Genomic DNA, 114939 nt, shown 5'->3' with positions numbered 1-114939 from the left:
GCCTGATGAGCGTCAACGCGCTGGAAGCGATCCGCTTCTACGTTAGCTTCGCCTGCTCCTTCGCCTTTGCCGAACGCAAGCTGATGGAAGGCAACGCCAAGATTATTCGCCTGATCGCCCGCGATGAAGCGCTGCACCTGACCGGCACTCAGCATATGCTGAACCTGCTGCGCTCCGGCAGCGACGATCCGGAAATGGCGGAAATCGCCGAAGAGTGCAAACAGGAGTGCTATGACCTGTTCGTGCTGGCGGCGCAGCAGGAAAAAGAGTGGGCGGACTATCTGTTCCGCGACGGCTCGATGATCGGCCTGAACAAAGATATTCTCTGCCAGTACGTCGAGTACATCACCAATATCCGCATGCAGGCGGTGGGCCTCGATCTACCGTTCCAGACCCGCTCCAACCCGATCCCATGGATCAACACCTGGCTGGTTTCCGACAACGTTCAGGTCGCGCCGCAGGAAGTGGAAGTCAGCTCTTATCTCGTCGGCCAGATCGATTCTGAAGTCGATGCCGACGATCTGAGCAACTTCCAGCTGTAATGAAGCGGATTTTCTTGAGGATTTCTGACACTCGCCTTGAGTGTCAGGATGAACATCCTTCCCTGTTGGCCGCTCTTGAATCGCATAACATCGACGTGGAGTATCAGTGCCGCGAAGGCTATTGCGGTTCCTGCCGCACGCGTCTGGTGTCAGGCCAGGTTGACTGGTTGACAGAACCGCTGGCGTTTATCCAGCCGGGAGAAATTTTGCCCTGCTGCTGCCGGGCGAAAGGCGATATTGAGATCGAGATGTAGTGTTGTCGATGTGTGCGGCCTGATGCCCTCACCTCGGCCCTCTCCCACAGGGAGAGGGTGAAAACATAAAAAAGGGCCTTACGGCCCTTTTGTTTTATTTCGCGTCCAGGAACTGCACTGCTTTATCCGGGAAATCGGTAAACAAGCCGTCGACGCCCGCCTGGTTATACAGCACGTCATAGAGCTGGTTAACGTTAGTGGCGTACTCCGGCAACTGATCCGCGCGCACGGTGTACGGATGCACCTGCAGATGGCTGGCGTGCGCCTCTTTTACCATCGCCGTCAGCTTCACCGCGCCCGGCTTCGAGCCTTCCGCTACCAGCATATGGTAATCCGGGCCGATACCGTCGGCGTACTGCGCAATCTGCGTCATCGCCCCCGGCTTGAACATCCAGTCATAGCTGTAGTTCACCCATTTACCATCGCCCTGTTTCTGCTGCGTTTCATTCCAGTCGGTATAGGCGATGAGCTGCACCAGATTGAGATCCATACCCATCTTCGGCTCCAGCTCATTCTTAATGCGTTTGAGCTCGTTGGCGTCAAAACACTGCAGATAAACCTTATCCTGCTTGCTGGTGTAGCCATATTCCTTCAGCACCTTCAGCGTGCTGGCGGCAATATCTTTGCCTTCCTGATGGTGGAACCACGGCGCTTTGATTTCCGGGTAGATACCGATATTTTTCCCCGTCGAATGATTCAGCCCCTGCACAAACTCAATCTCTTCTTCAAAGGTATGAATGCGGAAATCGGATTTACCCATCGGGAAACGCCCGGGATAGGTCTGCACGTTCTTACCATCTTTCGGCTCAAAACCTTCGGTGAACTTCAGCGACTTAATCTCGGCCAGGGTAAAGTCGATAGCGTAAAAACGGCCATCTTTACGCGCCCGCTGCGGGAAACGCTGCGCAACATCAGTCACCCGATCGAGATAGTGGTCATGCAACACCACCAGCCGATCGTCTTTGGTCATGACCAGGTCTTGCTCAAGGTAATCCGCCCCCTGAGCGTAAGCCATCGCTTTCGCCGGCAGGGTATGTTCCGGCAGATACCCGCTGGCGCCGCGGTGGGCGATGACAATTTTATCAGCGGCTGTCGCGCTGAAGCACAGCGCTGAACTGGCCAAAATCATTCCGCTCATTAGCGCGGTAAGTTTCATTTTCATCGCCGCTCCTTAGGCTTGTTTCAGTTGTTGATGATGACGACGCTCGCCAAGCATGACGATAATGAGCAGCAGAACCGCCAGTACGCTACCGCCAATCATCACCATGAAGCCGCCATCCCAGCCGAAGAAATCGACGGTATAGCCAACAATGGCGCTCGCGGCTACGGAACCGCCGAGATAACCGAACAGACCGGTGAAGCCCGCGGCGGTGCCGGCAGCTTTTTTCGGCGCCAGTTCCAGCGCATGCAGACCGATCAGCATCACCGGGCCGTAAATCAGGAAGCCAATGACGATCATACAGGCCATATCGACGCCCGGATTACCCGGCGGGTTCAGCCAGTAAACGACGGTGGCAATCGTCACCAGGGTCATAAAGAACACGCCGGTCGCGCCGCGGTTGCCTTTAAATACTTTGTCCGACATCCAGCCGCACAACAGGGTGCCCGGAATGCCCGCGTACTCATACAGGAAGTAGGCCCAGGAGGATTTATCCAGCGCGAAGTGTTTGACCTCTTTCAGGTAGGTCGGCGACCAGTCCAGAATGCCGTAGCGCAGCAGATAAACGAAGACGTTAGCGATCGCGATGTACCACAGCAGTTTGTTCGGCAGAATGTACTGCATAAAGATCTGCTTCGCCGTCAGCTCTTCTTCGTGCTTTTCGCTATAGTCATCCGGATAGTCGTTTTTATACTCTTCAATCGGCGGTAGACCGCAGGACTGCGGGGTATCGCGCATCATCGCGAAGGCAAAAATCGCCAGTAGGATCGCGCCGAAAGCCGGCATATACAGCGCCGCGTGCCAGTCGTTAAACCACGCCATCCCCAGCAGGAACAGCAGCGGCGGAATACCGCCGCCGACGTTATGCGCGCAGTTCCACACTGAGACAATCCCGCCGCGCTCTTTCTGCGACCACCAGTGCACCATGGTACGACCACACGGCGGCCACCCCATCCCCTGGAACCATCCGCAAAGAAACAGCAATACGAACATGATCATGATGCTGGAAGTCGCCCACGGCACGAAGCCCATCACCAGCATCACCAGCGCCGCCAGAATTAACCCTGCAGGCAGGAAAATGCGCGGATTCGAGCGGTCGGAGACCGATCCCATGATGAATTTCGAAAATCCGTAGGCGATGGAGATACCCGAAAGCGCGAAACCGAGGTCGCCACGAGAGAACCCCTGCTCAATAAGATAAGGCATCGCCAGCGCAAAGTTCTTACGAACCAGATAGTAAGCGGCATAACCGAAGAAGATGCCAATAAAGATCTGCCAACGTAATCGACGATATAAAGGGTCGATTTCCGCCGCCGGCAAACGCGCTTTATGCGCTGCGGGTTTAAAAATACTTAACATATCAGCCTCCGTGGCCATTGCTGTTTCACTGACATCGACGCAAAAAATCTAATTTATTCACGCACTTCTAATTAGGTCGCGATGGTAGGCAAAGCGTAGAACTAATACTGTGAAATATCGCACATTTTGTTACAGATATATGACAAAATTTTCCAATGTGAGCACAAAATCACAGCAAACGCTCGAATTGCGCGCAAATATGCTCGAAATCAAACATTCCACACTATTGGTATGGCTAAATGGTGTAAAACGAAAGTAGAGGACCGGAAGATGGCCGAGACGCAAGAATTTGATGCGCTGATTATTGGCGGCGGCGCCACCGGCGCGGGAATCGCCCGCGACTGCGCCCTGCGCGGGTTACGTGTGGCGTTGATTGAGCGGCACGATATCGCCACCGGCGCCACCGGCCGCAACCATGGTCTGTTGCACAGCGGCGCGCGCTATGCCGTTACCGATAGCGAATCCGCACGCGAATGTATCAGCGAGAATCGCATTTTACGTCGCATCGCCCGCCACTGCATTGAACCCACCAACGGGCTGTTTATCACCCTGCCTGAAGATGACATGGCCTGGCAGCAAACCTTCATCAACGCCTGTCAGCAGGCCGGTATCGATGCTAAACCGCTTACCCCCGCTGAAGCATTACGTCTGGAGCCTGCGGTGAACCCTACGTTGCTTGGCGCCGTACAGGTACCGGATGGCACCGTCGACCCGTTCCGTCTGACGGCCGCCAATATGCTCGACGCCCGCGAACACGGCGCGCAGATCCTCACCGGCTGCGAGGTCACCGGCCTGCTGCGTCAGGGCGATCGTGTGTACGGAGTACAGATCTACGATCATCAACGCTGCGAAGCGCGTAGCATTCGCGCACAGGTGGTGGTCAACGCCGCCGGGATCTGGGGCCAACGCATCGCGGAGTACGCCGATCTGCGCATCTCCATGTTCCCGGCAAAAGGCTCGCTGCTGATCCTCGATCACCGCATTAATAACCAGGTGATTAACCGCTGCCGCAAGCCGGCGGATGCCGATATTCTGGTGCCCGGCGATACCATCTCGCTGATTGGCACCACCTCGACGCATATTCCTTATGACGAAATTGACGATAACCGGGTGACGACGGAAGAGGTCGATACGCTGCTGCGCGAAGGGGAAAAACTGGCGCCGATCATGGGGCGCACCCGAGTGCTGCGCGCTTACTCCGGCGTCCGGCCGCTGGTCGCCAGCGATGACGACCCCAGTGGGCGCAGCGTCAGCCGCGGTATTGTGCTGCTCGACCACGCCGCGCGCGACGGTATGGAAGGCTTTATCACCATCACCGGCGGTAAGTTGATGACCTACCGTCTGATGGCGGAATGGGCCAGCGACGCCGTCTGCCGCAAACTCGGCAATGCTGAGCCGTGCCGTACCGCGGAGCGCCCGCTACCGGGTTCCCAAGAAGCCACAGAAACCACGCTGAAAAAGATTATCTCGCTACCGACGCCGCTTCGCGGGTCGGCGGTCTATCGCCACGGCGACCGCACCCCGGCATGGCTCGGCGACAGCCGACAGCACCGCAGCCTGGTCTGCGAATGCGAAGCGGTCACCGCCGGGGAAGTGCAGTACGCGGTAGAGAATCTGGCGGTGAAGAATCTGCTCGACCTGCGTCGCCGTACCCGGGTCGGCATGGGCACCTGCCAGGGTGAACTGTGCGCTTGCCGCGCCGCCGGACTGCTACAGCGCTTCAACGTCGCCACACCGGCGCAGTCGTTAACTCAGCTGTCGGAATTTCTCAATGAACGCTGGAAAGGCGTTCAGCCCATCGCCTGGGGTGACGCGCTGCGCGAAAGTGAATTTACCCGCTGGGTCTACCTCGGCTTATGCGGACTGCAAAAGGAGCATCAGGATGAAATTTGATTGCGCCATCGTCGGCGGCGGACTGGCCGGGCTGTTGTGCGGGCTGGCGCTGAATCAGTACGGCCTACGCTGCGTGATAATCAGCCGCGGGCAAAGCGCGCTGCACTTTTCCTCTGCTTCATTAGACCTGCTCTCGGCGCTGCCGAACGGCGATACCGTCACTGATGTCGCACAAGGTCTTCAGCAACTGGCCGTTCAGCTTCCTGAACACCCCTACTCCCGTCTCGGTGCCGACGCGGTGTTCGAATACGCCAGGCAGGCCGAAGCGCTGCTGGCCGCCTGCGGCGCGAACATGCAAGGCGAAGCGCGCCGACCGCATCTGCGGGTGACGCCGCTGGGAACGTTGCGCCCGGCGTGGCTGTCGCCCGAAGAGGTTCCGCTGGCGCCCATCGCGCAGCAGCGCGTATGCATGGTGGGGATTAGCGGTTTTGCCGATTTTCAACCGCACCTGGCCGCCGCCGCCCTCGGACAGAGCGGAGTGAATGCCGCCGCCGCGGAGATTGATTTACCGCTGCTTGATGTGCTGCGCGATAACCCTACGGAGTTCCGTGCCGCCAACATCGCCCGCGTGCTTGATGATGAAAACCTGTGGCCTGCCCTGCAGTCCGCGCTGCTGCCGCTGGCGCAAGAGTACGAACTGCTGATAATGCCCGCCTGTTTTGGGCTCGCGGATAATCGCCTCTGGCATTGGCTACAGGAACATCTGCCCTGCCCGCTGCGCCTGCTGCCGACGCTGCCGCCTTCGGTGCCGGGGATGCGCCTGCATAGCCAGCTTCAGCGTCAGTTCATCCGCACCGGTGGTACCTGGCTTGCCGGCGACGAGGTGGTGAAAATCAGCCATCAGCAGGGCGCCGTCGAGGCCGTCTGGACGCGAAATCACGGCGATATCGCACTGCGTCCGCGCTTTACCGTGTTGGCGAGCGGTAGCTTTTTCAGTAACGGTCTCGTCGCCACCCGTGATAGCGTGCGCGAACCGATCCTCGGCCTCGATCTGCAGCAAACGCTGGCGCGCGATAGCTGGTATCAGCGTGATTTCTTCGCGTCACAACCGTGGCAGCGCTTTGGTTTGAAGACGGACCCCATGCTACGCCCACACCTGCTCGGCCAGCCGCTGAGTAATCTTTTCGCTATCGGCTCGCTGCTCGGCGGTTTCGATGCCATTCAACTCGGCTGCGGCGGCGGCGTTTGCGCCGTCACCGCGCTGCATGCCGCCAGACAGATCCACACCCTTGCAGGAGGCCGGCCATGAACGATACCCGCTTTGAAAGCTGCATAAAATGCACGGTCTGTACCACCGCCTGCCCGGTGAGCCGGGTAAATCCGCGCTATCCCGGCCCGAAACAGGCGGGGCCGGACGGCGAACGTCTGCGTCTGAAAGATGGCGCGCTGTACGACGATGCGCTGAAATATTGTATTAATTGCAAACGCTGCGAGGTGGCCTGTCCGTCTGATGTGAAAATCGGCGATATTATTCAACGCGCGCGTGCGCAGTACAGCCAGCAAACACCAACCCTGCGCGATGCCATCCTCAGCCATACCGATCTGATGGGCACCCTTTCCACGCCTTTCGCGCCGCTGGTCAACGCCACTACGGGGTTAAAACCGGTGCGCCGCCTGCTCGACACCGCGCTGAAAATCGACCATCGCCGCACGCTGCCGAAATATGGCTTCGGCACCTTCCGCCGCGCTTATCGCCAGCTCGCCGCCAAACAGGCGCAGTACAGCGAGCAGGTGGCTTTCTTCCATGGCTGCTACGTCAACTATAACCACCCGCAATTGGGTAAGGATCTGATTCGCGTCGTCAACGCACTGGGTACCGGCGTGCAGCTCTTATCGAAAGAAAAATGCTGCGGCGTCCCGCTTATCGCCAACGGCTTTTTTGACAAAGCACGCAAGCAAGCGCACAGCAACGTCGCCGCCATGCGCGAAAACGCGTTGCCGATCATCGCCACCTCTTCAACCTGTACTTTTACCCTGCGCGATGAATATCCCCATCTCCTGGATATCGATAACAGCGATCTGCGGGATCGGGTGGAGTTAGCGACCCGCTGGATTTGGAAACAGCTCGATGCCGGCAAAACCCTTCCATTGCGCCCGCTGCCGCTGAAGGTGGTCTATCACACCCCATGTCATATGGAAAAAATGGGCTGGTCGCTATACACCCTTGAGCTTTTACGCCAAATCCCGGGCCTACAGCTGGAAGTACTGGATTCGCAGTGCTGCGGTATCGCCGGCACCTTCGGCTTTAAGTCGGAAAACTATTCGTCGGCGCAGGCCATTGGCGCGCCATTATTTCGCCAGATTGAGGAGAGCGGCGCGGACGTAGTGATTACCGATTGCGAAACCTGCAAATGGCAGATTGAGATGTCCACCAGCAAGCGCTGCGAACATCCCATTACTCTGCTGGCGCAGGCGCTGGGCGCGCCTGCCTGAATCAGTCGATAAACAGCGTCTCGACGACGTTGATCCAACCATGCTCGCCGCTGACCGGCTTACCGTTGAGCCAGCGGCGCAGCATATTCAGCGCCATCATGGCGCAGACTTCTTGCCGTACCGGCAGCCCGTGGCGATTAGCGCTGAACTTAACCCGCAGCGCGTGCGTACCTTCCGGCGTCGCCAGCACAAAGTTCAGGTAATCGGCCTCCTGACCGCTGACCGACAACGCCAGCCTGGCAAAATGGTTAACGCGCCGCTCGGCGGCCCAGCGCGCCGATTGCGCTAACGTCTCCTCCTGCGCCGGCACCACTTCGCTGGCGAGAAGCGGCGCGTTCGCCCGCCTCAGCTGCAGCGCCAGCAGACCGCTGGTGAACTGTTCGCTCAAGGTCAGGCTAAGCTGACGCTCCTGCAGGCAGCGCGCGATCTGCGCCGGTAACCCTTCCGTGCCCTCGAAGATAAGGCTCTCTCCGGCTACCTTACGCACTTCTGGCCACAGCGCCAGCATGGCATCGCGCTGCTCAGCAGGACCGGTTAGTTTTAGCTCGATAATCGGCATTGACGAGCGATAGCCCATCACCACACCAAGGGGGAGCTGCAGGTGATTGAGGCTTTGCGCCAACTCGCTTTCCGAACGTCCGAAGGTGGTTAAACGCAGACAGACAGGCGGCGACGGAAGCGTGAAGCGCGCACGTAAGCGCGGTACGATCTCCTGCTCGACCATAACTTTGAATTCAGACGGTACGCCGGGGGTGAAAAACATCAGGCAGCGGTTGAGCTGTACGGCAAACCCGCAGGCGGTGCCCACCGGATTATTGATCATTTCGGCGCTGGCGGGGATTTCCGCCTGCTTGCGATTGCTTTCCGCCATCGGCCGACCGCGCTCGGCAAAGAATCGCGTCATCGTCTCCAGCCATTCAGCGTTGAGGACCAACCCTTCGCCTTTCGCCGTCGCCGCCGCCAGCGCGCTAAGATCGTCGCTGGTCGGCCCCAGGCCGCCATTCACGATCAGCACATCCGCCTGTTCGCTGCGTTCGCGCAGAATAGCCACCAGCGCGTCGAGGTCATCGCCGACGGTATTGCGGCGCGTTAACGGTAAACCCTGATTAAAAAAGTAATCCGCCAGCCAGGCGGCATTGGTATCGACAATCTGCCCATGCAGCACTTCATCGCCGGTGGACAGCATTTCCACTTGTAGCATTATGAACTCCAGCCTGATAAGTCGAATTACTATAGCGCAAAGGCGCGGGCTGGCGACGAAGAAATTTGGCGCGGCGGATGGCCGCGCCGGAGGATTAGAAGCTGGCGCTGGCGCCGATGTACGGACCGTCGGCGATGGTGTTATCACGGTTGCCGTCTTTGCCCGCCAGGTTCAGGTAGCGATAACCTGCCTGGATGCTAATCGGACGCATGATAGTCCAGCTGGCGCCGACGTTCGCTTCTTCATAGCTCTCGATGCCGCTGGAGAGGGAATCAGGCGAGTAGTAATAGTCGCCGTACAGACGGAAGCTATCGCCAATTTTCCACTGCAGGCCGCCGCCGACCGCGGCCGCGTAACCGTCATCGCCCTGCTTCGGATTGGTGTAGATGCCTTTGCCGCCCACGGTCGCCAGGAATGGTCCCAGCGGAATATTCAGACCCAGACCTAAACCCGCGGCGTCGCCGTCGTTATCGCTATGCAACCAGTTGCCGGAAATAGCAAGGCCGGTGGATTCGGTACCGAAGCCAACGCCGAGGTTGGTATAGTGCTCGCCGGCTTCGCCAGTAACGCTAATAGCATGGGCCGCCGAGGAAACCATCATTACCCCGGCCAGGGCCATAAAAATGCTCTTTTTCATTATTTACTCTATCCAGAAAAGAAGAATCAAAGAAGTCCCGAAAAAACCAGAAAATTCTACTGCGCACCCGTCAGGAATCAATGACCTGGCGAAATGATTTTTCACAAGAGTGTAACCAGTTGCGTCTTTTTACATCAATACCGACGCGCAGTTGCGAAAGAATGCAAATTCTGCCGAATTTAAATTCATCAGAATTATATTGAATTGAGTTGTATTGATTAAATAAATCTATATTAACCTGCGCGATCGCCATCACGCAGGCCGTTTGAAGGAAGCAGAGAAATTAATGTGCGAGCAGAGCCAGACGCTCCGGCGCAAGCCCCGTCAGCTTCGCCACCAGCGCCAGATCAAGCCCGTTTTCCAGCATCGCCTGGGCAATACGTTGCGCAGCCAATTGTTCTCCCTGTTCAAGACCTTGCTGCAGGCCCTGCTGATGGCCGCGTTGTTCCAGAAACTGGGCAATATTCATTAGCGTCTCCTTATGCGGCCGTCTGGGGACATTTTGCGCAAGATTACGTAAAAAGGCGACCGGATCGGCGGCATTTCCTGCCTGCAATAAATAGTGAAGCAGCGTCCTGAGCTGCCTGCGGCTAGTGTATCCCAGCGCCAAAAGGCTGGCTAGTTGCTCCTGCAGTTCCATCATATCGCGTTGCCGGATATGCTTTTGCAGCAACTCAAGCATTTCGCTTAACTTAGCACTCTGTAGAGCCAGCGCCGTATTTCCCTTGCGGTTTGCCGAGGCGCCTCGCAAACTGTTTCCTCGATTCCCGGCCCGACTCACTGCGAAGGAGAAAAATCATGCGTCAAAGGACGATTGTTTGCCCGCTAATCCAAAATGATGGCCATTACCTGTTGTGCAAGATGGCTGCCGACCGCGGGGTTTTTCCCGGACAGTGGGCGCTGTCCGGCGGCGGCGTGGAGCCGGGGGAAAGTATTGAAGAGGCGCTGCGACGTGAAGTCCGCGAGGAGCTTGGCGAAAAACTGCAGTTGACCCGTATCACGCCATGGAGCTTCCGCGATGACACCCGTGTGAAAACCTATGCCGATGGTCGCCAGGAAGAGATCTACATGATCTATTTGATTTTCGATTGCATAAGCGCCAACCGCGAGGTCACGATCAACGAGGAATTCGACGATTACGCGTGGGTGAAGGGCGAAGACCTGCGACACTACGATCTTAATGCCGCGACCCGCCTCACCCTGAGCCAGAAAGGGCTGCTTTAAGCCACGGTCAGCAGACGCAGCGTCACCTTTAATCCTCCCAGGCTTTCGCTGCGCGACAGCTGCGGCCGGCTACGATGCAGACGCGCGATATCGTTTACCAGCGCCAGGCCCAGCCCGGCGCCGGGTAGGCCGCCGCCATTCTCCAGCCGTCGAAACGGCGTCAGCGCCTGGTTAATCAGGTTTTCCTCGATACCCGGGCCGCTATCCTCCACGCTCAGCGTGACGGCTTCGCCATCGCGATGCAGGCTCAGCGTCACCGTTCCGCGTGCCGGGGTGTAGCGAATCGCATTGTCGAGCAGATTGGCGCACAGTTCGCCCAACAAAACGCCATCACCCAAAACGTACACCGGCGACTGTTCGCCCTCATAACCCAGATCGATGTTTTTACTGCGCGCCTGAGCAATACGCGAAAAACAGCTATGGTGCACCACCTCCTGCAGATCGACCGCGGCAAAAGCCTGCTCGCCCTGCTCCCGGCGTTTCACCGTTGCCAGTTGCAACAAACGTTCGGTGAGTAAAATCGTATCATCCAGCGTCGCGCGCATGGCCTGCAAACTCTCGCGCCACAGCCGCGGATCGTCGCTGGCCAGCGCCACCGAAGCCTGGGTTTTCAGGACCGCCAGCGGCGTTTTCAACTGATGTGAAGCATCGGCGCTAAAGCGTTCCTGCCGGGAGATCATCACCCGCAGGCGGTCGATATAGCGGTTAAAAGCCACGATCAGCAGCCGCGTTTCCGACCACGGCAACAATTCCGGTAGCGGCGTCAGCAGGCCGGGTTCACGGCGCACCATCAGCGCCGAGAGCTGACGCATTGGCCGCAGAACGCGGCGCAGTAGCCACCCCGCCAGTACCAACGTCAACAGCACTAATAAGCCCTGCGACACCCAGGATGAAAACAGCAGTTGCCCGGCCAGCCAGCGCCGCGACTGCAGCGTTTCGGCAATATAAATCTCCGCCATTCCGACGATACCGCCTTCGTTGACCGGCTGCAGCAGGCGCGCCACGCGGATTGCCTGACCGCGGTATTCGGTATGATAAAACCATGCCAGCGCCGGATAGAGTTGAGTTCGTGAAGTGGCCGGCGGCATCGCCGGCAGATCGTCAAAGCCGGAAATCACTTTCCCCTGCGGATCGACCACCTTGTAATACAGCCGGTCGTTCATGTTGAGTTCAAAGCTGTCCAGCACCACCCAGGGCACATTGACCTCCAGATGGCCGCCGCGCACTACCAGCCGCTCGGCCACGGTGCGCGCCGAGGAGAGCAGCGTACGATCGTAGGCCTGCGTCGCCGCCTGCAGCGCGCTCACGTAGCTATTGAATGCCGATAGCCCCCACAACAGCGCCAGCGGCAGGCCAAGGAACAGCAGCAGTTGGGCATACAGCGACTGCGGTTTACCCCAGCTCATGCGGCTCACGCTCCAGCAGATAACCCAGCCCGCGTAGCGTAGTGATACGCACGTTACCCTGCTGGAGTTTCTTGCGCAGGCGGTGAATATAAAGTTCGATGCTTTCCGGACTGACGTCGTCGCTGAGGCTAAACACCTGTTCAAACAGCTGCTGGCGGGAAACCGGACGGGTACGGCGAAACATCAGCACTTTCAACAGCGCCAGCTCGCGCGGCGTCAGGGACAACATCTCACCACGCAGCAGAAAATAGCCTTCATCGCGATATTCCAGCTCGCCAAGCTGCTGTACCTCATGCACCTGCCCTTCGCTGCGTCGCAGCAACGCCCGCAGACGGGCGTCGAGCTCCTCCAGCTCAAAAGGTTTAGGCAGGTAATCATCGGCGCCGACGTTCAGCCCTTTCACCCGGTCCGCTACCGCGCTGCGCGCGGTCAACAGCAGCACCGGCAGCGTTTGCCCGCGCTTACGCAACCGCTGTACCACCTCGAGGCCATCCAGGCCCGGCATACCGATATCCAGCACCGCCAGCGCATATTTTTCACTTTGCAGCAGATGATCCGCCGCCCGGCCATCAAAAACGCAATCCACGGCAAAACCGCCCTGCACCAGCGCTTTTTCCAGCCAGTGAGCCAGCTCACGGTTATCCTCGGCTAATAAGAGACGCATATCACATCCTGTAAAGTTGCTGCCGCATTGAAAGGGAAATGAAAGGTAACTGTTTTAACAATCACGCAACCGAATCGCCACATGTCGGTTCACATAATCAGAAAAACATTCCCTGTCCCTACTGAGGAAGCCTATGAAAACGCCATTTTTCCGCCATCTTAGCGCCATCGCGCTTTGCCTCTGTACAACCACCGCTTTCGCGGCGCAAGCCCCGTCCCGCACCGAATGTATCGCGCCCGCCAAACCCGGCGGCGGCTTTGACCTTACCTGTAAGCTGATTCAGGTAAGCATGATGGAAACCGGCGCGATCGAGAAACCGATGCGCGTCACCTATATGCCCGGCGGCGTAGGCGCGGTGGCCTACAACGCCATCGTCGCCCAGCGTCCGGCGGAAGCCGGAACCGTGGTTGCCTTTTCCGGCGGCTCGCTGCTGAATTTGTCGCAGGGGAAATTCGGTCGCTACGGCGTTGATGACGTGCGATGGCTGGCCAGCGTCGGTACCGACTACGGCATGATTGCCGTACGCGCCGATTCGCCATGGAAAGACCTGAAGTCATTCATGACTGCGATGGAGAAAAATCCCGCCACTATCGTCATTGGCGCCGGTGCCTCCATCGGCAGCCAGGACTGGATGAAAGCGGCGCTGCTGGCGCAAAAAGCCAACGTTGATCCGCACAAGATGCGCTATGTCGCCTTTGAGGGCGGCGGCGAGCCGGTAACCGCGCTGCTCGGCAACCATGTGCAGGCGGTCTCCGGCGATCTCAGTGAAATGGTGCCGTACCTGCAGGGAAATAAGATCCGCGTCCTGGCGGTCTTCTCCAATGAACGTCTGCCGGGCGCGCTGGCCGATGTCCCTACCGCTAAAGAGCAGGGCTATGACCTGGTGTGGCCGATTATTCGCGGCTTCTTTATGGGCCCGAAGGTAAGCGATGCCGACTACCAGTGGTGGGTTGATGAATTCACTAAACTGCAGCAAACCGATGAGTTCAAAAAGCAACGTGAACTGCGCGGCCTGTTTGAATTCAACATGAACGGCAAGGAGCTCGATACCTATGTAAAACAGCAGGTCAGCGTTTATCGCGAACAGGCGAAAGCCTTTGGCCTGGCTAAATAATCCGCGGAGGCGCTAATGAGCGATCGTATCTTTGCCGGAGTCTGGCTGTTGTTATGCATTGGCGGCCTGTTTATCGCCTGGCAGATCCACAGCGAATACTCGTATGAACCCGTCGGCCCGCGCCCTTTCCCATTGGGTATTATCGGCCTGATGCTGCTGTGTTCGGCGCTGATGCTGCTGCGTCGCCCGGACGCCATCGAGTGGCCGGGACGACATGTCCTGCAACGGCTGTTAACCATGGTCGTGGTGCTGGTGGTCTATGCCTGGGGATTTGAATGGCTGGGCTTTCCGCTGGCGACCGCGCTGCTGACGGCGGTGATCGGCCTGCTGTTCGGCGCCACGCTACCGGCGGCAGGCATTGCCGGCGTGGTGATGGGCGTCTCGTTATGGTACGCCTTCGATACCTTACTTGATGTGACCCTGCCGCTTGGCGTCTGGTTAAATTAACGGAGAAGCTTATGGATACCTGGATCTATCTGTCGCAGGGTTTCGCCGTCGCCATGACGCCGGAAAATCTGCTTATTGCCCTCATCGGCTGCTTTGTCGGAACCATCGTCGGGCTGCTGCCCGGCCTCGGGCCGATTAACGGCGTCGCCATTCTGCTGCCGCTGGCCTTTGCCCTGCACCTGCCTGCGGAATCGGCGCTGATCCTGTTGGCGACGGTCTATATCGGTTGCGAATATGGCGGGCGTATTTCGTCTATCCTGCTGAACGTGCCCGGCGATGCCGCCGCCATCATGACGGCGCTTGATGGCTATCCCATGGCGCAGCAAGGGCGCGGCGGCGTCGCACTATCGATTTCCGCCGTTAGCTCTTTCTTCGGTTCGCTTATCGCGATCGGCGGCATTATTCTGTTCGCGCCGCTCCTCGCCCAGTGGTCGCTGGCGTTCGGCCCGGCGGAATATTTCGCGCTGATGGTGTTTGCCATCGCCTGCCTCGGCAGCATGATGGCGCAAAACCCGCTGAAATCGTTCCTCGCGGCGTTAATCGGCTTGGGCCTGGCGACGGTGGGCGTGGATGCCAACACCGGGGTTTACCGCTTCACCTTCGACAGCGTCCATCTCTCCGATGGCGTGCAATTTATTGTGGTGGTCATCGGCCTGTTCTCCGTTTCAGAGATCCTGTTGATGCTGGAGAGCACCAGCGGTGGGCAAACGCTGGTGCGTAAAACCGGGCGCATGCTGTTTAACACCAAAGAGGCCGCGCAGTGCGTCGGCGCGACCCTACGCTCTTCCGTCGTGGGTTTCTTCGTCGGTATTCTGCCCGGCGCCGGGGCGACCATCGCCAGCGCCATCACCTATATGACGGAGAAAAAAATCAGCGGCAACAGCGATAACTTCGGCAAGGGGGATATTCGCGGCGTGGCGGCGCCGGAAGCCGCGAATAATGCCTCCGCCTGCGGTTCGTTTATTCCGATGCTGACGCTTGGCGTGCCTGGCTCCGGCACCACCGCGGTCATGATGGGCGCATTGACGCTGTATAACATTACGCCCGGCCCGGCAATGTTCACCGAACAGCCTGATATCGTCTGGGGGCTCATCGCCGCGCTGCTTATCGCCAACGTGATGCTGCTTATCATGAACATTCCGCTGATTGGCCTGTTCACCCGCATGCTGACGATCCCGCTATGGTTCCTGGTACCCGCCATCGCCGCCGTTTCCGCCGTTGGCGTCTATGCGGTGCACAGCACCACCTTTGACCTGCTGCTGATGGTTGGCCTCGGCGTGCTCGGCTACATCATGCGTAAAATGCATTTCCCGATGTCGCCGCTGATCCTCGGTTTTGTGCTGGGCGAGATGCTGGAGCAGAACCTGCGCCGCGCGCTGTCAATCAGCAACGGTAATCTGGCTATCCTCTGGGAAAGCGGCGTAACCAAAACATTGCTAATGCTGGCTGTCGCCGTCCTGGTGGTGCCGCCGCTGCTGCGTCTGAGACGTAAACAGCGCCAGCGCCGCGCCGAGGCGAATATCGGCTAAACCGGCGAATTGACCCATTCGCGCAGCGCCCGGCGCGAAATCTTAATCCCGCCGTTCTTTAACGTTTCCGGCAGCCGTAGCCACTGTACCGGCTGCTGGAAACGCGCTAACCGTTCAGCGCTCCATGCCGCCAGCGTGGCCATTTCGCAGCCGTCCTCGCATTCAACCACCGCCACCGGGCGCTGGCCATATTCGACATCATCCTGCGGCACAATAAACACCTGCTGAACCTGCGGATGGGCGAGTATCACGCGCTCAACCTCCTCCGGCTGAATGCCTTCGCCGCCGCTAAAAAAGAGATTATCCAGTCGCCCTATAATCGACAGCCTGGCGTTGCGTAACTCCCCGCGATCGCGCGTCGCAAACCAGCCTTCATCGTTGGTTAATGACAACAGTTGACCATCCCGCCAGTAGCCCGCGGCCATGCTCGCCGCCCGCAGCCAGATCTCGCCGGCGACAATTTTTACCTCCCTTCCCGGCAGCGCTTCGCCCACATCCGCCTCGCCGTCGGCCTCTTTGGCGCAGACCGTGGAGGCGAATTCAGTGAGGCCATAGCCGCAGAAACTGCGTATCCCCTGCGCTCGCGCCCTTTCGGTCAGCTCGACCGGGATCGCCGCACCGCCAAGCAACACCGCCTTGAGTGAAACATCGGCATCGCCATTCAGCAGACGCCATAGCTGAGTCGGTACCAGTGAAGCATGGGTACAGCCCTGTAACGCTTGCTCCAGCGGTTGTTTGTCACGCACCGTCAGCCGCGCGCCCGCCAGCAGCCAGCGCCAGATGATCCCCTGCCCGGAGACATGGAACAACGGCAGCGACAGTAGCCAGTCGTCCTCCCCGGCAAACGGCATCAGCGCCAGCACGCCAGCGGCGCTAGCCAAATGGGCGCTGGCGCTATGGACTGCCGCCTTCGGCAGGCCGGTTGAGCCGGAGGTTAACGTCATCGACACCAACCGTTCGCCATGCCAGCAAACGGCCCAGGCGCCTTCTGCCGCCTGCAGAGTTAACACCGGTAAATTCCCCGGCAGCTTATCACCGTTAAGCACCAGTTGATGCTGTACGGTTAACGCAGGCAGCAGTTCCTGCAGCAATACCGTAGGCAGTTGCGGATTAAGCGGCAGCACCCGCGCCCCACACTGCAGCAGCGCCAGCCAGGCGAGTAGCGTCTCCGGCTGGTTGTAGGCCCTAAGCGCCACGCCCTGACCTTCCATTACGCCCTGCGCGGCAAAACCAGATGCCAGCGCGTCAATCCGCGCGCATAGCTCACGCCAGGTCAACGGCTGGTCATTCAGGCGTAGCGCCTGCGACTCGCCGCGTAACTGACGCCAGTGGCGCCACGGCCAATCGGAAAACATCACAGCAGTTGCTCCAGCTCATCAGCATTGAAAATTGGCAGCGTACTCTCCGGCCACGCCCGCACCAGCTGAGCGCCCATCAGCGCCAGCGTGTCGAGTCCGGGGATAGTCTGCGGAGTCAGCCAGGCGGCAACCCGCGCCAGCTGCGTTAATCCCAGGCTGGACTCGATCGACGAGCTAATCACCGCGCTCAGCCCCAGCGCATGCGCCGCGGCGACCTGTTGCTGAACCTTTTGTAAGCTGCCGGTCAGCGTCGGTTTGATCACCACCGCGCGCACGCCGGGCTCGGCGACAAAACGGAAATCCGCCTCGCGCAGGCTTTCATCCCAGGCGATAGCAATACCGGTCTGCTGGCTGAATTCGCGCGAATCGTCGCGGCTTTTGCACGGTTCTTCGAGAAAGGCAATGCGTTGGCGATACGCCGGATTAACGTATTTGGCGAACTGCTGCGCTTTAAGCGGCGTCCACGCCCGGTTGGCATCCAGCCGCAGCTGCAGGTCGGGGATCGCTTCCAGCAGCAGATTCACCACCATGCCGTCGCGTACCGCTTCCCACAACCCCACTTTCACCTTAGCGACTTTCTCGCCGGGCATCGTCGCCAGTTTGGCGAACAGTTCATCCGGGTCGCCGGAACAGAGCGGCGCCGCGCGATAATCCGCCGCCTGCGGTAGCTCACCGCCAAGCTCTGCCTGCGCGCAGCTAATACCAAAAGCGACGGAGGGCTGCATGGGAAGCTGCGGCTCGGCGCCGTCGCGCCAGGCCCGCGCCCACGCCAGCAGCGCCATTTGCGCCTCTTCCAGCGTTTCGTCACTGAATCCCGGCAGGGGAGAAATTTCCCCCCAGCCTTCGCGTTCACCCTCCTGCAGGTGGATGAACAGCCCATCGCGGGTTTTTAACCGCCGTTCGCGCAGAACCACGCCCGCGTCCATCGGTATCTGCCAGCGGTAAACCTGCGAAAAGCGCATTATGGATTCCGTTTAAATTTACTGAAGTCCGGCTGACGTTTCTGGTTGAAAGCGTTACGTCCTTCCTGCCCTTCTTCCGTCATGTAGAACAGCATGGTGGCGTTACCCGCCAGCTCCTGCAGCCCGGCCTGGCCGTCGCAGTCGGCGTTCAGCGCCGCTTTCAGGCAACGCAGCGCCATCGGGCTGTTTTGCAGCATTTCACGACACCAGCGCACGGTCTCTTTTTCCAGATCCGCCAATGGGACCACGGTATTCACCAGCCCCATATCCAGCGCCTGCTGGGCGTCGTACTGACGGCACAGGAACCAGATTTCGCGCGCTTTTTTCTGCCCGACGATACGCGCCATATAGGAAGCGCCCCAGCCGCCATCAAAGGAGCCGACTTTTGGCCCGGTCTGGCCGAAGATGGCATTATCCGCCGCGATGGTCAGGTCGCACATCATGTGCAGTACGTGGCCGCCACCGATAGAGTAACCGGCGACCATCGCCACTACTGGTTTCGGGCAGGTGCGGATCTGGCGCTGGAAGTCGAGCACGTTGAGATGGTGAACCCCGGAGTCGTCCTGATAGCCGCCGTAGTCGCCGCGGACTTTCTGGTCGCCGCCGGCGCAGAAAGCTTTATCGCCTTCACCGGTCAGCACGATGACGCCGATATTGTCGTCATAGCGGGCATCCGCCAGCGCCTGAATCATCTCTTTGACGGTCAGCGGACGGAAGGCGTTGCGCACCTGCGGACGATTGATGGTGATTTTAGCAATCCCGTCAGTCGATTTTTGATAACGAATATCGGTATAGCCTTCTGAGCAATCGTGCCATTCAACGGGGGCGTAGAGCATTGCTTCATCAAGAGAGATCATAGAATGTCCTTCAGTTAACTTGCCAGAATCTGCGCCAGACAGGCAATCACCGCAGCGGGGTTGTCCCGGTGCGCGTTGTGTCCGGCATGGTGAATGATATGGGTATCGGCGGCGAGCGCTTGCGCGATAGCGCGAAACTTGGCGTCGCGTTCGCCGCACAGGTAGTGAAAAGGAAAATCGCGAGCCTGCAGAGACGCGCGCAAATCGGCCTGCTCCGCAAGGGAGGTTGCCTCCAGCATCGCCGCCAGCGTAGCGCCGTTATTGCGGCGACGTAGGGCGACCAATGACTCACGCTGCGCCGCATCCAGCGAAGCGAAGACCGGCTGCTGATACCAGTCGGCGAAGACCTGCGCTAACGGCTCGCGGCGAAAACGTTCCGCCCAGGCGCTATCATTGCCGCGCCGCGCCTGCCGCGACGCTTCGTCCTGCAGGCCCGGATGTCCGCCCTCGACGATCAGGCCGCGCAGGCCCGCGCGCGGCTGGCAGGCGAAGTTCATCGCCACCCGGCCGCCCAGGGAGTAGCCAATCAGCCAGTAGTACAGGATGTTGTAACTATTTAGCGTAGCTTGCAGTAATTCGCTGACCCCGGTAAAGCCATCGACCGCGATATCCGCCGAGCCACCGTGCCCCGGCAGATCGAGATACAGACGCGGCCAGGCCGGAAACGCTTCGCCAACCGTACGCCACTCGTCGCGGTCTCCGGAAAAGCCGTGCAGGAATACCAGCCAGGGATAACCCGGCTGGCCGCTTTCAACCGTCGCGTTGAGCGTCACAGGCGGCTTACCTGCGCCAGCAGTTGCTGGAGAGTGTGCGTACCGTCGGTCTCGTTAACCGCCAGCTCAATTACCGTCGCCCCGGCGCGGCGCCACGCGCCTGCCAGCGCCTCATCCAGCGACTGCCAGTCATCAGGGCGGTGATAAGCCAGACCAAACATCGCCGCCGCGTGGCTGAAATCCACGTCCTGCGGCATTAAATAGAACTGGCGGCGCTCGTCCTGCGGCGTCGGCAGCATAGAGAAAATCTGCCCGCCGTTATTATTGACCACGATCAGCACCAGCGGCGCCGACGCCTGGCGCAGCAGGGCCAGCGAGTTGAGATCGTATAACGCCGAAAGATCGCCGACGATCGCAAGCGTAGGCCGGGCGCTCGCGCGCTGCACGCCGGCGGCTGTCGCCAGTAGGCCATCGATGCCGCTGGCGCCGCGATTACTATAGACCGGATAACCCGCCGGCAGTTGCCCCAGCGCGTCTATCAGGCGTACCACTAAACTGTTGCCAACAAACAGCTGTCCCTGATCCGGCAAATAGCGCCGAATGCGCTGCGCCAGCTGCGCTTCGCCAAAAGGCTCGTTGCTGGCGACCGCGGCCTGCCACGCCTGCCCGGCAAGCTGCGGGATCACCGTCGCCCACGGCTGGCGTTTCTCCGCCGGATGCAGTTCGAGCCAGCGCTCAACGCTTGAGAGCAGACGGCGACCGCGGTGCTGCGCCGGGTCGAGACGACCGCGCAGATTATCCACCAGCCAGTATTCATCCGGCTCGCAGGTCGCCTGCCACTGAAGCACGCGTTTGCCGGTCAGGCTGCTACCGAGTTGCACGACGATTTGCGCCTGCGCCAGTTCGCTGACCGCTTTACCGTTGCCCAGCCACAGGTCGGCGCATGGTAACGGCTGCCCGGTCTGCGACAGGACATCGCCAATCAGCGGCCAGCCGAGGGTCTGCGCCCATTCAGCCACTTTTTTACCTTCCGCGGCGCTCATCCTGCCCGCGACCACTACGCCGCGTTTTTGCCGCCAGAAGAACCAGTCGCGCTGTTTCTCACTCTCCATCTGCAGCGCCTGACGTAGCCAGGGTTTATCGCTCTGCCACCAGTTGCCGAGCTGCTGTTGCCACTCCAGCCCGGTATCGTCCATATCGCCATATAGCGGCTCGGCGAACGGGCAGTTGATATGCACCCCACCGGCATGCAACTCGCCCAGCGCCTGATCGATAGTCGAGACTAACCAGCGGGCGGAAATATCCTGCGAAGGACGCGGTAAAGAAACGGTCTGCGCAGGATGAGAAGCAAACATTCCCGGTTGGCGGATGGCCTGATTGGCGCCGCAGTCAATAAGCTCCGGCGGGCGGTCGGCGGTCAGCAGGATCAGTTTTTCACCCGTCAGGCCCGCTTCAATCAGCGCCGGATAGAGATTCGCGGTCGCGGTTCCGGAGGTAACAATCACCGCCACCGGCTGGCGGCTGGCCTTCGCCAGTCCCAGCGCCAGGTGGCCAAGACCACGTTCGTCAAAATGAGTGTGATGAATAAAAGCGCGGTTTTCCGCCGCCGCCAGGGTTAAGGGCGTCGAGCGCGAGCCTGGGGCAATGCAAATGTGCTGCACGCCGTGGCGGGTTAAAGCTTCAAGGATCACCGCCGCCCAGCGTCGGTTAAATGCGCTTACTGACATGAAATTGTCCGGTATCAAATATTGATGCTAAGTATAGATAAGGCAGAGTTGCGCCGTTTTGATATACGTCGTCTCTCTACGTTTCTGAAAGTAATAACGTTCGTAATCCCGCCGCTTTATTTTCTATTTCTTGCCACTCCTGCTGCGGGTCAGATCCGCTGACAATACCGGCCCCGGCATACAGCCGCAGGGTGTCGTTCTCGACTTCTGCCGAGCGCAGCGCCACGCAAAACTCGCTTTGCGCCAGAGAAAGATAACCTGCGGAGCCGGCATACCATTCGCGGGCGAAAGGCTCATGACGGCGGATGAACGCCAGCGCCGCCTGGCGCGGCAGCCCCGCCACCGCGGCGGTAGGCTGCAACTGCAGCAAGCAGCGGCTGTCGTCGGGCTCAGCCAGTTCGCACCAGATACAGCGCCGCAGATGCTGCACCTTACGCAGGCGTACGACCTGCGGCGGCAGAACGTCAAGCGTCGGCGACTCGCTCTGCAAACGCTGGCAGATATCCTCGACCACCAGCATATTTTCCCGCTGGTTTTTATCGTCTTTCATTAGCCAATCGCCCAACTGCTGCGCCCGGGCGTCATCAGGATGATTAGCGACGGTACCCGCCAGCGCTTCGGTGCGCAGCAGCGCGCCGCGTCGCCGCCATAGCCGTTCCGGCGTGGAGCCGAGAAACGCCTGCTGCGGGCTAAAGGCCATCAGGAAGTGAAAACAGTTAAGATTGCTGCGCCGACTGGCCGCCATAATGGCAAACGCCTGCAGCGGCGCGCTAAAGCGTAAATCCGTGACCCGCGCCAGCACAACCTTATCCATTTCGCCGGCGCCGATTGCCTGCGTCGCCTGCGTAATCAGCTCGCTCCACTGCGGGTATTCCGGCGCATGCTGCTCGCTTTGCAGCGGCGGCATCGATGCCGCCGTCGCCTGCTCGCTATTTAATGATTGGAGAAACGCCCGCGCGGCGGTCGCGTCGTCAAGCAGCGAGGTCGCACTGTGTACCACCAGCCGCAAAGTCGCTTTGCCGCCCAGGCGGCGCCACTCCAGCCGCGGCAGAAACAGATTGCCCTGCTGCGGGTCGAACGCGTTCAGCCCGCTGATGCGCAGATCTTCCCGCCCCTGCGCGCATAAAAAATCATGCGCCGCGGACAAAGAGGCAAAGGTGGTTACCGCCCCCAGCGCCGCCAGTTCTTCATCGCCGTTACGCTGCTGCCAGTAGAATTGCGGCCAGCACGGCTGATGCGCGCACCACAATAACGGGTCGAAGGCGTCGTTTAACGGGAATGGGATATCAAAAATTCGCGTGCCGGGCGACGGAGGGAAATCTTCAGCCAGGCAACCCAACAGGCTTTCCAGCGCGGTGGAAACAGACAGCACGCGAACCTCCACGAAATTAAAAACCCCACATTATAAAGGGTAGCTGCGATAAATAGCAGTACCCATCATGAGGGAGCGAACCTTAACAGGCCCGGCGAACGCCAGACACTGGATTCGCTACAGGAGGAAAAGTATAGATAATTGATAGCGATACGCTATTACTATTTAGCTTCTTAATGAGTTGTGATGTCACGCGCCATACCGATATGGGCAATACCATCTTCATCGTATACCTCTGTCACCGGCACAAAACCAAAGCTGGCATAAAATTTCTGCAGATGCGCCTGCGCCCCCAGATAAATCGCCTTCTGCGGCCAGTTCTGCCGGCAGCTGGCCAGCGCCTGCTCCATCAACTGGTAGCCCAGCTTCTCGCCGCGCACGGACGGGCTAACGATAACCCGGCCAATCACCACCGGTTCGAACTCCTCTTCGCTTTTGAGGATCCGCGCGTAGGCCACCAGCTCTCCGTCGCGCCAGCCGAGCAGATGACGGTTCTCACCGACTAAATCATCGCCGTCGATATCCTGATAGACGCAGCGTTGTTCGACGACAAACACCGCGCTGCGCAGCTTCAGCAAGGCGTACAGTTGAGCAACGGTGAGCTCGCTGTGATGTAAATCCTGCCAGGTCATCATTTGTGACTCCTTATTGATATACTGATGCTTTACCACTCGCCTGAGGACACTGGACGATGGAATTAACATTTTTGGGGACATCCGCCGGCGTGCCGACCCGTACGCGTAATATGACGTCGATAATACTGAATTTGCAACAACCCACCAGCGCTGAAATGTGGTTGTTTGACTGCGGCGAAGGCACCCAGCATCAGTTTCTCCATACCCCTTACCACCCAGGCAAACTGAATAAAATTTTCATCACTCACCTGCACGGCGATCATCTGTTCGGCCTGCCCGGCCTGTTGTGCAGCCGCTCGATGCAGGGAAACTCGCTGCCGCTGACGGTTTACGGGCCAAAAGGGATTAAAGAATTCATCGAAACCGCGCTGCGCCTGAGCGGCTCGTGGACCGATTATCCGCTCACTATCATCGAAGTCGGCCCCGGCCTGGTCTTCGACGAAGACGGCTATCGGGTCAGCGCGTACCCGCTCAGCCATCCGGTGGAGTGCTACGGCTACCGCATCGAACAGCTTGACAAGCCCGGTAAGCTCGATGCCGCCCAACTGATTGCCGATGGCGTGCGTCCGGGGCCGCTGTTCCATCAGCTCAAGCTCGGTCAGCGCGTTGAGCTGGAAGATGGCCGGGTCATTGACGGTAGCCGCTATCTGGGGCCATCGACGCCGGGTAAAACGCTGGCCATCTTTGGCGATACCGCCCCCTGCCCGCAGGCGCTGGAGATGGCGCGCGGCGCGGATGTGATGGTCCACGAAACCACCCTTGAGCAGGCGATGGCGGAGAAAGCCAATAGCCGTGGCCACTCTTCCAGTCAGCAGACCGCGGCGCTTGCCAAAGAAGCGGGGGTCGGCACGCTAATCGCCACCCACTTTAGCTCGCGCTACGATGCCGAAGGCTGCCTGCGTATGCTGGCGGAATGCCGGGAGATTTTCGCCAATACGCTACTGGCGGAGGATTTTATGGTCTATCGGCTGGCGTAAACCGCAGGCATAAAAAAACCGTCGACAAGTCGGCGGTTTTTTTTATTTATAGCGCAGATTACATCAGCGGCGTCGCCAGCTGCACGATGCTAATCAGCGGCTGCGGCCACACGCCGAGCACCAGCACCAGCAGCGCGGAGATCAGCACTACGATACCGCCGGCGCTGTACTGCCAGTTTGACGGCGCATCGCGGTTCAGTTGCTCCGGGGCGCTCAGGTACAGGCTTACGGCAACGCGCAGGTAGTAGTAGAGACCAATCGCCGAGCCAATCACTACCGCGGCAACCAGCCACCACAGGTGCGCATGCACACCGACGGCCAGCACGTAGAACTTACCGATAAAGCCGAGGGTCATCGGAATACCGGCCAGCGACAGCATCATCACCGTCATTACCGCCGACAGGATCGGACGGTGCCAGAACAGACCGCGGTAGGAGAACAGCGAGTCAGCATCCGGGCCGCGATACGGGCTGGACATCAGGCTGACTACGCCGAACGCGCCGAGGCTGCTGAACAGATAACCGGCCAGGTAGACGCCAACGGCTTCCATCGACATTTCGCCGCTCTGCAGGGCGATTAACGCCACCAGCAGATAGCCGAGGTGTGAGATGGAAGAGTAACCGAGCAGACGCTTAATGTTGGTCTGGCTCAGCGCCATCAGGTTACCGAAGATGATAGAGGCGAAGGCGATCAGGCCCAGCACCACGCGTACCGCTTCGCTGTCGCCCACCGGCATGTACAGGAACAGACGCATCACCACGCCGAAGATGGCAATCTTGCTGGCGGTCGCCAGGAAGGTGGATACCGGCGCAGGCGCGCCCTGGTATACATCAGGCGTCCACAGGTGGAACGGCACCAGCGACAGTTTAAAGCCAAGACCGACGATCATCAGACCGAGGCCCGCCAGCAGCAGCGGCTCGTGCAGCGCGTTGTCAGCCAGGCTCTTGCCCAGCGCGAGGAAGGACAGGTTGCCGGAGTTCGCATACACCAGCGCCATACCGAACAGCAGGAAAGACGAGGCTGCCGCGGAGAGGATGGTGTATTTGATGCTCGCTTCCAGAGAACGTTTCTGGCGGAAGGCGTAGCCGACCAGACCGAACAACGGCAGCGAAATTAATTCGATACCGAGGAACAGCGAGGCCAGGTGATTAGCGCCGGCCAGCAGAATGCCACCCAGCGCGGCGATCAGCACCAGCAGGTAGAACTCTTCTTTATTGTCCTTGTAACCCTCAAGCCATGGGTAGGCGAAAGTACAGGTCGCGAGGCTCGCTAACAGCACCAGCCCGGTATAGAGCATCGAGTAACCGTCAACGCGGATCAGCGGGGTGACGTCCATCGCCCCGTTCTGACCAACAAACCAGAGCGAGACCAGCGCGGCGTTAAGTCCGAGAACCGACAACGTGGCATTGAGAAAATGATTGCGTCGCCACGCAATGGAGAGCATCACAACCACCACCGTCAAGCCGACGATCAGCAGCGGTAGCAGTGCGATCAGTTGTTGTGGAGTTATTGTCATGGCGAATTACGGCCTTGTAGTAGAAACAGAATTAACAAACCACTGCTGAATGTTGCTCATCGCAGCATGCGAGGTGTCAAGAATCGGCTGCGGGAAGAAGCCCAACAGCACCAGCAGCACCACCAGCAGCAGGATGATAGACAGTTCACGCAGGGACATCCCCGGCAGCTCTTTCGTCGCGATTTCGCTTTTCGCTTTACCGAAGTAAGCGCGATGCAGCATCGACAGCGAGTAAACGGAAGCGAATACCAGACCAAAGGTCGAGATAACGGTAATCACCGGCACCACTTTATAGCTGCCGAACAGAATCATAAATTCGCCGACAAAGTTACCGGTGCCCGGCATCCCCAGGGTGGCGACCGCGAAGAACATCGACATCGCCGGCAGCCATTTAATTTTGCTCCACAAGCCGCCCATCTGGCGCATATCGCGGGTGTGCAGACGTTCGTACAGCTGGCCGCACAGAATGAACAGACCCGCCGCGGACAGACCGTGGGCAATCATCTGAATCACCGCCCCTTGATAAGCCAGCTGGCTACCGGTGTAGATAGCAATCAGCACGAAGCCCATGTGGGAAACGGAGGTGTAAGCAATCAGACGTTTGATATCGGTCTGGGCGAAGGCCATCCACGCGCCGTAGAAGATACCGATCACGCCCAGCCACATGGCGATTGGCGCAAACTCGGCGGAGGCGTTCGGGAACAGCGGCAGCGCAAAGCGCAGCAGACCGTAGGCCGCGGTTTTCAGCAAGATGCCCGCGAGGTCGACGGAACCGGCAGTCGGCGCCTGGGAATGGGCGTCCGGTAGCCAGCCGTGCAGCGGCACTACCGGCATTTTCACCGCGAAGGCGATGAAGAAGCCGAGCATCAGCATGTATTCCACGCCGTGCGACATCGGGGTTTTCAGCAGCTCTTCATAGTTGAAGGTCCACACGCCGGTCGCGTTGAAGTGAACGAATGCCAGCGCCAGAATGGCGATCAGCATCACCAGGCCGCTCGCCTGGGTATAGATGAAGAACTTGGTGGCCGCCGTGATACGCGTTTTACCGTCAGAGGCTTTGTGACCCCACAGCGCGATCAGGAAGTACATCGGCACCAACATCATTTCCCAGAAGAAGAAGAACAGGAACATGTCGATGGCGAGGAATACGCCGATGACGCCGCCCAGGATCCACATCAGGTTGAGGTGGAAGAAGCCCTGGTACTTTTCGATTTCGCGCCAGGAACAGAGCACCGCCAACACGCCGAGCAGGCCGGTCAGCACCACCATGAGCAGCGACAGACCGTCAATCGCCAGATGGATGCTAATGCCGAAACGTGGGATCCACGGCAGCACGAATTCCGACTGCCACTGCGGAATACCCGCGGATTGCGTCAGAGAATAGCCGCCCTGCATCCACAGCTGCAGGCCAAGCACCAGCGTCAGTCCCATGGTAATCAGCGCGATCCAGCGCGGCAGTTTCACGCCAAAGCGTTCAGTCTGCCAGCACAGGAAGCCGCCAATAAAGGGGATTAATATTAGCCAGGGTAATAACATGGCGATTTTTATTCCTTGTTAAAGTCCCGTTCAGGACCGATTTTCAACGAATTCGACTACATTCACGTTTGAGTGCGGTTTGTTGTGTCGGGTGGCGTTTCGCTTACCCGACCTACGGTTTCGTAGGCCCGGTAAGCGAAACGCCACCGGGCAAAACCGCGCGCTCAAATCAACGCAGTACCATCAGCAGAGCCAGCACTACCACCGCGCCAATGCTCATTGAAGCCACATACCACCGCAGATAGCCGTTCTCGCTCACCAGCAGGCCTTTACCTGCGAAGCGGGACAGAATCGCCGGGATATTCATCAACGAGTTCAGCGGATCGCTCTTCAGCAGCCAGGCGATACCGAGGAATGGTTTCACGAACACTTTGTCGTATAACCAGTCGAAGCCCCAGGCATGGAACCACCAGGTACCGAAGAAGCGGCCAGGCGCGCTGTTGGCGATGGAAGTCACCAGCGTACGTTTGCCCAGCCACAGCCATGCGGCGATCAGGATGCCGGCGATAGCGATAATCCCGGAGGTCATTTCCAGCGTCATCACGCTACCGTGGGCGAGCTCGGTGGTCTGCGGCAGTACGCCTTCCAGCGGCGGCACAATCAGCGCGCCAACGAAGGTGGACAGAATCAGCAGCACAATCAGCGGCAGATGGTGGGTAATCCCCTTCCCTGCGTGCGCGTGAATTTGCTCTTTACCGTGGAACACGATGAAAATCATACGGAAGGTATACAGCGAGGTCATAAAGGCGCCAACCAGGCCCGCTACCATCAGATTGATATGGCCGTTGGCCATCGCGCCAGCCAGAATCTCATCCTTACTGAAGAAGCCTGCGGTGATAAGCGGCAGAGCGGACAGTGCCGCGCCCCCCACCAGGAAGCAGACATAAACCAGCGGAATGGATTTGCGCAGGCCGCCCATCTTGAAGATGTTCTGTTCGTGATGGCAGGCGAGGATCACCGAACCGGACGACAGGAACAGCAGCGCTTTAAAGAACGCATGCGTCATCAGGTGGAAGATCGCCGCGTCCCAGGCCTGGACGCCCAGCGCGAGGAACATGTAGCCAATCTGGCTCATAGTCGAGTAAGCCAGCACGCGTTTGATGTCGGTCTGCACCAGCGCGGCGAAGCCCGCCAACACCAGCGTGATTGCGCCAACGATACCGACCAGATGCAGCACTTCCGGCGTCATCAGGAACAGGCCGTGGGTACGGGCAATCAGGTACACGCCCGCGGTCACCATGGTAGCGGCGTGGATCAGCGCAGAGACCGGCGTCGGGCCCGCCATCGCATCGGCAAGCCACGTTTGCAGCGGCAGCTGAGCGGATTTACCGACCGCGCCGCCGAGCAGCATCAGCGTCGCCCACTGCAGCGTGGTGCTGCCGTTAGCGAAGTGCTGCGGCGCCAGCTCAACCATTTCGCGGAAGTTCAGGGTGCCCAGTTCGTTATAAAGAATGAACAGCGCGAAGGCGAGGAACACGTCGCCGACGCGGGTGACCACGAACGCTTTCATCGCCGCGGCGTTGTTCTTCGGATCGGTGTAGTAGAAGCCGATCAGCAGGTAAGAACAGAGACCCACGCCTTCCCAACCCAAGTACATCAACAGCAGGTTATCGGCCAGCACCAAAACGACCATGCTGGCGATAAACAGGTTGGTGTAAGCGAAGAAGCGAGAGTAGCCCTCTTCGCCGCGCATGTACCAGGAGGCGAACATGTGGATCAGGAAGCCGACGCCGGTAACCACGGAGAGCATGGTCAGAGACAGGCCATCCAGCACCAGGTTGAAGCCGATGTTGAAATCACCGACCGACATCCAGTTCCACAGCGGTACGCTGACCGCCTGTTTGCCGTTAGCGAAAAAGTCGACGCCGACGTACGCCGTCACCAGCGCCGCCAGGCCTACCGAGCCCATCCCCACGGTAGCGGAAAGATTTTCCGACCAGCGTCCGCGGGAGAAGGCCAGCAGCACAAAGCCAATCAATGGCAGAAGAATGGTTAAGGCAAGCATGTTCATCCACGCAACTCACTTACTGAATCGATGTTCAGGTTCTGGCGGCGACGATGGAGCTGCAGCAGCAGCGCCAGACCGATACTCGCTTCCGCAGCCGCGAGGCTGATGGCGAGGATATACATAATCTGACCATCAGTCTGGCCCCAGTAGCTTCCCGCGACCACGAATGCCAGCGCGGCGGCGTTAATCATGATTTCCAGGCTAATCAGCATAAACAGCAGATTGCGGCGGATCACAAGACCAGTCAGGCCGAGCACAAACAGGATGGCGGCGAGGATCAGTCCATGTGTTAAGGGGATCATGCGTGTTCCTCCGTTTTTCTTTTGTCGCTGTCGTTCACGCGGTTGCTCAGCACCTCACCGGCGCGCTCTTCGCGGCCAATGTGGAAGGCAACAACCAGGCCCGCCAGCAGCAGCATGGAGGCCAGCTCCACCGCCAGGACGTACGGCCCAAACAGCGCAATACCCACTTCTTTGGCGTTGATCGCCGCGCCGTCGATACCCTGGTCATTGATGCCCAGGATGGCGTAAACGATTACCACCAGCAGCACCGCGGAAAGGATGGCCGGGCCAATCCAGATCCCCGGCTGCAGCCATTTGCGTTCCTGTTCGATCTCGGTGCCGCCCAGGTTGAGCATCATCACCACGAACACGAACAGCACCATAATGGCCCCGGCGTAAACGATGATTTCCAGCGCACCGGCGAAGTAAGCGCCCAGCGAGAAAAACACCCCGGCAATCGCTAACAGCGAAATGATCAGGTACAGCAGCGCGTGCACCGGATTGGTGTGGGTGACGACCCGCAAGGTTGCGAGGATGGCTATCAGGCCACAGATATAAAAAGCGAATTCCATTGCCCCTCTCCTTACGGTAACAGGCTCTTGACGTCGATTGGCTTAGCTTCGTTTTCCGCTTCGCCCTTATCTTTGCCGTCGATTGCCATACCCGCCATCCGGTAGAAGTTATATTCCGGGTATTTGCCCGGACCGGAAATCAGCAGATCCTCTTTTTCGTACACCAGATCCTGACGTTTGTATTCGCCCAGTTCGAAGTCCGGGGTCAACTGAATCGCCGTGGTCGGGCACGCTTCTTCGCACAGGCCGCAGAAAATGCAGCGTGAGAAGTTGATGCGGAAGAACTCCGGGTACCAGCGGCCGTCTTTGGTCTCTGCTTTCTGCAGAGAGATACAGCCAACCGGGCAGGCTACCGCACACAGGTTACAGGCAACGCAGCGCTCTTCACCGTCCGGATCGCGCGTCAGCACGATACGGCCACGATAGCGCGGCGGCAGATATACCGGCTCTTCCGGGTACATCTGAGTTTCACGTTTGGCGAAGGCGTGCATCCCGATCATGCAAATACTGCGGACCTGGGTGCCGAACCCTACCAATAATTCTTTTAAGGTCATGTTCAATTCACCCCTTATTGCGCCTGCCAGAGAATGACAGCCGCCGTTACCAACAAGTTGACCAGCGTTAACGGCAGGCATACCTTCCAGCCAAAGGACATTACCTGGTCATAACGCGGACGCGGTAATGATGCGCGGATCAAAATGAACATCATCATGAAGAACGCGGTTTTCAGCGCGAACCAGATGAAAGGCGGTAACCACGGGCCATTCCAGCCGCCGAAGAACAGCGTCACGATCAGCGCTGAAACGGTGACAATCCCGATGTATTCACCGACGAAGAACAGACCGAATTTCATACCGGAATATTCAATGTGGTAACCATCGGCCAGTTCCTGCTCCGCTTCCGGCTGGTCAAACGGGTGACGGTGGCACACCGCCACGCCGGCGATGGCGAAAGTCACGAAGCCGAAGAACTGCGGGATGACGTTCCACAGATGCGCCTGGTTGTTGACGATATCGGTCATGTTGAATGACCCCGCCTGCGCCACCACGCCCATCAGGGAGAGACCAAGGAACACTTCGTAGCTCAGCGTTTGTGCGGAAGCACGCATCGCCCCCAGCAGCGAGTATTTGTTGTTGCTCGACCAACCGGCGAACAGGACCGCGTAAACCGCCAGGCCTGCCATCATCAGGAAGAACAGAATACCGATGTTCAGGTCGGCGACCACCCACGACGGGCTAACCGGCACGATAGCAAAGGCCAGCAGCAACGAGGTAAAGGCGATAACCGGCGCCAGAGTAAAGATCACGCGATCGGAGAAGCGCGGGATCCAGTCCTCTTTGAAGAACATCTTGATCATGTCGGCGACCAGCTGCAGCGAACCGCCCCAGCCCACGCGGTTAGGTCCGTAGCGGTTCTGGAACAGGCCGAGCAGACGACGCTCGCCGAAGCTCATGAACGCGCCGCAGGTGACGACCACCAGCAGAATGACCACGGCCTTCAGGATGCTTAACAAAATGTCGATAAGATCCGGCGTTAACCAACTCATGCTTGCGCCTCCTGCAGTGAATCAATACGCGCCCCGGCCAGTACCGGCGCGATGCCCGGCATGCCCATCGGTAAGCCAACCTGTCCCGCGGTCAACCCTTCAGAAATAACCAGCGGCAGACTCAGCGTCTGGCCTTCTACGCTGAAGGAAACCATCGCCCCGGCGTTAACGCCAAGCTTTGCGGCATCCGCCGGGTTCAGCTTGATGTATGGATCAGGCATCCGGCTCTGGAACACCGGAGAACGCTGAGACAGCTCATCGCTGCCAAACAGGTGATAGTACGGCGCGATACGCCATTTGCCCTCTTCCGCGTGGAAGCTGGCCGGAACCGCCGTGAAGTACTCCAGCCCGCTGGCGGAAGCTTCAATCAGACGTACGCCCGGATCGCCGTGGCGCAGTTTACCGCCCACTTCATCCTGGAATTTGTTCCATGCCTGCGGGGAGTTCCAGCCCGGCGCCCACGCAAACGGAATTTGCGAACGCGGCGCGGACGGCTGGTTGTTCCCTTCCATTGAGAAGGCGAACATGGTGTCTTTATCCTGCGGCTGACGCGGTTCGTGCACGCTGATGTTGGCGCGCATCGCCGTGCGGCCGCTGTAGCGGTGCGGTTCACGCGCCAGCTTCTGGCCGCGAATGCGGAAGGTCGCATCCGGCGCGGCATCTTTAATGCCCGCCAGCTGCGGCAACGCCGCAATCGCCGCATCAATGACGTGGTCCAGCTGCGTCCAGTCAACCTGACGGTTGTTGACGGTGCTGTGCAGCGAATGCAGCCAGCGCCAGCTTTCCAGCATCACGGTTTTCGCGTCGTAGTAAGCCGGGTCGTAAACCTGGAAGAAACGCTGGGCGCGGCCTTCGTTGTTAACAACGGTACCGTCGCTTTCCGCAAAGCTTGCCGCGGAGAGCACCAGGTGCGCTTTGTCCATAATCGCGGTGCGCTGATGGTCAACCACCATCACCAGCGGCGCTTTCGCCAGCGCAGCGTCGACGCGCGCGGCGGAAGCATGACGGTGCAGGTCGTTTTCCAGCACGATAACCGCGTCTGCGGCGCCGCTTTCCAGTTCGTCCAGCGCCTCTTCAAGCGAGCCGCCGCCGATCATGCCCAGACCGACGCTATTCACCGCGCGGGCGACCATGGTCACGCCAACATCGGCGCCGCGGCCTTTCAACGCTTTCGCCACGTTGGCGGCAGCCTGAATGATTTCCATGCTACCGGCGTTAGTACCGGAGATAATCAGCGGTTTTTTCGCCCCGGCCAGCGCCTGAACGATAACATCGACTTTACCCTGCAGGTCATGGCTCAGGCCATCAACCGCCGGCGCGCTGTCATCCAGCGCATGGGCGATAGCGAAGCCCAGACGCGCCTGATCTTCCACCGGCGCGCGATAGGTCCACGCCGCGATGTCATCCAGGCGAGTGTCGTCGATATTAGTGACAAATAACGGATGCTTGGCGCGCTGTCCGATGTTGAGAATTGCCGCAATCTGCCAGTCGGCCACTTTCTGCGCCGCCGCCATTTCGCGAGCTTTCCCTTTCACCGCCTGGCGTACCGCCAGGGCAACGCGCGCGCCGGTCTGAGTAATATCTTCGCCCAGCACCAGTACCGCATCGTAGGATTCGATATCGCGCAGCGTCGGGGTATGGATCCCGCCTTCGCGCAGCACTTTGAGCATCATCTGCAGGCGCGCTTGTTCGCCTTTAGCGATGCCGGTATAGAAGTTTTCGCTACCGACCAGCTCACGCAGCGCGAAGTTGCTTTCAATGCTGGCGCGCGGAGAACCGATACCAATGACTTTCTTCGACTGGCGCAGGATATCCGCCGCCCCCTGCATCGCCTGTTCGGCGTTGAGCGCGATCAGATCGTCGCCACGGCGCTGAACCGGCTGACGCGGACGATCTTTGAGGTTTACGTAGCCATAGCCGAAACGACCGCGGTCGCAGAGGAAGTAGCGGTTAACGGTACCGTTATAGCGGTTTTCGATACGACGCAGCTCGCCATAGCGTTCGCCAGGGCTGATGTTACAGCCAATGGAACACTGCTGGCAGATGCTCGGCGCAAACTGCATGTCCCACTTACGGTTGTAACGCTCAGAGTGCGTTTTATCGGTGAAGACGCCGGTCGGGCAAACTTCAACCAGGTTACCGGAGAACTCGCTTTCCAGCGTGCCATCTTCCGGGCGGCCGAAGTAGACGTTGTCATGAGCGCCATAAACGCCCAGATCGGTGCCATCGGCATAATCTTTATAGTAGCGAACGCAGCGGTAGCAGGCGATGCAGCGGTTCATTTCGTGAGAAATAAATGGCCCCAGATCCTGGTTGCGGTGGGTACGCTTGGTGAAACGATAGCGGCGGAAGCTATGGCCGGTCATGACCGTCATATCCTGCAGGTGGCAGTTGCCGCCCTCTTCGCAGACCGGGCAGTCGTGCGGGTGGTTGGTCATCAGCCACTCCACCACGCTTTCGCGGAACTGTTTCGCTTCGCCGTCGTCAATAGAAATAAAGGTGCCGTCAGATGCCGGAGTCATACAGGACATCACCAGGCGACCACGCGTGTCTTCCGCGTTCTGATATTGCTTCACCGCACACTGGCGGCAAGCACCGACGCTCCCTAGCGCCGGGTGCCAGCAAAAGTATGGAATATCAAGACCAAGAGAGAGACAAGCCTCTAGCAGGTTGTCCGCTCCGTTGACCTCGTATTCTTTGCCGTCTACATGAATCGTAGCCATTTGCGTGCTTCCAAAAATAAAAAACCTTTAGATTACCAGCGCGTCTTAAGCAGGTTCGGCTGAATACCGTTAATTGCATGGGTATTGCTGAACTGCTGCTTAATGCCAGCCTCGAATTCTTCGCGGAAATATTTGATAGCGCTCTGCAGCGGTTCAACCGCGCCCGGCGCGTGCGCGCAGAAGGTTTTACCCGGCCCGAGGAATCGACACAGTTGCTCAAGGGTTTCGATATCGCCAGGCTGGCCTTCGCCGCGCTCCAGGGCGCGCAGGATCTTCACGCTCCACGGCAGGCCGTCGCGACAAGGCGTACACCAGCCGCAGGATTCGCGGGCAAAAAATTCTTCGAGGTTGCGCACCAGCGGAACCATGCCGATCTCGTGGTCGACGGCCATCGCCAGCGCGGTGCCCAGACGACTACCGGCTTTACCAATGCTTTCAAACTCCATCGGCAAATCGAGGTGCGCTTCGGTCAGGAAGTCGGTTCCGGCGCCGCCCGGCTGCCAGGCTTTAAACTTCAGGCCATCACGCATGCCGCCGGCGTAATCTTCGAGGATCTCGCGCGCGGTGGTGCCGAAAGGCAGTTCCCAGACGCCCGGATTCTTCACGCGCCCGGAGAAGCCCATCAGCTTGGTGCCGGCATCTTTGCTGGTTGAAATATTCTGATACCACTCCACGCCGTTGGCGAGAATGGCAGGCACGTTGCACAGGGTTTCAACGTTGTTGACGCAGGTCGGTTTGCCCCATACGCCCGAGCTCGCCGGGAACGGCGGCTTGGAGCGCGGGTTCGCGCGGCGGCCTTCCAGCGAGTTGATAAGCGCCGTCTCTTCACCGCAAATATAGCGCCCTGCCCCGGTATGCACGAACAGCTCGAAGTCAAAACCGGTACCGAGGATATTTTTCCCCAACAGGCCTGCTTCAGTGGCTTCGGCGATCGCACGACGCAGATGCTGCGCCGCTTCGATATATTCGCCGCGCAGGAAGATGTAACCGCGATAGGCCTTCAGCGCAAAGGCGGAGATCAGCATGCCTTCCACCAGCAGGTGCGGCAGCTGTTCCATCAGCAGACGGTCTTTATAGGTACCCGGTTCCATTTCATCGGCGTTACACAGCAGGTAACGGATGTTCATGGACTCGTCTTTCGGCATCAGGCTCCACTTCAGACCGGTGGAAAAGCCCGCGCCGCCGCGCCCTTTCAGGCCGGCGTCTTTTACCGCATTGACGATTTCATCCGGCGCCATACCGCTTAAGGCCTTGCGCGCCCCTTCATAACCGTTTTTACTGCGATACTCGTCCAGCCACACCGGCTGCTTGTCATCGCGCAGACGCCAGGTTAATGGATGCGTTTCGGCAGTACGAATAATGGTTTTCATTTATACCGCTCCAGGAGGTCAGGAATCGCTTCCGGCGTCAGATAACTGTGCGTGTCGTCATCAATCATCATGGTCGGCCCCTTGTCGCAGTTGCCAAGGCAACAGGTCGGCAGCAGCGTGAAGCGGCCATCAAAGGTGGTTTGACCCGGTTTGATGTCCAGCTTTTTCTCGATAGCGGACTGGATCCCCTGGAAGCCGGTGATATGGCACACCACGCTGTCGCAGTAGCGGATCACGTGACGGCCAACCGGCTGGCGGAAGATCTGGCTGTAGAATGTCGCCACGCCTTCGACGTCGCTTGCCGGGATCCCCAGCACATCGGCGATCGCGTAGATCGCGCCATCCGGTACCCAGCCGCGCTGTTTTTGAACAATTTTCAGCGCTTCGATGGACGCCGCACGCGGGTCTTCGTAGTGGTGCTTTTCGTGCTCAATAGCCTCACGCTCTGCCGCACTCAGCTCAAAAGCCTCGGTTTGTGGTTGTTGATTCTCGTGCATAATTAGCGGTCCACGTCTGACATAACAAAATCAATACTACCCAGATAGACGATAAGGTCGGATACCAGGCTGCCGCGGATCGCCGCCGGGATCTGCTGCAGGTGCGCATAGCTCGGGGTACGAATACGGGTACGGTAGCTCATGGTGCTGCCGTCGCTGGTCAGGTAGTAACTGTTAATCCCCTTCGTCGCTTCAACCATCTGGAAGGATTCGTTGGCCGGCATCACCGGGCCCCAGGAAACCTGCAGGAAGTGCGTAATCAGGGTCTCAATGTGCTGCAGCGTGCGCTCTTTCGGCGGCGGCGTGGTCAGCGGGTGATCCGCTTTGAACGGGCCTTCCGGCATATTATCGAGGCACTGCTGGAGAATGCGCAGGCTCTGGCGCAGCTCTTCCACTTTTAGCATCACGCGGGTGTAGCAGTCGGAAACGCCGCCGCCAGTCGGGATTTCAAAGTCGAAGTTTTCGTAGCCAGAATAAGGACGCCATTTACGCACGTCGAAGCCGATACCGGTCGCGCGCAGGCCTGCGCCGGTGGTACCCCACTCCAGCGCTTCTTTCGCGGTGTAGGCGGCAACGCCTTTGGAGCGGCCAATCAGAATAGTGTTGCGCAGCGCGGCTTTCTCATAGGAATCCAGGCGCTTAGGCATCCACTCAAGGAATTCACGCAGCAGGCGATCCCAGCCGCGCGGCAGGTCGTGGGCGACGCCGCCGATGCGGAACCATGCCGGGTGCATACGGAAACCGGTGATCGCTTCGACCAGATCGTAGATTTTCTGACGGTCGGTAAAGGCGAAGAAGACCGGGGTCATCGCGCCGACGTCCTGAATAAAGGTCGAGATATACAGCAGGTGGCTGTTAATGCGGAACAGTTCGGACAGCATCACGCGGATCACGTTCACGCGATCCGGCACGGTGATCCCGGCCAGTTTTTCCACCGCCAGCACGTACGGCATCTCGTTGACGCAGCCGCCGAGGTATTCGATACGGTCGGTGTACGGGATGTAGCTGTGCCAGGACTGGCGTTCACCCATCTTCTCCGCGCCGCGGTGGTGGTAGCCGATGTCCGGCACGCAGTCGACAATCTCTTCGCCATCCAACTGCAGAATAATACGGAATGCGCCGTGAGCGGACGGGTGGTTCGGGCCGAGGTTGAGGAACATAAAGTCCTCGTTTTCGGTACCGCGCTTCATACCCCACTCTTCCGGCTTGAAGGTTAACGCTTCCATTTCCAGATCCTGCTTGGCCTTGGTCAGCTCAAACGGATCGAATTCGGTGGCGCGCGCCGGATAGTCTTTACGCAGCGGGTGGCCTTCCCAGGTCGGCGGCATCATGATGCGGCGCAGATTCGGGTGACCGTCGAAGGTCACGCCAAACATTTCCCAGGTTTCACGCTCATACCAGTTGGCGTTAGGGAACAGTTTGGTGAAGGTCGGTAGATGCAGATCGTTTTCAGACAACGCCACCTTGAGCATGATATCGCGGTTGCGGTCTACTGAGATCAGGTGGTAGAAAACGGAAAAATCCGCGGCTGGCAAGCCATCGCGGTGTGTACGTAAACGTTCGTCCATGCCGTGCAGGTCAAACAGCATCACGTAAGGTTTAGGCAATCTCTTCAGGAAATCACCCACCTCGAGCAGCTGTTCGCGCTTCACCCATACCACCGGAACGCCGGTACGGGTAGGCTGAACGGTAAAGGCATCCGGCCCAAAACGGTTGCGCAGTTCGCCGATCACCGGGTCATCAAGGTGATCGCGGGTTTGCCAGGCTGGTGCGGCGTCATGCGCGGTTAAATCAGTCATATTGTTCACCATTGCAAAAGGTCCGTGGTGACTGCCGGGCGAGGCTTCGCTGCTTTTGTAGATTGATTTGCGAAGTCTGGTTCCCGCCCGCAGGCGCAAGTTAAATCTCGTCCGGAGTCCGCAGATTGGTCACCGCAATTCGTTCGCCGCGTTTACGCTCGCGCTCGGATTGCATGTTGGCGCGATAGACGCCCTGATCGCCAACCACCCAAGAGAGAGGACGGCGCTCTTTACCAATGGATTCCTGCAGCAGCATCAGCGCCTGCATATAAGCTTCCGGACGCGGCGGACAGCCCGGGATGTAAACATCAACCGGAATAAACTTGTCCACGCCCTGGACGACGGAGTAGATATCGTACATCCCGCCGGAGTTAGCGCATGCGCCCATAGAGATAACCCACTTCGGCTCCAGCATCTGATCGTACAGGCGCTGAATAACCGGGGCCATTTTGGTGAAACAGGTACCGGCGACCACCATCAGGTCGGCCTGACGCGGAGAGGCACGCAGTACTTCCGCGCCAAAACGCGCAACGTCATGCACCGCAGTGAATGACGTCACCATTTCTACATAGCAGCAAGACAGGCCGAAGTTGTACGGCCAAATCGAGTTCTTACGGCCCCAGTTCACCATGTCATGCAGCGCGTGTTCGAGTTTCCCCATATACACGCTTTTATTGACTTCTTGCTCCAGGGGGTCAGTTACGATCTCCTGTTTTTGCAGGGGGTAACGGTCGTTCTCACCGTTAGGATCTATGCGGGTGAGCGTATAATCCATCTTATTGCCTCGCTTTTACTGCATATGACGGTTAGTGGGACTGTCTGTTTCCGGGTTAACCAGCGTGCGACGGGAACGCGCAGGCGTCCAGTCCAGTGCGCCGATGCGAACGAGGTAAACCAGACCAGCCAGTAGCACTAAAATGAAAATTGCGGCTTCCACAAAGCCAACCCAGCCGCTTTCGCGAATGGATGTTGACCATGCGTAGAGATACAGGGCTTCCACGTCGAAGATAACGAAGAACATGGCGACCAGATAAAACTTCGCAGAAAGACGTAAGCGGGCCGAACCAACGGAGTCGATCCCCGATTCAAACGGCGTGTTTTTGCTACGCGCGCGCGCGCGACCGCCAAGGTACCAGCCGCCGACGAGCATCAGGCAGCACAGACCGATAGCGATGATGAGAAATATAGCGAATGCCCAATGATGAGCGATGACTTCAGTGGATGTTGACATACGCATTGCTTAACCAAAAAAGTGTAGCGCCAAAACCCTCTGCTCTTGATGGCAGATGAACGCCACAGCGTTTCACGGGAGGAATAAAAAAATGACCTTGCAAAAAAGCGTCCCTGGTTGATGAGGAAGCCCAAATGCCGTGGCTTTTTACCCCTTTCTTTAACCTTTTGTCAACTTTAACAAAAGTTTTAACTACATTAATTTACATTGGAATCTTTTCATTAACATTAAATGCCCTTTGTTGCGTAATAACCTTGCATATCATTCGGATTTAGTGTTGTTGAATCGTGTCCGTTTTAGACGTAAATCAGTTTCGCCAATCTATTTTGACAGGATTTGGCCGCGATTCCTCCCCCCAAGTAGGGGTATTTTCTTGATCTGTGACACGCTTTTGTTAATTACATCTGGAAAACGGCAACAATCCGTCCGGTTTTTTAACATTAGCAGGAAGTATTGAAACTGCAGCTAAAAACAGGGAAACAATGGTCGCTTTCAATCCAACTCATTGATTCATATATCAATAAATTATTAAACTGCTTAAAATCCTTGTAAAATATAAAAAAAAAGAGCCACTGACCTCATTTTGTCGATCGGCGGCTCTTTTTTACACTTACATTTTGTTACCGGATTATTGTGATCGATATATGATAATTTCGCTTTATGAAACCAGAGATCCGTCTCCCCCTTCCGGGGTATACAGCGTTTCCGTGTTCCACGGATTATGGTCCTGGCTCAGGGACTGAAAAATCGCCTGCGCCAGCTCGTTTTCCCGCTGTGGATTGCAGCTCAGCACATAGTGGGTATCCGGTAGGCCTGGCAAACCATCGCTTTTACCCGGTACGCGCAGTTCCGGACTCATCATTTCTACCGGACGCGCGGTGACGCCAAGCCCCGCTTTCACCGCCGCCTTCACCCCGGCCAGAGAACTGGCGGCATGCGCCAGATGCCAGGGGACCTGCGCGGCATTCAGCGCCGAGATGATATCTTCGCGAAACGGCCCGGACTCTTCGAGCAGCACCAGCGGAACAGATTCACCGTGCGCCAGTACGTAATCCGCGGCGCAATACCACAGCGTCGGCGAGGTACGCAGCGTCAGGACATCAAATTCGCCGGTTTGATGAGTGGTTAACGCCAGGTCAATCTCGCCGCTGCCCAACTTCGCAGCGATATCGGCGTAATTAAGGACCTTAATTTCCAGCGTCAGTTTGGGATAGAAGCTGCCGATTCGATTGAGCAGATAAGGCAGGATGGTATCCGCCGTTTCATCGGAGGCGCCGATAGTCAACGTCCCCTGCAAACTGCCAAACATCAGCGACATGCAGGCTTCATCATTAAAACGCAGTATTTTGCGCGCGTAGCTGAGCAGTTGGATCCCCTGCTCAGTCAGTAATTTATTACGCCCATGACGAGCGAAAAGCTCTTTGCCAACCAGTTGCTCCAGTCGCTGCATCTGCTGGCTGACGGCGGACTGGGTACGACATACCGCGGCAGCGGCCGCCGCAAAGGTACTCAGATCGGCGACGGCGACGAAGGTCCGCAGCAGATCGAGATCGAGATTTAGTATCGGACGATTTGCATTTATCATATTTCTTCACTTACAAGCGCTAATGCTGGCCTGCCTTGTTGATGCTGTATCCAGGTTTCCGGCTATTCCATGAGCCTCGTGCCGAGCGGACAATTGCCGCGGGTGACAACTGGAAGAACGTCATTGCATGTGAAAGCACTCGTTCGCGACAAATGTGCGAAAAATTTGAGTAATATTTTGTTCGTAGCTCTACGCATTTTTAATTACTGAGACTTACGTTATGTGATGAATCTCAAACAAAGTCTGCAATAACAAATGTCGTTACGACCGGAAGCCCGACACAGATAACAACGCTTGCTGGAACACAAACAAAAAAGTCTGCAATAACAATATATTAATAAAATCACGCCGTTAAACAGAGGTTTATACGTCGATATTAACCGTCATATCCTAACCGAAAACCACAATATTTATAAGCGCTAATCAGTATTATCTAAGGTAATTTTAAACATTTTTGCAGCACTATAATTAAATTAACAAAAGCCGAAATAATCCATGCAATCAAATATACCTGATTCATTAATTGGCATGTTTTATTAAAAAAAATTAACATAGTTGCTACAGTTGTCGTCGCCCTCTTTCTTATTAGCATAGTGTCTTTTAGCGGTTAAAATTCAGGCAAGCCGCTTTTTCCTTCAGCAACAAACCAGATAAACATCCATACAATTGCGCAATATGCGCAACATAAAACCATTCAAAAACCCATATCAGGCACATTATATAAAGAATAACGCCATTACACAGATAAATTCATTACTCTAAAAAAATACTATTCGCAAAATCTTCTCCTGTTAACCCTTCAAAACAGCGGGGATGCGGAGTACATTGTTCCGTGCTGACTTCCACGGCAGGGAGTGGCGATAACAGCTAAAAGGTCAAAGGTTCATGTCCCCTATCGAAAAATCCAGCAAGTTAGAGAATGTCTGTTACGACATCCGCGGTCCGGTTCTAAAAGAAGCAAAACGCCTTGAAGAAGAAGGCAACAAGGTACTCAAGCTGAATATCGGCAACCCGGCGCCGTTCGGCTTTGATGCGCCTGACGAAATCCTCGTCGACGTTATCCGCAATCTGCCGACCGCCCAGGGCTACAGCGACTCAAAAGGTCTCTATTCCGCCCGTAAAGCAATTATGCAGCACTACCAGGCGCGCGGAATGCGCGATGTTACCGTGGAAGATATCTATATCGGTAACGGCGTTTCAGAGCTAATCGTCCAGGCCATGCAGGCGCTGCTCAACAGCGGCGACGAAATGCTCGTTCCGGCCCCGGACTACCCGCTGTGGACCGCGGCTGTCTCGCTTTCCAGCGGCAAAGCGGTGCACTATCTGTGCGACGAATCTTCAGACTGGTTCCCGGATCTCGACGATATCCGCGCCAAAATTACGCCACGCACCCGCGGGATCGTCATCATTAACCCGAATAACCCAACGGGCGCCGTTTATTCCAAAGAGCTGCTGCAGGAGATAGTCGAGATCGCCCGTCAGCACAACCTGATTATTTTCGCCGACGAAATCTACGACAAAATCCTGTATGACGACGCCGAACACCACTCTATCGCCGCGCTGGCGCCGGATATGCTGACCGTCACCTTCAACGGACTGTCGAAGACCTATCGCGTCGCCGGTTTCCGCCAGGGCTGGATGGTGCTGAACGGGCCGAAAAAGCACGCCAAAGGCTATATCGAAGGGCTGGAAATGCTGGCCTCAATGCGTCTGTGCGCGAATGTCCCGGCGCAACACGCTATCCAAACCGCGCTGGGCGGCTACCAGAGCATTAGCGAATTTATCATTCCGGGCGGGCGTTTATATGAGCAGCGCAACCGCGCCTGGGAGTTAATCAACGAGATCCCGGGCGTCTCCTGCGTCAAGCCGAAAGGCGCGCTGTATATGTTCCCGAAAATCGATGCTAAACGCTTTAATATCCACGATGACCAGAAAATGGTGCTCGATTTCCTGCTACAGGAGAAAGTGCTGCTGGTTCAGGGTACCGCCTTTAACTGGCCGTGGCCGGATCACGTGCGTATCGTCACCCTGCCGCGTGAAGATGACCTGGAAATGGCGATTTCCCGCTTTGGCCGTTTCCTCTCCGGCTATCATCAGCTTTAATCGCGCCGCCGCCGGTATTTGCATCCGGCGGCGATCCCTGCGCACAATGGAACCTGATGTTGTCACCGCTTAAGGGTTCCTATGAGTCAGAGTCATTTCTTTGCCCACCTCTCCCGCCTGAAACTAATTAACCGCTGGCCATTGATGCGCAACGTGCGTACCGAGAACGTCTCCGAGCACAGTTTGCAGGTGGCGATGGTCGCCCACGCGCTGGCGGCGATTAAGAACCGCAAGTTTGGCGGCCAGGTCAACGCCGAACGTATTGCCCTGCTGGCGATGTATCACGATGCCTCCGAGGTACTCACCGGCGATCTGCCCACGCCGGTGAAATACTTCAATTCGCAGATTGCCCAGGAATATAAGGCGATTGAGAAAATCGCTCAGCAAAAACTGGTCGATATGGTTCCCGATGAGCTGCGCGATATCTTTGAGCCCCTGATTGATGAGCACCATTACAGTGAAGAAGAGCAGTCGATTGTGAAGCAGGCCGACGCCCTGTGCGCCTATCTGAAATGTCTTGAAGAGCTTTCCGCCGGCAATAACGAATTCCTGCTGGCTAAAGGTCGGCTGGAAAAAACGCTGGAGTCGCGCCGCAGCCCGGAGATGGATTACTTTATGCAGGTGTTTGTCCCGAGCTTCCAGCTGTCGCTTGATGAAATCAGCCAGGATTCACCGCTTTAATATACGGGCCGGGCATCCCCTGCCCGGCCTGAATGAATTAAAACGGAAAGAGTACCGGGATCAGCAGCACGCAGACCACCATCACCAGTACGGTGAAGGGCACACCGATTTTGACAAAATCACTGAACGAATATTTACCGGGTCCGAGCACCAGCGTGTTAACCGGTGAAGAGACCGGGGTCATGAAGGCCGCCGAAGCCGCCATCGCCACCACCATGGCGAAGGGATACGGCGATACCCCCATCGATTTCGCCGCCGCCAGAGCAATCGGCGCCATCAGCACCGCCGTCGCGGTGTTAGAGATAAACAAACCAATCGCCGCGCACATCACAAACAGACAACCCAGCATCAAGTAGGGGCCTTTGCTCCCGGCGACGTCCATTAACCCCTGCACCACCAAATCCACGCCGCCGGTTTTCTGCAATGCCAGGGCAAACGGCATCATCCCCACGATCAAAATGATACTCGGCCAGTGAATCGCCTTGTAGGCGCTCTCCGCATTGATGCAGCGAAACTTGCCCATCAACAGGCAGGCGATGATTGCGGCAATGGGGTTGGGAATTTCATCGGTAAGCATCAGCGCTACCATCAACACCAGGCAGAATATGGCGTGCGGCGCCTGGCTGTGAGCGGGCGACGCATCGTTGACCTCAACCGGCATATTCAGCACCACAAAATCACGGCCGCGTTTTGCCAGCATGGCTATCTGCCGCCAGTTGCCGACCACCAGCATAATGTCGCCTAATTGCAGCGGTTCATCGACTACCGCGCCGTCGAGCGCTGTGCCATCGCGCTTCAGGCCGACGATATTCAGACCGAAACGGGTACGGAAGGCCATCTCGCGCACCGTTTTACCAATAAGCTCTGAATCAGGGATTAATGAGACTTCCGCCATGCCGACGTCCAGCGCCTGGTCGGAAAAGTATTCGCCACGCAGCACCATCGGCTCAAGCATCTGTTCGCCGCAAAACTGCCGCAGATCGACATCGGAAGCCGACATATCGATAAGCAACACGTCGCGGGCGCGAAACTCCGATACCCCGTTAACGTTGACAATCACCCGGCGAAAACGCCGCCAGCGTTCGACGCCGATAACGTTGGCGCAGTAGCGTTCACGCAGCTTTAAATCATCAAGCCGCTGGCCGATCATCGGCGAGCCCGGACGAATCGCCAGCCGGCGCGCCCTACCGGTGAGGCGGTACTCTTTGATTAAATCACGAAAGGTGCTTTTCTTGCGCACATCGCGAGCGGCGCTGTCATCTTCGCTCTTCAGCATAAAGCGCATCACCAGCATATAGACGATACCCAACACCAGCACCACCAGGCCAATCGGAGTCACGCTGAAGAAACTGAATCCATGCAACCCCTCGCGCAGCAGTTCACTGTTGACCACCAGGTTCGGCGGCGTCGCCACCAGGGTCATCATGCCGCTAATCAGCCCGGCGAAGCTTAGCGGCATCATCAGCCGCGATGGCGAGGTATTCATGCGCAACGAGACGCTGAGCACCACCGGAATAAATATCGCCACGACGCCGGTTGAGCTCATAAACGCGCCCAGCCCGGCAACGGTGAGCATCAGATAGACCAGCATTTTGGTTTCGCTATTGCCGGCAACCTTGACCAGCCAGGAGCCCATTTTAGTCGCCACGCCGGTGCGCACCAGGCCATCGCCAATGATAAATAGCGCAGCAATGAGAATAACGTTCGGATCGCTAAAGCCGGAGAAGGCCTCGCTGAGGGTTAACGTACCGCTAAGCACAAACGCAACAATGATCATCAGCGCGATGGCATCCATGCGCACCTTGCCGGTTGCAAACAAGACAACCGCGATGGCCAGTAGCGATAACACCCAAATCAATTCACCGTTCACAACTTATCCTTGTCTGAAGAGGGAGCCGGAATTGTGGCATAAAAAAGCCCCGGCGACGCGGGGCTAAATCATGAGATTATGCTTTAAGATTCACCTGAACATTGCCGTCCGCCTGCCGCTCAATGCGCAAGCTTTCGAGGGTTGTCAGCACCAGCTCGGCTTCATCAAGACGCGGCGCATCCGCCGGAACGTTGACGGCGATGGTGCGGCATCCGGCAGCCAGCCCGGAAAGCAGCCCCGCCGGCGCATCTTCAACCACCGCGCACTGTTGCGCCGGTATCCCCAGCAGTTCAGCGCCGAGCAGATAGGCATCCGGCGCCGGTTTCCCCTTCTTCACCTGCTCGGCGGTGACAAACACTTTCGGCATCGGCAGACCTGCCGCGCGGTGGCGGGCGTGAGCGACCGGAATGGAACCCGAAGTCACGATAGCCCACGGGATCCCCGCTTCATTAAGCGTATTCAGCAAGCTTAACGCGCCCGGCAGTGCGACAATGCCTTCGATATCAGTGGCTTCAATCTGCTCAAGAAAGCGGAACTCGGCCTGAATATCCTCTTCGCTGCGCCCCGGCATAAAATGACGAATCGAAGTGATGGCCTGTTTACCGTGAATGAAACCGAGAATCTCATCGTGTGGAATGCCGAAACGATCGCCCCATTTACACCATGAACGCTCGACTACCGGCAAAGAATCCACCAGCGTCCCGTCGAGATCGAACAGGAAACCTTTACACTGCACGGGCACCTCCATCAGGCATTAATAATTTGGTTAATTTCGTTGCTACTCAAGTGATACTGGCGCGGGCAGGAGTGCCAGGCGGCCAGCATACGCTGGTATTTTTCCCACATCGGCGTCTGCGAGTTAAAGCCGTGAGTTCCTGCGTCGAAGTGGCTATAGCGCCCTTCTACATTGACCATAAAGCGCACGTAGCCGAGATAGCGGGCTTCTGTGGCGACATCAAAGCCAAGGAAGGTGACCCGGCGTTCATCAATAGCGGAGGCATCCTTCAGGTTGGTCCACGAGACGTGCAGCGCGTGGTACATCTCCATGATATCGATAATAGTCCGGCAGGTTTCTTCCGTCAGTTGGCCAAATTCGCGGTCCAGCTCGCGCATTTGCAGCCCATATCCACGCTCGATGATGGTCTGTAGACGGCGGTAACGTTCGGCGTTGTCCGGGTCGAGCATAGTCATCATCTTGTACTGATTGGACAAAATCAGACGCTGCGCATTGGTCATTTCCATTTTTGACTCCTGTAGCACTTACGGCGTGAAATAAAGAAGGCGCATAAATCATGCGCCTTCTTTTATATGCGTTTTCCGTATGGAATTACAAATCATCAAGGAAAGTTTTATCCAGTTGTTTGAAGGCGCGCTTAAGCGTGTCAGCCAGCGCCTGGTAATCCGGCTTGCCGTCAACCGGCGCTAACGCCTGCCCGGCCTCTTGTAATTTGCCGCGCACTTCATAAAACCAGTTCAATATTGATGGCGGTAATGGCGTCACGGAACGCTTGCCCAACCACCACAGCCCCTGCATCGGCAGGCTTAAGGCAAATAGCGCGGTGGCGACGGCCGGGCCGAGCTGCCCGCCGAGCGCTATCTGCCAGCATAAGGTGAAGACCGCAACCGGCGGCATGATGCGAATCGCGTAGCGAGTGGCGCGAATAATGCGGTTTTCGATAAACACCGGCGCCAGCCGTTTATCGAGGGGCCAGGTCTTCGCATAGTGCTGCCCGCGACGAAACAAGCTAAAAAAGCTAACGGGGCGATTCTCAGGGGTCGACATGGCTATACCTCAACTTTACATATAAAACTTAAAATTTTCGTGCAAAACACCAACTGTGCATGACAACGTTCAAAAGATTTTGGCAATGGATGCGGCAATCAGGTATCCTGTGCCCACCTGAGAGGGCGGTTAGACCCTTTTACCAGGTTAGTCAAATTATCGCATATTCTGCTGCTGGCGGAAAATTATGCAAAATGACATAAAATCATATGTACTTCCCTCATCGTGCCAGAAAACAGAACAAGGCATGATGTTAATCATAAATGTCGATGTCATCCTGCGCTACGCTTTGTGACACACTGATGTTTTTTTAGCCACGTATCATAAAAGGTACTTCCATGTCGAGTAAGTTAGTACTGGTTCTGAACTGCGGTAGCTCTTCCCTGAAATTTGCTATCCTGGATGCCGTTAACGGTGACGAATATCTCTCCGGTTTAGCCGAATGTTTCCATCTTCCTGAAGCCCGTATCAAATGGAAAATGGACGGCGGCAAACACGAAGCTGAGTTAGGCGCAGGCGCCGCTCACAGTGAAGCGCTGAACTTTATCGTTAACACTATTCTGGCACAAAAACCAGAACTGTCAGCACAGCTGACCGCAATTGGCCATCGTATCGTTCACGGCGGTGAAAAATACACCAGTTCCGTTGTCATCGACGATTCCGTTATTCAGGGCATCAAAGACTCCGCTTCCTTCGCACCGCTGCACAACCCGGCGCATCTGATCGGTATCGCTGAAGCGCTGAAATCCTTCCCGCACCTGAAAGACAAGAACGTTGCCGTGTTCGACACCGCGTTCCATCAGACCATGCCGGAAGAGTCCTACCTGTATGCCCTGCCGTACAGCCTGTACAAAGAGCACGGCGTACGTCGTTACGGCGCGCACGGCACCAGCCACTACTATGTGACTCAGGAAGCCGCTAAGGTTCTGAACAAGCCGGTTGAAGAACTGAACATCATCACCTGCCACCTCGGCAACGGCGGTTCCGTTTCCGCTATCCGTAACGGTAAATGCGTTGATACCTCCATGGGTCTGACCCCGCTGGAAGGTCTGGTGATGGGTACTCGCTCTGGCGATATCGACCCGGCAATCATTTTCCACCTGCACGACGCGCTGGGTATGAGCGTAGATGCTATCAACAAAATGCTGACCAAAGAGTCCGGCCTGCTGGGTCTGACCGAAGTCACCAGCGACTGCCGCTACGTTGAAGACAACTACGCGGATAAAGCTGACGCTAAGCGCGCAATGGACGTTTACTGTCACCGCCTGGCGAAGTACATCGGTTCTTACACTGCGCTGATGGACGGTCGTCTGGACGCCGTTGTCTTCACCGGTGGTATCGGTGAAAACGCCGCGATGGTTCGTGAACTGTCCCTGGGTAAACTCGGCGTTCTGGGCTTCGAAGTTGATCACGAGCGTAACCTGGCTGCCCGTTTCGGCAAGTCTGGCTTCATCAACAAAGAAGGCACCCGCCCTGCCGTGGTTATCCCGACCAACGAAGAGCTGGTGATCGCTCAAGACGCACACCGTCTGACCGCTTAATTCCACACCGCCAGCGATAACCCTGACTGCTTCGAGTTGCCACTTGAAGTATGAACGGTAAGCTGGCGGTGCTGTTTTGTATCCCGCCTAAAACTGGCGGTAACGAAAGAGGATATATCGTGTCCCGTACTATCATGCTGATCCCTACCGGAACCAGCGTAGGCCTGACCAGCGTCAGCCTCGGTGTTATCCGCGCTATGGAACGCAAAGGCGTTCGCCTGAGCGTCTTTAAACCTATCGCCCAGCCGCGTTCCGGTGGCGATACTCCAGACCAGACTACCACCATCGTTCGCGCCAGCTCTTCAACGACGACTGCCGCTGAGCCGATGAACATGAGCCACGTTGAGTCGCTGCTGTCCAGCAACCAGAAAGACGTGCTGATGGAAGAGATCATCGCCAACTACCATGCCAACACTCAGGATGCTGAAGTGGTGCTGGTTGAAGGCCTGGTCCCGACCCGTAAACACCAGTTCGCTCAGTCTCTGAACTACGAAATCGCAAAAACGCTTAACGCGGAAATCGTCTTCGTGATGTCTCAGGGCACCGATACCCCAGAACAGCTGAACGAGCGTATTGAACTGACTCGCAACAGCTTCGGCGGCGCGAAAAACACCAGCATCACTGGCGTTATCGTTAACAAATTGAATGCTCCGGTTGATGAACAAGGCCGTACCCGCCCTGACCTGTCCGAAATCTTCGACGACTCGTCTAAAGCGAAAGTCGTGAAGATCGACCCGGCGCAGCTGCAGAACGGCAGCCCGCTGCCGGTGCTGGGCGCGGTGCCATGGAGCTTCGATCTGATCGCCACGCGCGCTATCGACATGGCGCATCACCTGAATGCGACCGTGATCAACGAAGGCGACATCAATACTCGCCGCGTGAAGTCCGTAACCTTCTGCGCGCGCAGCATTCCGCACATGCTGGAGCACTTCCGTCCGGGTTCTCTGCTGGTGACTTCCGCAGACCGTCCAGACGTACTGGTCGCTGCCTGCCTGGCGGCGATGAATGGCGTAGAAATCGGCGCCATCCTGCTGACCGGCGGCTATGAAATGGACGCGCGCATCAGCAAACTGTGCGAACGTGCTTTCGCCACCGGCCTGCCGGTATTCATGGTTAACACCAACACCTGGCAGACCTCTCTGAGCCTGCAGAGCTTCAACCTGGAAGTACCGGTTGACGATCACGAGCGCATCGAGAAAGTTCAGGAATACGTTGCCAACTATATCAACGCCGACTGGATCGAATCGCTGACCGCGACCTCCGAGCGCAGCCGTCGTCTGTCTCCGCCAGCCTTCCGCTACCAGCTGACCGAGCTGGCGCGTAAAGCGGGCAAACGCGTCGTTCTGCCGGAAGGCGACGAACCGCGTACCGTTAAAGCGGCGGCCATCTGTGCCGAGCGCGGTATTGCCACCTGCGTGCTGCTGGGCAACCCGGATGAGATCAACCGCGTTGCGGCCTCTCAGGGCGTAGAGCTGGGCGCAGGCATTGAAATCGTCGATCCGGAAGTGGTACGCGAAAGCTACGTGGCGCGTCTGGTCGAACTGCGTAAGAACAAAGGCATGACCGAAGCGGTTGCGCGCGAGCAGCTGGAAGATAACGTGGTTCTTGGCACCCTGATGCTGGAACAAGACGAAGTCGACGGCCTGGTATCCGGCGCGGTTCACACCACCGCCAATACCATCCGTCCGCCGCTGCAGCTTATCAAAACGGCGCCGGGCAGCTCGCTGGTCTCTTCCGTATTCTTCATGCTGCTGCCGGAACAGGTTTACGTTTACGGCGACTGCGCGATCAACCCGGATCCGACGGCAGAACAGCTGGCGGAAATCGCAATTCAGTCCGCTGATTCCGCGATTGCCTTTGGTATCGAACCGCGCGTGGCGATGCTCTCCTACTCCACCGGCACCTCCGGCGCAGGTAGCGATGTAGAAAAAGTACGCGAAGCAACTCGTCTGGCGCAGGAAAAACGTCCTGACCTGATGATCGACGGTCCGCTGCAGTATGATGCCGCGGTAATGGCCGACGTAGCGAAGTCCAAAGCGCCGAACTCTCCGGTAGCTGGCCGCGCAACCGTGTTCATCTTCCCGGATCTGAACACCGGTAACACCACTTACAAAGCCGTACAGCGTTCCGCTGACCTGATCTCCATCGGGCCGATGCTGCAGGGTATGCGTAAGCCGGTAAACGACCTGTCCCGCGGCGCGCTGGTAGACGATATCGTCTACACCATCGCACTGACGGCGATTCAGTCTTCTCAGCAGCAGAAATAATCTCCCGCTGAGACAAAAAAGGCAGCCAAATGGCTGCCTTTTTTATGACGCTAACGCGTAAAGGAAATTACGCTTCGTCTTCTTCCTGCTCGTCGCGATCGTGGCCGGTATTGCCCGCGTTACGGGTCATCCACAGCGCCAGCGCTTTCAGTGAATCGGCGGTGAACTCATCGCAGCGCGCGGTGATCTCTTCCGGCGTCAGCCAGCATACTTCGCTAACCTCTTCTTCCTGCAGGGCGAACGGGCCATGAGAAACACAGCTAAACAGGCTGCCCCAGACGCGGCAGTGTTTATCTTCGTAATAGAATTGGCCATGATCGGCAAAAGGCACGCCCGCAATCCCCAGCTCTTCTTCCGCTTCGCGGCGCGCCGAGTCCAGCAGCTGTTCATCCGCCTGCACCACGCCGCCGGCGGTCGCATCCAGCATACCCGGCATGAAATCTTTGCTCTCGGTACGGCGCTGCACCAGAATTTTGCCCATCCCATCATGAACCACAATATAGGTCGCGCGGTGGCGCAGACACTGCGCGCGCATTTGCTCGCGGCTGGACTGTGCTATCACCTCATTGTTTTCATTAACAATATCGACCCATTCTGTGCTTGCCAAATGCTTCTGTTCCGCCATCAGGAAACCTTACTTTTAAGCGCTCTCGCGGCGCGTCTTTACGATTGAGGGGTAAATTACGGGTAAATCGCGGCCTCTGCAATAACCTGATTATCTTTGAGTGCGAAAACCTGCAGCCGATCATCTTCCAGCATGCCGTAGCTGGCGGCAAAGCCGCCTTTCGGGATGCTCACAGAGCCAGGATTGAAGAGGAAAATATCGCCGCGTTTCTCGGCAACCGGAATATGAGTATGACCATAAGCCAGTACATCGCCAGCGGCGAGCGGCGGCAAATTATCTGGACTATAGAGATGACCGTGGGTCAGAAACAGGCGGTAGCGTTCGCTAAGCACCTGCTGCCAGGGGGCGGTAATGGGGAAATGCAGCAGCATTTGATCGACTTCGCTATCACAGTTACCGCGGACGGCGATAATCCGCTGCGCGACGCTGTTCAGCCGCTCGGCGACCTGCGCCGGCGCATACCCTTCCGGCAGCGCGTTGCGCGGCCCGTGATTGAGCACATCGCCGAGGATAACCAGCCACTGCGCCCCGCTCTGCGCGAAGCGTTCCAGAACGCGTTCGGTCGCAGGCAGCGAACCGTGAATATCGGATGCGAACATCAGTTTCATATCAACCCCTTACCAGACAATACGGTCTGTCTATGATAACGGAACTGCCTGCGCTTATCAGCCGCTACGTTTAGCCGACAGTGCGGCATAACGCTGAACAGACGCCCGCTGCCACTGGAAGGTCGCGTAGTCCGCCAGCGCTTCCGGCACCTCGTCGCCGTTCAGCACCAGACGGTTTAGCATCAGCGCAAGATCGGCATCGGCAATACACCATTCGCCAAACAGATTCTGCCCGCCATGCGCCAAAAGCGCGCCGGCGGTCGCAAAGAGTTTAGCCGCGCTGGTTTGCCCCGCGGCGCTAAGCGCGGGCTTCTTCGCGCCGCCAAACACCACGTCGGTAGAACGTTCTTCGCGTATGGGCATCAGATCGCTTCGCAGCCAGGCCTGCACCTGCCGCGCCCGCGCGCGTTTTTGCAGGTCGTGCGGATACAAGCGCTCCCACTCCGGCGGCGCAAAGCGTTCGTCAAGGTATTCGGTAATGGCCGAGGATTCGCTTAGCGAAAAATTATCCACTTCCAGCAGCGGCACGCGCCGTGTCGCGGAGTAGCCCTTCCAGCCCGGCTGCAGATGCTCGCCGCTGTCGAGATTGACGGTTTTAAGGGTGAACGGCAGGCTTTTTTCCTGCAGCGCCACATACACGGACATCACATAGGGGGAGAAAAAATCGGCATCGGACCACAGGGTAATAACAGGCTGATTCATGACATCCTCAATGAAGCCAGGGGGAGATAAATCAACATAGCTGGTCTGCTATAAGATGTCACTGGCAGCCGCATGAGGATTTCGCAATATAATCTTTGCCCCGCGATGGCGCAGGTCGCCTATACTCGAAACGTTTGCGACCTTCGATGGCGGGAGACCTCATGATCGATCTTTACTATGCACCCACCCCCAACGGCCACAAAATCATCCTTTTTCTGGAAGAGGCGCAGCTGGCCTATCGCCTGATACGCGTCGATATCGGCAAAGGTGAACAGTTTCGCCCGCAGTTTCTGGCTATCTCGCCAAATAATAAGATCCCGGCGATCGTTGACCACGTTCCGGTCGACGGCGGCGCGCCGTTAAGCCTGTTTGAGTCCGGAGAGATCCTGCTCTATCTGGCGGAAAAATCGGGAAAATTACTGAGCGGCGAGCTGCGCGAACGGCATACCACCCTGCAATGGCTATTCTGGCAGGTTGCAGGCTTGGGGCCGATGCTTGGGCAAAACCACCACTTTAATCATCACGCGCCTCAGGCTGTTCCCTACGCCATTGAACGCTATCAGGTCGAAAGCCAGCGCCTCTATGGCGTAATGAACCGGCGTCTTGAAGCCAGTCCATGGTTGGGCGGCGAGCACTACAGTATCGCCGATATCGCCTGCTGGCCATGGATTAATGCCCACCAGCGCCAACGCATCGATCTTAGCCAGTTCCCGGCGGTGCATAACTGGTTTGAACGCATCCGCCAGCGCCCGGCAACGCAACAAGCGCTACTCAAAACGCAACATTATTAATCCCCTGCTCGCAGGGCGTGCTTTCATGTATGATTGCGGAAATTACTACACGGAGGAAGCCTGCAATGTCTCAGCCAGACGCCATTATTCGTATTAAGAACCTGCGCCTGCGTACTTTTATTGGAATCAAAGAGGAAGAGATCGCCAACCGACAGGATGTATTGGTGAATGTGGTGATTCACTATCCGGCCGATAAGGCTCGCGACAGCGAAGACATCAATGATGCCCTGAACTATCGCACCATTACTAAGCGCATCATCAGCCATATCGAGAATAACCGCTTCTCGCTGCTGGAAAAATTAACCCAGGATGTGCTCAATATCGCATGCGAACATCACTGGGTCACTTATGCTGAAGTAGAGATCGATAAACTTCACGCGCTGCGCTATGCCGACTCAGTATCAATGACCATGAGCTGGCGGCGCTAAAACGTTTGTTAGGGAGGCGGTATGAAAATCCTGCTCACTGGCGGTACCGGGCTCATTGGTCGGCATCTTATTCCCAGGCTGCTGGAACTTGGGCACCAGCTCACGGTTTCCACCCGCACTCCTGAACGCGCGAAAGCCCGTCTCGATCCCCGTGTCACGCTGTGGCGCGGTTTCGAGGGGCAAAACAACCTCGATGGCTTTGACGCCGTCATTAACCTTGCCGGTGAACCGATCGCCGATAAGCGCTGGACGGCGGAGCAAAAAGAGCGCCTGTGTCACAGCCGCTGGGACATCACCCGGCAACTGGTCGCGTTATTTAAAACCAGCGAAACACCACCTTCCGTGCTGATTAGCGGTTCCGCTACCGGCTATTACGGCGATCTCGGTGAAGTCGTGGTGACCGAGGAAGAGCCACCGCACAACGAATTTACCCATAAACTTTGCGCCCGCTGGGAGCAAATCGCCTGTGAGGCGCAAAGCGATCGCACGCGCGTGTGCCTGTTGCGCACCGGCGTCGTCTTAGCGCCGCGCGGCGGGATCCTGGCCAAAATGACGCCCGCGTTTAAGCTTGGCCTGGGCGGACCTATCGGCGACGGTCGCCAGTATCTGGCGTGGATCCATATCGATGATATGGTGAACGGTATTCTGTGGCTGCTGGATAACGATCTGCGCGGCCCGTTCAATATGGTCTCGCCCTATCCCGTGCGTAACGAACAGTTTGCCCACGCTCTCGGCCACGCGCTCAATCGCCCGGCGATTTTCCGCGTTCCCGCCGCCGCCATTCGCCTGCTAATGGGGGAATCCTCGGTACTGGTGCTCGGCGGCCAGCGCGCGCTGCCAAAACGTCTGGAAGCCGCTGGCTTTAGCTTTCGCTGGTACGATCTGGAAGAGGCGCTGAACGATGTGTTGGGCTAGGTAGATAAACGGGGAGCAACGGCTCCCCGTTTTCTTCCCTTGGGCGGAAGCCGCCTCGCAAATCGTTAGTTCCTCGTCCTCCTTGCTACGCTTCTTGTGAAGCGCATTCCAACCGCAAAATTCTTCTCCTGCCATAACGTCCTGACGAGGAATATACCCTCAAAAAACGTTGACAGCCGTCAACACCCTTTTTATTGTGAGCAGGATTTGACGATGAAGGAACATCCGGACAAACATATCAGGAAGGCGATTGCTACGGCGCTGGCGCGGGGGTGGATATTGCTGCCTGCAGGTAAAAGCGCTCATTGCTTTGGGCGTCTCGTCTGCGGCGTGGCTGAACACCGTGAATATATGATGAGCATTTGGTCGACGCCCGCCGTCCCTGAAAACCACGCCCGGCAAATAATCAGAATGGTCGAACGGTGTCCCATCCAGGCTACCGGGCGCATCACGCATAAGGAACGCTAAACGATGCCGATATTTAATTTTACGCTGACGCTGTCCGGCGTCACCAATCAAACGCCCGGACTGGAAGATGCGCTCTTTGCCGCAGGCTGTAGCGACGCGCTGGTCTGCTTTTACGGTACTGCGGTCTACCTCGAGTTCGATCGCGAGGGCCAATCGCTGGAGCAGGCGGCGCTGTCCGCCATCCGCGATGTAGAAACCGCCGCGCTGCCAAGTATCCGCGTGGAGTCCATCGATTCGACACTGGTCGGGCTGAGCGATATCGCCGAACTTATCGGCGTCTCCCGCCAGGCGATCGCTCTATTAAAAGAGGGCGCTCGCGGCAGCGGGCGGTTTCCCGGCCCCGTACAGCGCGTGAAGGGCAATTCCCCTCTCTGGCGCTGGAAATCGGTCGTTGAATGGTTAGTCGCGGAAAAGCGCATCGCCGCCGATTCGCCGATGGTAGCTAACGCCCAACTGCTGGATAGCCTCAACCTGGCGCTACAGCTTCGCCGTTCACCGGAAAATCACCGCGTGCAGCGCTACCTGCAAAGTCTGAGCGCCACGCCACCCGCAGGCTGATCCGCGAGGGCGAGCATGTTACCCGGCACAGCATGGTGGTAAAGTAGGCTTTCGTTTTAGCTGATTAATTGCTTTATGACTACGATAACAACGCCCCGCCTGTTGCTTTCCCGCTTCACTCCGGCCGATTGGCCCTTTTTTCTGCGTCTGCGTCAGGACCCTGACGTCATGCGTTACATGGGTGAGGTGTTAAGCGAAACGGCGCTACACAGCGTGTTTGAATGCCGCTGCGAAGATGCCGGCGTCTTTGTGTTGCGCGATTCTGCCGGCACGCCGCTGGGGGATATTGGTCTGCGCATCAGCGCGAAAAATCCGCACGAGGCCGACGTCGGCTACGCGCTACTGCCGCAAGCGCAGGGTCAGGGCTACGCCAGCGAAGCGCTGCGCGCGATTTGTGATTACGGCTTTACCACCCTTGGCATCCACGCCATTAATGCCTGGGTGCTTGGCAATAATTTGGGATCGTCCCGGCTGCTGGAAAAGCACGGTTTTGTACGCATTCAGGTGCTGGAAAATGCTTACCACCTCAACGGCGTGGATTACGATGATTGGATCTACCGGCTGGAGCGTTAAGTCATTCCCGGCGAGCAAACCCGCCGGGAATGAGCGATTACTTCAGTGAACCTTTAAGGAACTGCTGCAGGCGCTGGCTTTTCGGGTTGCCGAATAGCTCGTCGGGATGCCCCTCTTCTTCGATTCTTCCCTGATGGAGGAAAATCACGTGTGAAGAGACGTGGCGGGCAAAGCCCATTTCGTGGGTGACGACCACCATGGTTTTCCCCTCTTCCGCCAGTTTTTGCATAATACGCAACACTTCGCCCACCAGTTCCGGATCCAGTGCCGATGTCGGTTCATCAAACAGCAGTACGTCCGGCTCCATCGCCAGCGCCCGCGCGATGGACACGCGCTGCTGCTGACCGCCGGAAAGATGTACCGGATATTTGATCTGCTGGCGTTCATCGATGCCGACTTTCGCCAGATACTTCACCGCCCGCTCGCGCGCTTCCTGTTTGTTAAGGCCGAGCACCTGAATCGGCGCCTCCATGACGTTTTCCAGTACCGTCATGTGGCTCCACAGGTTGAAGTGCTGGAACACCATCGTCAGTCGCGTGCGCAGCAGACGCAGCTGGTTTTTATCCGCTACCTTCAACTGGCCGTCTTTATCGCGCACCAGGCCAATATTCTGCCCGTTGACGATAATCGTTCCTTCGCTTGGCTTCTCCAGAAAGTTAATGCAGCGCAGGAAGGTACTTTTACCAGAACCCGATGAGCCGATAATACTAATCACGTCTCCGGCCTTCGCTTTCAGCGAGACGCCTTTCAGCACCTCGTGCTCGCCGTAACGTTTATGCAGATCGATAACGCTTAATTTATTGTCGGTCATGGCTTTCTCAGTGCGTCGAAGAAGGTTTGATATGCTGCAGCCAGCGCTTTTCCGCCTTGCGGAACAAGCTAATCAGCACATACGAAATAATTAAGTACAGTACCGCGGCGATACCAAAAGCGGTAAACGGCTGATAGGTCGCCGAGTTAATATCGCGCGCGATTTTCAGCAAATCCGGCACCGTGGCGGTAAACGCCAGCGCCGTCGAGTGCAGCATCAGAATGACTTCGTTGCTGTACGCGGGTAACGCAATACGTAGCGCAGAGGGCAAAATAATGCAGCGATACAGCTTAACTGACGAAAAGCCGTAAGCCCGCGCAGCTTCAATCTCGCCCGGCGCCACCGAACGAATCGCCCCGGCAAAAATCTCGGTGGTGTAGGCGCAGGTATTTAAGGTCAATGCCAACACCGTACAGTTCAGGCCGCTGCGGAAAAACGCATTCAATAGATCGCTGCCTTTGACGATTTCCAGCGTATACATCCCGGAGTAAAACACCAGCAGCTGCACGTACAGCGGCGTACCGCGGAAAATATAGGTAAACAGCCAGATCGGAAACTGAATGTATTTATTGCTCGATACGCGCCCGATGGCGAGAAACACCGCGAGGATGCCGCCCATCACCACTGAAGCAATCAACAGCCACAGGGTGATCGCCACGCCGGTAAAACGGTAACCGTCGGTCCACAGCAGGGATTTCCAGTACTCCTGAATAATTTCAATCACAGGTCAGCCCTCTTCACACCCACGGAGTAGCGGCGTTCAAGCAGCAGCAGCACACCATTGGAAATCGTGGTAAACACCAGATAGATCGCCCCACAGACGATAGCGAAATAGAACGGCTGCCAGGTACTTTTGCCCGCCAGCTGCGTTGCCTTCACCACGTCTTCCAGACCGAGCAGCGACACCAGCGCGGTGGCTTTGAGAATGACCTGCCAGTTGTTGCCGATACCGGGCAGCGCATAGCGCATCATCGCCGGAAACAGGATGCGGCGGAACGTCTGCCAGCCGCTGAAGCCAAATGCCGTCGCCGCTTCAATATGGCCTTTCGGCACCGCCAGAAACGCGCCGCGGAAGGTTTCGGTGAAGTACGCGCCATAGATAAAGCCGAGGGTGATAATACCGGCAATCATCGGATCAATATCAAATTGCGCCATGCCTAATGCATCGGTAATGCTGTTAAGGGCGATCTGCAGCCCATAGAAAATCAGCAGCATCAGCACCAGATCCGGCACCCCGCGGATCAACGTGGTATAGCCTTCAAACACCAGCGCCATAGGCCGGTTGGCGGATAGTTTCGCCCCCGCGCCCACCAGCCCGATAAGGACCGCCAGCACCACCGAGCTAAGCGCCAGCTCAAGGGTGACCAGCGCGCCCTGAAAAATAACCTGTGAGAACCCGTACAGCATGCTGTCTGCCCTGTCTGTCATCGATCGCCGCACGTGAAAACGCGTGCGGCGAGGTACTAACGATGATTAGTCGCCGTACACGTTAAAGTCGAAATATTTCTTCGCCAGCTTGTCGTAAGTGCCGTCTTTACGCATCTCGGCGAAAGCTTTATTTAGCGCTTCACGCAGCTCGGTGTCGTCTTTACGCAGGCCCATGCCGGTACCGACGCCAAACAACTTCTCATCCTTAATGGACGGGCCGCCAAACTGATAATCTTTGCCAATCGGCTGTTTGAGGAAACCTTCGCTGGCAGCGACCTCATCCTGGAACGCGGCGTCAATACGGCCCGCAGTCAGGTCGGAATAGATATTGTCCTGGCCCTGATAGGAGACAATTTCAATGCCTTTCGGCGCCCAATGCTCGTTGCCGTAGGTTTCCTGAGTGGTGCCCTGCAGTACGCCAATGCGCTTGCCTTTCAGCTTGCTCAGGTCTGGCGTAATATCGCTGCCCTTTTTCACCACCAGACGGGAGTCAGCAGCATAAAGTTTGTCGGTGAAGGCAATTTCCTGCTGGCGCTTTTCGGTAATCGACAGCGAGGACATAATCGCATCGATTTTCTTCGCTTTTAACGAGGGGATCAGCGCATCCAGCGGGTTTTCAACGAAGGTACATTGGGTATTAATACGCTTACACAGCTCTTTCGCCAGATCGATGTCAAAACCGATCAATTGCCCCTGCGCATTCTTCGATTCGAACGGCGCATAAGTAGGATCGGTACCAATACGGATTTTCTGTGGAATGGCTGCGAATACCGTGGAAACGCTGGAAAGGGCCAGCGCCAAAGAAAGAGACAACGCCAGTTTTTTCATAATTATCCTCAACAGACTGTCATTCTAACGGGTTTATTAGAAGCACTTACGCCAGTTATCGTGCCATTATTCGCCCTGCCAAGGCAAAGCAAAATGCGCAGGAAAGCAGATTTTTTTGCATCAGAAACGCTTAACTATGCATTTTCTGAACAAAGAAAAACTGCTATCGCCCCATTCTGGTGCAAGCCGTCAACCGCTTGCACCTATCAAGGGCAACAATAACCGCGTCGCAATGGAGCGGCCTGGCATAACCAGACCGCTACAGTCTTAATCGCCGTAGACGTTAAAGTTGAAGTATTTCTTCGCCATTTTGTCGTAGGTGCCGTCTTTACGCATTTCACCCAGCGCTTTGTCGAAAGCGGCTTTCAGCTCGCCATCTTCTTTGCGCAGGCCGATGCCGGTACCATCGCCGAAGTATTTTTTGTCTTTAACGGAAGGACCGGCAAAGGCGTAGTCTTTACCGGCAGGTTGTTTGAGGAAACCTTCACTGGCCGCGACTTCATCCTGCAGCGCCGCATCAAGGCGCCCTGCGGCGAGGTCGGAATAGATCAGATCCTGGTTAGCATAGGCGACAACATCCACGCCCTGGCTGCGCCAGCGTTCGTTGGCATAGGCCTCCTGAGTAGAGCCCTGCAGTACGCCAACATGCTTGCCTTTCAGCGACTCCAGCGTAGGCTGAATCGGCGAGCCTTTTGCCGCGATCAGACGAGAATCTGCCGCGTACAGTTTGTCAGAGAAAGCAATCTCCTGCTGGCGTTTTTCGGTAATCGACAGCGACGAGATAATCGCGTCGATTTTCTTCGCTTTCAGCGAGGGGATCAGCGCGTCAAAATCGCTGCCCACCCAGGTGCACTTCACCTTGATGCGCGAGCACAGTTCATTGCCCAGATCGATGTCAAAGCCAATAAAGTTGCCCTTCGAATCCTTCGACGAGAAAGGCGCATAGGTGGTATCGGTGCCGATGCGGATACTTTGCGGCAGCGCCGCAGATACGCTGGCGGCGCTGCTGATTCCCATGATTAACGAGAGAGCCAGGATCGTCTTCTTCATAGAAAGCCCTTAAGTGTCGTGATGTTGTTATGTTGTGCGCTGTCTGGTTATGTATGTTGCCGACGGTTCTTGCAGGTTTTATGCCATTTTCCCGGTGCGTGCCGGTAACAGCGTTAAATTTGTTAATATAAAGTTGCAAGATTGTCTTAAGAGGGAAGATACCAGCATTGGCGGATAAACCGCAGCGGCAAAACGCAAAAAAACAAATTAAATGTCGAGGATTTGATCAGGACAACAAAAATGCACCAGCGGAAGGCAAAGGTAAATAAAATGCACCAAACAGGTGCATCATGCTCCGCCTTGCCAGCGGGTAAACAGGTCCTGCGGCAGCTCAATATCGAACTGATCGACAACCCGATTAACCGTCTGATTAATCACATCGTCCAGCGTCTGCGGACGATGATAGAAGGCCGGCACCGGCGGCATCATCACCGCGCCCATTTCCGCCGCCTGCACCATTAAACGCAGATGCCCCAGGTGGAACGGCGTCTCGCGTACGCAAAGCACCAGCGGGCGGCGCTCTTTTAACACCACGTCCGCCGCGCGGGTCAGCAGACCGTCGGTATAGCTATTGACGATGCCAGAGAGCGTTTTCATCGAGCACGGTAGAATAACCATTCCACTGGTTTTAAACGAGCCGGAGGAGATGCTGGCGGCGATATCGCGCGCGTCGTGTACCACATCGGCCAGCGCCTGCACTTCCCGCAGCGAGTAGTCGGTTTCCAGCGACAGCGTCTGACGTGCAGCCTGGCTCATTATCAGATGGGTCTCGACCTCCGCGACGTCACGCAATACCTGTAGCAGGCGTACGCCGTAAATCGCGCCGCTGGCGCCGGAAATGCCGATAATGAGTCGTTTCACGATGTATTCCTCTTGCGCGTAATGCCGCAGACTTTGCCGGATTATAGTCCCCGACGCAACCTGGCGGGTAAAAATAAAAAGGCCCGCGGTCTTCGAAAGACGGCGGGCCAGCGACAAGGGACCAATTAGCCTTCGTTATGCATCTCTAAGTTTTCAACTTCGGTTTGCAGTTGGACCGCTTTGGCATCGTCGTTACGCAGCGAATCAAGATAATCGAGATACTGTTGGTCAACGTCTTTGGTGACGTACACGCCGTTAAAGACCGAACACTCGAACTGTTGAATGTCCGGGTTCTCAGCGCGTACCGCTTCGATCAGATCGTCCAGATCCTGGAAAATCAGGCCATCAGCGCCGATGATCTGACGGATCTCGTCAACTTCGCGACCGTGGGCGATAAGCTCGTTGGCGGTCGGCATATCGATACCGTAAACGTTCGGGAAGCGAATTTCCGGCGCCGCGGAGGCCAGATACACTTTCTTCGCGCCGGCTTCGCGCGCCATTTCGATAATCTGTTCAGAAGTGGTGCCGCGAACGATAGAGTCATCCACCAGCAGCACGTTCTTATCACGGAATTCGGCGCGGTTGGCGTTCAGCTTACGGCGCACGGATTTACGGCGCAGCTGCTGGCCCGGCATGATAAAGGTACGGCCAACATAGCGGTTTTTGACAAAGCCCTGACGATAGGGTTTATCGAGGATACGAGCAATCTCCAGGGCGATATCGCAGGAGGTTTCCGGGATCGGAATAACGACATCGATATCCAGATCTTCCCACTCACGGGCAATTTTCTCGCCAAGCTTCGTGCCCATGTTCACACGGGCGCTATAGACGGAAATCTTGTCGATAAAGGAGTCCGGACGCGCGAAATAGACGTATTCGAACAGGCATGGGTTGCTGACCGGGTTTTCCGCGCACTGGCGGGTAAACAGTTGGCCTTTCTCGGTGATGTAGACCGCTTCTCCCGGCGCGACGTCACGCAGAAATTCAAAGCCCAGTGTATCCAGCGCCACGCTTTCGGAGGCGACCATGTACTCGGTGCGGCCATCGCCGATATCGCGCTTGCCGAGCACCAGCGGACGGATACCGTTCGGGTCGCGGAAGGCGACCATACCGTGGCCGATAATCATCGCCACGCAGGCGTACGCGCCGCGAATCTGGCGGTTCGTCGCGGCAATCGCGGCGAAAATGTTATCGGCTTCCAGCGGGTAATGACGGAAATTATCCAGCTCGCTGGCGAAGATATTGAGCAGAATTTCGGAATCGGAGGTGGTGTTGATGTGGCGGCGTTTTTCTTCAAACAGCTTTTGACGCAGCTCGTGGGCATTGGTCAGGTTGCCATTATGGGCCAACGTAATGCCGTAGGGCGAGTTAACGTAAAAAGGCTGCGCTTCAGAAGCGCTGGAACTGCCTGCCGTTGGGTAACGGACGTGGCCAATCCCCATATTTCCCTGCATACGCTGCATGTGGCGCGCTTCGAACACATCGCTCACCAGCCCGTTAGCTTTACGCAAACGGAAGCAGTTATTCGCATCAATGGTGATGATGCCCGCGGCATCCTGCCCACGATGCTGAAGCACCGTTAACGCGTCATAAATCGACTGGTTTACCGGCATAACACCGGCGATACCGACAATACCGCACATACGTCTTTTCCTCGTTAAGCTACATCCCAACGCTTATGCTTTGGGCAAGAAACTTGACGAGCTCTGCAGATAGTCAAAGAACCATCTGATAACGAAACTGAACTGCGGGATAAGCTCAGACTTTTGCCAGTCTTCACTTTTTGCCATACCGGTGAAGCTATCGAGAAAGAACAGAATAGCGGAGACGATAAGCACGCCGCGCAGGGCGCCAAAACAGATCCCCAACACCCTGTCTGTTCCTGACAGACCGGTTTTCTCTACCAGAGCGCCTATCACATAGTTAACGATAGCGCCGACGATAAGCGTTGCGATAAACAATATCGCGATAGCAATCCCATTTCGGACCAGTTCGTCTTCAAAGCCCGTGAACCAGACAGCCAGGTAAGTGTAGTAATGACTGGCGACAAAGAAGGCACATCCCCATGTCACCAGCGATAACGCTTCACGAACAAAGCCGCGGATAAGGCTAACCAAACAGGAAAAACCAATTACCGCAATAATGGCGTAATCAATCCAGACCATATACATCCCACGATTTTACGCCCTGTCGTCCAGTTCGGGGCGCATTCTAACAGAAAAAGAAAACGTTTGCGTAGGGATTTCCGTGCCCTACAGAAATAAAAATGGCGCTGAAAAAACATTCAACGCCATACTGCCTGACGCCTCTTCAGGGCGTATCCGGCAAGGGTTTCAGCAGGTTAACCCGCCTGCCAGCTCGCCCAATCAGAGCGGATGTCATTTTTTAATTCGGGCTATACCCCATGACCACGCCGCTCAGGCCAGAAATCTGCTGCAGCTCGCCGAGTTGCCCCTTCAGCTTGTCTTTCGACGCATCCGGTCCCACCAGAATACGGGTAATTTTACCCTGAACCGGCGTGGATGGCGATGTCCAGGCTTTAAAGCCCGAGGAACGCAGCTTACCTACGATTTCGTTAACCTTATCGGCATTCTTCAACGCCCCTAACTGCACCACATAGGCTTTTCCGGTCGGCGCCGGAATAGCGGCCTGCTGCTGTTGCGGCTGTGGTTGCGGCTGCGGTTTCGCCGGCGGCGGCGTCTGCGCGACCTGCTGCGGCTGCGGTTTCTCAACCGGCTTCGGCTGTGGTTTCGGCTGCGGCTTGGCGGCCACCACCGGCTCCTGAACTTCATCGAAGCTATTGTTGTTCACCGGGATGCGCGACGGATCCAGCGATGGCGCCGCGGCGTCTCCCGCTCTCACCTCTTCCGCGGCGCCTTCCGGCGGCTGCGAAGGCAGCGCCTGGGTAGCCGCCGGCAGCATATCCGGCTCATCGCGATCGCCCGGCTTCGGCACCAACGGGATCGCCGCAAACTCATCCTGATAATGTTTTTTCTGACCGTCGAGCAGACCCGGGAGAATAATTACCCCCAGCGCTACCAGTACAATCGTCCCGACTAAACGGTTCTGAAACTTACTCGCCACCGATTCTCCCCGCGTCTATCTCTTCCATTACATGCGCTACCGTGTGGAAGGAACCACACACCAGCACCGTATCTTCGGCTTTGGCATCCGCCATAGCGGCATGCCACGCCTGCGCTACGCTGTCATAACGTTGGCCCGCACGCAGATGCGTAATCAGCTGGTCCGCCGTGGCGCCGCGCGGCCCTTCCAGCGGCGCGCAGTACCACGCATCTACTTCAGGCGCCAGATTCGCCAGGGTTCCGGCGATATCTTTATCATGCAGCATACCAATAACCGCCAGTACGCGCCCCGTTTTCGCTAAGGTTTTGAGACGCCCGGCGAGATAAGCCGCCGCATGCGGGTTATGCGCGACATCGAGGATCACCCGCGGCGCGTCGCTGATAATCTGAAAGCGGCCCGGGAGCATGGCGTGATGAATGCCGTCGCGCAGCGCCTGTTCATCGACGTTAAGCCCGCTGGCGCGCAGCGCCGCCAGCGCCGTCGCGGCGTTGGGCAATGGAACCTGCGGCAACGGTAGCCCTGCCAACTCGCCCTGACCATCGGAAAAGTTCCATGACTGGTCCGTCACGCTATAGCGCCAGTCATGGTCGCGGCGCAGCAGCGTCGCGCCCTTTTCATTCGCCACGTCGGCAATCGTCTGCGGCATATCGGGTTCGCCCACCACCGCCGGTTTACCGGCGCGGAAGATACCCGCTTTTTCACGGCCAATGCTTTCACGATCCGGCCCCAGCCAGTCGGTATGATCCAGCGCGATGCTGGTGACCACCGCCACGTCGGCATCGACGATATTCGTGGCATCCAGGCGTCCACCGAGGCCCACCTCCAGGATAACCACATCCAGCTGCGCCTGCTTAAACAGCCATAGCGCGGACAGCGTGCCAAATTCAAAATAGCTCAGCGAGATATCGCCGCGCGCCGCTTCGATTTCGGCAAATGAGGCGGTATGCGCCGCTTCTGGCAGCTCGGCGCCCTGAATTCGCACGCGTTCGGTATAGCGCACCAGATGCGGCGAACTATATACGCCAACTTTATAGCCCGCCGCCATCAGCACGGATTCCAGCGTCCGGCAGGTGGTGCCTTTACCGTTGGTACCCGCCACGGTAAAGACAAACGGCGCCGGTTTTAGTATCGCCATCCGTCCGGCGACTTCGCTCACCCGCGAAAGCCCCAGGTCGATGGCTTTACTGTGCAGATGCTCCAGATAAGAAAGCCACGTAGCCAGGGGCGACGTGGCCTGAGGAATAGGATCTTTTTCCATGATGTCCGCGAAAGTTAACGGTAAAAAAAAGGGCAGCGCCTGTCGGCCCTGCCCTCTGCATTATCAGGCCTCTGGTTCCTGATCCGGTACCGGTGGTACCACCTCGCCTTCGTGAGGCGCATCGGCCTGCGGCGAAGGAAGATTCATCAGTTTCGCCAGGATGCTGGCTAATTTCAGACGCATTTCAGGACGACGGATAATCATGTCGATCGCCCCTTTCTCAATCAGGAACTCACTGCGCTGGAATCCCGGCGGCAGCTTCTCACGCACGGTCTGCTCGATAACGCGAGGACCGGCGAATCCGATCAGCGCTTTCGGCTCGGCGATATTAAGATCGCCCAGCATCGCGAAGCTCGCGGAGACGCCGCCCATGGTCGGGTCGGTCAGCACGGAGATGTACGGTAAACCGCGTTCCTGCATTTTCGCCAGCGCCGCAGAGGTCTTCGCCATCTGCATCAGCGACATCAGCGCTTCCTGCATACGGGCGCCGCCGGAAGCGGAGAAGCAGATTAGCGGGCAGTTGTCTTCCAGCGCCTGCTCAACCGCGCGGACGAAACGCGCGCCGACAACGGAACCCATCGAACCGCCCATAAAGGCGAATTCAAACGCCGCCGCCACGACAGGCATGCCGTGCAGGGTGCCTTTCATCACCACCAGCGCGTCTTTCTCGCCGGTCTCTTTCTGTGCAGAGGCCAGACGGTCTTTATACTTTTTCGAATCGCGGAACTTCAGCACATCCTTTGGCTCGAGCTCGCTACCCAGCTCCACGAGAGAACCTTCGTCCAGCAGGCTATGCAGGCGGTTGCGCGCCGACATACGCATGTGGTGATCGCACTTAGGGCAAACCTCCAGGTTGCGCTCCAGCTCTGCGCGGTACAGTACCTGACCGCAGCTGTCGCACTTGGTCCATACACCTTCAGGAATACTTGCCTTACGGGTGGGGGTTATATTGCTTTTAATTCGTTCAATCCAGCTCATTGATAACCTTTCTACCTGAACCTGGTCGATGCCAGTTTTGTCGCAAGGGGCGCATAATGCCACTTTTGCCCCTCACAGACCATGAATGTTGCACATTAAATCATAACATCCCGTAACATGGGATAAAAAAGTGGTCGAACCGCTCACACTTTGCGCGCCGGACGTCATAGCAACGCCCGGCGAAAATGCCGCTAAGGGCCTATTTAGCCTGCTTTGCCGCCGCCCGGCGATGGCGAATCACTTCGATAACGCCAGGCAGTACCGACAGGACGATAATAGCCACGATCAGCAGCTTCAGATTTTCCTGCACGATCGGCAAATCACCGAACAGGTAGCCGGCGTAGGTGAACAGTAGTACCCACAGCAGCGCGCCTACCACGTTGTACGCCGCAAAATGACGATAGGACATGTGGCCCATTCCCGCCACAAACGGCGCAAAGGTTCTGACGATCGGCACAAAACGCGCGAGGATGATGGTTTTGCCGCCGTGGCGTTCATAGAAGGTATGGGTTTTATCGAGATAGCTGCGACGGAAAATTTTTGAGTTCGGATTGCTGAACAGCTTTTCGCCGAACAATCTACCGATGGTGTAGTTCAGGGCATCGCCAATAACGGCGGCAATGACCATCAGCGCAACCATCAGGTGTACGTTGAGATCGTTCGTTGGCAGCGCGGAGAGCGCGCCGGCGACGAACAGCAGAGAATCTCCGGGCAGGAACGGCGTCACCACCAGGCCGGTTTCGCAGAACAGAATCAAGAACAGGATGGCGTAAACCCAGACGCCATACTGCGCGACCAGCTCCGCAAGGTGCACATCAATATGCAGGATGAAATCAATCAAAAAATGAATCAGGTCCATATTTGTCTTAGCCTTTAGTGACAACCGCCCCCTGTTACAGGGGCGCTGATATTAGTCCGCCAAAAACAGCGGGCCCATCGGCATCACCGGCAGATCGAAATGGGCCGGATAATCCACCGACACCAGATACAATCCTTCCGCTTTCGCCGTCGCGGCAGCCAGAGTCCGGTCCTTCGCCGCCAGCAGTTCTGCAATCCAGCTCTCTGGCTGGTTTCCGGCGCCTACTTCCATCAGGCTGCCGACGATGTTCCTTACCATATGATGAACAAAAGCGTTCGCTTTGATATCTACCACCACATAAGCGCCATGACGGGTCACGTTGATATGCATCACGTTACGCCACGGCGTGCGCGACTGACATTGCACCGCGCGAAACGAGGTGAAGTCATTCTCGCCAATCAAACACTGCGCGGCGCGATGCATCCGCCCGGCATCCAGAGGGTGGTAATAATGCGTCACCCCCTGGCTCAACACCGCCGGACGCAGGCGGTGATTATAGATGACGTAGCGGTAACGACGGGCCGTCGCGCTGAAGCGGGCGTGAAAATCGTCCGCAACATGCTTCACCCAACGCACGGCGATGTCACCAGGTAAATTCGCATTTACGCCCAGCGTCCAGGCGGCGTCTTTACGCTGGGCGCGGGTTTCAAAGTGCACTACCTGGCCGGTACCGTGAACGCCGGCGTCGGTACGCCCGGCGCAGAATACGTGTACCGGTTCGGCCGCTACCTGCGACAGCGCCTTTTCCAGCTTTTCCTGCACGCTGCGCACTTCGTTTTGCCGCTGCCAGCCGTAGTATTTGCTGCCGTCGTACTCGATGCCCAGCGCGATTTTATACACCGGCTGCTGCTGTGGTTCAGACATCAGTACAAATACTCCTGAACCAGTTTCTCGGCGATTTTCACCGCCATCAGCGCGCCGCCAAAGCGGACGTTATCGGCAACCGACCAGAACTGAATCTGCTCGGGCATGCCGTAATCGTTATGCACGCAGCCGATGGACAGACGCGCGTTTCCGGAAGCATCGCCGACCTGCGTCGGGAATTCGCCCTCTTCGGAAAGCTCAATATCCTCGCCGCGGGTAAAGGCGTCGCGCGCCTCCTCGGCCGCCAGCGGACGCAGCGCTTCAAAATTCACCATCTGCGCATGGCCATAGAAGACCGGCGATTGCACGACGCTTGCGGAAATCATCAGGCCGTCATCCTGCAGAATTTTGCGCGCTTCATCGACGATACGTCGTTCTTCGCGCACGCTACCTTCGCGATCCGGCAGAATCGGCAGCATGTTGAAAGCCAGCTGGCGACCAAAGAAATCGTCTTCATCAATCGGAATACCGTTCAGCAGTTTCGCGCTCTGCCCCGCCAGCGCATCGACCGCTTTTTTCCCCTGCGCCGAGGCAGACAGCAGGTTGGTAACGGTAATACGCGACAGGCCGCCATCATCGATAAGCGGTTTCAGCGCCGTCAGCAGCTGGCTGGTCAGGCTGTTTGGTACCGCAATCACGTTACGGTTGCGGTAGTCGCCGAGCACGAACGGGTTGACGTCCGGCACCACCAGCGGCACGTCCGGCTCCAGCGCAAACAGGCCGCTAAGATCGATAACCAGACAACCGGCGTTGGTGGCTTCTTCGACATACGCCGCGCTGGCTTCGACGCCCGCGGCGAAGAAGGCCAACTGGGCCTGGGTCCAGTCAAATTCGGCGGCGTCCTGCACGATGACCGATTTGCCACCATAACGCAGATGTTCGCCCGCGCTTTCATTGCGCGCCAGCGCATAAATTTCGCCTACCGGAAACTGGCGTTCAGCAAGGGTTTCAAGCAGGGCTTCGCCTACGGCGCCGGTTGCGCCCAGTACGGCAATATTCCAGCCTTCAGACATGGTGGTGTACTCCAGAAAATAGCGACCCTGCCGGATTATCCAACAGGGGCATTAAGAAGATATTAACGAACAGGATGATGTACGGCATTAAAACCGAGCTGACGCAGCAGCGTCGCTGCTTTTTCATCGCTGCACTGTACGTACAGGGACGACCATTCGCGGCGTTCCTGATAATTTTTGCGCAGCTTGTCGAATTCGCCGGCAATGCCTGCCACTTTACGCAGCGGCGCATCATCGCGGCGCACATCATACACCAAATGAACCAGCCTTTTCAGCGTCGCCTGATCGAGCGGGCCGTGCAGAGTGATGCGGCCAAATTCCGGCGCCGGCAGTAGCGTATCCAGCGCCACCTGCTGCGGATGACCAATGAACGCGCTATAGGCTTCAAACACCTGAGTGGTGCCGCGCGCTTTGCCTTCAAGGGTATAACCGGCGATATGCGAGGTACCGATATCGACACGCGCCAGCAACTCGGTATTCAGATCCGGTTCGGGTTCCCAGACGTCGAGCACCACGCTCAGCTGCTGCCCGGCCTGCAAGCGCTTGAGCAGCGCCGCATTATCCACCACCGGACCACGGCAGGCGTTAATCAGGATAGTCCCCGGCTGCAGGCGGCTAATCAGCGCTTCATCGGCCAGATGCTGCGTTTTATACTGCCCGTCTTTAAACAACGGCGTGTGGAAAGTCAGGATATCCGCCTGTTGCACTAGCTCGTGCAGGGTGCGGAAGTCGCCTTCATCGCCACGATCGGCGCGCGGCGGATCGCAGAGTAATGTTTTAATTCCCAGCGCTTCCAGACGTTTTTGCAAACGCCCGCCAACGTTGCCGACGCCGACGATACCGACGGTACGGTCAGCCAGCGCGAATCCGTCGCGCTCGGCGAGCATCAGCAGCGCCGAGAAAACATACTCCACCACCGCGATCGCATTGCAGCCCGGCGCGGCGGAAAAGCCAATCCCCGCCTGCTGCAGCCACGCTTGATCCACATGATCGGTACCTGCGGTGGCGGTGCCGACAAACTTAATCGCCTTACCGGAGAGCAGCGCTTCATTCACCTTAGTGACGGAACGCACCATCAGCGCGTCGGCGTCGGTTAACGCTTCCTGCGGAATGGGACGACCGGGAACGGCCTGTACGTCTCCCAAACGGCTAAAAAGCTCACGCGCATAGGGCATATTTTCATCAACGAGGATTTTCACGGTTCAGTACCTGTCTGAGAACGAGAGTAAACCGGGGAAGTGTGCCATAATCTGGCCGCCAGGAACATCATCACCCGGCTTAAGTACAGTACTACGGTAAGGATTCATCATGACACCACCCGTTTCAGGTATGTCCGATCGCCCTCCGGGGACTGGCCCATCCGGCGCATCCGCCGTGGGCCCAAACGCGCTCACCATGCAGCAACGCACCGTTCTGGAGCGGCTGATAACGCGTCTGGTGACGCTGACATCGCAGCAAAACGCCGAAGTGTGGGCCTGCGTGAAGCACGATCTGGGTCTGAAAGGCGATACGCCGCTGCTGGCGAGCCATTTCAGCGCGGCTGAGAGCAACCTGAATCAGCGCTTAAGTATCGCTCAGCAAAACCACCACCACCGGCAAATTCTCGCTCAGCTTAGCGAACTGCTGACCCAGGGGAATAACCGTCAGGCGGTGAGCGATTATATCCGCCAGAATTACGGCCAAACCGTGCTGCACGCGCTGACGCAGGCGCAACTGGAGAACGTGCTGCATCTGCTGCAAAACGGCCAGTTGGCGATCCCGCAACCGCAGCAGCGAACGCCAACGCTGCGCCCTTTGCTGCCGGCGGAACATAACACCCTGAATCAGTTAGTGACCAAACTGGCCGCCGCAACCGGCGAATCGAGCAAGCTTATCTGGCAATCAATGCTTGAGCTGTGCGGCGTGAAATCCGGCGAGCTGATCCCCGCCACCCACTTCACCCCGCTCTCATACTGGCTGCAGGCGCGACAAACGTTGAGCGCGCAAACCGCGCCGACGATGAATTCACTGCAGGCAGCGCTTAAGCAACCGCTGGAGGCGCAGGAGTGGCAGAAAATCGCCGATTTCGCGCAAAGCAACTGGCAGGTGACGCCCACGACGACCTTAACCAGCCCGCAGGTGTTAACGCTATTAAATAAAGTCTTTGCGCTACGCGTAGCTCGCGCCCAGGCGACAATGGCAATTACCCCGGTCGAGTCGCTGCCTTCGCCCCATGCGGTGTATAGCAAAAAAGCGTGGACGGTGGCGATTGCGCTGCTGGTAGTGATTATTCTGCTGTGGCTGGTGCTGTAAGCCTAAAGCAATAACGGCGGCCTGATAGCCGCCGTTGTGTATTTATTTACGTAGCGTCAACAGAGTGACCACAATCCCCAATACCGCGCAAATCGCCCCGGCCAGGAACACGGAAGCATAGCCCAGCGAGGTCGCGAGCAGGCCAGCCAGCGGGCCGGTGACGCCGTAAGAGATATCCTGAAACGCGGCATAGCCGCCCAGCGCGGTGCCACGAACCTGAGCCGGAACCCGTTTGACTACCTCAACGCCCAATGCCGGGAAGATAAGCGAGCAACCGCAACCGGTCAAAGCGGCGCCCGCCAGCGCCACCCAGGCGCCCGGCGCTTGCCACAGTAGCGTCAGGCCGATAGCTTCAATCAGCAGTGAAACTATCGCCACCTTAATGCCGCCGAAGCGATCCGGCATCCAGCCGAACAGAATACGCATCAGGACAAAAGCGCCGCCAAACGCGGTCAACGTGAAGCCGGCCATCGCCCAGCCGTGGCTGGCGAAATAGAGCGAAACAAAGGTGCCGATCACCGCAAATCCGACGCCCTGCAGACCTAGGCCAACCCCCGGACGCCAGATCATACCGATGACGCTCCATAGCGAAGGACGTTCGCCGCCGTGGGCGGGAACTTTACGGACCGTGCCGTTAATCGCCCACGCCAGCAGCGGCAGCGCCATCGTAACGCAGGCCAGCGTCGCCACGCCGAAGCGACTGTAAATCAGCAGCCCCAGCGGGGCGCCCACCGCCAGCGCCCCGTACATCGCCATGCCGTTCCACGACATCACTTTACCGGAACGCCGCGGGCCAACCAGCCCTAGTCCCCAGCTTAAGTTGCCGGTCAGCAGTTGGCTTTCACCAAAACCGAGAATCAAACGTCCCAGCACCAGCAGGCCAAATTTGGCCATCACCGGCACCGGCAGCAGCGCCGCCGCCAGCCAGGCACAGCCGGCCAGAGCACAGGCCAACATTCCTTGCAGCACCGAGCGTTTCGCGCCGTACTGATCGGCCAGTCTCCCGGCATAACCGCGGGTTAAGACCGTGGCGAGAAACTGGATGCCGACGGCCACGCCGACGAGTGTGTTGCCAAAGCCGAGATCGTGGTGCACAAATAGCGGGATAACCGGTAACGGTAACCCCACGGTCATATAGGTCAGAAAAACCGCAAAGGTAATGCGAAATAGCGAAAGATTCTCTGAAGCGTTGTTTATCGTTTTTGTCGCTGCGGACATGCGTTACCCCAGTTTTGCAGAGCAAGGCGAGAAGATGGAATGAGAATGATGGCGAGCAATTTGCCTGCTCTTGCCGGGCGCTGTCAAGACGTCAAAAAAAGGGGAGCCTCGGGCTCCCCTTTTTTTGACTCTTACCGATTAGGCGTTGTATTTACGCATAACCAGGGTCGCGTTGGTGCCGCCGAAGCCGAAGCTGTTGGACATCACGGTGGTGAGCTGAGCATCGGTCGGTTTGGTGACGATGTTAAGGCCGGCAGCCTGCTCGTCCATCTCTTCGATGTTGATGCTTGGCGCGATAAAACCGTGCTCCAGCATCAGCAGAGAGTAGATGGCTTCCTGTACGCCTGCGGCGCCCAGAGAGTGGCCGGTCATCGCTTTGGTGGCGGAGATTGCCGGGCTGTTGTCACCGAAGACTTCGCGGATAGCGCCCAGCTCTTTCACGTCGCCTACCGGAGTAGAAGTGCCGTGGGAGTTCAGGTAGTCGATCGGAGTATCAACGCCGTGCATCGCCATCTGCATGCAGCGCACTGCGCCTTCGCCAGATGGAGCAACCATGTCCGCGCCATCGGAAGTCGCGCCGTAACCGACGATTTCCGCATAAATATGCGCGCCGCGCGCCAGCGCGTGTTCCAGCTCTTCAACCACGACCATGCCGCCGCCGCCCGCGATAACGAAACCGTCGCGGTTCGCATCATAGGTACGGGACGCTTTGTCCGGAGAATCGTTGTATTTAGTGGACAGCGCGCCCATGGCGTCGAATTCGCAAGCCATTTCCCAGCACAGCTCTTCGCCGCCGCCGGCAAAGACGATGTCCTGTTTGCCCAGCTGAATCTGTTCTACCGCGTTACCGATGCAGTGTGCGGAAGTGGCGCAAGCGGAGCTGATAGAGTAGTTGACGCCGTGGATTTTAAACGGCGTGGCGAGGCAGGCGGATACGCCGGAAGCCATCGCTTTAGTCACAACGTATGGGCCCACGGCTTTCAGACCACGCGGGCTACGCATGGCATCGGCGCCGAAGACCTGGAATTTCGGGGAACCGCCGCCGGAACCTGCAATCAGGCCGACACGCGGGTTGTTCTGGTATGCTTCCGGCGCCAGACCGGCGTCGGCTACCGCCTGCTCCATGGACAGATAAGCATAAATGGATGCGTCGCTCATAAAGCGCACTACTTTGCGGTCAATGAGGCCCGTGGTATCCAGTTTGACGTTGCCCCATACGTGGCTACGCATTCCTGAATCCTTCAGCTCCTGAGAGAAAGTGATCCCTGAACGTCCTTCACGCAGAGATGCCAGGACTTCCTGCTGGTTATTACCGATGCTGGAAACGATGCCCAAGCCAGTAATCACTGCACGTTTCATTCAATACCTCTGTAAGTCGCACTATTTTAAGTTTCGAGTCGCACAATAGCGTACACTTGTACGCCGAACAAGTCCGATCAGCCATTTTGTGTATAAATTTGCGCCTTCTGGCACACATCGTTAAGATCGCGCTACGCCTTGTGATTCGAGTAACTTACGTGAAACAAAACGCCATACAACCCGCCAACCTGGAATTCAACGCTGAGGGTACACCTGTTTCCCGAGATTTTGACGACGTTTATTTTTCTAATGACAACGGTCTGGAAGAGACGCGCTACGTTTTTCTCAACGGCAACCAGCTTGATAGCCGTTTCCCAACCCACACGCGTCCGCTGTTTATCGTCGCGGAGAGCGGCTTCGGCACCGGGCTCAATTTCCTGACGCTGTGGCAGGCGTTTGCTGTTTTTCGTCGCGATAATCCGCAGGCTACGCTGCAAAGATTACATTTCATCAGTTTTGAAAAATTTCCGCTGAAGGCCGACGACCTGCGCCTGGCGCACCAACACTGGCCGGAACTGGCGCCATGGGCTGAACAGCTACAGGCGCAGTGGCCGCTGCCAATCGCTGGCTGCCACCGCCTGCTGCTCGACGATGGCCGCGTCACGCTGGATTTATGGTTTGGCGATATCAACGTGCTTACCGACCAGCTTGATGATTCGCTCAACCGCCAGGTCGACGCCTGGTTCCTCGACGGCTTCGCGCCGGCGAAAAACCCGGATATGTGGACGCCGGGGCTCTTTTCCGCCATGGCGCGCCTGGCCCGCCCCGGCGGCACGCTGGCGACCTTTACCTCCGCAGGCTTCGTGCGCCGCGGGCTGCAGGAGGCCGGCTTTAGCATGCAAAAGCGCAAAGGCTTTGGCCGCAAGCGCGAAATGTTAATCGGCGAATTGACCGCTGACGTTCCGACGCTGGCGCGGACGCCATGGTTTGCCCGCAGCGGTAGTCAATCGCGCGAAGCGGCGGTAATCGGCGGAGGTGTCGCCAGCGCCCTGCTCTCGCTAGCGCTGCTGCGCCGCGGCTGGCAGGTGACGTTGTACTGCGCTGACGATGCGCCCGCCAGCGGCGCATCCGGCAATCGCCAGGGCGCGCTGTATCCGCTATTAAGCCAGCACGACCCTTCGCTGGCGCGCTTTTTCCCGGCGGCGTTCACTTTCGCGCGCCGCGTTTACGACGCGTTGCCAGTGGAATTCGATCATCAATGGTGCGGCGTAACCCAACTCGCCTGGGATGAAAAAAGCACGCAGAAAATCACCCAAATGCTGGCGTCAGATTTACCAGAAGAGGTCGCCCGCGCGGTAACGGCGGAGCAAGTTGCTGAACTTACCGGCGTTGATACCGGCTGCGGCGGCATCACCTATCCGGCCGGCGGCTGGCTGTGCCCGCAGCAGTTGACGGCAGAATTGCTGTCGCTGGCGGCGACGCAGGGACTACGCAGCCACTACGGTTATCCCGTCGAAACGCTCAGCGCGGAGGGCGACGGCTGGTTGCTCAATCAGCAGCATCGTCATCAGGCGGTAGTACTGGCGAACGGACATAGCCTGACTGATTTTGCCCAGACCGGGCAGTTGCCGGCTTATCCGGTCGGTGGCCAGGTTAGCCATATCCCCACCACGCCGGGGCTTTCCGCCCTGCGCCAGGTGTTATGCTATGACGGCTATCTGACGCCGCAGAATCCCGCGAATCAGCAACATTGTATCGGCGCCAGCTATCATCGCGGCAAGACGGATACCGATTTCAGCGCCGAAGATCAGTGGCAAAATCGCCAGCGCCTGATTGATTGTTTCCCGCAGGCGGCATGGGCAAAAGAGGTGGATGTTAGCGGCAACGACGCCCGCTGCGGCGTACGCTGCGCCACCCGCGATCACCTGCCGATGGTGGGCAACGTTCCGGATTATGAGAAAACGTTGACGCAGTACGCCACGCTTCACGAACAGCAGGAAAATGTCGACAGCGCGCCGGTCTACCACAATCTGTTTATGCTCGCGGCATTGGGATCACGTGGGCTGTGCACCGCGCCATTGAGCGCCGAACTACTGGCCGCGCAGATGAGTGAAGAACCGCTACCGCTGGATAGCGAAACGTTGGCGGCGCTAAATCCGAATCGGCTATGGGTGAGAAAACTGCTGAAGGGAAAAGCGGTAAAATAACGCCGGCTTGCGCTTTATCCCGGCTAGAGTTTAGTCGCCCCGGTAAGCGCAGCGCCACCGGGGAGAGTTTCCGGATGTCGGCTAACGCCTCATCCGGATGACATCATTTATCAGGCCTGATTTTTCGCCTGCTGGTACAGGTTATTCCACATCCCTTGCACCAGAATCTGATCCGGCGGCGACAGTTCGCCTGCGCTGATGGCCTTTTCCAGGCTGCTGGCGACTTTGTCGTTAATCGCCTGTGCCGAGTGCTCCCCTTCCCCTTCCAGCTCAGCCACCGCCAGCGTCAGGTGGCCGCGCAGATAACCGCCAGCAAACAGTTCGTCATCACTGGCGTGGTCTACCATATCGTCAATTAACGCCAGAATGCGTGATTCAAACTCCGCGATCATCGTCTTTCCTCTTTCATTTGTAGAACGTGGCTTTAGTGCAGGTCTTCCGGCCACGGAAATTGTTCTGCCGTCAGCGGCGGCGTTTGATAATACTGTTGCAGCGCGCGAATAAAGCGTGCCGGACGCTCAGGGATCCCCTCTTGCAGATAGGTCATCACCTGAGCATGCACTCGCCGTTGAAAGGCAATGCGGTCAGGCTCAAAGTCGCCTTCGAGGTTGTCGCAGCTGACGTTAAACGGAAATCCCGCCGCCGTGCAGAACAACCAGTCAAAAGCCTGTGGCTTGACCTCGACGTCTTCGAACTTGCTTTGCGTCATCGCATCGCGGCCGTCCGGGCAGTACCAGTAACCAAAATCCACCTGCTCGCGCCGCGCCTTGCCGGCGATACACCAGTGGGATATTTCGTGCAGCGCGCTGGCGTAAAAGCCGTGAGCAAACACGATCCGGTTGTATGGCACTTCGCTATCTGCAGGAAGATAGATCGGTTCGTCGTCGCCTTTAATCAGACGGGTATTAAAATCATCGGCGAAGCAGCCGTCGAAGATCTCGACCAACTGCTGATAATGGTGTTGCTGTTGCATTAGTGAATTCCCAACCACTGCAAAATCTCAGCCCCGTGGCTGTCGTAAAGAAGTTTAGCGCTCATCACCGCGGAGACGATGACGATCATCGGCCGAATCAGCGACTGTCCTTTACTCAGCACCAGCCGCGAACCGGCGCGAGCGCCGATAAACTGTCCGGCCATCATCACAAAACCGGTGGCCCAAATCACTTTGCCGCCAATAATAAACAGCAGCAGGCCGCCAACATTAGAGGTGGCGTTTAGCAGTTTGGCGTGAGCGGTTGATTTCGCGAGATTAAACCCGGCGAGCGTCACAAAGGCCAGCGCATAAAACGAACCGGCGCCGGGGCCAAAAAAACCGTCGTAGAAACCCACGCTGCCGCCAGCGACCAGCGCGAACGGCAAGCCATACAGGCGACGCTGACGATCGGACTCCCCGAGCTTAGGCATCAGCAAAAAGTACAGCCCGATGCCTATCACCAGCAGCGGCAGGATTTGCTTCAAAATATCGGACTGCACGTGCTGCACCAGCAGCGCACCCGCCGTCGAGCCGATAAAAGTCATCAGAATATTGAGTTTCTGATCGGCGAGATTCACTACCTTGCGACGGATAAAATAGAGCGTCGCGGAAATGGAACCACCGCAGGCCTGTAACTTGTTGGTCGCCAACGCCTGAGCGGGCGGCATACCCGCCGCCATCAGCGCCGGGACGGTTAACAACCCGCCGCCGCCGGCTAAGGAATCAATAAATCCGGCAAGAATCGCGACAAAAAAGAGCGCCACCAGCACCATTGGCGACACCATAAACAGCTCGGCAAAACTATCCATTAGAGAAGATGCTCATCCAGTAGCGCCTGGCAGGAAGGCGGCAGCGGAGGCGGCGTCTTCTTCACAGGTGGGGTTGACCCAGGTTTAGGCGGTTCAAACCAGCTTTGCAGCTCGGCTCCGCAGCCATCGCCAGCCGGCGGCGGCGCCTGATCTTCGCACTCGAGGCTGCCCGCCGGGCAGCGCAGGCGCACGTGCATGTGGGCGCGATGCTGGAACCACGGGCGAACTTTGCGTAGCCATTGGCGATCGTTACCGGCATCAAGGCACAATTGCTGTTTGATAGCCGGATTGACGAAAATACGCGTCACATCGTTATCTTCCGCAGCCATTTTAATCAGGTTGCTGATTTGCGGGCTCCACAGTGAGGGTACCACCCGCTTGCCATCGCGGGCGACTAAGTCCAGCGCCTGTGGTTTCAGCAGTTGCGCGGAGGTCCAGCGGGTCTGCGGCAGTTGCAGGAAAATATCAACATCCAGGCCCGACTGATGGCTGGCGTGGCCGCCGTTAAAGCGCCCGCCGGCAGGCATGCCCATATCGCCAATCAGCACCGTCCCCATACCTTTATTGTGCGCCTGCAAACTCAGCCGCTGAATAAACTGCACGAGATCCGGATGGCCGAAGTAGCGACGCTGATCGGTACGCATCACCTGGTAATCAGGGGAGTTTAGCGGTAGCGGCTGGGCGCCGACGATGCAGCCATTGGCAAACGCGCCAATAGACTGGGCGCTGCCGCTAATCGGCTGGGATATTTTCTGCCACGGCGTCGCCGCCAGGCTGGCGGTGCTGGCCAAAAGCGCCAGCAGTGCGATAACGGTATTTTTCATCGGTTACCAGCGTGGAATTGATGTCGTCACGTCGCCATTCTGCGCGCGTTGACGCATAAAGTGATCCATTAACACGATAGCCAGCATGGCCTCGGCGATAGGAACCGCGCGAATGCCAACGCACGGATCGTGACGCCCTTTGGTGATCATCTCGACTTCTTCGCCGAAGCGGTTAATCGTATGACCGGGAACGGTAATACTGGAGGTCGGCTTCAGCGCGATGTTAGCAACGATTTGCTGGCCGCTGCTGATACCGCCAAGAATGCCGCCGGCGTGGTTACTCTGGAAGCCGGCTTTGGTGATTTCGTCGCGGTTTTCGCTGCCGCGCAGTTTAACCACCTCAAAACCATCGCCGATTTCTACCCCTTTCACCGCGTTGATGCTCATCAGCGCGTGGGCGATATCGGCATCCAGGCGGTCGAATACCGGCTCGCCGAGACCCGGCGGTACGCCGTCAGCCACGACCGTCACCTTCGCGCCGATAGAGTCGCCCTCTTTTTTCAGGCCGCGCATCAGTTCATCCAGCGCGTCGATTTTATCCGGATCCGGGCAGAAGAATGGGTTCTGCTCAACCTGATCCCAGTCTTTGATAGCCAGCGGAATATCGCCCATCTGCGTCAGGCAGCCGCGGATCACAATACCGAATTTGGCCGCGAGGAATTTTTTGGCAATCGCCCCGGCCGCCACGCGCATCGCGGTTTCACGCGCAGACGAACGCCCGCCGCCGCGATAGTCGCGCAGGCCATATTTCTGCTCGTAGGTGTAATCCGCATGTCCCGGACGGAACACATCTTTGATAGCGCCGTAGTCCTGGGAACGCTGATCGGTGTTCTCAATCAGCAGGCCAATGCTGGTGCCGGTGGTCACGCCTTCGAAGACGCCGGAGAGGATTTTCACCTGGTCCGGTTCGCGGCGCTGGGTGGTGTAGCGCGATGTCCCAGGGCGACGGCGATCCAGGTCGTGCTGCAGGTCGGCTTCGGTCAGCGGAATGCCTGGCGGCACCCCGTCGACGATGCACCCCAGCGCCAGGCCGTGCGATTCGCCGAAGGTGGTGACGCGAAAGAGTTGTCCAATTGTATTTCCTGCCATCACGGCTCCGTTCTTTTCGTTATGTTTGCGTGTTGTTTTTTTAGTCTTTATAAATGCCGAAATGCGCGCGCGCGTCAATGAGCTGCTGTTTAGTCAGCATAAAGACGCCATCACCGCCGTTATCAAACTCAAGCCAGGTGAACGGCACGTCCGGGTACTGCTCCATCAGATGTACCATGCTGTTACCGACTTCACAAATCAGAATACCGTCATCGTTGAGGTAATCCGGCGCGCAGCCAAGAATACGGCGCGTCAGCTTCAGGCCATCGCTACCGGAAGCCAGACCCAGAACCGGCTCGTGCTCATATTCATCGGGCAGATCGGCCATATCTTCTTCATCAACGTACGGCGGGTTAGTCACGATCAGATCGTACTGCAGCTTTGGCAGATCGCGGAACAGATCGGAGCGGATCGGCGTAACCTGGTTAATCAGGCCATGTTCTTCAACGTTATGTTCCGCAACGGCCAGCGCGTCCGGGGAGATATCGACAGCGTCGACTTCGGCTTCCGGGAAGGCATAGGCGCAGGCGATGGCAATGCAGGCGCTCCCGGTACACATATCGAGAATATGCTGCGGTTTATGGTTTATCAGCCCGGCGAACTGGTTATTGATCAGTTCGCCAATCGGCGAGCGCGGTACCAGCACGCGCTCATCGACATAGAATTCATGTCCGCAGAACCACGCTTTGTTGGTCAGGTAAGCGACGGGAATACGTTCGTTGACGCGGCGAATCACGCGCTCGACGATACGATGTTTTTCGCTGGAAGTCAGGCGCGCGGTGCGCATATCTTCCGGTATATCTAACGGCAGGTACAGCGAGGGTAATACCAGCTGTACGGCCTCATCCCACGGGTTATCGGTACCATGACCGTACCAGATGTTGGCGGCGCTAAAACGACTTACCGCCCAACGCAGCATGTCCTGAATGGTCTGCAACTCATTGACCGCTTCATCAACAAAAATTTTATCCACGCAATCCTCCAGGGCACGCTCTGCTATAAATTCGGCGGCTAGTTTGCCACGACGGCGGCGATAAATCAGCATTCTTGCGCAGCCGGAGTGGGGAAAAATAGGTTTTCCTTGCCTGAAGCGCGGGCGAGTCGGGTAAACTAGCGAAAAGAAATAGTGAGATTGGGCAATGAAAAAGAAAACACCGCTAAGCGCGGAGGATCAGGCGCTGTTCCGCCAGCTAATGACCGGCACCCGGCAAATTAAACAGGACACTATCGTACACCGCCCGCAGCGCAAGAAGCTCAGCGAGGTTCCGCCTAAGCGATTGCTGCAGGAACAGGTGGATAACAGCCACTATTTTTCCGACGAGTTTCAGCCGTTGCTCAATACGGAAGGCGCGATGAAGTACGTGCGCGCGGATGTCAGCCATTTTGAGCTGAAAAAGCTGCGCCGCGGCGACTATTCGCCGGAGCTGTTTCTCGATCTGCACGGTTTAACCCAGATGCAGGCAAAACAAGAATTGGGCGCGCTGATTGCCGCCTGCCGCCGCGAACATATCTTCTGCGCCTGCGTGATGCACGGACACGGCAAACACATCCTCAAGCAGCAAACGCCGCTGTGGCTGGCGCAACATCCGCATATTATGGCGTTCCATCAGGCACCAAAAGAGTACGGCGGCGATGCCGCGCTATTGGTACTGATTGAAGTTGAAGAGTGGTTGCCGCCGGAGCTTCCGTAAGCGGAAGCTCCGAGGGTGGAAAGCCTTAGATGGCTTTCGCCATTCTCAAATTGCAGGGGCTCATCTGCCAGTTGAATTCGCCCTTGCCGTCGGCGTCGAGGGTGACGCAGGCAATCGCTGAGGTAGTAAACATCGGGGGCGTTTCCCCCGGGCACAGCTCTGAGACGAGGTACCCCACCAACGGCAGGTGTGAAACGACCAGCGCCGTTTTCACGCCCTCATTCGCCAGCGCCTGAAGATAAGCGCTAACCATCCCTACATCGCCGCACGGCGTGAGTTCCGGCATCACGTCGACATCTTTCGGCAGGTTCATGCACTCCCCTACTACGTCGAGAGTTTGCTCTGCACGCAGGTAAGGGCTGACAAGCACCCGCTCAATATCCACTTTTTGACCTTTCAGCCAGGTTGCCATCTGACGAGATTCGTCACAACCGCAAACGGTTAAGGGACGAACGGAGTCACTGGCTGCATCGAGGGCAGCGTCGCCGTGACGCATGATAAAAACTTGCATATTGCACCGCTTTTGTTAACCAGAATCACCGCAACTCGCTCTGCGTAAACAATACGCAGGCGACCCGGTGGCCGGGCATTGTGCCTGATCCATCCAACGAATGAAACGCTGTTTTTTACCTCAATGGCGTAAGTATAGTCAATATTTGTTTACAAAACCGCCAATCAACAGCGCCAGCCAACGTTGGATTTACCTTCTTTTGACCATAACTTAGGTCGTCCGTTCACTAGTGGGCCAAAAGGTCGCCCCCTGCTCGGCCATGCGCAATAAGGTGTCGCACGGAGAAAAACGAGGGCCGTACTGTGCGGCCAGACGCTGCAAGATTGCGGCGACTTCACCCGCGCCGAGGCTATCCATATAGCGGAACGGGCCGCCGAGAAACGGCGGAAAACCTATACCAAAAACGGCGCCAATATCGCCATCACGCGCGCTGCGCACGATCTGTTCATCAAAACAGCGCGCCGCCTCGTTGAGCATCATCATCACGCAGCGTTCAGCGACCTGCTGAGCAGACAAACGCGCCTGCGGACTTGCTACTGCCAATAATGGGTAAATAGCCGGGTCTGCCCGTTTTTTGCTTTTACGCCTTTTTGTCTCATAAAGATAGAAACCGCGATTATTTTTTCTCCCTTTGCGATCGTCCTTCAAAATCGCGTCAATGATGTTTGCAGGCGGGCTAAAACGTTCACCAAAAGCGCTCTCCAGTACCGGGATAATCTTAGTGCCGGTATCAATGCCGACTTCATCCAGCAACTGAATAGGTCCAACCGGGAAACCAAATTTTACCAATGCATTATCAATATGTTCGACCGGCTCACCTTCCAGCAGCAGGCGCATGGCTTCATTGATATAGGGCGCCAGAATACGGTTAACATAAAAACCGGCACGGTCGGCAACCACGATCGGCGTTTTCCCCTGCAACTTCGCCAGCTTCACCACCGTGGCGATGGTTTGCTCATCGGTCGTTGCGTGCGGGATAACCTCAACCAGCGGCATTTTTTCGACCGGGCTGAAAAAGTGCAGACCAATTACCTTCTCTGGCCGGGCGGCCTGAGCCGCGATCTCGCCGATCGGTAGCGATGAGGTATTGGAGGCAAAGATCGTCTGCGGCCCGCAGCATTGTTCGATCTCGCCCACCATCCGCTGTTTGAGCGCCAGATCCTCAAACACCGCTTCGATGACCACATCGCGATGGGCAAAGCCATGATAATCCGTAGCGCCGGAAATCAGCGCCAGCTGACGATCGCGTTCACTGGCGCGCAGATAGCGGCGACGCACCTGCTTATCCAGCAGATCCCAGCTGTACTTAAGCGCATGATTGATGCCTTTCGCCTGAATGTCTTTTATGCGTACCGGCAGCCCGCCTTTACAGGCGGTGACGTAAGCAATACCGCCCCCCATTAAACCGCCGCCTAGCACACCGATGCTATTCAGCGCAGCGGGGTCAGCCTCGGCGCCACGATCCTTTTTCAGATCGGTACTGGCAAAGAAAATAGAACGTAACGCTTGCGATTGCGGCGTCATCGCCAGTTCGCCAAACGCTCGCGCCTCTTCGGCGTAACCGCTGCTGCAGCCGTGCGCCAGCCCGTTTTCTATCACCTGTAAAATACGTTCTGCCGCCGGGTAATTACCCTGCGTTTTTTGCCGGGTCTTTTTCGCCACCATGCGGAACAGCAGCTGACGCCCCAGAGGCCCGGCAAGTACCCGTTCGCGCACCGGTACAGTTCGGCTCGCCGGCCGGCCCTGTAGCGCCAGCTCAACCGCGGTCCGCAGCAATATCGATTGCGGGACAACATCGTCCACCAGCCCGGCTTTCAACGCCTGACGCGGACGCAATTGTTTACCGGTGAGGATCATTTCGAGTGCCGTACTGACGCCAATCAGCCGCGGCAGGCGTTGAGTGCCGCCGGAGCCCGGTAGCAACCCCAGCTGTACTTCCGGCAATCCCAAGCGCGTTTTATCATCATCGCTACAGACTCGCCCATGACAGGCCAGCGCCAGCTCCAGGCCGCCGCCAAGGCAGGCGCCGTGAATGGCGGCAATCACCGGGATAGAAAGCGCGTTGATCTCGGCCATGATCTGCTGGCCCTGGCGCGCCAGCGCTTCGGCTTCTGCGGCGCTGGTACAACGAGCAATCATGTTGATATCGGCGCCGGCGATAAAGTTGTCGGGTTTAGCGGAGATAAATACGGCGCCGCGCAGCGCTTTGTTCTCACGGAGCTGACGGATAATCGTCCGCACTTCGCCGCCGAACTCGGCTTTCAGGGTATTCATCTTTTCGCCGGGCGCGTCGATGGTGATAACGGCGATATTATCCGGGCGAATTTCAAGCGTAAAAGCTGTTGCCGCTTCCATTATTCGGCCTCCAGAACCATAGCGGAACCTAAACCACCCGCCGCGCAGGCGGTAACCAGACCAAATCCGCCGCCGCGGCGCCGGAGTTCATGCAGCGTCTGGGTGATCATGCGCGCACCGGTCGCCGCGAAGGGGTGTCCGTAGGCGATGGAACCACCCAGCACGTTGAACTTGCTGGCATCGACTTCCCCGGTCGCCTGTGGGCGCCCCAGAACCTCCCGGGCGAAACGATTGCTGGCTAAACATTGTAGATTCGCCAGCGTCTGCGCGGCGAAAGCTTCATGCATATCAATTAGCGTAAGGTCTGCAAGGGTAATTCCCGCCCTATCCAACGCCAGCGGAGTCGCCCACGCAGGGCCCAGCAGCATATCCTGCCAGACATCAATAGCGGTGAAAGCATAGCTACGCAGATAGCCCAGCGGCGTTAACCCCAGCTCTTTGGCCCGGGATTCGGTCATCATGATCACCGCGGCGGCGCCGTCGGTAAGCGGCGTACTGTTTGCTGCCGTCACGCTGCCGTGTTTACGATCGAACGCCGGACGTAACTTCTGGTAATCCGCCAGGGTTGAATTTTTACGAATATTGTTGTCCTGTTCCAGCGGCTCGCGATAAGGCGGCACATAGGCCGTCATCACCTCGGCGGCCAGTTTTCCCTCTTCCCAGGCGCGGGCGGCAAGCTGATGCGAACGCAGCGCCAGCGCGTCCTGATCTTCACGGCTGATGCCCCAGGTTTTCGCCATCTGTTCAGCGGTGTCGCCCATCCGCAGACCGGTTGAATATTCCGCAACCGCAGGCGGCACCGGTAAAAGATCGCGCAGGCGCAGGCGGGAAAAGAGTTTTAGCCGCTGACCAAGCGTGCGCGCTTTATTGGCATCCACCAGGGTGCGGGCCAGTTTTTTACTCACGCCAATAGGGAGAACGGAGGAGGAATCAGCGCCGCCGGCAATGCCCGCGCGGATAGTGCCGGCCATCAGGCTTTCGGCAATATTGGCTACCGCCTGGAAACTGGTGGCGCAAGCGCGGCTGACGCTATAGGCGTCGGTATGCACATTCATTCCGGTGCCAAGGACAATTTCTCGAGCAATATTCGGCGCTTCCGGCATCTGCACGACCTGGCCAAAAACCAGCTGTTCAATCACTTCCGGGGGAACTTCACTGCGCGCCAGCATTTCGCCGACGACCATTTTTCCCAGATCAACGGCCGGAACGCCGTGATACGCCGTCGCTTGACGGGCAAATGGGGTACGTAAACCGCTGACAATGGCAATGCGATCGCCCTGACGGGTGATAAGCGGTAATGCCTGACTCATAACTCTCCCCTGTTAACCGATAAAACCAAGTGGTCTGACCTGATAACTAGTCTTAACTAATTTTTTACATTAAGCCAATCGGGGAAGAGAAAAAGTGGGAGCCAAAACACATTGAATAGAAAAGATAACGCCTCTGGAAAGAGGCGTTACGAGAGAGGATTAACGTAAACCCAGCTGGAAGATCAGCGATTCCGCTTCGCAGCTAAAAACAAAATCGATATTCAGCTGCACGCCGCCGTCAACGTCGGTGAACGTCGAGTTAATTTTGCACGGTTCAGACTCCACATTGCGGGCTTTTTCGCTCAGCGCGGCGAGCGTCGCTTCCGCTTCAGCGCGGTTAGCAAACACGCGGCTGTAGGAGGCGGTGCAGTCGGTGTTGTCCACAATGGTGCCAACATCCATACAGCAGCAAACCGGGGTTTCATCAGCGCTACATTTACTCATCGTAGATTTCCTCTGTATATGCACCTTCGGTGCCAGACAAATAATGCGCGTATTTTACGCCCGCCCTCGTTCGCCCTCCAGTTGTTAATGGCAGGAAAACGTTTAAGTGACAGAAATCACACTTAAAAATGATCCAAAACAAAAATGCCCCAAATTGGATATGACGCACCGGGGCAATTTTGCCAGCTGGATCGCGTTTCTGTTATCACAATTGAAAAATCTTATAAACAAACTTGCAACAACTCATCTGGTCAGACCTATACTCAGGCCACTGGTCTGATTTCTCTGTCGTAAAGCAGACCCTACACTTCGCGCTTCTGTTACGGCATGTAACATAGTTTAAATAAAAATAACTCAATGAGGTTATGGGCATGAGCCAGAAAACCCGCTTTACCCAATCTGCCCTTGCAGTGGCTGTAGCACTTGTTTCAACCCAAGCCTGGGCCGCAGGATTCCAGTTAAATGAATTCTCTGCATCCGGCCTTGGTCGTGCCTATTCCGGTGAAGGGGCAATCGCTGACGATGCGGGCAACGCCAGCCGTAACCCCGCGTTAATCATGATGTTTGACCGCCCGATGATGTCGGCAGGCGCCGTCTTCGTCGACCCGGACGTTAATGTTTCTGGTACCTCGCCGACCGGTAAAAGTCTGAATGCAGACAATATTGCCCCAACGGCATGGGTACCAAACTTCCACTTTGTTTCGCCAATTAACGATCAGTTTGGTTGGGGCGCATCTATTACCTCTAACTATGGTCTCGCGACTGAATTCGCTGATGACTATGCTGCCGGCAGTATGGGTGGTAAAACCGATCTCACCACCGTTAACCTCAATTTAAGCGGCGCCTATCGCCTGAACAGCAACTGGAGCTTTGGTTTAGGGTTTGATGCGGTGTATGCGAAAGCGAAAATCGAACGCTACGCCGGTGATTTAGGACAGATCGTTGCCGGTTCCGGCAAGCTGCCGCCAGCGCTGGCGGGCCGGGTCTCGCAGATCCCTGCCGACACTCAGATTGCGCATTTGAACGGCAACGAATGGGGCTTCGGCTGGAACGCCGGTATCCTGTATGAGCTGGACAAAAACAACCGCTACGGTTTCACCTACCGCTCTGAAGTTAAAATCGACTTTGACGGCAACTATAAGAGCGATCTGCCGTCCGCGTATAACCAGATCCTCGGCAACTTCGGTCTACCGGCCGGTACCGATGGCCGTACCACTAACGGCGCGCTGACCCTCAATCTGCCGGAGATGTGGGAACTGTCGGGTTATAACCGCGTCGCGCCGCAGTGGGCGGTTCACTATAGCCTGACCTACACCAGCTGGAGCCAGTTCCAGGAGCTGAAGGCCACCGGCAGCAATGGCCAGACGCTGTTCTATAAAGATGAAGGCTTTAAAGATGCTTACCGCATCGCGCTGGGTACCACCTATTATTATGACGATAACTGGACCTTCCGTACCGGTATCGCCTTCGATGATAGCCCGATCCCGGCTGGCACCCGCTCCATCTCTATCCCGGATCAGGATCGCCTGTGGCTGAGCGCCGGTACCACCTACGCGTTCAATAAAGATGCTTCAGTGGATGTTGGTGTCTCTTACATGCACGGTCAGCACGTAGAAATTAAAGAAGGTCCTTACACCTTCCGTTCTGAAGGTACTGCCTGGCTGTACGGCGCGAACTTCAACTACCGCTTCTGATAAGCAAACGATATAAAAAGGGTGAACATCATGTTCACCCTTTTTCTTTTCTGACCCGCGTGGATTACTGCGAATCGATATCTTTCAGCTCATCCTGAATCGCCTGCGCGTTCGGGTTATCTGCCGGTGTCAGCTTACCGCCGTTGGCGATAAAGTCGTGCCGCTGGAAATAGGCTTCACGCATCAGGATGTATGGATCGGAAGACTGGCGCAGCAGGCCGTCGGAATCCAGCAGCTGAGCGCGGGTTTCAATCCCTTCTACCGCCCATTTACCGATGGACATCGGCCAGGTCAGCCAGGAGAGTACGGGATACAGACCATCGGCCATGTCGCCGCCCTCATCACGCAGGGTGAAACTGCCGTAGAACGGTAACTGTACGTACGGGCCGTAGCCCACGCCGTAGTGGCCCAGCGTGCTACCGAAACGATGCGGTTCAACGCGCTGCAGCTGCGGGTTCGCCATACCGGCCACGTCGATCAAGCCGCCCATCCCAAGAATGGTGTTAAGGAAGAAGCGAGTGAAATGCACCATGCCTTTATAGGGATCGCCCTGCAGGAAGGAGTTGACCATTACCGCCGGTTCTTCAAGGTTGCTGGTGAAGTTGCTTAAACCATTACGCGCCGGTTGCGGCACATAATCACGCCAGGCGACGGCAACGGGGCGCAGTACATAAGGATCAACGACATTAAAGTTGAAGTTGAACATGGTACGGTTAAACCCTTCAAGCGGATCTGAACGCCCCTGCGACCGATCGTCAGTGCTGGAACTGGCGCATCCCACCAGCAATGTGGCGCCAAGCGCAAGCGCCGACAGGCGATAATTCATAGGTTTCTCCCTGTTAATTCTGGCTATCGCTGGAGGCATCCGGGACGGCGCCCCCATTAGCATTTTATCGTTGGGTAGCTGCTTTCAGCATAGCCTTCTTTGGCATCAATGTAGCTTCCCGATTCTATACATATTTTGCAATATTCGTATTGCTATTCTTGCCATTGCGCTGAATTTAGGAGCATATCCTGTGCCGCCGCGCTGATTTCTCTCTACGCTTAGTAACAAATACAAAGGGAGAGCAGCCATGACCCGACAAAATACCGCCACCGGCACACATGATAGCGATGAACGAGAAGTTGAAAGCGAAGAGAAGCAACATGGCGAGAAAATAGAAGTGGATGAAGAGCGTCTGCCTTCACAGGCAATGGCTACACATGAGGTGATTCGCCAGGAGGGTGAAAAGGAGCTCGAGCGCGATGCTATGGCGCTACTGTGGTCAGCGATTGCCGCCGGCTTATCGATAAGCGCCTCGCTGGTCGCCAAAGGAATTTTTCACGTTCACCTCAGCGCCCTGCCCGGTGGTTATCTGCTGGAGAATTTGGGATACACCTTTGGCTTTATTATCGTCATTCTCGCCCGCCAGCAGCTGTTTACGGAGAATACCGTCACCGCCGTACTGCCGATTATGCATAAACCCAGCGCCGGTAATATTGCGCTATTGCTGCGCCTGTGGGGCGTGGTGTTATTAGGTAATTTACTGGGTGGGGCTATCGCCGCCTGGGCGTTTAATATCATGCCGATTTTCGATGACGCCACTCGTGAGGCGTTTCACAGCATCAGCCAGAAAGTAATGGAAAACACGCCAACCGAAATGTTTGCCAACGCGATTATTTCCGGCTGGCTGGTGGCGACAATGGTCTGGATGTTCCCGGCAGCCGGCTCGGCGAAAGTCATCGTCATCATCCTGATGACCTGGCTGATTGCGCTGGCGGATACCACGCATATCGTCGTCGGCAGTGTGGAAATTTTCTATCTGATTTTCAGCGGCGCCCTGCCCTGGCAGGAGTTCTTCTGGCCGTTCGCGCTGCCGACGCTCGCCGGCAACATTTGCGGCGGCACCTTTATCTTCGCCCTGCTAAGCCACGCCCAGATTCGCAACGACATGACCCAGGAACAGAAAGCCAAAGCGAAGGCCGAAGCAGATAAAAAGGGCTAAACGGCTGCAAATTAAGCAATTAATCGCAATGCGCTTAACGGGCGGCGGAAAAAACGCTATAATCCCGCCGCCTTGTCCCCTTAGTTAAATGGATATAACGAGCCCCTCCTAAGGGCTAGTTGCAGGTTCGATTCCTGCAGGGGACAATCCTAACGTGAATAACCCCTTCTTCATAACTCCATCAAAACCGCACCAGACAAGGCTTAGAGCCTAATTGCATGTCTAACAATTTCCAGCGAATCGCACCTCAAGCTACAATCACAGATATCTCTTTTTGTTACTCTCACTCTGTTAGAACTTCGGGAGAGATATTCCGTGGCACTACTACGCTTCAGATTAAAAATGCAGCCCCCAAAGAAACGGATTACACCCTAACAGACACCTCCGGCCTGTTCATGATTGTAAAACCCAACGGCTCTAAGCTATGGCGTTTCCGTTATCGGCGCGAAGGTAAACTACGCCGCTTATCTTTGGGCACATACCCAGAAACATCACTGGCGCAAGCGCGGGTACAGCGCATTAAAATGAATTACTTTCCCATAGAGTGATTTTTCTTTGTCTCTTTTGTCTCTTTGTCTCCCCCTGAAATGGCTGGAATTCAAAAGATCTGGCTAGATATTAATATGCGGAGACAAATCGCACCATGAGCTGAAGTAGCCTCATCGTGTAGTCCCCCTTTTTTCCGTTACAGCTACCAAAGAGAAAGCTTTCCTTGCAGCTAAAATTTGCATAGTACCGAGAGGAAGGGGAACCAAAGCTTTATTTTCAGATGAGTTATACAGAACAATAAATTGCAGTTACTCACAGTAAACTTCTGATACAGAAAAACCGATTTACTATTTAAACCAAAGCATCTTACAGCCAAAAGAGTTAGCAGGAATTGCGCATGATAAATCTAACGACTTTGACTGTGAGGGATTATGAAAAGACTAGTATTTGCAGTGCTGACTCTTACCTGCTTTGGTGCATCAGCAAAAGACAAGCCATTAGATGGCAAAGAGAGCATGACCCACGATTACAATTGCATGGGTGTGAGTACAGGGAGATCTGCGGTTATGACTGTGCAGGAATTCCCCGGAGGAGCTAACCAAATTCTCATTGCAGAAAATACGCAAAAGCCAATGGCAGTAACGCTTTCAGCCATAGATGACCAAACAAGAGCATCCCGGCAATATGAGTTTAAATCATCTAATGGTAGCGCAGAAATATTGCAGGTTTCAGACCTTACAGGGATCGCAACAACAACAATGCTTCATACCGTTGGCCTTGAGGCGTTCACATCCTTGGTATGCCATGAAGACAAATAACAGCATAGAGATTGCTGCAATGTGGCATTCAACGCTGTTCGTAAAGGAACTGACCTAAGCACACCAGTCGGGAAAATGATGCTTCTTATGATGGCTGGGTTTGCAGAGATGGAAAAAAAACCTTATCGCATAACGCCGCACTGCCGGAATAGCAAGAGCTAAGGCCGAAGGTACACACATGGGGCGAGCTAATTGCCTCTATGTGGGCTGACGGTATGAGTTACCCCGAGATAGTGACAGCTTTAAGCGCAAAGGGTATCAAAGCAGGAAAGACGACCGTATACAGATTCAAAAAGTAGCCCTTTTCCGTAACCGCCAAGGAATTAAAATTGAGCCACACTCACCAAGTATCTACAGCACTGCAAGCACTTTCAGCCGTATCTAAGCCCAAAGCAATGCAGACGAGTTTTGGCAGTGCGCAAGAGCCTCTACCCGAAGCTTGTGGAATCGCCCCAAAACAAAAAGGCAGTACGAGGTAATAAGATCAATAATTGATGGGTTTGCCTTCAAGACCCATGGCTAGAGCATTCCTCATGGAGGCCTTTTTGCATTGCTAATTAAGGCATTACTAACCTCGGATAGGCTAATCAATCAGGAGCTTGTCAAATCAACAACAATCTCTTTGCCAGGAGGGTGGATGACGAGGTTGAGTACTTTACAATGTCTCATACTGGCGGCTTATTCAGCAACAATCTCAAATAAATCAGTATGGATACATTAAGATGAAATCTCTCATGCCAAGAAGTAGGATCCTTTTCAAATATCGTAGATTTGATAAAAGCTGCTTAGAGCTACTCCTGAACCGAGAGCTCTGGTTCGCTTCTCCATCAACTTTAAACGACCCATTTGAAGCACAATCCTCATTCGATGAAGTTCTACATGCGGTATGGGCTCGTTATCCCTTGCCGCAAAAAGAGCGTGAGCTTTACGAAGACTACCTCCAAAAAAAACTTAGCTCAGCGGGTATTTGTTCGTTCAGCATGGCTCGAAAAAATCAGTTAATGTGGGCTCATTATGCTGATGAACATAAGGGGGTATGCATAGGATTCAAAGAACAAAAAATCAGGCCTGAAGGCTCACATATTTTCCCTATAGATGTTACTTACCAAGATAACTATCCATTTGACGACATTATTGAGCGCTTCAAGCACTTTGAGCATTATCCTGGTATGAACGACTTAAATAGCATAACTGGCGATATTCTTTACTCTGTCCTCGGAACTAAGTACACAAGTTGGAAATATGAACGAGAGCGGCGATTGGTTTTTTTTAAGTCATGTGCTAAAAAATTTGAAACGGAAGCAGTTAACTCCATTGCTTTTGGCCTCAGAACCAGTGAGAGGGACAAACAGACATTGCGAGCTTTGTTAGCTGGAGCAGAATGGGAGCATGTAAAATGGTTTCAGTCAGTTAAGTCTACTACTAAGTACTCACTTGAATTCGAGCGTATAAAGTAATCACCCCTTCACTCAATACAGCTTTGAGGGAAAACGAAAAGCATATCCCTCAAAGTATCCCTTTGTACGTGGTACAAAATATATAAATTAAAATCAATTAATTATCATCAAACATGGTTCCTGCAGGGGACACTTATCAGCAGTTCGTCATAATCCGCAGTAGTTCGCAACATCCCTCTCATACCAAGCATTTCAGAAAACAGTTGTTCGCGATAGTTCGTCATAGTACGTGGGCAGCCGCACTCCTCAGGGGATAAAAAAACAGGCAAATAAATTTACCCACCGGATTTTTACCCATGCTCACCGTTATGCAGATAGAAGCTGCTAAGCCGAGAGATAAGCCTTATCGCATGCTCGAAAGTAACGGTCCATAACCATTCGGCTAGCGTGGAGAAAGTCCACTGCGACCTTATTGCCAGTAATGGCGTTCTGGTTTGCTTTTTATACGCCAGTTCGATAAACCACTGCCGCTGTAGCGGGGCATTGAGTACGATACGAATCAGTAGCGGCGCTATTTCGGGCAGGGATTCCTCCGGCAGACCAAGGTAAAGGGACTGCCATTGAAGAGAGGCAGAAAACTCCTCAAGTGCCGGGATAATGGAATAATCGAGACCGCTCTGGTCAATAATAAAATCAAGATACTCCGTTTCTTTTTCGGCACAAAGCGGCTCAAGCTTGCTTACCCAGTAGCTTATACATGGCATACTCAATTATGTTTCCTTCTGTAAGAAACGCTCAGGTATGTTGCTATTTTTTTATGCCACACACCTTCGCCAACAAGAAAAGAATAATGATTGAGATGAGATAAAATTAAGCAACACCACTGCAAAAATAAGAAATCACTTAAATATATTCATCAATATGAAATTGATGAATCACCCTATGCTAATGGCGCTGAATGTGCATAATCAGGCAACCGGGAGAGGAATCTGCGCTGTTTCGCGCAAAACCCCCGATACCTGAGTCGTGCCAACGGGCGTAAGCCTTTGTTATCAGTTTTTGCAGGCGGTATACATGAAACAAATCACCATCAGTGATATGCAGCAGCAGAGCGCAGCAGCAGCCGCGGCTCCCCGTCTGCGGGCGCATCGGAATTTTCATCCAGAATTAAGCGATCCGGTACAGCGTCTGGCCATTGCCATGGAGCCGGGAACTTACATTCGTCCTCACCGTCATCCTCATACTTTTGAGCTGCTGCTGCCGTTAAGCGGCCGTTTTGTAGTACTGAACTTCGATGAACAAGGCACCGTGACCCACCGCGTGGTATTAGGAGAAGAATGCACGGCGCTGGAAATGGCGGCCGGCACCTGGCATGCGGTACTGTCGCTCGATCGCGGCGGTATCATTTTTGAAGTCAAGCACGGAGGCTATCAGCCGGTAGCCGAACAGGATTCCGCGCCATGGGCGCCAGCCGAAGGCGCGCCAGGTACCGAGGAATTAATGGCGTGGTATGCCACCGCGCAGGTGGGGGATGGCGGTTTTACTCTCCAGAAGAGCGCCCGCTAATTTGTGCCTGCGATGGTTACGATAAAAGGGCGCTGCGGCGTCTTTTTTATTTATCGATACACAATCATTAACATCTAACGCATTCAGTTTTAGAGTAATTTATTATGGTTTACATTGTCTTTATCGTTAATTAAGCATTACTCTATTTGTTATTTATAAAATAGTGATTATAATCATCCGCAGAGGGTATTTTAACCACCACCCTCCGTCGTATAAATGTTCCAAACCGTGAACATACATTCCCCTGATGAATAGTTTCTGATGAAAAGGGTTGTGTAGCAAAATAACAACGCTCGCGTTATGTTAATCAGAAACGCAGACCATTAAAAACATTTATATTAAATTAATGCCATGAATAAGATAGAAAGAAACATTTGGAAGTTGAACAATCTCCCACCGCTGGAGTATTGCTCTATCGCTCGTGCGCAAAAACTCCTGCAGTGCGAACTGGAAGATTTACTTCACTGGCACGATATCGGCGCTATCAGCCTGTGCCTGAAACTGAAAAAGAATCGCGGCACGCTCAATAGCGCCCTGACCCGGAATCAGGGGGTTGGCGACTCGTCATATGGCTACGGCGGTTTTGATGACATTACCAAAGCCAATAAGCCCTGGTCTCAGCACTCTAAAATAAACAATATCATCACCCTGAATGAAAATGTGTCGGTCATTGATGCCGATCACGACAGCGCCATTGCCAAAATTAAGCTCAACGTTTCCGTTTCTGGTTTATGGCACACTCACTCAAGAAATTTAATGGATGTGCTGGAGAATCCGGATAACATTCAGCAAGAAGAAACGCTTAGCATTATCTCCCCGGCTAAAAACGTCATCTACTGCAATTTCATTCCTGATAATGATGATAAGCCAACGATTGAGCTCAGCAAGCTGTACATTACCAGCAAAGAAATTGAAAAAATTTACGAGCACACCATCAGCAGTCGTCCGCTTGAGTATTCTGAAGCTGCGATGAATTCATATAATGAAAAAACCATTAATGAGCCATCCACGCCGCCGCAGAATAAGCTGCTGCTCGAATTCATTAATTATATCATTCAATCGAATCCCGCCTTTAACCGCGACCTGCTTAACGCGACAGAAAGCAGTAAACAGCTCGCTTTTAAATCCATTATGGAAAAATTAAAAAAAGAAGGCATCGTCACCAACGAAAATCATTCGATGGCTTCACTCTCTGAACTGATTCTTAATTCATAACATTCATTTTTGGTGCGGATTATTCACGCGAATAATCCGCCATTATGGATAGTGTCGATACTGGCTCACTCTGCTTTCCCCCCAAAAGCAAAACAGAAAAAGTACGATAAAAAACAAAAAATCTCCCCCTACCGCATTCGCTATCGTCTATTGTTTATCATGCTCGATTCACATCGACTTCATCATCCCGTGCCAACTATGAGCCCATGCTGAAACTATCCCGATATCCCATAGCCATTCTCGGTTCGCTTGCTTTGTATTGTGGTGCCACCCGCGCTGAGGTCGACCTCGGCTCGATCGACATTTTTTCCGCCGATAACCCGAATAGCCCGGTACCCAAAGGTTGGGTTCTCGGCGGCGCCACGATTAGCGGTACCGCGCGCTACCAAAAGCAGGACAATGAAACCCACTTTATTCCCGGAGGATTGTATTTTGGCGACCAGTTAATGTATCTGGGCGATCGCGCCCGTTACTATTTTCACCTTGATGACAATATCGCGCTTTATGGCTACGGGCGCTGGCGTTTCGGTAATTTAGATCCCAGCGACGATGCGGCATTCAAGGGAATGGACGAGCGTAAAGGCGAGCTGGAGGGCGGTATTGGCGCTACCTGGATCACGCCATACGCGCTGATAAGCGCGCGCATCAGTTCCGATATTAGCGGTCGCAGCAACGGGCAGGAGCTGCTGTTATGGGCCGATTTCCCCATCGTTAAAGACAATCTGCTGGTGATGCCCGGTATGGGGCTGATGGTGCGTAGTCATAACATGGCGAACTACTATTTTGGCGGCGTCTCTGCGGGCGAGGCAACGCCCGAGCGCCCGCAGTGGGATACCGGCACGACGGTATCGCCAATGGTCGCCATCATAACCAGCTACCGCTTTAGCCCGCATTGGGTCGGTATGGTGGCGGCAAACTACGAACGCTATGATGACGATATCGCCGATAGTCCCATTGTCCAGCACAGCGGGGAGCTGTATGGCATCCTCGGCGTCGGATATACCTGGTAGAACACCCGGGTATTTCTCAATCCATAAGTTAATCTGATTAACTCAATTATAAATAAGTCTTTTAGCTTATGGCATCAGCTCGCTACCCTGTAGCAGAATTCAATCTCCAGCCTGCCGCCGATTGAGTTCTTCTACCCGACCTCTACAGGAGCCGCTCATGTCTACTCATGCTAACCATCTTCAGCGCGCCATTACGCTTGCTGCCAAAAATGTTGAAAACGGTGGCCGCCCATTCGGCGCCGTCGTTGTGCGCCACGGTGAAGTCATTGCCGAAGCGGTGAATACCTTGCACCAGAGCGGCGATCCTACCGCGCACGCTGAACTCAATGCCATCCGCGACGTTTCCTTACGTCTGGGCAATCAGGTATTGCGCGAATGCGTGGTTTACGCCAGCGGACAACCCTGCCCGATGTGTCTGAGCGCGATGTATTTAACCAGCGTGCGCGAAGTCTATTTTGCCAACAGCAATGAGGATGGCGAGCGCTTCAATCTCTCTACCGCCGCTATATACCAGCAATTGCAGAAGCCGTTAGACAACCAATCACTCCCCATTCACCATTGCCCGCAACCCGAAGGGTTGGCCCTGTATCAGCGCTGGGCGAGTAAAGCGTAATGAGCCAGACGCAACGCAATATGCTGACGTTATTTGTGCTGGTGCTGATCGGCATTAATATGCGCCCGCTACTGACCTCGATAGGTCCATTACTGCCGCAACTGCAGCGAGCAACCGGCATGAGCTTTACCCTGGTTTCACTGTTGACCGCCCTTCCGGTCGTCGCGATGGGCGTGCTGGCGCTCGCTGGTGAATGGATTAATCGCCACGTTAGTGAAAACCGCAGTATCGCGTTAAGTCTGCTGGCGATAGGTATTGGCGCAATCCTGCGCGAGCTGGCGCCGCAAAGCGGCCTGCTGCTTAGCAGCGCGCTGCTCGGCGGGATTGGCATCGGCGTGATTCAGGCGATTATACCCAGCGTCATTAAACGTCTTTTTCATCGCCGCACGCCGCAGGTGATGGGATTGTGGTCGGCGGCGCTGATGGGCGGGGGCGGGCTTGGCGCCGCGATCACTCCCTGGCTTGCGCAGCATAGCGCGCTCTGGCACCACGCGCTGGCGTGGTGGGCGCTACCGGCTCTGGCCGCGGTCATTGGCTGGTTGCCGCTCTGCAAAATGCTGCCCGCCGCGCCGGTGGCCGCATCGGCGCAAACCGCGCCGTCGGTCTTTCGTCACCACCGGGCCTGGACGCTTGGCCTTTATTTCGGGCTGATCAATGGCGGCTACGCCAGCCTGATTGCCTGGTTACCACCCTATTATATGCAGCTTGGCCACAGCGCTCAGTTTAGCGGCACGCTTCTGGCGTTGATGACCGTCGGCCAGACCGCCGGCGCGCTGGTACTACCGATGCTCGCTCGCCATGAAGATCGCCGTAAGCTGCTGATGCTGGCGCTTGCGCTACAACTGTTCGGGTTCTGCGGTTTCATCTGGTGGCCACAACAATTGCCGCTGTTGTGGGCCGTGAGCTGCGGCGTAGGACTGGGCGGCGCCTTCCCGCTATGTCTGGTGCTGGCGCTGGACCATTCGCCGCAGCCTGCCGTCGCCGGTAGACTGGTGGCGTTTATGCAGGGCATCGGTTTTATTATCGCCGGATTATCGCCGTGGCTTTCAGGGCTGCTACGCAGCCTGAGCGGAAACTACCAGCTAGACTGGGAATTCCATGCCATCTGCGTTTTCCTCTTAATGGCGCTTACCTTGCGTTTTGTTCCCGCACGTTATCCGCATCAATGGCGCGCGCCGACGGCCGCCCGCTAACCTCATCGTTTAGGGTGCAGAAAGTGATTTCTGCACCTCTTCGCCAATAGAAAAAATCCCAAAATCAAATAACTACAGAATGTCAGGGTATTACTAAAAACCTTCGTCGCCGTAATTGAATTTATTACCGAATGAAATTAATGTGTCGCCTATTCACGACAGTCGTAAGTAACTAAAAATTAATAAAAAAATGGATCTTGTTTCCACCATTTTTTAAGCGTACATTAGCGCCATCTGGAGCAGTTGACGCACGGAATTTCGGGCTGCCGCAGTCGCCAGAATAGTCTGGTTTTATCTGCGACAATCCTGCAAGGGTTAAAGTTAAATTCATTTAGGCGTTTCGCCAAAATGCGGAGTGACATGTCGTGAAATACTTTTTGATGGGAATTTCTTTTATGGTCATCGTTTGGGCCGGTACCTTCGCCCTGATGATTTAACCTGCTATGCAGTAAAGAGATGGGAGCCAGACGGCTCCCATTTTTTATTCGTGATGTTCAGCTACCGTTTTACTGGCTGCCGGTAGCAGTCCATCGGCGCGGAACATGGATTTGATGCCGCGAATAGCCTGCCGGATACGATCGCGATTTTCGATCAATGCGAAACGCACATGAGTATCGCCATAGTCGCCAAAGCCGATTCCCGGCGAGACGCACACTTTGGCCTCCTGCAGTAGCTTTTTGGCGAACTCCAGCGAGCCCATCGCCGCATATTGCTGCGGAATTTTGGCCCACACGTACATTGACGCTTTCGGGCATTCAACCATCCAGCCGGCTTCATGCAGCCCTTTCACCAGCACATCACGGCGACGTTTATATTGTTCCGCAATATCACGCACGCACTGCTGATCGCCTTCCAGTGCGGCAATCGCCGCCACCTGCAACGGCGTGAAGGTACCGTAGTCATGGTAACTTTTGATGCGGGCCAGTGCGTTAACCAGCGTTTTATTCCCCACCATAAAGCCGATACGCCAGCCAGCCATGTTGTAGCTTTTTGACAGGGTGAAGAATTCAACAGCCACATCGCGCGCCCCGGGCACCTGCATAACCGACGGCGCTTTCCAGCCATCGTAGACGATATCGGCGTAGGCCAGATCGTGCACCACCAGCACGTCATAGCGTTTCGCCAGCGCCACCACCTTCTCGAAGAAATCGAGCTCGACGCACTGCGCGGTTGGGTTAGACGGGAAGCCCAGAATCATCATTTTTGGCTTCGGATAACTCTCGCGGATCGCGCGTTCCAGTTCATTGAAGAAATCCACGCCTTCCACTAGCGGGACGGAACGGACCTGCGCCCCGGCGATAACCGCACCGTAAATATGAATCGGATAGCTGGGGTTTGGCACCAGCACCGTATCACCGTGATCGAGCGTCGCCAGCATCAAATGCGCCAGCCCCTCTTTCGAACCAATCGTCACGATGGCTTCTGATTCCGGGTCGATATCGACGTCATAGCGCTCCTGGTACCAGCGCGAAATCGCGCGGCGCAGACGAGGAATACCGCGAGAAGTAGAGTAACCGTGGGTATCCGGACGCTGGGCGACGGTACACAGTTTTTCAACAATATGCGGCGGCGTGGCGCCATCCGGGTTGCCCATACTGAAATCGATAATATCTTCGCCGCGCCGACGCGCAGCCATTTTCAGTTCGGCAGTGATGTTAAAAACATACGGAGGGAGACGATCGATACGCGTAAAACGGCGTTCAGGACTGAATTCAGCCATAGATTCCTCAGATTAACGTTAGCGCCCGGACCGTCCGAGCGACGCGGCCACCGATGTGGCTCGCTTAGAAAATAACCTGAAAAAAAACACGCTGTCGAGAGGGTTGATAAAAAATAATCGCCCACGCATAAAACGGGTCATCCCGCATCGGTATGCGGCAGAACGTTTTCCCAATATGAGCGCGGCTTAAATAAACAATAAACATATTGATATCATTTATAATACTCAAATGTATCATCGTTACTCATCAACGCCCTGATAGCTGGAGTGAGCGACTTATCCCCTTTAATTTTTATGCTTGTTCCTCATTTATCTCTGCTGCTAGCCTTCTGGCGTGAGGTTTTCTATCATATTGCTTTCCCGCGAATCCTGGGCGCATCCATGCACGATATATTTAATATGCTGCTGGCGGTTTTTGACCGCGCGGCATTAATGCTCATTTGCCTCTTTTTTCTTATCCGCTTACGCCTGTTCCGCGAACTGCTGCATAAATCGGCACATACGCCTCGCGAGTTGCTGGCGGTCACCGCCATTTTCTCCATGTTTGCGCTATTTAGCACCTGGTCCGGCGTTCCGGTAGAAGGTTCGCTGGTTAACGTACGGATTATCGCGGTGATGTCCGGCGGGATCCTGTTTGGGCCGTGGGTCGGCGCGATTGTTGGCGTGATTGCCGGCGTACACCGCTATCTCATTGATATTGACGGCGTGACTGCCATCCCCTGCTTTATCACCAGTATTGTCGCCGGGTTACTTTCCGGGCTTATCAACCGCAAAATCCCGAAAGCCCAGCGCTGGAAGGTGGGGATTCTGGCCGGGATGCTGTGCGAAACGCTAACCATGATCCTCGTGGTGCTGTGGGCGCCGACGCTGGCGTTGGGGATCGATATTGTCTCCAAAATCGGTATTCCGATGATCCTTGGCAGCATCTGCATCGGTTTTATTGTTCTGCTGGTCCAAAGCGTGGAAGGCGAGAAAGAAGCCAGCGCGGCGCGCCAGGCAAAACTGGCGTTGGATATCGCCAACAAAACGCTGCCGCTGTTCCGCCACGTCAACAGCGAATCGCTGCGCCAGGTTTGCGATATCATTCGCCGGGACATCAATGCCGACGCGGTCGCGATTACAACCACTGACCGGGTGCTGGCCTACGTTGGCTACGGGGAAAATAACTATAACGATCGCAACAACGATATCAGCCCAACCACCCGCAAAGCCATTGAAAGCGACACCATCATCATTAAAAACAACGATGAAGCCTACAGAACGCCGGAGATCCACTCCATGCTGGTGATTCCGCTACGCGAGAAAGGCGTAGTGACCGGCACGCTGAAAATTTACTACTGCCACGCGCATCGTATAACCTCCTCGCTGCAGGAGATGGCGATCGGCCTGTCGCAAATTATCTCCACCCAGCTTGAGGTCTCGCGGGCCGAACAGCTGCGTGAAATGGCCAATAAAGCGGAACTACGCGCCCTGCAAAGTAAAATTAATCCCCATTTTCTGTTTAATGCGCTTAACGCCATCTCCTCTTCCATCCGCATGAATCCGGATACCGCGCGGCAGTTGATTTTCAATTTGTCGCGTTATCTACGCTATAACATTGAGTTAAAAGATGACGAGCAGATCGACATCAAGCGCGAGCTGTACCAAATTAAGGATTATATCGCGATCGAGCAGGCCCGCTTCGGCGACAAGCTGACGGTGATTTATGATATTGACGAAGAGGTCAGCTGCGTCATCCCCAGCCTGCTGATTCAGCCTCTGGTAGAAAACGCCATTGTCCACGGCATTCAACCCTGTCGGGGCAAGGGCGTGGTGACCATCGCCATCAACGAATGCGGAAACCGGGTGCGCATTAGCGTGCGGGATACCGGTAACGGTATCGACCCGGCGGTGGTGGCCCGCGTCGAAGCCGACGAGATGCCGGGCAATAAAATTGGCCTGCTGAATGTTCATCATCGGGTGAAACTGCTCTACGGCGAAGGGCTGCATATCCGCCGCTTGACGCCGGGAACGGAGATTGCGTTCTACGTCCCCAACCAGCACGCCCCGGCGACTGAACCGGTATCGCTGTTGCCATGAGCGGAGAAAACATGAAAGTCATTATTGTTGAGGATGAGTTCCCGGCGCAGCAGGAACTCACCTGGTTGATTAATACTCACAGCCAGATGGAGATCGTCGGCACCTTTGACGACGGTCTCGACGTGCTGAAATTCCTGCAGCACAATAAAGTCGATGCCATCTTTCTCGACATCAATATTCCCTCTCTGGATGGCGTGCTGCTGGCGCAAAATATTAGCCAGTTCGCGCATAAGCCGTTCATCGTTTTTATCACCGCGTGGAAAGAACATGCGGTGGAAGCCTTTGAACTGGAAGCGTTTGACTACATCCTCAAACCTTATCAGGAATCGCGGATTATTAATATGTTGCAGAAACTGTCCAGCGCCTGGCAGCAACAGCAGCAGGTGGCGGTAAGCGGCACGCCCGTGCACAATCCAACCCGCGAAAACGACACCATTAATCTGATTAAAGACGAGCGGATCATCGTCACCAGCATTCACGATATTTATTACGCGGAAGCGCATGAAAAAATGACCTTCGTTTATACGCGCCGTGAATCATTCGTCATGCCGATGAACATCACTGAATTCTGCAGCAAGCTGCCGGCTGCGCACTTCTTTCGCTGCCACCGCTCGTACTGCGTCAATCTGAATAAAATTCGCGAAATAGAGCCATGGTTCAACAACACCTACGTCCTACGGCTACGCGACCTTGAATTTCAGGTACCGGTTAGCCGCAGTAAGGTGAAAGAGTTTCGCCAGTTGATGAATCTGTAGTGAGATGGGCGGCGGCAGACGCCGCCCGACTGAAAGCGACTTAAAGGATGTGCCCCAGCGTCTGGCGCAGATGCGCGCCGGAGCCCAGCAGGCCTGGGTTATCGTGAACGATGAGATAGACCGGTATATCCTGCACATAGGCTTTAAAGCGCCCTTTATCTTCAAATCCGCCGCGGAAACCCGACGCTTTAAAGAATTCAAGGAAACGCGGGACAATGCCGCCCGCGATGTACACGCCGCCGAATGTGCCGAGTGTCAGCGCCAGATTGCCGCCAAAGCGCCCCATAATGACGCAGAACAACGACAGCGCGCGGCGACAATCAATGCAGGTATCCGCCAGCGCACGTTCAGTGACGTCCTTCGGCTGTAGGTTTTCCGGCAAACGACCATCGGATTTAACAATCGCCCGATACAGATTAACCAACCCAGGGCCGGACAAAACGCGTTCGGCGGACACGTGGCCCAACTCGCTGCGTAGCTCTTCGAGAATAATGCCCTCTTCTTCACTATTCGGCGCGAAATCAACGTGGCCGCCCTCGCCCGGCAGGCTCACCCAGCGTTTATCAACGTGTACCAGGTGCGCTACGCCAAGACCGGTGCCTGCGCCGTAGACTGCGATCGGTTTACCTTCCGCCGGTTGCGCGCCGCCGAACTGGATCAGATGCTCGGCTTTGAGCATCGGGATCGCCATCGACACCGCGGTAAAATCATTAATGATTTCCAGATGCGCGAATCCGAGGTTCTTTTTCATCTCGGCAATAGAAAAAGCCCAGGTATGGTTGGTCATCGCCACCCAGTCGCCGGTGATGGGGCAAGCAATGGCGATGCAACCATCATCAACCTTCACGGCTTGTTCGTCGAGATAGACGCGTACAACGGCCTCAAGGCTTGGGTAATCGAGCCCGGAATAAGTTTTAGCGCGGGAAATCTCCCCGCTTGCGATATCACATAACGCCAGACGGGCGTTAGTTCCACCGACGTCTCCTACTAAAGCAAATTTTGTCATTCCGTTACGGCTCCGCTAAAGTCAAAATAATTCTTTTCGCACACTGTAAATTCATGGCGACATAACAACAACGACCAACGTACAGCCGCCGGTAGTTTAGCGACATTGGTCACAATTAGACTGTAATCTATGTAACACGGCATCTTATTTCATACACGCAACGTCAGGTTTGGCCTTAAGTTTATCGTTTCAGCACCATTTGCGCCGAAGCTCTTTACAGAGACAGGCAAAGTAGCGCTTCAGGACATTTAAAAGGAACCCTTCATGCTGCACCCGCGCGCCAGAACGATGCTGTTGTTATCAATACCGGCCATTATTATTGGCATCGCTTCCAGCCTGGTATTGATTGTGGCGATGAAGATCGCCGCAATTCTGCAGAGCATCTTGTGGAGCGACCTGCCGGCACATGTCGGCATTGCCGCCGATAGTCCGCTATGGATAATAGCCATCCTCACTCTCACCGGGATTGCCGTGGGGCTGGTGGTCCGTTTCAGTCCTGGACATGGTGGGCCAGATCCGGCAACCGAATCCTTAATCGGCGCGCCCATCGCCACCAGCGCGCTACCGGGGTTACTGGCGGCGTTGATTCTCGGCCTCGCCGGCGGCGTTAGCCTCGGGCCGGAACATCCGATCATGGTCGTCAATATCGCGCTTGCCGTCGCCCTTGGCTCGCGTCTGTTTCCGCGGGTAAGTTCGCTGGACTGGACAATTCTTGCCGCGTCGGGAACCATCGGCGCGCTGTTCGGTACACCGGTTGCCGCGGCGCTTATTTTTTCGCAAACGCTCAATAGCAGCAGCGACGTTCCGTTATGGGACCGGCTGTTCGCGCCGTTGCTGGCGGCGGCGGCAGGCGCATTGACGACCGGTATTTTTTTCCATCCCAATTTCACCCTACCAATCCCGCACTATCCGCACCTGCGCATCGTCGATATCATCAGCGGCGCGATTGTCACGCTTATCGCCATCGCCGTCGGCATGGTCGCCGTGTGGTGTCTGCCGCGTCTGCACGCGCTCGTCCACCGCTTGAAAAATCCGGTGTTAATGCTCGGCATCGGGGGTTTTTTACTGGGGATCCTGGGCGTTATTGGCGGCCATATTACGCTGTTTAAAGGCCTGGACGAAATGCAGCAACTGGCTTCCAGCCAGACGCTTGGCGCCGGTGATTTTCTGCTCATTGCCGTGGTGAAATTGGCGGCGCTGGTGCTGGCGGCCGCCTGTGGCTTTCGCGGCGGGCGTATTTTCCCGGCGGTGTTTGTCGGCGTCTCGCTGGGGCTAATGCTGCATGCGCACGTTGAAGCGGTACCGGCCGCCATTACCATCTCCTGCGCGATCCTCGGTCTGGTTCTGGTCGTCACCCGCGATGGCTGGCTGAGCCTGTTTATGGCGGCAGTGGTGGTACCGGATACCACCTTGCTGCCGCTGCTGTGTATCGTGATGCTTCCGGCCTGGCTACTGCTGGCCGGGAAGCCGTTGATGATTGCCAGGCGCCGCGGCGATTAGCTGCGGTTGTTGCGATTTTCCAGCGCCTGAGTGACAGCGCGTAAGAAATCAGGAATATCCATTTTTGGCAGCATGACTTCGACCATCGTTAGCTTATCGGAGTTAACGCTATCGGCCATCGCCTCCGCCAGCTCGCCGGTTTGCGATACCCGCCAACAGCGGGAAGGCGTATCCGGCGCAAAAGCATCAGGGAAGCGGCTCCAGTCCCACAACGCGATATCGTTGTAGCGCTGTTCCGGCCCGTGAATCGCGCGCTCGACGGTGTAGCCCTCATTATTCAACAGCAAAATTAACAGTTTTTGCTTATCGCGCAGCATCGAGCTCATCTCCTGGATAGTGAGCTGCGCGGCGCCATCGCCAATGATTAATACCACCCTTCTGTCCGCGGCGGCTGTCTGCGCGCCGTAAGCGGCAGGTAGCGTAAAACCGATAGAGCCCCATAGCGGCTGCACCAGCAGCGTCGCCTGCGAGGGAAGTTTTAATGAGGCGATGCCGAATGCCGAGGTTCCCTGATCGGCAAGAATAATATCGCCCGGACGCAGCTGTTTCTCGACCGTACTCCAGAAGCTTTTCTGCGTCAGATTGCCCTGCGGCGCGCCGGAAGCGTCGGGCGCGATGATATCTGGCGCGCTCCATTCCGCGGACAGCTTGCCAGAAACATCAATGAGGGCCGCCAGCGCCTGATCCATCGGGATCCGGCTGAACCAATGATCGCCAACCCGTGCGGCAAACGGCTGGATTTCGATGGTTTTCTCCGTTGGCAAATGATGGGTAAAGCCGGCGGTAATCGTATCGGTAAAGCGCGTACCCACGCAGATGATGGCATCGGCGCTTTCCATCGCCTCGCGAGTCTGCGGCGCGCTGGCGATCCCGCTATAGGTCCCGGCAAAACCTGAGCCTTGTTCGTCAAACAGCCCTTTTCCCATCAGCATGGTGGCGTGGGTAATCGGCGCGGACTTAACCCATTGCTGTAGTGTGTTTTGCAGGCCGTAACGCTGGGCGAGAAAATCCGCCAGCAGCGACACGCGGCGACTGCTGCGTAACAGTTTGGCCGCGTGCTCGCGAAAGCCGGCAAGCTGGTTTTCATCGGCCGCCGGGCCCTTAATCACCAGCGCGCGGGCTGGCGGCACCGCGCGGGCTTTCGCCACGTCGGCAGGCAGCATCAGATACCCAGGGCGATGGTGGGTCAGCATGTCGCTTAATACCCTGTCAATTTCGTGACAGGCGTTGCCCGCCGTTAGCGTCGCCTGGGTACAGGTAATTTGTTCGCTCATCCGCGAGAAATGGGTGAAATCGCCATCGCCGAGCGTATGGTGCAGCAGTTCGCCGCGCTGCTGCGCGCCGGTAGAAGGCGCGCCCACAATATGCAGTACAGGGATATGTTCTGCATAACTACCGGCCACCCCATTCAACGCGCTTAACTCCCCTACGCCGTAGGTGGTTAGCAGCGCGCCGGCGCCTTTTATGCGCGCATAGCCGTCAGCGGCGTAGGCCGCGTTCAGTTCGTTAGCACAGCCGACCCATCCCAAATTTTGATGGGCTATCACGTGATCGAGAAACTGTAAGTTGTAATCACCAGGCACGCCGAACAGGCGATCGATACCACAATCTACGAGACGATCCAGCAGATAATCGCCAATGGTGTAAGTCGGTTGCATATCCATAATCCTTGTTATTGTGCAGGTAATTTGAGTATTAGATATGCGCTTTACCTGTCCAGATTGTGAGCAATAAAGAGGGTGGAAAGCAAAATTTACGCGTTTTCCCCATATACTCCGCGTACAACATTGATTAGTGTAAACGTATACACACCCTGTTTTGATGCGGAGGAAGTATGGTTTACCAGGCAAGCGACACGCGTTATCAGACCATGGAGTACCGCCGATGCGGGCGCAGCGGCCTGAAGCTACCGGCGATATCTCTCGGCCTGTGGCATAACTTTGGCGATGAAACACAGGTAGAGGTCAGCCGCCAGTTGCTGCGTCACGCCTTCGACCTTGGTATTACCCACTTCGACCTGGCGAACAATTACGGTCCACCGCCGGGATCGGCTGAGAGCAACTTTGGGCGGATCCTGAAAGAAGATTTTCTGCCCTACCGCGACGAACTCATCATCTCCAGTAAAGCCGGCTATACCATGTGGGATGGTCCTTATGGCGACTGGGGATCGCGCAAGTATCTGGTCGCCAGTCTCGACCAGAGCCTGAAGCGGATGGGTCTTGAGTACGTCGATATCTTTTATCACCACCGCCCGGACCCGGAAACGCCGCTGGAAGAGACCATGCGCGCGCTGGATCATCTGGTTCGCCAGGGAAAAGCGCTCTACGTTGGTTTATCGAACTACCCGCTCGAGCTGGCGCGTCAGGCTCTCGCTATCCTCAACGATCTCGGCACGCCTTGCCTGATTCACCAACCCAAATATTCGATGTTTGAACGCTGGGTGGAAGAAGGATTATTAGCGATGCTGCAGGCCGAAGGCGTGGGAAGTATAGCGTTTTCACCGCTGGCTGGCGGCCAGCTGACCAACCGCTACCTCAACGGTATTCCGCCAGACTCGCGCGCAGCCAGCAATAGCCGTTTTTTACAGCCGGAACAGCTCACCGCCGAGCGGCTGGAAAAAGTCCGCCAGCTTGACGCCCTTGCCGGGCGCCGCGGACAGAAGCTCTCACAGATGGCGTTAGCCTGGGTACTGCGTGAAGATAAGGTGACGTCAGTGCTGATCGGCGCCAGTAAGACAGCGCAACTGGACGATGCCGTGGGCATGTTAAGCAACCGCCAGTTCAGCGCTGAAGAGTGCGCCGCCATTGACGCGATCCTTGCGGTGTAAACTCATTTTTACTTTGGCAAAAAATGCTATTTCTTGCGATTTAAGAGTTCCCTGATGCTACGCCTCTTTACCGGCTCGTAATATCTGGTTAACAGGTCATTTAAGACCCGATCGTGAGGAGAAGAGTATGTTCAGGTCACTGATTCTGGCTGCGGTACTGCTGGCGTGCGCGCCGGTTATCGCCAATGCTGGTGAAATCACCCTGCTGCCATCGGTAAAATTACAAATTGGCGATCGTGACGGTTACGGTAACTACTGGGACGGTGGCGGCTGGCGCGACCGTGACTACTGGCGTCGTCATTATGAATGGCGCGATCACCGCTGGCATCGCCATGATAACGGCTGGCATCGCGGTTGGGATAAACGCGGCTGGGATCGCGGTCGTGCTTACGAGCGCGGTTATCGCGAAGGCTGGAACGATCGCCGTGGCGATTGGGGCGGTCGTCACGGTGGCTGGGGCGGTGGTCGAGGACATGGCCACGGGCACCACTAATTGATAAAGGGAGCGAAAGCTCCCTTTTTTGTTGTCCGCCTTAATCTAATGCGGAACCAATAATCAGCCAGCCGTTCAGCGCCACCACAATCACCACAATCAGCCAACCGATGCGTTTTACCCACCGACTGTTTACCAGATCGCCCATTAACCGCGCATCGCTGGTAAAAATCAGCAGCGGCACCAGCGCCAGCGCAATCCCGAAGCTCAGCAACACCTGACTCATTACCAGGATACGCGTCGGGTCCAGCCCCATCAAAATCACGATAAACGATGGCAGCATGGTAATTGTCCGGCGAAACCACAGCGGAATATGGAAGCGGATAAACCCCTGCATCACGACCTGCCCGGCAAGCGTTCCGACTACAGTCGACGAGAGACCGGCGGCAACCAGACTGAGACCAAAAATCGTCGCGGCGGCATGGCTAAGCAGCGGCTCGAGAGTTAAATAAGCCTGGTCGAGATCGGCCACTCCGGTGTGACCGTTGAAGTGAAACGCCGCGGCAGCGGTCGCCATCATCGCCAGGTTAACGAAGCCGGCAATGGTCATCGCAATCGCCACGTCCCAACGCGTGGCGTTATAGCGTTCTTTGCGCGAGCCGTCGTGCAGGTTTTGCGTCAGCGACGAGTGCAGATAAATAACGTGCGGCATAATCGTCGCCCCGAGAACCCCGGCGGCAAGGAATACCGCTTCGCCATTCGGCAGGCTCGGAATAATCATACCTTTGGCCAGCGGCGCTATCGCCGGCTGCGAGAAGATAAGCTCGACCACATAGGCCACCGCCACAAACAGCAGCAGCCCGCCGATGACTTTTTCTAGCGGTTTCTGCCCACGACGCTGCAACATCAGGATCAGGAAGGTGGCGACGCCGGTCAACACCGCCCCCTGTAATAAGGAAACGCCGAGCAGCAGCTTAAAGCCGATGGCCGCGCCGATGAATTCAGCCAGATCGGTCGCCATGGCGATAATTTCCGCCTGTACCCAGTAAAACCACACCACCGGGCGCGGGTAATGGTCGCGGATCTGTTCCGCGAGGTTTTTACCGGTGGCGATACCGAGCTTGGCCGATAACACCTGAATCAGCATCGCCATCAGGTTCGCCCATACCACTACCCATAACAATTGATAGCCAAAGCTGGCGCCAGCCTGGATATTCGTGGCGAAGTTACCCGGATCGATGTAGCCGATGGCAGCAATGAATGCGGGCCCCATCAGTGCGAGCCTCATCTTGCGCGCTGCGCGACCGCTGCTATTCTCAACGCGACTGCTAGTCATTTTCTGCCCCTGGAAATATAGCCTTTGCTATGTTTAATGCTATCAAAATGCGAATGATTATCAAGTTCATTTAGAAAGGTGATAATGATTGCTTTGATAGGAGGGAACGATAGTAGGCCAAACAACAAAACGGGCGTGAAGATGTGGACAACGCGCCTTTCATCAGATTAGTACATTAATGCAACTTTTAATACCTTTGCATAACATAACAAAAATGTACGATTGATCACTATTTTTGTTATTGGTCACATATCCTTGCAATAGTGTGGATTCGATCTCGTTTTATTTAGGCTTGTTGCATAGAATGTGCACGGAAATTTAACCTGCCTCATATTTGGAGCAAATATGGACCGCGTCTTGCATTTTGTCCTCGCGATCGTTGTGGTGGCTATACTGGCCTTGCTGGTCAGTCACAACCGTAAGCAGATCCGCATTCGTTATGTTATTCAATTACTTGTTATTGAAGTTTTGCTGGCCTGGTTCTTCCTGAACTCCGATGTCGGTCTGGGTTTCGTGAAAGGCTTTTCTGAGATGTTCGAGAAACTTCTCGGTTTCGCCAACGAAGGCACCAACTTCGTATTCGGTAACATGAACGATAAAGGTCTGGCCTTCTTCTTCCTGAAGGTTTTGTGCCCAATCGTCTTTATTTCCGCGCTGATTGGTATTTTACAGCATATTCGCATTCTCCCGATTGTCATCCGCGCTATCGGTACCGTGCTGTCGAAAGTTAACGGCATGGGCAAACTGGAATCCTTCAACGCCGTCAGCTCGCTGATCCTCGGTCAGTCGGAAAACTTCATCGCCTATAAAGATATTCTCGGCAAAATGTCGCGCAACCGTATGTACACCATGGCGGCAACCGCGATGTCTACCGTTTCGATGTCCATCGTCGGCGCCTATATGACTATGCTGCAGCCGAAGTATGTGGTTGCCGCGCTGGTGCTTAACATGTTCAGCACCTTTATCGTCCTGTCGCTGATTAACCCGTATCGCGTTGAGCAGAGCGAAGAAAACCTGCAGATGTCCAATCTGCACGAAGGTCAGAGCTTCTTCGAAATGTTGGGCGAATACATTCTGGCAGGCTTTAAAGTAGCGATTATCGTTGCGGCGATGCTGATCGGCTTTATCGCGCTGATCTCCGCACTTAACGCCCTGTTCGCCACCGTTACCGGCTGGTTTGGTTACAGCATCTCCTTCCAGGGGATCCTTGGCTACATCTTCTACCCGGTTGCGTGGGTAATGGGCGTGCCGGCGAGCGAAGCGCTGCAGGTCGGCAGTATTATGGCGACCAAACTGGTGTCTAACGAATTCGTGGCGATGATGGATCTGCAGAAAGTGGCAGCGACGCTCTCCCCGCGTGCGGAAGGTATCATCTCCATCTTCCTGGTCTCCTTCGCCAACTTCTCTTCTATCGGCATCATCGCCGGGGCGATTAAAGGCCTGAATGAAGAGCAAGGTAACGTGGTTTCTCGCTTTGGTCTGAAACTGGTTTACGGTTCCACGCTGGTCAGCGTGTTGTCAGCCTCTATCGCTGCGCTGGTACTGTAATCTCAAACAGACGTTAATAAAATAACAAGCCGGGCTGTAGCATCGCACGGCTTTTTTACGCCTTCAATTCGCTTAACGGCTGTGGTTTGCCAATCAAGTAGCCCTGCAAATAATCGACGCCCAGCGCCAGTAACATCGCCTTCTGCGCCTGGGTCTCTACGTACTCTGCGACGACCGTTAACTGTTTCGCCCTCGCGATTTCGATAATGGATTTGACGATAATCGCATCAAGCTGGTCGCTCTCGATTTCGTGCACGAAGCAGCCGTCAATTTTTACGATATCCGCCTGCAGGCTTTTCAGACGCTCATAGTTAGCGTAACCGGTACCGAAGTCATCAATAGCGATAGCGCAACCGAACTCGCTCAGCAGCTGAATATTATGCATGCTGGTATCCGCATTCGAGAACGCCTGTTCTTCGGTTATCTCAATCGTGATATAAGCAGGCGAAACGCGATAACGCTTAAACAGCGCGATGATCTGTGCGGCGCTATCTTTTTGCATCAGCGTATACGGCAGCAAATTAACGGAGAAACGTCGGCCGGGATGTTGATCAAGCTGGCTGAACAGCGTTTCCAGCACCAGCATATCGAAGCGCTGACTGAGGTTGAACTGTGCAATAAGCGGAATAAAACGATCGGGGGTGATAATCGTCTCGCCGCAGCGCATACGGGTGAGGATTTCGTAATAGCCTTCCCCTTCTGCATTCTGAATCGGCTGCGCATATAACAGAAGATTACGCTCGTTCAGCGCTTGTTTAATTTTCGTCAGCATCCGCACCTGTTCGGTCGTTTGATCGGAAACCTCTTCCTGCGCGGTATCTAACGCCAGCACCCGCTGCACGGCGCCAGCCTGCTCCGATAGCCAACTAAGCTGGCCGAGCATGGGATGTAATTCCGTCTCAATGCCGCTGTAGCTGCCCCACGCCGCGCCAAACTCTAAATCGAGAGCGTGGTTATGCCAGTTAAATTTTGCGTGGTTAAGCATCGCGACAATGTGATTTAGCCGCGCAGCCGGATCCGGCCCTTCTATCACCAACAATAACTCGCTACCCGGGAGCTGATAAATTTTATCGCGGTGATCCAGGAGCGGCTGCAGGCGGCGGGCTATTTGCCGTTTGCACTCTACGCGCATCATCATGCCGTAATGGCGGCTAAGGAAGTCCAGGTTTTCGATGCGCAGACTGCTAATAACCACCCGCGGCGACTGGCGCAAATGTCCCTCCAGAGCTCGCAGATTGGGTAACCCGGTTAACGGATCCTCTTCAGCCCGATCGCGCCAGCGTTGTTTAATTCTGTCGCTACGCGAATAAATATCCGTCATGTAAAACAAACAAATCGTGAATGAAATTAGCACCGACAGGACAAATGACAAGGAGTACCCCGATTGAACGCCCTGCAGAAAGTTTTTGTTATAGGCGACTAAAAAGAATGCCGAAATAGCCCACGTAATACGAATTAACTCATGCCCCAGCCGCCCAATACCAACGAAGTAGAGAATGAAAATAATTGGCACCAGATATCCGGCAATTAAATCGGAATCAAAAGGCGCGCAAAGCACCAGCATGATTGTGATTAATGCTATAAACCAATACACGGTAAAGGTTCTTTTTTCTTTCACCAGCCACGGTTGACAATGACGGGCCCAAAACACCCGCCGATAACGTGGGCTAACTATCATTCTCATCGGATAATAGAAAGCGGTCGTAAAGATTAAGGCGGCGCATATCAACGCCTGGATATCAATAACGGAATAGATGATCGAGGCGGTACTAAAGTAGCTGGAGACGGCAAGCGGGAAAGCGAAGAAGCGCCCCGCCAGATACATCGTCAGCTTAAGCAGGATGGGGGCAAAGAAGCCGCCCCAGAAGATACGGCGACCAATATGGCGCTTGGCCGGCCTTCCGCTACGCCATTTTTTCCCCGACAACGAGCGCATGATTGCGAAGGTGAAAAAGACGGAAAATAACTGACAGAATAACAGGATAGCGGCCTGCGTATAAGTTAGATCTATTATAAATGTATTAGTAATTGCAAACGCAACAATCAAGGGAGCAACGGCGTAACGACCGAAAATACAAATGGTTGCGTACATGACGCTTAATGGTAGCCATGCCAGATAAATTTGTTTTCCGTCGATAAGGGTTTGCGGAGAAATTAATCGAGAAAGCGGAATAAAAATCAAACAAACAATTAACGCCAGCAGAGTTTTTTTAACTTTGATGTTAAATATGTCAGTCATTATTGTTAATCAACACCTCTGCGGCTAAAAAATTATAAGCAATCAGAAAATAGTATGTTGGTTAATAATGGCAGGCAAGAAAATAAACCGAGAAAAATTCCTAAATTACGTTGGTTTTTATTTGCTCGATACACGCTGACGTAAGCTTAACGTCATTTACATTGACGGCGCCAAAAGCAAAAACCCCCGCCGTAGCGAGGGTTCGAATTTTGGTGGAGCTAAGCGGGATCGAACCGCTGACCTCTTGCATGCCATGCAAGCGCTCTCCCAGCTGAGCTATAGCCCCACAGTACCTCTTTACGAACCAAATCCGCTGGGTGCAGAATTTGGTGGAGCTAAGCGGGATCGAACCGCTGACCTCTTGCATGCCATGCAAGCGCTCTCCCAGCTGAGCTATAGCCCCGTAACGTAAAGCGTGTC

The 114939-nt window shown here is 56.0% G+C and carries 107 protein-coding genes, 3 tRNA genes and 3 pseudogenes (1 of these 113 only partly in view); 42 read left to right on the top strand and 71 right to left on the bottom strand.

Translation table 11 applies throughout. The features are described 5' to 3' along the window. Both nrdB and yfaE read left to right on the top strand, forming a co-directional pair. Window positions 1–542, top strand: the end of a protein-coding gene (gene nrdB / locus PGQ95_RS14680; protein WP_015365618.1) for a class Ia ribonucleoside-diphosphate reductase subunit beta. Its footprint begins 589 nt before the window's first position; 542 of the gene's 1131 nt are visible here — the last part of the coding sequence; its start codon lies off the left edge, out of view; it ends in the stop codon at window positions 540–542. Further along, window positions 542–796: a class I ribonucleotide reductase maintenance protein YfaE gene (yfaE, locus tag PGQ95_RS14675; protein WP_015365617.1), complete on the top strand. Its 255-nt coding sequence runs from the start codon at window positions 542–544 to the stop codon at window positions 794–796. The genes nrdB and yfaE overlap by 1 nt, the downstream gene beginning before the upstream one ends. A gap of 94 nt (window positions 797–890) precedes the next feature. Here yfaE and glpQ read toward each other — a convergent pair whose 3' ends face one another. Together glpQ and glpT are read right to left on the bottom strand one after the other, a co-directional pair. Then, the gene (glpQ, locus tag PGQ95_RS14670) at window positions 891–1958 is read right to left on the bottom strand and encodes a glycerophosphodiester phosphodiesterase (RefSeq protein ID WP_430918515.1); all 1068 of its coding nucleotides are present in this window, start codon (window positions 1956–1958) and stop codon (window positions 891–893) included. A 9-nt stretch (window positions 1959–1967) separates the two neighbouring features. After that, window positions 1968–3314, bottom strand: a complete 1347-nt coding sequence (gene glpT / locus PGQ95_RS14665; protein ID WP_047066187.1) for a glycerol-3-phosphate transporter — start codon at window positions 3312–3314, stop codon at window positions 1968–1970. A 270-nt stretch (window positions 3315–3584) separates the two neighbouring features. Here glpT and glpA point away from each other — a divergent pair, with 270 nt between their 5' ends. From glpA to glpC, 3 genes are read left to right on the top strand one after another with little or no spacing between them, the layout of a single operon-like run. Beyond that, complete coding sequence (gene glpA, locus PGQ95_RS14660) at window positions 3585–5207, top strand: anaerobic glycerol-3-phosphate dehydrogenase subunit A (RefSeq protein WP_113374336.1); 1623 nt, start codon at window positions 3585–3587, stop codon at window positions 5205–5207. Next, window positions 5197–6456, top strand: a complete 1260-nt coding sequence (gene glpB, locus PGQ95_RS14655) for a glycerol-3-phosphate dehydrogenase subunit GlpB (RefSeq protein ID WP_430918513.1) — start codon at window positions 5197–5199, stop codon at window positions 6454–6456. The genes glpA and glpB overlap by 11 nt, the downstream gene beginning before the upstream one ends. After that, window positions 6453–7640: an anaerobic glycerol-3-phosphate dehydrogenase subunit GlpC gene (gene glpC, locus PGQ95_RS14650; protein ID WP_430918511.1), complete on the top strand. Its 1188-nt coding sequence runs from the start codon at window positions 6453–6455 to the stop codon at window positions 7638–7640. The genes glpB and glpC overlap by 4 nt, the downstream gene beginning before the upstream one ends. A gap of 1 nt (window position 7641) precedes the next feature. Here glpC and PGQ95_RS14645 read toward each other — a convergent pair whose 3' ends face one another. The 3 genes and pseudogenes from PGQ95_RS14645 to PGQ95_RS14635 form a co-directional block, all read right to left on the bottom strand. After that, window positions 7642–8841 (bottom strand): nicotinamide mononucleotide deamidase-related protein YfaY, encoded by a 1200-nt coding sequence (locus PGQ95_RS14645; RefSeq protein WP_430918509.1) that lies wholly within the window; start codon window positions 8839–8841, stop codon window positions 7642–7644. 94 nt (window positions 8842–8935) lie between these two features. Further along, a complete protein-coding gene (locus PGQ95_RS14640) occupies window positions 8936–9478 on the bottom strand; it encodes a YfaZ family outer membrane protein (RefSeq protein WP_430918507.1) in 543 nt (180 codons plus the stop codon). 283 nt (window positions 9479–9761) lie between these two features. After that, window positions 9762–10160 (bottom strand): annotated as a pseudogene (locus PGQ95_RS14635) (ISNCY family transposase); the annotation flags it as partial. A 116-nt stretch (window positions 10161–10276) separates the two neighbouring features. On the opposite strand from PGQ95_RS14635, the gene nudI reads away from it, so the two are divergent. Continuing rightward, window positions 10277–10702, top strand: a complete 426-nt coding sequence (gene nudI, locus PGQ95_RS14630; RefSeq protein ID WP_087860119.1) for a nucleoside triphosphatase NudI — start codon at window positions 10277–10279, stop codon at window positions 10700–10702. Here nudI and PGQ95_RS14625 read toward each other — a convergent pair. Further along, window positions 10699–12108 (bottom strand): sensor histidine kinase, encoded by a 1410-nt coding sequence (locus PGQ95_RS14625; protein ID WP_430918505.1) that lies wholly within the window; start codon window positions 12106–12108, stop codon window positions 10699–10701. The two genes, nudI and PGQ95_RS14625, sit on opposite strands and share 4 nt — an antisense overlap. Then, a complete protein-coding gene (gene tctD / locus PGQ95_RS14620) occupies window positions 12095–12772 on the bottom strand; it encodes a transcriptional regulator TctD (RefSeq protein WP_316424275.1) in 678 nt (225 codons plus the stop codon). The genes PGQ95_RS14625 and tctD overlap by 14 nt, the downstream gene beginning before the upstream one ends. A gap of 133 nt (window positions 12773–12905) precedes the next feature. On the opposite strand from tctD, the gene PGQ95_RS14615 reads away from it, so the two are divergent. Genes PGQ95_RS14615 through PGQ95_RS14605 form a run of 3 tightly spaced genes read left to right on the top strand, consistent with a single transcriptional unit; the run spans window position 12906 to window position 15862 of the window. Next, window positions 12906–13886, top strand: coding sequence for a Bug family tripartite tricarboxylate transporter substrate binding protein (locus PGQ95_RS14615; RefSeq protein ID WP_430918503.1), 981 nt, complete (start codon window positions 12906–12908; stop codon window positions 13884–13886). Window positions 13887–13901: 15 nt separating this feature from the next. Then, window positions 13902–14333, top strand: coding sequence for a tripartite tricarboxylate transporter TctB family protein (locus PGQ95_RS14610; protein ID WP_015365604.1), 432 nt, complete (start codon window positions 13902–13904; stop codon window positions 14331–14333). Window positions 14334–14344: 11 nt separating this feature from the next. After that, on the top strand, window positions 14345–15862 hold the full coding sequence (locus tag PGQ95_RS14605; protein ID WP_015365603.1) for a tripartite tricarboxylate transporter permease: 1518 nt from the start codon (window positions 14345–14347) through the stop codon (window positions 15860–15862). Here PGQ95_RS14605 and menE read toward each other — a convergent pair. The 7 genes from menE to PGQ95_RS14570 all read right to left on the bottom strand — a co-directional run bounded on the left by menE (window position 15859) and on the right by PGQ95_RS14570 (window position 23486). Next, window positions 15859–17220: an o-succinylbenzoate--CoA ligase gene (gene menE, locus PGQ95_RS14600; RefSeq protein ID WP_430918501.1), complete on the bottom strand. Its 1362-nt coding sequence runs from the start codon at window positions 17218–17220 to the stop codon at window positions 15859–15861. The two genes, PGQ95_RS14605 and menE, sit on opposite strands and share 4 nt — an antisense overlap. Further along, a complete protein-coding gene (gene menC / locus PGQ95_RS14595; protein ID WP_430918499.1) occupies window positions 17217–18182 on the bottom strand; it encodes an o-succinylbenzoate synthase in 966 nt (321 codons plus the stop codon). The genes menE and menC overlap by 4 nt, the downstream gene beginning before the upstream one ends. Continuing rightward, the gene (menB, locus tag PGQ95_RS14590; protein ID WP_015365600.1) at window positions 18182–19039 is read right to left on the bottom strand and encodes a 1,4-dihydroxy-2-naphthoyl-CoA synthase; all 858 of its coding nucleotides are present in this window, start codon (window positions 19037–19039) and stop codon (window positions 18182–18184) included. The genes menC and menB overlap by 1 nt, the downstream gene beginning before the upstream one ends. A 14-nt stretch (window positions 19040–19053) precedes the next feature. Further along, entirely contained in the window at window positions 19054–19812 is a 759-nt protein-coding gene (gene menH / locus PGQ95_RS14585; RefSeq protein ID WP_430918497.1) for a 2-succinyl-6-hydroxy-2,4-cyclohexadiene-1-carboxylate synthase, read from the bottom strand. Then, on the bottom strand, window positions 19809–21479 hold the full coding sequence (gene menD / locus PGQ95_RS14580) for a 2-succinyl-5-enolpyruvyl-6-hydroxy-3-cyclohexene-1-carboxylic-acid synthase (RefSeq protein ID WP_411325962.1): 1671 nt from the start codon (window positions 21477–21479) through the stop codon (window positions 19809–19811). The genes menH and menD overlap by 4 nt, the downstream gene beginning before the upstream one ends. Window positions 21480–21555: 76 nt before the next feature. Next, complete coding sequence (gene menF / locus PGQ95_RS14575; protein WP_430918494.1) at window positions 21556–22851, bottom strand: isochorismate synthase MenF; 1296 nt, start codon at window positions 22849–22851, stop codon at window positions 21556–21558. 173 nt (window positions 22852–23024) lie between these two features. Then, complete coding sequence (locus PGQ95_RS14570) at window positions 23025–23486, bottom strand: GNAT family N-acetyltransferase (RefSeq protein WP_015365596.1); 462 nt, start codon at window positions 23484–23486, stop codon at window positions 23025–23027. Between the two features lie 56 nt (window positions 23487–23542). On the opposite strand from PGQ95_RS14570, the gene rnz reads away from it, so the two are divergent. Continuing rightward, window positions 23543–24463 (top strand): ribonuclease Z, encoded by a 921-nt coding sequence (gene rnz, locus PGQ95_RS14565; RefSeq protein WP_430918492.1) that lies wholly within the window; start codon window positions 23543–23545, stop codon window positions 24461–24463. 58 nt (window positions 24464–24521) lie between these two features. Here the strand turns inward: rnz and nuoN are convergent, their stop codons facing one another. The 14 genes from nuoN to PGQ95_RS14495 form a co-directional block, all read right to left on the bottom strand. Then, window positions 24522–25979 (bottom strand): NADH-quinone oxidoreductase subunit NuoN, encoded by a 1458-nt coding sequence (gene nuoN, locus PGQ95_RS14560; RefSeq protein WP_015365594.1) that lies wholly within the window; start codon window positions 25977–25979, stop codon window positions 24522–24524. Between the two features lie 6 nt (window positions 25980–25985). Beyond that, window positions 25986–27515 (bottom strand): NADH-quinone oxidoreductase subunit M, encoded by a 1530-nt coding sequence (gene nuoM, locus PGQ95_RS14555; RefSeq protein ID WP_015365593.1) that lies wholly within the window; start codon window positions 27513–27515, stop codon window positions 25986–25988. A gap of 169 nt (window positions 27516–27684) precedes the next feature. Then, entirely contained in the window at window positions 27685–29526 is a 1842-nt protein-coding gene (gene nuoL / locus PGQ95_RS14550) for an NADH-quinone oxidoreductase subunit L (protein ID WP_015706160.1), read from the bottom strand. Then, entirely contained in the window at window positions 29523–29825 is a 303-nt protein-coding gene (gene nuoK, locus PGQ95_RS14545; RefSeq protein ID WP_004865088.1) for an NADH-quinone oxidoreductase subunit NuoK, read from the bottom strand. The genes nuoL and nuoK overlap by 4 nt, the downstream gene beginning before the upstream one ends. Beyond that, the gene (nuoJ, locus tag PGQ95_RS14540; RefSeq protein ID WP_015365591.1) at window positions 29822–30376 is read right to left on the bottom strand and encodes an NADH-quinone oxidoreductase subunit J; all 555 of its coding nucleotides are present in this window, start codon (window positions 30374–30376) and stop codon (window positions 29822–29824) included. Before nuoJ ends, nuoK begins: the two co-directional genes overlap by 4 nt. 11 nt (window positions 30377–30387) lie before the next feature. After that, the gene (gene nuoI, locus PGQ95_RS14535) at window positions 30388–30930 is read right to left on the bottom strand and encodes an NADH-quinone oxidoreductase subunit NuoI (protein WP_015365590.1); all 543 of its coding nucleotides are present in this window, start codon (window positions 30928–30930) and stop codon (window positions 30388–30390) included. A gap of 14 nt (window positions 30931–30944) precedes the next feature. After that, window positions 30945–31922: an NADH-quinone oxidoreductase subunit NuoH gene (nuoH, locus tag PGQ95_RS14530; protein ID WP_015365589.1), complete on the bottom strand. Its 978-nt coding sequence runs from the start codon at window positions 31920–31922 to the stop codon at window positions 30945–30947. Further along, the gene (gene nuoG, locus PGQ95_RS14525; protein ID WP_430918490.1) at window positions 31919–34645 is read right to left on the bottom strand and encodes an NADH-quinone oxidoreductase subunit NuoG; all 2727 of its coding nucleotides are present in this window, start codon (window positions 34643–34645) and stop codon (window positions 31919–31921) included. Before nuoG ends, nuoH begins: the two co-directional genes overlap by 4 nt. Before the next feature lie 32 nt (window positions 34646–34677). Then, window positions 34678–36015 (bottom strand): NADH-quinone oxidoreductase subunit NuoF, encoded by a 1338-nt coding sequence (gene nuoF / locus PGQ95_RS14520; RefSeq protein ID WP_015365587.1) that lies wholly within the window; start codon window positions 36013–36015, stop codon window positions 34678–34680. Continuing rightward, window positions 36012–36512 carry an NADH-quinone oxidoreductase subunit NuoE gene (gene nuoE, locus PGQ95_RS14515; RefSeq protein WP_015365586.1) on the bottom strand — a complete coding sequence of 167 codons (501 nt, stop codon included), beginning with the start codon at window positions 36510–36512 and terminating at the stop codon, window positions 36012–36014. Before nuoE ends, nuoF begins: the two co-directional genes overlap by 4 nt. A gap of 2 nt (window positions 36513–36514) precedes the next feature. After that, window positions 36515–38323, bottom strand: a complete 1809-nt coding sequence (nuoC, locus tag PGQ95_RS14510) for an NADH-quinone oxidoreductase subunit C/D (RefSeq protein WP_015365585.1) — start codon at window positions 38321–38323, stop codon at window positions 36515–36517. Window positions 38324–38411: 88 nt separating this feature from the next. Next, entirely contained in the window at window positions 38412–39086 is a 675-nt protein-coding gene (gene nuoB / locus PGQ95_RS14505; protein WP_002913178.1) for an NADH-quinone oxidoreductase subunit NuoB, read from the bottom strand. A gap of 15 nt (window positions 39087–39101) precedes the next feature. Continuing rightward, window positions 39102–39548, bottom strand: a complete 447-nt coding sequence (gene nuoA, locus PGQ95_RS14500; RefSeq protein ID WP_002913181.1) for an NADH-quinone oxidoreductase subunit NuoA — start codon at window positions 39546–39548, stop codon at window positions 39102–39104. 652 nt (window positions 39549–40200) lie between these two features. After that, window positions 40201–41127, bottom strand: coding sequence for a LysR family transcriptional regulator (locus tag PGQ95_RS14495; protein ID WP_430918488.1), 927 nt, complete (start codon window positions 41125–41127; stop codon window positions 40201–40203). Between the two features lie 885 nt (window positions 41128–42012). Between PGQ95_RS14495 and alaA the strand changes: the two genes are divergently transcribed. Both alaA and yfbR read left to right on the top strand, forming a co-directional pair. Then, window positions 42013–43230 carry an alanine transaminase AlaA gene (alaA, locus tag PGQ95_RS14490; protein ID WP_015365583.1) on the top strand — a complete coding sequence of 406 codons (1218 nt, stop codon included), beginning with the start codon at window positions 42013–42015 and terminating at the stop codon, window positions 43228–43230. A gap of 81 nt (window positions 43231–43311) precedes the next feature. Then, on the top strand, window positions 43312–43911 hold the full coding sequence (yfbR, locus tag PGQ95_RS14485; protein WP_032712094.1) for a 5'-deoxynucleotidase: 600 nt from the start codon (window positions 43312–43314) through the stop codon (window positions 43909–43911). 37 nt (window positions 43912–43948) lie between these two features. Here yfbR and PGQ95_RS14480 read toward each other — a convergent pair whose 3' ends face one another. The 4 genes from PGQ95_RS14480 to yfbV all read right to left on the bottom strand — a co-directional run bounded on the left by PGQ95_RS14480 (window position 43949) and on the right by yfbV (window position 47564). Next, the gene (locus tag PGQ95_RS14480; RefSeq protein WP_113374320.1) at window positions 43949–45781 is read right to left on the bottom strand and encodes an SLC13 family permease; all 1833 of its coding nucleotides are present in this window, start codon (window positions 45779–45781) and stop codon (window positions 43949–43951) included. Window positions 45782–45857: 76 nt separating this feature from the next. Next, the gene (locus PGQ95_RS14475) at window positions 45858–46517 is read right to left on the bottom strand and encodes a sugar phosphatase (RefSeq protein WP_430918485.1); all 660 of its coding nucleotides are present in this window, start codon (window positions 46515–46517) and stop codon (window positions 45858–45860) included. Window positions 46518–46528: 11 nt separating this feature from the next. Then, entirely contained in the window at window positions 46529–47023 is a 495-nt protein-coding gene (locus tag PGQ95_RS14470) for a YfbU family protein (protein WP_045391472.1), read from the bottom strand. An 85-nt stretch (window positions 47024–47108) separates the two neighbouring features. Then, window positions 47109–47564 carry a terminus macrodomain insulation protein YfbV gene (yfbV, locus tag PGQ95_RS14465; protein ID WP_015365578.1) on the bottom strand — a complete coding sequence of 152 codons (456 nt, stop codon included), beginning with the start codon at window positions 47562–47564 and terminating at the stop codon, window positions 47109–47111. A gap of 338 nt (window positions 47565–47902) precedes the next feature. Between yfbV and ackA the strand changes: the two genes are divergently transcribed. Then, window positions 47903–49105 carry an acetate kinase gene (gene ackA / locus PGQ95_RS14460; protein WP_015365576.1) on the top strand — a complete coding sequence of 401 codons (1203 nt, stop codon included), beginning with the start codon at window positions 47903–47905 and terminating at the stop codon, window positions 49103–49105. A 119-nt stretch (window positions 49106–49224) separates the two neighbouring features. Further along, on the top strand, window positions 49225–51372 hold the full coding sequence (pta, locus tag PGQ95_RS14455) for a phosphate acetyltransferase (protein WP_026612251.1): 2148 nt from the start codon (window positions 49225–49227) through the stop codon (window positions 51370–51372). Between the two features lie 67 nt (window positions 51373–51439). Here pta and yfcD read toward each other — a convergent pair whose 3' ends face one another. The 3 genes from yfcD to yfcF are packed head-to-tail and all read right to left on the bottom strand — an operon-like array spanning window position 51440 to window position 53307. Continuing rightward, complete coding sequence (yfcD, locus tag PGQ95_RS14450) at window positions 51440–51997, bottom strand: NUDIX hydrolase YfcD (protein WP_047066214.1); 558 nt, start codon at window positions 51995–51997, stop codon at window positions 51440–51442. A 56-nt stretch (window positions 51998–52053) separates the two neighbouring features. Next, window positions 52054–52605, bottom strand: a complete 552-nt coding sequence (gene yfcE / locus PGQ95_RS14445) for a phosphodiesterase (RefSeq protein WP_047043293.1) — start codon at window positions 52603–52605, stop codon at window positions 52054–52056. A gap of 57 nt (window positions 52606–52662) precedes the next feature. Next, window positions 52663–53307: a glutathione transferase gene (gene yfcF / locus PGQ95_RS14440; RefSeq protein WP_015365572.1), complete on the bottom strand. Its 645-nt coding sequence runs from the start codon at window positions 53305–53307 to the stop codon at window positions 52663–52665. A gap of 161 nt (window positions 53308–53468) precedes the next feature. Here yfcF and yfcG point away from each other — a divergent pair, with 161 nt between their 5' ends. The 6 genes and pseudogenes from yfcG to PGQ95_RS14410 all read left to right on the top strand — a co-directional run bounded on the left by yfcG (window position 53469) and on the right by PGQ95_RS14410 (window position 57089). Continuing rightward, window positions 53469–54098, top strand: coding sequence for a GSH-dependent disulfide bond oxidoreductase (gene yfcG / locus PGQ95_RS14435; protein ID WP_087860104.1), 630 nt, complete (start codon window positions 53469–53471; stop codon window positions 54096–54098). 65 nt (window positions 54099–54163) lie between these two features. Then, window positions 54164–54526 (top strand): dihydroneopterin triphosphate 2'-epimerase, encoded by a 363-nt coding sequence (gene folX, locus PGQ95_RS14430; protein WP_015365570.1) that lies wholly within the window; start codon window positions 54164–54166, stop codon window positions 54524–54526. 21 nt (window positions 54527–54547) lie between these two features. Next, the gene (locus PGQ95_RS14425) at window positions 54548–55441 is read left to right on the top strand and encodes a TIGR01777 family oxidoreductase (protein WP_430918481.1); all 894 of its coding nucleotides are present in this window, start codon (window positions 54548–54550) and stop codon (window positions 55439–55441) included. Between the two features lie 213 nt (window positions 55442–55654). Further along, entirely contained in the window at window positions 55655–55909 is a 255-nt protein-coding gene (locus PGQ95_RS14420) for a hypothetical protein (protein WP_430918479.1), read from the top strand. A gap of 3 nt (window positions 55910–55912) precedes the next feature. Next, window positions 55913–56467: a DNA-binding protein gene (locus tag PGQ95_RS14415; RefSeq protein WP_430918477.1), complete on the top strand. Its 555-nt coding sequence runs from the start codon at window positions 55913–55915 to the stop codon at window positions 56465–56467. A 75-nt stretch (window positions 56468–56542) separates the two neighbouring features. Beyond that, window positions 56543–57089 (top strand): annotated as a pseudogene (locus PGQ95_RS14410) (GNAT family N-acetyltransferase). On the opposite strand, the gene hisP reads toward PGQ95_RS14410, so the two are convergent. The 5 genes from hisP to argT all read right to left on the bottom strand — a co-directional run bounded on the left by hisP (window position 57078) and on the right by argT (window position 61157). Next, window positions 57078–57851 (bottom strand): histidine ABC transporter ATP-binding protein HisP, encoded by a 774-nt coding sequence (gene hisP, locus PGQ95_RS14405; RefSeq protein ID WP_015365566.1) that lies wholly within the window; start codon window positions 57849–57851, stop codon window positions 57078–57080. The pseudogene PGQ95_RS14410 and the gene hisP overlap by 12 nt on opposite strands. Before the next feature lie 7 nt (window positions 57852–57858). Continuing rightward, the gene (locus tag PGQ95_RS14400) at window positions 57859–58575 is read right to left on the bottom strand and encodes an ABC transporter permease (RefSeq protein ID WP_015365565.1); all 717 of its coding nucleotides are present in this window, start codon (window positions 58573–58575) and stop codon (window positions 57859–57861) included. Further along, complete coding sequence (locus tag PGQ95_RS14395; RefSeq protein WP_015365564.1) at window positions 58572–59258, bottom strand: histidine ABC transporter permease HisQ; 687 nt, start codon at window positions 59256–59258, stop codon at window positions 58572–58574. The genes PGQ95_RS14400 and PGQ95_RS14395 overlap by 4 nt, the downstream gene beginning before the upstream one ends. A gap of 66 nt (window positions 59259–59324) precedes the next feature. Beyond that, on the bottom strand, window positions 59325–60107 hold the full coding sequence (gene hisJ / locus PGQ95_RS14390) for a histidine ABC transporter substrate-binding protein HisJ (protein ID WP_015365563.1): 783 nt from the start codon (window positions 60105–60107) through the stop codon (window positions 59325–59327). Window positions 60108–60374: 267 nt separating this feature from the next. Further along, on the bottom strand, window positions 60375–61157 hold the full coding sequence (argT, locus tag PGQ95_RS14385) for a lysine/arginine/ornithine ABC transporter substrate-binding protein ArgT (RefSeq protein WP_015365561.1): 783 nt from the start codon (window positions 61155–61157) through the stop codon (window positions 60375–60377). A 49-nt stretch (window positions 61158–61206) separates the two neighbouring features. On the opposite strand from argT, the gene PGQ95_RS14380 reads away from it, so the two are divergent. After that, window positions 61207–61335 carry a hypothetical protein gene (locus PGQ95_RS14380; protein WP_161798742.1) on the top strand — a complete coding sequence of 43 codons (129 nt, stop codon included), beginning with the start codon at window positions 61207–61209 and terminating at the stop codon, window positions 61333–61335. Window positions 61336–61445: 110 nt separating this feature from the next. Here PGQ95_RS14380 and PGQ95_RS14375 read toward each other — a convergent pair whose 3' ends face one another. The 10 genes from PGQ95_RS14375 to pdxB all read right to left on the bottom strand — a co-directional run bounded on the left by PGQ95_RS14375 (window position 61446) and on the right by pdxB (window position 71273). Beyond that, a complete protein-coding gene (locus PGQ95_RS14375; protein WP_430918475.1) occupies window positions 61446–62018 on the bottom strand; it encodes a UbiX family flavin prenyltransferase in 573 nt (190 codons plus the stop codon). 125 nt (window positions 62019–62143) lie between these two features. Continuing rightward, window positions 62144–63661, bottom strand: a complete 1518-nt coding sequence (gene purF / locus PGQ95_RS14370; RefSeq protein ID WP_047043320.1) for an amidophosphoribosyltransferase — start codon at window positions 63659–63661, stop codon at window positions 62144–62146. A 33-nt stretch (window positions 63662–63694) separates the two neighbouring features. Next, window positions 63695–64183 carry a colicin V production protein gene (cvpA, locus tag PGQ95_RS14365; protein ID WP_015706172.1) on the bottom strand — a complete coding sequence of 163 codons (489 nt, stop codon included), beginning with the start codon at window positions 64181–64183 and terminating at the stop codon, window positions 63695–63697. A gap of 220 nt (window positions 64184–64403) precedes the next feature. Beyond that, window positions 64404–65102: a cell division protein DedD gene (gene dedD, locus PGQ95_RS14360; protein ID WP_045391498.1), complete on the bottom strand. Its 699-nt coding sequence runs from the start codon at window positions 65100–65102 to the stop codon at window positions 64404–64406. Beyond that, window positions 65092–66360 (bottom strand): bifunctional tetrahydrofolate synthase/dihydrofolate synthase, encoded by a 1269-nt coding sequence (gene folC / locus PGQ95_RS14355; RefSeq protein WP_087860099.1) that lies wholly within the window; start codon window positions 66358–66360, stop codon window positions 65092–65094. Before folC ends, dedD begins: the two co-directional genes overlap by 11 nt. Window positions 66361–66423: 63 nt before the next feature. Further along, window positions 66424–67338, bottom strand: coding sequence for an acetyl-CoA carboxylase, carboxyltransferase subunit beta (accD, locus tag PGQ95_RS14350; RefSeq protein ID WP_015365554.1), 915 nt, complete (start codon window positions 67336–67338; stop codon window positions 66424–66426). 199 nt (window positions 67339–67537) lie between these two features. Next, on the bottom strand, window positions 67538–68197 hold the full coding sequence (locus PGQ95_RS14345) for a DedA family protein (protein ID WP_087860098.1): 660 nt from the start codon (window positions 68195–68197) through the stop codon (window positions 67538–67540). Between the two features lie 51 nt (window positions 68198–68248). Further along, window positions 68249–69061 carry a tRNA pseudouridine(38-40) synthase TruA gene (gene truA / locus PGQ95_RS14340; protein ID WP_015365552.1) on the bottom strand — a complete coding sequence of 271 codons (813 nt, stop codon included), beginning with the start codon at window positions 69059–69061 and terminating at the stop codon, window positions 68249–68251. Then, the gene (locus PGQ95_RS14335) at window positions 69061–70074 is read right to left on the bottom strand and encodes an aspartate-semialdehyde dehydrogenase (RefSeq protein WP_045364476.1); all 1014 of its coding nucleotides are present in this window, start codon (window positions 70072–70074) and stop codon (window positions 69061–69063) included. The genes truA and PGQ95_RS14335 overlap by 1 nt, the downstream gene beginning before the upstream one ends. A 62-nt stretch (window positions 70075–70136) precedes the next feature. After that, on the bottom strand, window positions 70137–71273 hold the full coding sequence (pdxB, locus tag PGQ95_RS14330) for a 4-phosphoerythronate dehydrogenase PdxB (protein WP_430918472.1): 1137 nt from the start codon (window positions 71271–71273) through the stop codon (window positions 70137–70139). A 109-nt stretch (window positions 71274–71382) separates the two neighbouring features. Between pdxB and flk the strand changes: the two genes are divergently transcribed. Then, the gene (flk, locus tag PGQ95_RS14325) at window positions 71383–72366 is read left to right on the top strand and encodes a flagella biosynthesis regulator Flk (RefSeq protein ID WP_162750211.1); all 984 of its coding nucleotides are present in this window, start codon (window positions 71383–71385) and stop codon (window positions 72364–72366) included. A 42-nt stretch (window positions 72367–72408) separates the two neighbouring features. Here flk and PGQ95_RS14320 read toward each other — a convergent pair whose 3' ends face one another. Further along, window positions 72409–73584, bottom strand: coding sequence for an MFS transporter (locus tag PGQ95_RS14320; protein WP_113374314.1), 1176 nt, complete (start codon window positions 73582–73584; stop codon window positions 72409–72411). A gap of 138 nt (window positions 73585–73722) precedes the next feature. Continuing rightward, on the bottom strand, window positions 73723–74943 hold the full coding sequence (gene fabB / locus PGQ95_RS14315; protein ID WP_015706178.1) for a beta-ketoacyl-ACP synthase I: 1221 nt from the start codon (window positions 74941–74943) through the stop codon (window positions 73723–73725). 158 nt (window positions 74944–75101) lie between these two features. Here fabB and mnmC point away from each other — a divergent pair, with 158 nt between their 5' ends. After that, entirely contained in the window at window positions 75102–77090 is a 1989-nt protein-coding gene (gene mnmC / locus PGQ95_RS14310) for a bifunctional tRNA (5-methylaminomethyl-2-thiouridine)(34)-methyltransferase MnmD/FAD-dependent 5-carboxymethylaminomethyl-2-thiouridine(34) oxidoreductase MnmC (RefSeq protein ID WP_430918470.1), read from the top strand. A 110-nt stretch (window positions 77091–77200) separates the two neighbouring features. Here mnmC and PGQ95_RS14305 read toward each other — a convergent pair whose 3' ends face one another. The 6 genes from PGQ95_RS14305 to prmB are packed head-to-tail and all read right to left on the bottom strand — an operon-like array spanning window position 77201 to window position 81758. Beyond that, window positions 77201–77482, bottom strand: a complete 282-nt coding sequence (locus tag PGQ95_RS14305; protein WP_045391507.1) for a YfcL family protein — start codon at window positions 77480–77482, stop codon at window positions 77201–77203. 32 nt (window positions 77483–77514) lie between these two features. After that, entirely contained in the window at window positions 77515–78063 is a 549-nt protein-coding gene (locus tag PGQ95_RS14300; RefSeq protein ID WP_063422045.1) for an elongation factor P hydroxylase, read from the bottom strand. Further along, the gene (locus tag PGQ95_RS14295; protein ID WP_087860092.1) at window positions 78063–78872 is read right to left on the bottom strand and encodes a sulfite exporter TauE/SafE family protein; all 810 of its coding nucleotides are present in this window, start codon (window positions 78870–78872) and stop codon (window positions 78063–78065) included. The genes PGQ95_RS14300 and PGQ95_RS14295 overlap by 1 nt, the downstream gene beginning before the upstream one ends. Then, window positions 78872–79696 (bottom strand): penicillin-insensitive murein endopeptidase, encoded by an 825-nt coding sequence (mepA, locus tag PGQ95_RS14290; RefSeq protein WP_015706180.1) that lies wholly within the window; start codon window positions 79694–79696, stop codon window positions 78872–78874. The genes PGQ95_RS14295 and mepA overlap by 1 nt, the downstream gene beginning before the upstream one ends. 3 nt (window positions 79697–79699) lie before the next feature. After that, window positions 79700–80785 carry a chorismate synthase gene (gene aroC, locus PGQ95_RS14285; protein WP_087860091.1) on the bottom strand — a complete coding sequence of 362 codons (1086 nt, stop codon included), beginning with the start codon at window positions 80783–80785 and terminating at the stop codon, window positions 79700–79702. A 40-nt stretch (window positions 80786–80825) separates the two neighbouring features. Continuing rightward, window positions 80826–81758 carry a 50S ribosomal protein L3 N(5)-glutamine methyltransferase gene (gene prmB, locus PGQ95_RS14280; RefSeq protein ID WP_026612250.1) on the bottom strand — a complete coding sequence of 311 codons (933 nt, stop codon included), beginning with the start codon at window positions 81756–81758 and terminating at the stop codon, window positions 80826–80828. 166 nt (window positions 81759–81924) lie between these two features. Between prmB and smrB the strand changes: the two genes are divergently transcribed. Continuing rightward, complete coding sequence (smrB, locus tag PGQ95_RS14275; RefSeq protein WP_015365539.1) at window positions 81925–82476, top strand: endonuclease SmrB; 552 nt, start codon at window positions 81925–81927, stop codon at window positions 82474–82476. A gap of 25 nt (window positions 82477–82501) precedes the next feature. On the opposite strand, the gene sixA is transcribed toward smrB, so the two are convergent. From sixA to PGQ95_RS14255, 4 genes are all read right to left on the bottom strand, one after another. Further along, entirely contained in the window at window positions 82502–82987 is a 486-nt protein-coding gene (gene sixA / locus PGQ95_RS14270) for a phosphohistidine phosphatase SixA (RefSeq protein WP_015365538.1), read from the bottom strand. A 210-nt stretch (window positions 82988–83197) separates the two neighbouring features. Then, window positions 83198–85342, bottom strand: a complete 2145-nt coding sequence (gene fadJ / locus PGQ95_RS14265) for a fatty acid oxidation complex subunit alpha FadJ (RefSeq protein WP_430918466.1) — start codon at window positions 85340–85342, stop codon at window positions 83198–83200. Further along, window positions 85342–86652 (bottom strand): acetyl-CoA C-acyltransferase FadI, encoded by a 1311-nt coding sequence (gene fadI / locus PGQ95_RS14260; protein ID WP_316424293.1) that lies wholly within the window; start codon window positions 86650–86652, stop codon window positions 85342–85344. Before fadI ends, fadJ begins: the two co-directional genes overlap by 1 nt. Before the next feature lie 159 nt (window positions 86653–86811). Continuing rightward, entirely contained in the window at window positions 86812–87096 is a 285-nt protein-coding gene (locus tag PGQ95_RS14255; RefSeq protein WP_015706185.1) for a YfcZ/YiiS family protein, read from the bottom strand. Window positions 87097–87467: 371 nt separating this feature from the next. On the opposite strand from PGQ95_RS14255, the gene fadL reads away from it, so the two are divergent. Further along, window positions 87468–88790 (top strand): long-chain fatty acid transporter FadL, encoded by a 1323-nt coding sequence (gene fadL, locus PGQ95_RS14250; protein ID WP_430918464.1) that lies wholly within the window; start codon window positions 87468–87470, stop codon window positions 88788–88790. A 64-nt stretch (window positions 88791–88854) separates the two neighbouring features. Here the strand turns inward: fadL and mlaA are convergent, their stop codons facing one another. Further along, the gene (gene mlaA / locus PGQ95_RS14245; RefSeq protein WP_045376992.1) at window positions 88855–89616 is read right to left on the bottom strand and encodes a phospholipid-binding lipoprotein MlaA; all 762 of its coding nucleotides are present in this window, start codon (window positions 89614–89616) and stop codon (window positions 88855–88857) included. A gap of 247 nt (window positions 89617–89863) precedes the next feature. Here mlaA and PGQ95_RS14240 point away from each other — a divergent pair, with 247 nt between their 5' ends. The 5 genes from PGQ95_RS14240 (at window position 89864) to PGQ95_RS14220 (ending at window position 93539) form a co-directional block, all read left to right on the top strand. Beyond that, entirely contained in the window at window positions 89864–90775 is a 912-nt protein-coding gene (locus PGQ95_RS14240) for a formate/nitrite transporter family protein (RefSeq protein ID WP_087860086.1), read from the top strand. A 74-nt stretch (window positions 90776–90849) separates the two neighbouring features. Further along, window positions 90850–90921, top strand: a tRNA-Arg gene (locus PGQ95_RS14235). 72 nt (window positions 90922–90993) lie between these two features. After that, window positions 90994–91323 carry an Arm DNA-binding domain-containing protein gene (locus PGQ95_RS14230; protein ID WP_430918462.1) on the top strand — a complete coding sequence of 110 codons (330 nt, stop codon included), beginning with the start codon at window positions 90994–90996 and terminating at the stop codon, window positions 91321–91323. Between the two features lie 372 nt (window positions 91324–91695). Next, a complete protein-coding gene (locus tag PGQ95_RS14225) occupies window positions 91696–92082 on the top strand; it encodes a hypothetical protein (RefSeq protein WP_213794330.1) in 387 nt (128 codons plus the stop codon). A 722-nt stretch (window positions 92083–92804) separates the two neighbouring features. Next, window positions 92805–93539 (top strand): DUF2971 domain-containing protein, encoded by a 735-nt coding sequence (locus PGQ95_RS14220; protein WP_213794329.1) that lies wholly within the window; start codon window positions 92805–92807, stop codon window positions 93537–93539. A gap of 383 nt (window positions 93540–93922) precedes the next feature. On the opposite strand, the pseudogene PGQ95_RS14215 reads toward PGQ95_RS14220, so the two are convergent. Next, window positions 93923–94243 (bottom strand): annotated as a pseudogene (locus PGQ95_RS14215) (DUF4123 domain-containing protein); the annotation flags it as partial. 310 nt (window positions 94244–94553) lie between these two features. On the opposite strand from PGQ95_RS14215, the gene PGQ95_RS14210 reads away from it, so the two are divergent. From PGQ95_RS14210 to ypdK, 6 genes are all read left to right on the top strand, one after another. Beyond that, entirely contained in the window at window positions 94554–95045 is a 492-nt protein-coding gene (locus PGQ95_RS14210) for a WbuC family cupin fold metalloprotein (RefSeq protein ID WP_047066244.1), read from the top strand. Between the two features lie 381 nt (window positions 95046–95426). Next, window positions 95427–96260, top strand: coding sequence for a hypothetical protein (locus tag PGQ95_RS14205; RefSeq protein WP_087860084.1), 834 nt, complete (start codon window positions 95427–95429; stop codon window positions 96258–96260). Window positions 96261–96466: 206 nt separating this feature from the next. Further along, the gene (locus PGQ95_RS14200) at window positions 96467–97270 is read left to right on the top strand and encodes a MipA/OmpV family protein (protein ID WP_430918459.1); all 804 of its coding nucleotides are present in this window, start codon (window positions 96467–96469) and stop codon (window positions 97268–97270) included. Between the two features lie 157 nt (window positions 97271–97427). Continuing rightward, a complete protein-coding gene (locus PGQ95_RS14195; RefSeq protein ID WP_395226950.1) occupies window positions 97428–97883 on the top strand; it encodes a nucleoside deaminase in 456 nt (151 codons plus the stop codon). After that, entirely contained in the window at window positions 97883–99076 is a 1194-nt protein-coding gene (locus PGQ95_RS14190; protein ID WP_430918457.1) for a cyanate transporter, read from the top strand. The genes PGQ95_RS14195 and PGQ95_RS14190 overlap by 1 nt, the downstream gene beginning before the upstream one ends. A gap of 365 nt (window positions 99077–99441) precedes the next feature. Beyond that, window positions 99442–99513: a membrane protein YpdK gene (gene ypdK, locus PGQ95_RS14185; RefSeq protein ID WP_077777854.1), complete on the top strand. Its 72-nt coding sequence runs from the start codon at window positions 99442–99444 to the stop codon at window positions 99511–99513. 44 nt (window positions 99514–99557) lie between these two features. Here the strand turns inward: ypdK and alaC are convergent, their stop codons facing one another. Beyond that, window positions 99558–100796, bottom strand: a complete 1239-nt coding sequence (gene alaC, locus PGQ95_RS14180; protein WP_430918455.1) for an alanine transaminase — start codon at window positions 100794–100796, stop codon at window positions 99558–99560. Between the two features lie 381 nt (window positions 100797–101177). On the opposite strand from alaC, the gene PGQ95_RS14175 reads away from it, so the two are divergent. Together PGQ95_RS14175 and PGQ95_RS14170 are read left to right on the top strand one after the other, a co-directional pair. Continuing rightward, on the top strand, window positions 101178–102875 hold the full coding sequence (locus PGQ95_RS14175; RefSeq protein ID WP_045391561.1) for a sensor histidine kinase: 1698 nt from the start codon (window positions 101178–101180) through the stop codon (window positions 102873–102875). A gap of 11 nt (window positions 102876–102886) precedes the next feature. After that, window positions 102887–103630: a LytR/AlgR family response regulator transcription factor gene (locus PGQ95_RS14170; RefSeq protein WP_087860079.1), complete on the top strand. Its 744-nt coding sequence runs from the start codon at window positions 102887–102889 to the stop codon at window positions 103628–103630. 40 nt (window positions 103631–103670) lie between these two features. Here PGQ95_RS14170 and glk read toward each other — a convergent pair whose 3' ends face one another. After that, entirely contained in the window at window positions 103671–104636 is a 966-nt protein-coding gene (gene glk / locus PGQ95_RS14165) for a glucokinase (RefSeq protein WP_113374457.1), read from the bottom strand. A gap of 264 nt (window positions 104637–104900) precedes the next feature. Between glk and PGQ95_RS14160 the strand changes: the two genes are divergently transcribed. After that, window positions 104901–106136, top strand: coding sequence for an ion channel protein (locus tag PGQ95_RS14160; protein ID WP_213317961.1), 1236 nt, complete (start codon window positions 104901–104903; stop codon window positions 106134–106136). On the opposite strand, the gene PGQ95_RS14155 is transcribed toward PGQ95_RS14160, so the two are convergent. Next, window positions 106133–107794 (bottom strand): alpha-keto acid decarboxylase family protein, encoded by a 1662-nt coding sequence (locus PGQ95_RS14155; protein ID WP_113374459.1) that lies wholly within the window; start codon window positions 107792–107794, stop codon window positions 106133–106135. The genes PGQ95_RS14160 and PGQ95_RS14155 overlap by 4 nt on opposite strands. A 176-nt stretch (window positions 107795–107970) precedes the next feature. On the opposite strand from PGQ95_RS14155, the gene mgrA reads away from it, so the two are divergent. Beyond that, window positions 107971–108963 carry an L-glyceraldehyde 3-phosphate reductase gene (mgrA, locus tag PGQ95_RS14150; protein WP_113374460.1) on the top strand — a complete coding sequence of 331 codons (993 nt, stop codon included), beginning with the start codon at window positions 107971–107973 and terminating at the stop codon, window positions 108961–108963. 127 nt (window positions 108964–109090) lie between these two features. Continuing rightward, window positions 109091–109456, top strand: coding sequence for a DUF2502 domain-containing protein (locus PGQ95_RS14145; protein WP_087860074.1), 366 nt, complete (start codon window positions 109091–109093; stop codon window positions 109454–109456). A 40-nt stretch (window positions 109457–109496) separates the two neighbouring features. On the opposite strand, the gene PGQ95_RS14140 is transcribed toward PGQ95_RS14145, so the two are convergent. After that, window positions 109497–110732, bottom strand: a complete 1236-nt coding sequence (locus tag PGQ95_RS14140; protein WP_087860073.1) for an Nramp family divalent metal transporter — start codon at window positions 110730–110732, stop codon at window positions 109497–109499. Window positions 110733–111077: 345 nt separating this feature from the next. On the opposite strand from PGQ95_RS14140, the gene nupC reads away from it, so the two are divergent. Next, window positions 111078–112280 carry a nucleoside permease NupC gene (nupC, locus tag PGQ95_RS14135; RefSeq protein WP_013878156.1) on the top strand — a complete coding sequence of 401 codons (1203 nt, stop codon included), beginning with the start codon at window positions 111078–111080 and terminating at the stop codon, window positions 112278–112280. Between the two features lie 55 nt (window positions 112281–112335). Here the strand turns inward: nupC and PGQ95_RS14130 are convergent, their stop codons facing one another. The 3 genes from PGQ95_RS14130 to PGQ95_RS14120 all read right to left on the bottom strand — a co-directional run bounded on the left by PGQ95_RS14130 (window position 112336) and on the right by PGQ95_RS14120 (window position 114922). After that, entirely contained in the window at window positions 112336–114519 is a 2184-nt protein-coding gene (locus tag PGQ95_RS14130) for an EAL domain-containing protein (RefSeq protein ID WP_113374461.1), read from the bottom strand. A gap of 210 nt (window positions 114520–114729) precedes the next feature. Continuing rightward, a tRNA-Ala gene (locus PGQ95_RS14125) sits at window positions 114730–114805 on the bottom strand. Between the two features lie 41 nt (window positions 114806–114846). Further along, window positions 114847–114922: transfer RNA gene (locus PGQ95_RS14120), tRNA-Ala, on the bottom strand. Window positions 114923–114939 lie beyond the last annotated feature (17 nt).

Origin of the sequence: Klebsiella sp. 141240, assembly GCF_050600805.1 — a bacterium.
In the GTDB taxonomy this organism is placed as follows: domain Bacteria; phylum Pseudomonadota; class Gammaproteobacteria; order Enterobacterales; family Enterobacteriaceae; genus Klebsiella; species Klebsiella aerogenes.
Note: the sequence above shows the minus strand (reverse complement) of the source record. Positions and strands in the feature narration are given on the sequence as shown.

Excerpts from the sequence above, each read along its gene's own strand:
- yfaE (WP_015365617.1), top strand. The coding sequence starts at position 542 with ATGAAGCGGATTTTCTTGAGGATTTCTGACACTCGCCTTGAGTGTCAG.
- glpQ (WP_430918515.1), bottom strand. The coding sequence starts at position 1,958 with ATGAAAATGAAACTTACCGCGCTAATGAGCGGAATGATTTTGGCCAGT.
- glpT (WP_047066187.1), bottom strand. The coding sequence starts at position 3,314 with ATGTTAAGTATTTTTAAACCCGCAGCGCATAAAGCGCGTTTGCCGGCG.
- glpA (WP_113374336.1), top strand. The coding sequence starts at position 3,585 with ATGGCCGAGACGCAAGAATTTGATGCGCTGATTATTGGCGGCGGCGCC.
- glpB (WP_430918513.1), top strand. The coding sequence starts at position 5,197 with ATGAAATTTGATTGCGCCATCGTCGGCGGCGGACTGGCCGGGCTGTTG.
- glpC (WP_430918511.1), top strand. The coding sequence starts at position 6,453 with ATGAACGATACCCGCTTTGAAAGCTGCATAAAATGCACGGTCTGTACC.
- PGQ95_RS14645 (WP_430918509.1), bottom strand. The coding sequence starts at position 8,841 with ATGCTACAAGTGGAAATGCTGTCCACCGGCGATGAAGTGCTGCATGGG.
- PGQ95_RS14640 (WP_430918507.1), bottom strand. The coding sequence starts at position 9,478 with ATGAAAAAGAGCATTTTTATGGCCCTGGCCGGGGTAATGATGGTTTCC.
- nudI (WP_087860119.1), top strand. The coding sequence starts at position 10,277 with ATGCGTCAAAGGACGATTGTTTGCCCGCTAATCCAAAATGATGGCCAT.
- PGQ95_RS14625 (WP_430918505.1), bottom strand. The coding sequence starts at position 12,108 with ATGAGCTGGGGTAAACCGCAGTCGCTGTATGCCCAACTGCTGCTGTTC.
- tctD (WP_316424275.1), bottom strand. The coding sequence starts at position 12,772 with ATGCGTCTCTTATTAGCCGAGGATAACCGTGAGCTGGCTCACTGGCTG.
- PGQ95_RS14615 (WP_430918503.1), top strand. The coding sequence starts at position 12,906 with ATGAAAACGCCATTTTTCCGCCATCTTAGCGCCATCGCGCTTTGCCTC.
- PGQ95_RS14610 (WP_015365604.1), top strand. The coding sequence starts at position 13,902 with ATGAGCGATCGTATCTTTGCCGGAGTCTGGCTGTTGTTATGCATTGGC.
- PGQ95_RS14605 (WP_015365603.1), top strand. The coding sequence starts at position 14,345 with ATGGATACCTGGATCTATCTGTCGCAGGGTTTCGCCGTCGCCATGACG.
- menC (WP_430918499.1), bottom strand. The coding sequence starts at position 18,182 with ATGCGCTTTTCGCAGGTTTACCGCTGGCAGATACCGATGGACGCGGGC.
- menB (WP_015365600.1), bottom strand. The coding sequence starts at position 19,039 with ATGATCTCTCTTGATGAAGCAATGCTCTACGCCCCCGTTGAATGGCAC.
- menD (WP_411325962.1), bottom strand. The coding sequence starts at position 21,479 with ATGTCAGTAAGCGCATTTAACCGACGCTGGGCGGCGGTGATCCTTGAA.
- PGQ95_RS14570 (WP_015365596.1), bottom strand. The coding sequence starts at position 23,486 with ATGATGACCTGGCAGGATTTACATCACAGCGAGCTCACCGTTGCTCAA.
- rnz (WP_430918492.1), top strand. The coding sequence starts at position 23,543 with ATGGAATTAACATTTTTGGGGACATCCGCCGGCGTGCCGACCCGTACG.
- nuoN (WP_015365594.1), bottom strand. The coding sequence starts at position 25,979 with ATGACAATAACTCCACAACAACTGATCGCACTGCTACCGCTGCTGATC.
- nuoM (WP_015365593.1), bottom strand. The coding sequence starts at position 27,515 with ATGTTATTACCCTGGCTAATATTAATCCCCTTTATTGGCGGCTTCCTG.
- nuoL (WP_015706160.1), bottom strand. The coding sequence starts at position 29,526 with ATGAACATGCTTGCCTTAACCATTCTTCTGCCATTGATTGGCTTTGTG.
- nuoK (WP_004865088.1), bottom strand. The coding sequence starts at position 29,825 with ATGATCCCCTTAACACATGGACTGATCCTCGCCGCCATCCTGTTTGTG.
- nuoJ (WP_015365591.1), bottom strand. The coding sequence starts at position 30,376 with ATGGAATTCGCTTTTTATATCTGTGGCCTGATAGCCATCCTCGCAACC.
- nuoI (WP_015365590.1), bottom strand. The coding sequence starts at position 30,930 with ATGACCTTAAAAGAATTATTGGTAGGGTTCGGCACCCAGGTCCGCAGT.
- nuoH (WP_015365589.1), bottom strand. The coding sequence starts at position 31,922 with ATGAGTTGGTTAACGCCGGATCTTATCGACATTTTGTTAAGCATCCTG.
- nuoG (WP_430918490.1), bottom strand. The coding sequence starts at position 34,645 with ATGGCTACGATTCATGTAGACGGCAAAGAATACGAGGTCAACGGAGCG.
- nuoF (WP_015365587.1), bottom strand. The coding sequence starts at position 36,015 with ATGAAAACCATTATTCGTACTGCCGAAACGCATCCATTAACCTGGCGT.
- nuoE (WP_015365586.1), bottom strand. The coding sequence starts at position 36,512 with ATGCACGAGAATCAACAACCACAAACCGAGGCTTTTGAGCTGAGTGCG.
- nuoC (WP_015365585.1), bottom strand. The coding sequence starts at position 38,323 with ATGGTGAACAATATGACTGATTTAACCGCGCATGACGCCGCACCAGCC.
- nuoB (WP_002913178.1), bottom strand. The coding sequence starts at position 39,086 with ATGGATTATACGCTCACCCGCATAGATCCTAACGGTGAGAACGACCGT.
- nuoA (WP_002913181.1), bottom strand. The coding sequence starts at position 39,548 with ATGCGTATGTCAACATCCACTGAAGTCATCGCTCATCATTGGGCATTC.
- PGQ95_RS14495 (WP_430918488.1), bottom strand. The coding sequence starts at position 41,127 with ATGATAAATGCAAATCGTCCGATACTAAATCTCGATCTCGATCTGCTG.
- alaA (WP_015365583.1), top strand. The coding sequence starts at position 42,013 with ATGTCCCCTATCGAAAAATCCAGCAAGTTAGAGAATGTCTGTTACGAC.
- yfbR (WP_032712094.1), top strand. The coding sequence starts at position 43,312 with ATGAGTCAGAGTCATTTCTTTGCCCACCTCTCCCGCCTGAAACTAATT.
- PGQ95_RS14470 (WP_045391472.1), bottom strand. The coding sequence starts at position 47,023 with ATGGAAATGACCAATGCGCAGCGTCTGATTTTGTCCAATCAGTACAAG.
- yfbV (WP_015365578.1), bottom strand. The coding sequence starts at position 47,564 with ATGTCGACCCCTGAGAATCGCCCCGTTAGCTTTTTTAGCTTGTTTCGT.
- ackA (WP_015365576.1), top strand. The coding sequence starts at position 47,903 with ATGTCGAGTAAGTTAGTACTGGTTCTGAACTGCGGTAGCTCTTCCCTG.
- yfcD (WP_047066214.1), bottom strand. The coding sequence starts at position 51,997 with ATGGCGGAACAGAAGCATTTGGCAAGCACAGAATGGGTCGATATTGTT.
- yfcE (WP_047043293.1), bottom strand. The coding sequence starts at position 52,605 with ATGAAACTGATGTTCGCATCCGATATTCACGGTTCGCTGCCTGCGACC.
- yfcF (WP_015365572.1), bottom strand. The coding sequence starts at position 53,307 with ATGAATCAGCCTGTTATTACCCTGTGGTCCGATGCCGATTTTTTCTCC.
- yfcG (WP_087860104.1), top strand. The coding sequence starts at position 53,469 with ATGATCGATCTTTACTATGCACCCACCCCCAACGGCCACAAAATCATC.
- folX (WP_015365570.1), top strand. The coding sequence starts at position 54,164 with ATGTCTCAGCCAGACGCCATTATTCGTATTAAGAACCTGCGCCTGCGT.
- PGQ95_RS14425 (WP_430918481.1), top strand. The coding sequence starts at position 54,548 with ATGAAAATCCTGCTCACTGGCGGTACCGGGCTCATTGGTCGGCATCTT.
- PGQ95_RS14420 (WP_430918479.1), top strand. The coding sequence starts at position 55,655 with ATGAAGGAACATCCGGACAAACATATCAGGAAGGCGATTGCTACGGCG.
- PGQ95_RS14415 (WP_430918477.1), top strand. The coding sequence starts at position 55,913 with ATGCCGATATTTAATTTTACGCTGACGCTGTCCGGCGTCACCAATCAA.
- hisP (WP_015365566.1), bottom strand. The coding sequence starts at position 57,851 with ATGACCGACAATAAATTAAGCGTTATCGATCTGCATAAACGTTACGGC.
- PGQ95_RS14395 (WP_015365564.1), bottom strand. The coding sequence starts at position 59,258 with ATGCTGTACGGGTTCTCACAGGTTATTTTTCAGGGCGCGCTGGTCACC.
- hisJ (WP_015365563.1), bottom strand. The coding sequence starts at position 60,107 with ATGAAAAAACTGGCGTTGTCTCTTTCTTTGGCGCTGGCCCTTTCCAGC.
- argT (WP_015365561.1), bottom strand. The coding sequence starts at position 61,157 with ATGAAGAAGACGATCCTGGCTCTCTCGTTAATCATGGGAATCAGCAGC.
- PGQ95_RS14380 (WP_161798742.1), top strand. The coding sequence starts at position 61,207 with ATGTATGTTGCCGACGGTTCTTGCAGGTTTTATGCCATTTTCCCGGTG.
- purF (WP_047043320.1), bottom strand. The coding sequence starts at position 63,661 with ATGTGCGGTATTGTCGGTATCGCCGGTGTTATGCCGGTAAACCAGTCG.
- cvpA (WP_015706172.1), bottom strand. The coding sequence starts at position 64,183 with ATGGTCTGGATTGATTACGCCATTATTGCGGTAATTGGTTTTTCCTGT.
- folC (WP_087860099.1), bottom strand. The coding sequence starts at position 66,360 with ATGGAAAAAGATCCTATTCCTCAGGCCACGTCGCCCCTGGCTACGTGG.
- accD (WP_015365554.1), bottom strand. The coding sequence starts at position 67,338 with ATGAGCTGGATTGAACGAATTAAAAGCAATATAACCCCCACCCGTAAG.
- PGQ95_RS14345 (WP_087860098.1), bottom strand. The coding sequence starts at position 68,197 with ATGGACCTGATTCATTTTTTGATTGATTTCATCCTGCATATTGATGTG.
- truA (WP_015365552.1), bottom strand. The coding sequence starts at position 69,061 with ATGTCTGAACCACAGCAGCAGCCGGTGTATAAAATCGCGCTGGGCATC.
- PGQ95_RS14335 (WP_045364476.1), bottom strand. The coding sequence starts at position 70,074 with ATGTCTGAAGGCTGGAATATTGCCGTACTGGGCGCAACCGGCGCCGTA.
- flk (WP_162750211.1), top strand. The coding sequence starts at position 71,383 with ATGACACCACCCGTTTCAGGTATGTCCGATCGCCCTCCGGGGACTGGC.
- PGQ95_RS14320 (WP_113374314.1), bottom strand. The coding sequence starts at position 73,584 with ATGTCCGCAGCGACAAAAACGATAAACAACGCTTCAGAGAATCTTTCG.
- fabB (WP_015706178.1), bottom strand. The coding sequence starts at position 74,943 with ATGAAACGTGCAGTGATTACTGGCTTGGGCATCGTTTCCAGCATCGGT.
- PGQ95_RS14305 (WP_045391507.1), bottom strand. The coding sequence starts at position 77,482 with ATGATCGCGGAGTTTGAATCACGCATTCTGGCGTTAATTGACGATATG.
- PGQ95_RS14300 (WP_063422045.1), bottom strand. The coding sequence starts at position 78,063 with ATGCAACAGCAACACCATTATCAGCAGTTGGTCGAGATCTTCGACGGC.
- PGQ95_RS14295 (WP_087860092.1), bottom strand. The coding sequence starts at position 78,872 with ATGGATAGTTTTGCCGAGCTGTTTATGGTGTCGCCAATGGTGCTGGTG.
- mepA (WP_015706180.1), bottom strand. The coding sequence starts at position 79,696 with ATGAAAAATACCGTTATCGCACTGCTGGCGCTTTTGGCCAGCACCGCC.
- aroC (WP_087860091.1), bottom strand. The coding sequence starts at position 80,785 with ATGGCAGGAAATACAATTGGACAACTCTTTCGCGTCACCACCTTCGGC.
- smrB (WP_015365539.1), top strand. The coding sequence starts at position 81,925 with ATGAAAAAGAAAACACCGCTAAGCGCGGAGGATCAGGCGCTGTTCCGC.
- sixA (WP_015365538.1), bottom strand. The coding sequence starts at position 82,987 with ATGCAAGTTTTTATCATGCGTCACGGCGACGCTGCCCTCGATGCAGCC.
- fadJ (WP_430918466.1), bottom strand. The coding sequence starts at position 85,342 with ATGGAAGCGGCAACAGCTTTTACGCTTGAAATTCGCCCGGATAATATC.
- fadI (WP_316424293.1), bottom strand. The coding sequence starts at position 86,652 with ATGAGTCAGGCATTACCGCTTATCACCCGTCAGGGCGATCGCATTGCC.
- PGQ95_RS14255 (WP_015706185.1), bottom strand. The coding sequence starts at position 87,096 with ATGAGTAAATGTAGCGCTGATGAAACCCCGGTTTGCTGCTGTATGGAT.
- fadL (WP_430918464.1), top strand. The coding sequence starts at position 87,468 with ATGAGCCAGAAAACCCGCTTTACCCAATCTGCCCTTGCAGTGGCTGTA.
- mlaA (WP_045376992.1), bottom strand. The coding sequence starts at position 89,616 with ATGAATTATCGCCTGTCGGCGCTTGCGCTTGGCGCCACATTGCTGGTG.
- PGQ95_RS14240 (WP_087860086.1), top strand. The coding sequence starts at position 89,864 with ATGACCCGACAAAATACCGCCACCGGCACACATGATAGCGATGAACGA.
- PGQ95_RS14230 (WP_430918462.1), top strand. The coding sequence starts at position 90,994 with ATGTCTAACAATTTCCAGCGAATCGCACCTCAAGCTACAATCACAGAT.
- PGQ95_RS14225 (WP_213794330.1), top strand. The coding sequence starts at position 91,696 with ATGAAAAGACTAGTATTTGCAGTGCTGACTCTTACCTGCTTTGGTGCA.
- PGQ95_RS14220 (WP_213794329.1), top strand. The coding sequence starts at position 92,805 with ATGAAATCTCTCATGCCAAGAAGTAGGATCCTTTTCAAATATCGTAGA.
- PGQ95_RS14210 (WP_047066244.1), top strand. The coding sequence starts at position 94,554 with ATGAAACAAATCACCATCAGTGATATGCAGCAGCAGAGCGCAGCAGCA.
- PGQ95_RS14200 (WP_430918459.1), top strand. The coding sequence starts at position 96,467 with ATGCTGAAACTATCCCGATATCCCATAGCCATTCTCGGTTCGCTTGCT.
- PGQ95_RS14195 (WP_395226950.1), top strand. The coding sequence starts at position 97,428 with ATGTCTACTCATGCTAACCATCTTCAGCGCGCCATTACGCTTGCTGCC.
- PGQ95_RS14190 (WP_430918457.1), top strand. The coding sequence starts at position 97,883 with ATGAGCCAGACGCAACGCAATATGCTGACGTTATTTGTGCTGGTGCTG.
- alaC (WP_430918455.1), bottom strand. The coding sequence starts at position 100,796 with ATGGCTGAATTCAGTCCTGAACGCCGTTTTACGCGTATCGATCGTCTC.
- PGQ95_RS14175 (WP_045391561.1), top strand. The coding sequence starts at position 101,178 with ATGCACGATATATTTAATATGCTGCTGGCGGTTTTTGACCGCGCGGCA.
- PGQ95_RS14170 (WP_087860079.1), top strand. The coding sequence starts at position 102,887 with ATGAAAGTCATTATTGTTGAGGATGAGTTCCCGGCGCAGCAGGAACTC.
- glk (WP_113374457.1), bottom strand. The coding sequence starts at position 104,636 with ATGACAAAATTTGCTTTAGTAGGAGACGTCGGTGGAACTAACGCCCGT.
- PGQ95_RS14160 (WP_213317961.1), top strand. The coding sequence starts at position 104,901 with ATGCTGCACCCGCGCGCCAGAACGATGCTGTTGTTATCAATACCGGCC.
- PGQ95_RS14155 (WP_113374459.1), bottom strand. The coding sequence starts at position 107,794 with ATGCAACCGACTTACACCATTGGCGATTATCTGCTGGATCGTCTCGTA.
- mgrA (WP_113374460.1), top strand. The coding sequence starts at position 107,971 with ATGGTTTACCAGGCAAGCGACACGCGTTATCAGACCATGGAGTACCGC.
- PGQ95_RS14145 (WP_087860074.1), top strand. The coding sequence starts at position 109,091 with ATGTTCAGGTCACTGATTCTGGCTGCGGTACTGCTGGCGTGCGCGCCG.
- PGQ95_RS14140 (WP_087860073.1), bottom strand. The coding sequence starts at position 110,732 with ATGACTAGCAGTCGCGTTGAGAATAGCAGCGGTCGCGCAGCGCGCAAG.
- nupC (WP_013878156.1), top strand. The coding sequence starts at position 111,078 with ATGGACCGCGTCTTGCATTTTGTCCTCGCGATCGTTGTGGTGGCTATA.
- PGQ95_RS14130 (WP_113374461.1), bottom strand. The coding sequence starts at position 114,519 with ATGACTGACATATTTAACATCAAAGTTAAAAAAACTCTGCTGGCGTTA.